87 protein-coding genes, 2 tRNA genes, 7 rRNA genes, 1 other RNA gene, 11 pseudogenes and 1 other annotated feature (2 of these 109 running past the window's edge) are annotated in these 115,343 nt (G+C 45.9%); of the genes and pseudogenes, 71 read left to right on the top strand and 37 right to left on the bottom strand.

Annotated elements, in window-relative coordinates:
• The 13 genes and pseudogenes from L0M13_RS17670 to rpsF form a co-directional block, all read right to left on the bottom strand.
• On the bottom strand, positions 1-326 hold the start of the coding sequence (locus tag L0M13_RS17670; RefSeq protein ID WP_235197719.1) for a two-component system regulatory protein YycI. 484 nt of this gene lie to the left of the window's left edge; the window shows 326 of its 810 coding nt (coding positions 1-326); its start codon is at positions 324-326; its stop codon lies beyond the left edge, outside the window.
• Complete coding sequence (locus L0M13_RS17675) at positions 313-1,650, bottom strand: YycH family regulatory protein (RefSeq protein ID WP_235197720.1); 1,338 nt, start codon at positions 1,648-1,650, stop codon at positions 313-315. The genes L0M13_RS17670 and L0M13_RS17675 overlap by 14 nt, the downstream gene beginning before the upstream one ends.
• Positions 1,647-3,473 carry a cell wall metabolism sensor histidine kinase WalK gene (gene walK, locus L0M13_RS17680; protein WP_235197721.1) on the bottom strand — a complete coding sequence of 609 codons (1,827 nt, stop codon included), beginning with the start codon at positions 3,471-3,473 and terminating at the stop codon, positions 1,647-1,649. Before walK ends, L0M13_RS17675 begins: the two co-directional genes overlap by 4 nt.
• A 5-nt stretch (positions 3,474-3,478) precedes the next feature.
• Positions 3,479-4,186, bottom strand: coding sequence for a response regulator YycF (yycF, locus tag L0M13_RS17685; protein WP_052649579.1), 708 nt, complete (start codon positions 4,184-4,186; stop codon positions 3,479-3,481).
• 214 nt (positions 4,187-4,400) lie between these two features.
• Positions 4,401-5,792, bottom strand: a complete 1,392-nt coding sequence (locus L0M13_RS17690) for a M23 family metallopeptidase (RefSeq protein WP_235197722.1) — start codon at positions 5,790-5,792, stop codon at positions 4,401-4,403.
• 429 nt (positions 5,793-6,221) lie between these two features.
• Positions 6,222-7,509: pseudogene (locus L0M13_RS17695) on the bottom strand (adenylosuccinate synthase).
• Between the two features lie 131 nt (positions 7,510-7,640).
• Positions 7,641-8,996: a replicative DNA helicase gene (gene dnaB / locus L0M13_RS17700; protein WP_235197723.1), complete on the bottom strand. Its 1,356-nt coding sequence runs from the start codon at positions 8,994-8,996 to the stop codon at positions 7,641-7,643.
• 12 nt (positions 8,997-9,008) lie between these two features.
• Complete coding sequence (gene rplI, locus L0M13_RS17705) at positions 9,009-9,458, bottom strand: 50S ribosomal protein L9 (RefSeq protein ID WP_235197724.1); 450 nt, start codon at positions 9,456-9,458, stop codon at positions 9,009-9,011.
• Complete coding sequence (locus tag L0M13_RS17710; protein WP_235197725.1) at positions 9,455-11,431, bottom strand: DHH family phosphoesterase; 1,977 nt, start codon at positions 11,429-11,431, stop codon at positions 9,455-9,457. The genes rplI and L0M13_RS17710 overlap by 4 nt, the downstream gene beginning before the upstream one ends.
• A 13-nt stretch (positions 11,432-11,444) precedes the next feature.
• Entirely contained in the window at positions 11,445-12,395 is a 951-nt protein-coding gene (locus tag L0M13_RS17715; protein ID WP_235197726.1) for a YybS family protein, read from the bottom strand.
• 283 nt (positions 12,396-12,678) lie between these two features.
• Positions 12,679-12,915 (bottom strand): 30S ribosomal protein S18, encoded by a 237-nt coding sequence (rpsR, locus tag L0M13_RS17720; RefSeq protein ID WP_052649572.1) that lies wholly within the window; start codon positions 12,913-12,915, stop codon positions 12,679-12,681.
• Between the two features lie 51 nt (positions 12,916-12,966).
• Complete coding sequence (gene ssb / locus L0M13_RS17725; RefSeq protein ID WP_052649571.1) at positions 12,967-13,437, bottom strand: single-stranded DNA-binding protein; 471 nt, start codon at positions 13,435-13,437, stop codon at positions 12,967-12,969.
• Between the two features lie 44 nt (positions 13,438-13,481).
• Complete coding sequence (rpsF, locus tag L0M13_RS17730) at positions 13,482-13,769, bottom strand: 30S ribosomal protein S6 (RefSeq protein ID WP_235197727.1); 288 nt, start codon at positions 13,767-13,769, stop codon at positions 13,482-13,484.
• 356 nt (positions 13,770-14,125) lie between these two features.
• On the opposite strand from rpsF, the gene L0M13_RS17735 reads away from it, so the two are divergent.
• The gene (locus L0M13_RS17735; RefSeq protein WP_311195672.1) at positions 14,126-14,503 is read left to right on the top strand and encodes a DUF3267 domain-containing protein; all 378 of its coding nucleotides are present in this window, start codon (positions 14,126-14,128) and stop codon (positions 14,501-14,503) included.
• Between the two features lie 334 nt (positions 14,504-14,837).
• Here the strand turns inward: L0M13_RS17735 and L0M13_RS17740 are convergent, their stop codons facing one another.
• The 15 genes from L0M13_RS17740 to rpmH all read right to left on the bottom strand — a co-directional run bounded on the left by L0M13_RS17740 (position 14,838) and on the right by rpmH (position 28,125).
• Positions 14,838-15,209: a gamma-glutamylcyclotransferase family protein gene (locus tag L0M13_RS17740; RefSeq protein ID WP_235197728.1), complete on the bottom strand. Its 372-nt coding sequence runs from the start codon at positions 15,207-15,209 to the stop codon at positions 14,838-14,840.
• Positions 15,210-15,319: 110 nt separating this feature from the next.
• On the bottom strand, positions 15,320-16,420 hold the full coding sequence (gene ychF, locus L0M13_RS17745; protein WP_235199345.1) for a redox-regulated ATPase YchF: 1,101 nt from the start codon (positions 16,418-16,420) through the stop codon (positions 15,320-15,322).
• A 112-nt stretch (positions 16,421-16,532) separates the two neighbouring features.
• Positions 16,533-16,736: a DUF951 domain-containing protein gene (locus tag L0M13_RS17750; RefSeq protein WP_235197729.1), complete on the bottom strand. Its 204-nt coding sequence runs from the start codon at positions 16,734-16,736 to the stop codon at positions 16,533-16,535.
• A gap of 17 nt (positions 16,737-16,753) precedes the next feature.
• Positions 16,754-17,590: a mechanosensitive ion channel family protein gene (locus tag L0M13_RS17755; RefSeq protein WP_235199346.1), complete on the bottom strand. Its 837-nt coding sequence runs from the start codon at positions 17,588-17,590 to the stop codon at positions 16,754-16,756.
• Positions 17,591-17,694: 104 nt separating this feature from the next.
• Complete coding sequence (locus tag L0M13_RS17760) at positions 17,695-18,408, bottom strand: DUF554 domain-containing protein (RefSeq protein ID WP_235197730.1); 714 nt, start codon at positions 18,406-18,408, stop codon at positions 17,695-17,697.
• A gap of 250 nt (positions 18,409-18,658) precedes the next feature.
• Complete coding sequence (locus tag L0M13_RS17765) at positions 18,659-19,492, bottom strand: ParB/RepB/Spo0J family partition protein (protein WP_235197731.1); 834 nt, start codon at positions 19,490-19,492, stop codon at positions 18,659-18,661.
• Positions 19,485-20,246, bottom strand: a complete 762-nt coding sequence (locus L0M13_RS17770; protein ID WP_235197732.1) for a ParA family protein — start codon at positions 20,244-20,246, stop codon at positions 19,485-19,487. The genes L0M13_RS17765 and L0M13_RS17770 overlap by 8 nt, the downstream gene beginning before the upstream one ends.
• Before the next feature lie 169 nt (positions 20,247-20,415).
• Positions 20,416-21,270, bottom strand: coding sequence for a nucleoid occlusion protein (gene noc, locus L0M13_RS17775; RefSeq protein ID WP_235197733.1), 855 nt, complete (start codon positions 21,268-21,270; stop codon positions 20,416-20,418).
• A 101-nt stretch (positions 21,271-21,371) separates the two neighbouring features.
• Entirely contained in the window at positions 21,372-22,085 is a 714-nt protein-coding gene (gene rsmG / locus L0M13_RS17780) for a 16S rRNA (guanine(527)-N(7))-methyltransferase RsmG (RefSeq protein WP_235197734.1), read from the bottom strand.
• A gap of 122 nt (positions 22,086-22,207) precedes the next feature.
• A complete protein-coding gene (gene mnmG, locus L0M13_RS17785) occupies positions 22,208-24,097 on the bottom strand; it encodes a tRNA uridine-5-carboxymethylaminomethyl(34) synthesis enzyme MnmG (RefSeq protein WP_235197735.1) in 1,890 nt (629 codons plus the stop codon).
• Positions 24,098-24,119: 22 nt separating this feature from the next.
• A complete protein-coding gene (gene mnmE, locus L0M13_RS17790; protein ID WP_235197736.1) occupies positions 24,120-25,505 on the bottom strand; it encodes a tRNA uridine-5-carboxymethylaminomethyl(34) synthesis GTPase MnmE in 1,386 nt (461 codons plus the stop codon).
• Positions 25,506-25,920: 415 nt separating this feature from the next.
• Entirely contained in the window at positions 25,921-26,652 is a 732-nt protein-coding gene (gene jag, locus L0M13_RS17795; protein WP_235197737.1) for an RNA-binding cell elongation regulator Jag/EloR, read from the bottom strand.
• Positions 26,649-27,428 carry a membrane protein insertase YidC gene (yidC, locus tag L0M13_RS17800; protein WP_235197738.1) on the bottom strand — a complete coding sequence of 260 codons (780 nt, stop codon included), beginning with the start codon at positions 27,426-27,428 and terminating at the stop codon, positions 26,649-26,651. Before yidC ends, jag begins: the two co-directional genes overlap by 4 nt.
• A 61-nt stretch (positions 27,429-27,489) precedes the next feature.
• Positions 27,490-27,831 carry a ribonuclease P protein component gene (gene rnpA / locus L0M13_RS17805; RefSeq protein ID WP_235197739.1) on the bottom strand — a complete coding sequence of 114 codons (342 nt, stop codon included), beginning with the start codon at positions 27,829-27,831 and terminating at the stop codon, positions 27,490-27,492.
• Between the two features lie 156 nt (positions 27,832-27,987).
• Positions 27,988-28,125, bottom strand: coding sequence for a 50S ribosomal protein L34 (gene rpmH, locus L0M13_RS17810; RefSeq protein ID WP_006830546.1), 138 nt, complete (start codon positions 28,123-28,125; stop codon positions 27,988-27,990).
• Positions 28,126-28,614: 489 nt separating this feature from the next.
• Here rpmH and dnaA point away from each other — a divergent pair, with 489 nt between their 5' ends.
• The 11 genes and pseudogenes from dnaA to L0M13_RS17865 all read left to right on the top strand — a co-directional run bounded on the left by dnaA (position 28,615) and on the right by L0M13_RS17865 (position 46,244).
• A complete protein-coding gene (dnaA, locus tag L0M13_RS17815; protein WP_235197740.1) occupies positions 28,615-29,961 on the top strand; it encodes a chromosomal replication initiator protein DnaA in 1,347 nt (448 codons plus the stop codon).
• 170 nt (positions 29,962-30,131) lie between these two features.
• Positions 30,132-31,268, top strand: coding sequence for a DNA polymerase III subunit beta (dnaN, locus tag L0M13_RS17820; protein ID WP_235197741.1), 1,137 nt, complete (start codon positions 30,132-30,134; stop codon positions 31,266-31,268).
• 107 nt (positions 31,269-31,375) lie between these two features.
• Positions 31,376-31,615: a S4 domain-containing protein YaaA gene (yaaA, locus tag L0M13_RS17825; protein WP_052649554.1), complete on the top strand. Its 240-nt coding sequence runs from the start codon at positions 31,376-31,378 to the stop codon at positions 31,613-31,615.
• Positions 31,605-32,716, top strand: a pseudogene (recF, locus tag L0M13_RS17830) (DNA replication/repair protein RecF). Before yaaA ends, recF begins: the two are co-directional and overlap by 11 nt.
• Before the next feature lie 263 nt (positions 32,717-32,979).
• Positions 32,980-34,907 (top strand): annotated as a pseudogene (gene gyrB, locus L0M13_RS17835) (DNA topoisomerase (ATP-hydrolyzing) subunit B).
• Positions 34,908-34,937: 30 nt separating this feature from the next.
• Positions 34,938-37,520, top strand: a complete 2,583-nt coding sequence (gene gyrA, locus L0M13_RS17840; protein WP_235197742.1) for a DNA gyrase subunit A — start codon at positions 34,938-34,940, stop codon at positions 37,518-37,520.
• A gap of 529 nt (positions 37,521-38,049) precedes the next feature.
• Positions 38,050-39,597: ribosomal RNA gene (locus L0M13_RS17845) — 16S ribosomal RNA — on the top strand.
• A 205-nt stretch (positions 39,598-39,802) separates the two neighbouring features.
• Positions 39,803-42,737 (top strand): 23S ribosomal RNA (locus L0M13_RS17850).
• Between the two features lie 81 nt (positions 42,738-42,818).
• Positions 42,819-42,934 (top strand): 5S ribosomal RNA (rrf, locus tag L0M13_RS17855).
• The 16S, 23S and 5S rRNA genes sit together here, the layout of an rRNA operon.
• 369 nt (positions 42,935-43,303) lie before the next feature.
• Positions 43,304-44,770, top strand: coding sequence for an IMP dehydrogenase (guaB, locus tag L0M13_RS17860; RefSeq protein WP_235197743.1), 1,467 nt, complete (start codon positions 43,304-43,306; stop codon positions 44,768-44,770).
• A 133-nt stretch (positions 44,771-44,903) separates the two neighbouring features.
• On the top strand, positions 44,904-46,244 hold the full coding sequence (locus L0M13_RS17865; RefSeq protein WP_397443505.1) for a serine hydrolase: 1,341 nt from the start codon (positions 44,904-44,906) through the stop codon (positions 46,242-46,244).
• A gap of 47 nt (positions 46,245-46,291) precedes the next feature.
• On the opposite strand, the pseudogene L0M13_RS17870 reads toward L0M13_RS17865, so the two are convergent.
• Positions 46,292-47,691 (bottom strand): annotated as a pseudogene (locus L0M13_RS17870) (PLP-dependent aminotransferase family protein).
• Between the two features lie 103 nt (positions 47,692-47,794).
• Here L0M13_RS17870 and pdxS point away from each other — a divergent pair.
• From pdxS to L0M13_RS17890, 4 genes and pseudogenes are all read left to right on the top strand, one after another.
• Positions 47,795-48,677: pseudogene (gene pdxS, locus L0M13_RS17875) on the top strand (pyridoxal 5'-phosphate synthase lyase subunit PdxS).
• 1 nt (position 48,678) lies between these two features.
• Positions 48,679-49,296 (top strand): pyridoxal 5'-phosphate synthase glutaminase subunit PdxT, encoded by a 618-nt coding sequence (pdxT, locus tag L0M13_RS17880; protein ID WP_235197744.1) that lies wholly within the window; start codon positions 48,679-48,681, stop codon positions 49,294-49,296.
• Positions 49,297-49,303: 7 nt separating this feature from the next.
• Positions 49,304-49,510, top strand: a binding site (T-box leader).
• Between the two features lie 67 nt (positions 49,511-49,577).
• Positions 49,578-50,851 (top strand): annotated as a pseudogene (gene serS / locus L0M13_RS17885) (serine--tRNA ligase).
• Positions 50,852-50,949: 98 nt separating this feature from the next.
• Entirely contained in the window at positions 50,950-51,834 is an 885-nt protein-coding gene (locus L0M13_RS17890) for an alpha/beta fold hydrolase (protein WP_235199348.1), read from the top strand.
• Here the strand turns inward: L0M13_RS17890 and tadA are convergent.
• Entirely contained in the window at positions 51,826-52,320 is a 495-nt protein-coding gene (tadA, locus tag L0M13_RS17895) for a tRNA adenosine(34) deaminase TadA (protein WP_235197745.1), read from the bottom strand. The two genes, L0M13_RS17890 and tadA, sit on opposite strands and share 9 nt — an antisense overlap.
• 140 nt (positions 52,321-52,460) lie before the next feature.
• Here tadA and L0M13_RS17900 point away from each other — a divergent pair, with 140 nt between their 5' ends.
• The 3 genes from L0M13_RS17900 (at position 52,461) to L0M13_RS17910 (ending at position 54,725) form a co-directional block, all read left to right on the top strand.
• Positions 52,461-53,327: a YitT family protein gene (locus L0M13_RS17900; protein WP_235197746.1), complete on the top strand. Its 867-nt coding sequence runs from the start codon at positions 52,461-52,463 to the stop codon at positions 53,325-53,327.
• Positions 53,328-53,421: 94 nt separating this feature from the next.
• Positions 53,422-54,060: a deoxynucleoside kinase gene (locus tag L0M13_RS17905; protein ID WP_235197747.1), complete on the top strand. Its 639-nt coding sequence runs from the start codon at positions 53,422-53,424 to the stop codon at positions 54,058-54,060.
• Positions 54,057-54,725, top strand: coding sequence for a deoxynucleoside kinase (locus L0M13_RS17910; RefSeq protein WP_235197748.1), 669 nt, complete (start codon positions 54,057-54,059; stop codon positions 54,723-54,725). Before L0M13_RS17905 ends, L0M13_RS17910 begins: the two co-directional genes overlap by 4 nt.
• A gap of 206 nt (positions 54,726-54,931) precedes the next feature.
• Here the strand turns inward: L0M13_RS17910 and L0M13_RS17915 are convergent.
• Positions 54,932-55,023, bottom strand: a tRNA-Ser gene (locus tag L0M13_RS17915).
• Positions 55,024-55,204: 181 nt separating this feature from the next.
• Between L0M13_RS17915 and ffs the strand changes: the two genes are divergently transcribed.
• From ffs to rsmI, 19 genes and pseudogenes are all read left to right on the top strand, one after another.
• Positions 55,205-55,470: signal recognition particle sRNA large type (gene ffs / locus L0M13_RS17920), an RNA gene on the top strand.
• Positions 55,471-55,629: 159 nt separating this feature from the next.
• Complete coding sequence (dnaX, locus tag L0M13_RS17925) at positions 55,630-57,369, top strand: DNA polymerase III subunit gamma/tau (protein ID WP_235197749.1); 1,740 nt, start codon at positions 55,630-55,632, stop codon at positions 57,367-57,369.
• A 28-nt stretch (positions 57,370-57,397) separates the two neighbouring features.
• Positions 57,398-57,718 (top strand): YbaB/EbfC family nucleoid-associated protein, encoded by a 321-nt coding sequence (locus L0M13_RS17930; protein ID WP_235197750.1) that lies wholly within the window; start codon positions 57,398-57,400, stop codon positions 57,716-57,718.
• An 11-nt stretch (positions 57,719-57,729) separates the two neighbouring features.
• Complete coding sequence (gene recR, locus L0M13_RS17935; RefSeq protein WP_052649537.1) at positions 57,730-58,326, top strand: recombination mediator RecR; 597 nt, start codon at positions 57,730-57,732, stop codon at positions 58,324-58,326.
• A 91-nt stretch (positions 58,327-58,417) separates the two neighbouring features.
• Positions 58,418-58,633 (top strand): YaaL family protein, encoded by a 216-nt coding sequence (locus L0M13_RS17940; RefSeq protein ID WP_235197751.1) that lies wholly within the window; start codon positions 58,418-58,420, stop codon positions 58,631-58,633.
• 403 nt (positions 58,634-59,036) lie between these two features.
• Positions 59,037-60,586, top strand: a 16S ribosomal RNA gene (locus L0M13_RS17945).
• A gap of 205 nt (positions 60,587-60,791) precedes the next feature.
• Positions 60,792-63,728, top strand: a 23S ribosomal RNA gene (locus tag L0M13_RS17950).
• Between the two features lie 81 nt (positions 63,729-63,809).
• Positions 63,810-63,925 (top strand): 5S ribosomal RNA (gene rrf, locus L0M13_RS17955).
• A 134-nt stretch (positions 63,926-64,059) separates the two neighbouring features.
• Positions 64,060-65,487 carry an aminotransferase class I/II-fold pyridoxal phosphate-dependent enzyme gene (locus L0M13_RS17960; RefSeq protein ID WP_235197752.1) on the top strand — a complete coding sequence of 476 codons (1,428 nt, stop codon included), beginning with the start codon at positions 64,060-64,062 and terminating at the stop codon, positions 65,485-65,487.
• A 16-nt stretch (positions 65,488-65,503) separates the two neighbouring features.
• Positions 65,504-67,077, top strand: a pseudogene (ppx, locus tag L0M13_RS17965) (exopolyphosphatase).
• A 98-nt stretch (positions 67,078-67,175) separates the two neighbouring features.
• Positions 67,176-69,278 (top strand): RNA degradosome polyphosphate kinase, encoded by a 2,103-nt coding sequence (locus L0M13_RS17970; RefSeq protein ID WP_235199349.1) that lies wholly within the window; start codon positions 67,176-67,178, stop codon positions 69,276-69,278.
• A gap of 124 nt (positions 69,279-69,402) precedes the next feature.
• Positions 69,403-70,035 carry a dTMP kinase gene (gene tmk, locus L0M13_RS17975; protein WP_235197753.1) on the top strand — a complete coding sequence of 211 codons (633 nt, stop codon included), beginning with the start codon at positions 69,403-69,405 and terminating at the stop codon, positions 70,033-70,035.
• 100 nt (positions 70,036-70,135) lie between these two features.
• Positions 70,136-70,465 carry a cyclic-di-AMP receptor gene (locus tag L0M13_RS17980; protein WP_052649532.1) on the top strand — a complete coding sequence of 110 codons (330 nt, stop codon included), beginning with the start codon at positions 70,136-70,138 and terminating at the stop codon, positions 70,463-70,465.
• Between the two features lie 101 nt (positions 70,466-70,566).
• Positions 70,567-71,559: a DNA polymerase III subunit delta' gene (gene holB / locus L0M13_RS17985; protein ID WP_235197754.1), complete on the top strand. Its 993-nt coding sequence runs from the start codon at positions 70,567-70,569 to the stop codon at positions 71,557-71,559.
• Between the two features lie 4 nt (positions 71,560-71,563).
• Positions 71,564-72,376, top strand: a complete 813-nt coding sequence (locus L0M13_RS17990) for a PSP1 domain-containing protein (RefSeq protein ID WP_235197755.1) — start codon at positions 71,564-71,566, stop codon at positions 72,374-72,376.
• 10 nt (positions 72,377-72,386) lie between these two features.
• On the top strand, positions 72,387-72,746 hold the full coding sequence (yabA, locus tag L0M13_RS17995) for a DNA replication initiation control protein YabA (protein WP_260107713.1): 360 nt from the start codon (positions 72,387-72,389) through the stop codon (positions 72,744-72,746).
• Positions 72,747-72,927: 181 nt separating this feature from the next.
• Complete coding sequence (locus L0M13_RS18000; protein WP_397443507.1) at positions 72,928-73,665, top strand: tRNA1(Val) (adenine(37)-N6)-methyltransferase; 738 nt, start codon at positions 72,928-72,930, stop codon at positions 73,663-73,665.
• Positions 73,652-73,921, top strand: coding sequence for a GIY-YIG nuclease family protein (locus L0M13_RS18005; RefSeq protein WP_235197757.1), 270 nt, complete (start codon positions 73,652-73,654; stop codon positions 73,919-73,921). Before L0M13_RS18000 ends, L0M13_RS18005 begins: the two co-directional genes overlap by 14 nt.
• Positions 73,918-74,787 carry a 16S rRNA (cytidine(1402)-2'-O)-methyltransferase gene (gene rsmI / locus L0M13_RS18010; RefSeq protein WP_235197758.1) on the top strand — a complete coding sequence of 290 codons (870 nt, stop codon included), beginning with the start codon at positions 73,918-73,920 and terminating at the stop codon, positions 74,785-74,787. Before L0M13_RS18005 ends, rsmI begins: the two co-directional genes overlap by 4 nt.
• 71 nt (positions 74,788-74,858) lie before the next feature.
• On the opposite strand, the gene L0M13_RS18015 is transcribed toward rsmI, so the two are convergent.
• A complete protein-coding gene (locus L0M13_RS18015; RefSeq protein ID WP_052649525.1) occupies positions 74,859-75,137 on the bottom strand; it encodes a transition state genes transcriptional regulator AbrB in 279 nt (92 codons plus the stop codon).
• Between the two features lie 332 nt (positions 75,138-75,469).
• Here L0M13_RS18015 and metG point away from each other — a divergent pair.
• From metG to L0M13_RS18105, 18 genes and pseudogenes are all read left to right on the top strand, one after another.
• Positions 75,470-77,438 (top strand): annotated as a pseudogene (gene metG, locus L0M13_RS18020) (methionine--tRNA ligase).
• Positions 77,439-77,650: 212 nt separating this feature from the next.
• A complete protein-coding gene (locus L0M13_RS18025; protein ID WP_235197759.1) occupies positions 77,651-78,418 on the top strand; it encodes a TatD family hydrolase in 768 nt (255 codons plus the stop codon).
• A gap of 144 nt (positions 78,419-78,562) precedes the next feature.
• Positions 78,563-79,835: pseudogene (locus tag L0M13_RS18030) on the top strand (ubiquitin-like domain-containing protein).
• Between the two features lie 106 nt (positions 79,836-79,941).
• Positions 79,942-80,498 (top strand): annotated as a pseudogene (gene rnmV / locus L0M13_RS18035) (ribonuclease M5).
• Complete coding sequence (rsmA, locus tag L0M13_RS18040) at positions 80,498-81,376, top strand: 16S rRNA (adenine(1518)-N(6)/adenine(1519)-N(6))-dimethyltransferase RsmA (RefSeq protein WP_235197760.1); 879 nt, start codon at positions 80,498-80,500, stop codon at positions 81,374-81,376. The pseudogene rnmV and the gene rsmA overlap by 1 nt, the downstream one beginning before the upstream one ends.
• A gap of 161 nt (positions 81,377-81,537) precedes the next feature.
• Complete coding sequence (gene veg, locus L0M13_RS18045) at positions 81,538-81,801, top strand: biofilm formation stimulator Veg (RefSeq protein WP_052649519.1); 264 nt, start codon at positions 81,538-81,540, stop codon at positions 81,799-81,801.
• A 164-nt stretch (positions 81,802-81,965) separates the two neighbouring features.
• Positions 81,966-82,829 (top strand): 4-(cytidine 5'-diphospho)-2-C-methyl-D-erythritol kinase, encoded by an 864-nt coding sequence (gene ispE / locus L0M13_RS18050; protein WP_235197761.1) that lies wholly within the window; start codon positions 81,966-81,968, stop codon positions 82,827-82,829.
• 56 nt (positions 82,830-82,885) lie between these two features.
• Complete coding sequence (purR, locus tag L0M13_RS18055) at positions 82,886-83,713, top strand: pur operon repressor (protein ID WP_235197762.1); 828 nt, start codon at positions 82,886-82,888, stop codon at positions 83,711-83,713.
• Between the two features lies 1 nt (position 83,714).
• On the top strand, positions 83,715-84,092 hold the full coding sequence (locus L0M13_RS18060; RefSeq protein WP_235197763.1) for a RidA family protein: 378 nt from the start codon (positions 83,715-83,717) through the stop codon (positions 84,090-84,092).
• A gap of 189 nt (positions 84,093-84,281) precedes the next feature.
• On the top strand, positions 84,282-84,566 hold the full coding sequence (gene spoVG / locus L0M13_RS18065; RefSeq protein WP_052649515.1) for a septation regulator SpoVG: 285 nt from the start codon (positions 84,282-84,284) through the stop codon (positions 84,564-84,566).
• A 326-nt stretch (positions 84,567-84,892) separates the two neighbouring features.
• Positions 84,893-86,266 carry a bifunctional UDP-N-acetylglucosamine diphosphorylase/glucosamine-1-phosphate N-acetyltransferase GlmU gene (gene glmU, locus L0M13_RS18070; protein ID WP_235197764.1) on the top strand — a complete coding sequence of 458 codons (1,374 nt, stop codon included), beginning with the start codon at positions 84,893-84,895 and terminating at the stop codon, positions 86,264-86,266.
• A 15-nt stretch (positions 86,267-86,281) separates the two neighbouring features.
• Positions 86,282-87,250, top strand: a complete 969-nt coding sequence (locus tag L0M13_RS18075) for a ribose-phosphate diphosphokinase (protein WP_235197765.1) — start codon at positions 86,282-86,284, stop codon at positions 87,248-87,250.
• A gap of 190 nt (positions 87,251-87,440) precedes the next feature.
• Positions 87,441-88,091 carry a 50S ribosomal protein L25/general stress protein Ctc gene (locus L0M13_RS18080; RefSeq protein WP_235197766.1) on the top strand — a complete coding sequence of 217 codons (651 nt, stop codon included), beginning with the start codon at positions 87,441-87,443 and terminating at the stop codon, positions 88,089-88,091.
• Positions 88,092-88,194: 103 nt separating this feature from the next.
• Positions 88,195-88,764 (top strand): aminoacyl-tRNA hydrolase, encoded by a 570-nt coding sequence (pth, locus tag L0M13_RS18085; RefSeq protein ID WP_235197767.1) that lies wholly within the window; start codon positions 88,195-88,197, stop codon positions 88,762-88,764.
• Positions 88,765-88,864: 100 nt separating this feature from the next.
• Positions 88,865-92,398 (top strand): transcription-repair coupling factor, encoded by a 3,534-nt coding sequence (gene mfd / locus L0M13_RS18090; protein WP_235197768.1) that lies wholly within the window; start codon positions 88,865-88,867, stop codon positions 92,396-92,398.
• Positions 92,399-92,424: 26 nt separating this feature from the next.
• Positions 92,425-94,032: a putative polysaccharide biosynthesis protein gene (locus L0M13_RS18095; RefSeq protein ID WP_235197769.1), complete on the top strand. Its 1,608-nt coding sequence runs from the start codon at positions 92,425-92,427 to the stop codon at positions 94,030-94,032.
• Positions 94,029-95,491 (top strand): annotated as a pseudogene (gene mazG / locus L0M13_RS18100) (nucleoside triphosphate pyrophosphohydrolase). Before L0M13_RS18095 ends, mazG begins: the two are co-directional and overlap by 4 nt.
• A 2-nt stretch (positions 95,492-95,493) precedes the next feature.
• Positions 95,494-95,784 carry an RNA-binding S4 domain-containing protein gene (locus tag L0M13_RS18105; RefSeq protein WP_235199352.1) on the top strand — a complete coding sequence of 97 codons (291 nt, stop codon included), beginning with the start codon at positions 95,494-95,496 and terminating at the stop codon, positions 95,782-95,784.
• A 64-nt stretch (positions 95,785-95,848) separates the two neighbouring features.
• On the opposite strand, the gene argF is transcribed toward L0M13_RS18105, so the two are convergent.
• Genes argF through L0M13_RS18125 form a run of 4 tightly spaced genes read right to left on the bottom strand, consistent with a single transcriptional unit; the run spans position 95,849 to position 100,952 of the window.
• Positions 95,849-96,799 (bottom strand): ornithine carbamoyltransferase, encoded by a 951-nt coding sequence (gene argF / locus L0M13_RS18110; RefSeq protein ID WP_235197770.1) that lies wholly within the window; start codon positions 96,797-96,799, stop codon positions 95,849-95,851.
• A complete protein-coding gene (locus L0M13_RS18115; RefSeq protein WP_235197771.1) occupies positions 96,796-97,371 on the bottom strand; it encodes a hypothetical protein in 576 nt (191 codons plus the stop codon). The genes argF and L0M13_RS18115 overlap by 4 nt, the downstream gene beginning before the upstream one ends.
• Positions 97,295-99,889, bottom strand: a complete 2,595-nt coding sequence (carB, locus tag L0M13_RS18120; protein WP_235197772.1) for a carbamoyl-phosphate synthase (glutamine-hydrolyzing) large subunit — start codon at positions 99,887-99,889, stop codon at positions 97,295-97,297. The genes L0M13_RS18115 and carB overlap by 77 nt, the downstream gene beginning before the upstream one ends.
• A complete protein-coding gene (locus tag L0M13_RS18125) occupies positions 99,882-100,952 on the bottom strand; it encodes a carbamoyl phosphate synthase small subunit (protein WP_235197773.1) in 1,071 nt (356 codons plus the stop codon). Before L0M13_RS18125 ends, carB begins: the two co-directional genes overlap by 8 nt.
• Positions 100,953-101,231: 279 nt before the next feature.
• Between L0M13_RS18125 and L0M13_RS18130 the strand changes: the two genes are divergently transcribed.
• The 3 genes from L0M13_RS18130 (at position 101,232) to L0M13_RS18140 (ending at position 102,781) form a co-directional block, all read left to right on the top strand.
• Positions 101,232-101,654 (top strand): FtsB family cell division protein, encoded by a 423-nt coding sequence (locus L0M13_RS18130; RefSeq protein ID WP_235197774.1) that lies wholly within the window; start codon positions 101,232-101,234, stop codon positions 101,652-101,654.
• 115 nt (positions 101,655-101,769) lie between these two features.
• The gene (locus L0M13_RS18135; RefSeq protein ID WP_235197775.1) at positions 101,770-102,201 is read left to right on the top strand and encodes a S1 domain-containing RNA-binding protein; all 432 of its coding nucleotides are present in this window, start codon (positions 101,770-101,772) and stop codon (positions 102,199-102,201) included.
• A gap of 118 nt (positions 102,202-102,319) precedes the next feature.
• Positions 102,320-102,781, top strand: coding sequence for a DinB family protein (locus tag L0M13_RS18140; protein WP_235197776.1), 462 nt, complete (start codon positions 102,320-102,322; stop codon positions 102,779-102,781).
• Positions 102,782-102,824: 43 nt separating this feature from the next.
• Here the strand turns inward: L0M13_RS18140 and L0M13_RS18145 are convergent.
• Positions 102,825-102,898: transfer RNA gene (locus L0M13_RS18145), tRNA-Met, on the bottom strand.
• A 119-nt stretch (positions 102,899-103,017) separates the two neighbouring features.
• Between L0M13_RS18145 and tilS the strand changes: the two genes are divergently transcribed.
• From tilS to L0M13_RS18205, 12 genes are all read left to right on the top strand, one after another.
• Complete coding sequence (gene tilS / locus L0M13_RS18150; RefSeq protein ID WP_235197777.1) at positions 103,018-104,427, top strand: tRNA lysidine(34) synthetase TilS; 1,410 nt, start codon at positions 103,018-103,020, stop codon at positions 104,425-104,427.
• A gap of 10 nt (positions 104,428-104,437) precedes the next feature.
• Positions 104,438-104,989 (top strand): hypoxanthine phosphoribosyltransferase, encoded by a 552-nt coding sequence (hpt, locus tag L0M13_RS18155; RefSeq protein WP_235197778.1) that lies wholly within the window; start codon positions 104,438-104,440, stop codon positions 104,987-104,989.
• 120 nt (positions 104,990-105,109) lie between these two features.
• Positions 105,110-107,131: an ATP-dependent zinc metalloprotease FtsH gene (ftsH, locus tag L0M13_RS18160; RefSeq protein ID WP_235197779.1), complete on the top strand. Its 2,022-nt coding sequence runs from the start codon at positions 105,110-105,112 to the stop codon at positions 107,129-107,131.
• Between the two features lie 163 nt (positions 107,132-107,294).
• Complete coding sequence (locus L0M13_RS18165; protein WP_235197780.1) at positions 107,295-108,062, top strand: type III pantothenate kinase; 768 nt, start codon at positions 107,295-107,297, stop codon at positions 108,060-108,062.
• 17 nt (positions 108,063-108,079) lie between these two features.
• A complete protein-coding gene (hslO, locus tag L0M13_RS18170) occupies positions 108,080-108,961 on the top strand; it encodes an Hsp33 family molecular chaperone HslO (protein WP_235197781.1) in 882 nt (293 codons plus the stop codon).
• Entirely contained in the window at positions 108,945-109,892 is a 948-nt protein-coding gene (locus tag L0M13_RS18175) for a peptidyl-prolyl cis-trans isomerase (RefSeq protein ID WP_235197782.1), read from the top strand. The genes hslO and L0M13_RS18175 overlap by 17 nt, the downstream gene beginning before the upstream one ends.
• 199 nt (positions 109,893-110,091) lie before the next feature.
• Positions 110,092-111,033, top strand: a complete 942-nt coding sequence (cysK, locus tag L0M13_RS18180; RefSeq protein ID WP_052649495.1) for a cysteine synthase A — start codon at positions 110,092-110,094, stop codon at positions 111,031-111,033.
• A 113-nt stretch (positions 111,034-111,146) separates the two neighbouring features.
• On the top strand, positions 111,147-111,959 hold the full coding sequence (folP, locus tag L0M13_RS18185; protein WP_235197783.1) for a dihydropteroate synthase: 813 nt from the start codon (positions 111,147-111,149) through the stop codon (positions 111,957-111,959).
• On the top strand, positions 111,959-112,324 hold the full coding sequence (gene folB, locus L0M13_RS18190) for a dihydroneopterin aldolase (protein ID WP_235197784.1): 366 nt from the start codon (positions 111,959-111,961) through the stop codon (positions 112,322-112,324). Before folP ends, folB begins: the two co-directional genes overlap by 1 nt.
• Complete coding sequence (gene folK, locus L0M13_RS18195) at positions 112,321-112,803, top strand: 2-amino-4-hydroxy-6-hydroxymethyldihydropteridine diphosphokinase (protein ID WP_235197785.1); 483 nt, start codon at positions 112,321-112,323, stop codon at positions 112,801-112,803. The genes folB and folK overlap by 4 nt, the downstream gene beginning before the upstream one ends.
• A 146-nt stretch (positions 112,804-112,949) precedes the next feature.
• On the top strand, positions 112,950-114,434 hold the full coding sequence (gene lysS / locus L0M13_RS18200) for a lysine--tRNA ligase (protein ID WP_235197786.1): 1,485 nt from the start codon (positions 112,950-112,952) through the stop codon (positions 114,432-114,434).
• 378 nt (positions 114,435-114,812) lie between these two features.
• Positions 114,813-115,343, top strand: a 16S ribosomal RNA gene (locus L0M13_RS18205); it runs 1,019 nt beyond the window's last position.

The raw sequence follows: 115,343 nt of genomic DNA on the forward strand, positions 1-115,343 counted from the left end.
TCCGGGTCTCCGCTAAGTGGCAGCGGTTCGTCGAATGTGACGATTAACGCATTTTCATTTGTCGTGTTCATCTGTAAGTCTACACCCGGAACATCATTCGCTACAAATAATTTCTTCTTTCCGGTCAAATAGGCTTGGTTCCCTATATTTTCCGGAAGCTCTTCGTAAGTGATATTCTCAAGATCCAACTTTTCATCAATCGATGGAATGGTCAGTTCTTCCAATCGCTGCCCAGCGTTATACCGTTCCAAGTACAAAGAATATAAAAAGATATTCAATATGGCAAAGACAATGATAAAGATGGATTTTGTTTTACTCCAATCCAAATTTGCCACCTCCCAGCATTTCTTTGGAAAGGTGATGCCATTTGCCGTCCGCTTTAAAGTACCAAGCCGGCTCCAAGCTTAATAGCCGCTCGGGCTCTCGGTCATCACGCCTTAATTCATAGCCGGGCACAATGTCCGTAATCGTCGCTAGATCCTTTTCATCCAGATGATTGAAAGCTTTCAAAACGGATTCGCCGGCTTCCATCTTCGTCGTGCCGGTTTCTCCCCAAGATTCCAGGATGTAAAATGGGCGTTCGTAGCGGAAAATCTGCTCCACTTCCGACTCAATCCCCCAGTTCAGCTTTAAATCCGTGGCAAGCGGCCCAAAGACCGGTGCCCCATCGACAAACAAGCGGTATTCGATTTGCTGGTTCAACGGCACCATATTGAAATAGCGGTAGTCATTTGTCCAGCCGCTATGGCTATTGATGAAATCCACCGTTTTAAAGATCAAATCGGATGGAATCGCGGGATCGGATGTCTCCGCTTTTGGCTGGACATAGGTGATGCTCTTATTCGTATCTTCTACGCCCATTATCGCCTCTGATTCATCGCTGTATTCTTTATTGGTGATCGCGCCTGTCGATTGCACGCTGCCGGGATTTTCAAAAAGCCCATCGACAAAACGCTGCGGCGGAATGTCTTCCTGCAAGTAACGGTAAGTCGTTACATCTTTTGCATCTTGTTGAATGTAGATCGGCAATTCCCCTATTTTTTCATTCGTAACATAAGGGGCGTACTCGAAAGCCCGCTGGACAATTGTCGATTCGAATCGCTTCAATTGAATCGCTGATACGCTTCCGGTGTAAATTCGTTTCGACTTGCTGTTCACAAAATACAGGTTAAAATTATTGCCGCTTATATTGCCCCAATCAATGACGATCCGGTCAAAAGACGCTTCCGGAATAGTCTTATCCGTGATATCCATCATGTCGTCATAGACAGGAAATGGAACAGGCGCTGGATAGTAAAGAACCGCGCGGTTTGTCCCGTGAAGATAAGCTCTTAAAGTTTCAAGAGGCGCTTCTTCCACCACAATCGCCAAGTCATGGATTTGCCATTGCTCCATTTCGCTAAGCAGCAGCGTGATCTGTTCCTGGTCGCTTGTCCCCGTGATATTTTCATCGCTGAATTGGTACAGCACATTAAGCGGCTGCACCACTTCGTCCACAACTTTCTTTTCTCCGAGTTCCACTTCCACTGCTGAAGTCGTCTCAATTGTTTCTAATGTCGGGGTAAAGGTCCAAATGGTAAAAGTCAGGGCTAAACTCAAAAAAATCAATAATGCTAAGGCAATGGATTTGATTTGTTCAATGTATTTCATTCCCACTCATCTCCATCATCAAGTTCATAAGGCAAGGTGAAATAAATCGTCGTTCCCCGGCCGTATTGGCTTTCCGCCCAGATTACGCCGCCATGAGCATTGATCATCTCTTTTGAAATCGCCAGGCCGAGGCCTGTACCGCCCATTTCCCTAGAACGCGCCCGATCGACACGGTAGAAACGGTCGAAAATCTTATCGACATTTTCTTTCGGAATCCCCATTCCTTGGTCGCTGATGCGAATCATGATGAAGCCATCTTGTTCCATCATGTCAAAACGGACTTTCCCGCCTTCAGGAGAATACTTCAATGCATTTGAGATGATATTATCGATAACTTGGGTAAGTTTATCGGGATCAATCTCCACGAAATACTGTTCTTTTGGCAACTCGCGCTCAAAATGGACGTTCTGGGATTTCGACATTTCAAAACGGTCAATGATGCGGTTAAAGAATACATTGAACTCGACCATTTCTTTATTCAATTCCGTTTCATTGGAATCCATTTTTGATAGTTTCAGCAAATCGTTGACGAGGCGGATCATCCGCTCAGTTTCGGTTTGGGTAACGTTCAAGAAGTTCGGAGCTAAATCCGGATCTTCCCAGGCACCGTCTGCGAGAGCTTCTAAGTAACTTCTCATCGTTGTAAGCGGCGTCCGCAATTCATGCGACACGTTCGCCACAAACTCGCGGCGTTCCATATCGATTTTTTCCTGCTCGGTGTTATCATGCAAGACGGCGATAACGCCATTTACAAAGCCGGTTTCTTTCTGGATGACAGAGAAGCTTGTCCGGAGCAGCGTACTTTCTTCATAATTGCTGAAGTCCAGCGTAATCGCTTCTTTTATGTGGATCAAATCTTCAAATGTATATTCGGATTCCAAGTTCAGAACCGAAGTGATTGGCCGGTTGATGACCGTTTCACGTGAAACATTCAGCAGGCGGAGCGCCGGATCGTTGATCAGGATGACGCGACCTCTTCTGTCGGTCGATAATACGCCATCTGTCATATTCGACAGGACCGATGCCAATTTTCTCCGTTCACTTTCAGTCGATTGCTGTGATTCCTGCAACCGGTTCGTCAAATTATTAAATGCCCTTGCCAGCTGGCCAATTTCATCTTCTCCGTAAACCCGGACTTTCCGTGAGAAATTTCCTTTTGCCATCGCTTGGGCTTGCCTTCTCATATCAGAAATCGGTTTTGAGATGGTCTGTGCCACCAGCACTCCTAAAATAGCGGTAATTGCCATGGAAATGGCGGTTCCGACTGCTAAAATGGAGTTGATTTCATTCATTTGTTCATAAACATTCTCAATATCCGCTTCCATATATAAAGTACCGAGAACTTCACCGCCTGATGTGATGATCGGCAGCGTCCGGACCCATATACGCCGCTCGGATTGGCGATTGATCTTCGTGCGGTCGAGCGGTGTTTCCCCGACAACCGACTGCATGACCAATTCATCGGTTGACCGTTGCCCTACCAATGATTGATTTTCAATCTCTGAAGAAGCCAGGATCCGATAGCTCGAATCGATGACCCGAATTTCGTCAATATCTTCCGATTGGAATCCGTAAAGGACGGAATACAAGCTTTGTTCAAGCGTTAAATCTTCATCTGTCCGGTCCTTGATCAATTCTTCACGGACACTGAACTCCACAATATTCATCCGATCCTCTATCGAATCTTTGAAGTTTTTACTCAATGAATCTTCCAGTTGCTGTGCAAAATACAAGCCGATAATCTGCATCGCCAGTAAAATGAGCAGGATGTATATCAGCACAAACTTCACATGAATCGATTTAAAAAAACCTACCTTGTGCATTCAACCTACTCCTGTTCAGGATTCCGCAAGTAATAACCTACTCCTCTGCGGGTCACAATCCAGGCCGGGTGACTTGGGTTGTCTTCAATTTTTTCACGCAGGCGCCGAATTGTCACATCGACTGTACGGACATCTCCAAAATAATCATAGCCCCATACCGTCTGCAATAAATGCTCGCGGGTCATCACTTGGCCAATATGTTTTCCGAGGTAATGAAGCAATTCAAACTCGCGGTGAGTCAACTCGATGGTTTCATCGCGTTTCTGGACCAAATATGCGTCTGGCTGAATGGTTAAAGAACCTACCTCAATATCATTTGAACTTGGCCCTTCCTCATCTGCAGGCGTGACATTCTGGCGGCGCAAATTCGCTTTTACGCGCGCAATCAATTCACGGGTAGAGAATGGTTTTGTTACATAATCATCCGCTCCCAGTTCAAGCCCTAGCACTTTATCGATTTCCGAGTCTTTTGCCGTCAGCATAATAATCGGAAAATCGAACTTCTTGCGGATTTCCCGGCATACTTCCATGCCATCACGGTTTGGCAGCATAATGTCCAAAAGCATCAAATCCGGCTGGATTTCTTCTGCAATCTTCACTGCTTCATCTCCGTCGTAGGCACAAACGACATTGAACCCTTCCTTCTTCAAATTAAACTGCAGTATATCCGCAATCGGCTTCTCGTCGTCTACAACCAAAATCGTTTTACTCATCAGTTTTTCTCCCCTTTTTATTCCAGCTTTCGATGGAATTTCCTTCGCTGTACATTCTTTTCTACCCTTTACTTTATCATTGTTGGAGAGGTTTCGCATCTCTGACTCCCTCTCCACTATTCCCCGGGAAATACTGCCGGCTGTATTTCCGCTAATTCCAAAGCGTCAAGAAAACAATAAAAATCGATCCACGTAGATGGATCGATTCAAAAGTTTATTTAATATAATTTAACGGGTTTTTAGTAACGCCTTTATAGGAAACTTCAAAATGTAAATGAAGGCCGGTTGAACGTCCCGTAGAGCCCATGACGCCCAGTTTTTTGCCTTTCGGTACTTTTTCGCCCACTTTGACATCAATGGATGAAAGGTGCGCATAAATGGTTTCATAACCGTTTTTATGGTCTACAACGACGCGGTTGCCAAAAGTGCCGGCCGCCCCGGCTGCTTTTACGACGCCGTGGTCGGCACTTTTAATCGCAAGTCCGTCTGGCCGGGCAATGTCGATGCCGTTATGCAGACGTCCCCAACGTTCGCCTCTGCCGCTTGAGATATAGCCGCCTTCAGCAGGCCAAGCAAATTTTCCGGTCCCGACACTCGGCAATGGCTTCGTGCCTTCCAGGACAATGCGGTCAACCGGATCTTTCGCCACGGCTTCTTTTGACACCGTACGCCCGGTCCGCTGTCCATTTTCTTCCCGGATGGAGTAGGTGACATGCCTTTCCCCAGCTCGCCCTTTTTCTTTAACTTTTTTCTCACCGATCAACACGTTCTTGTCTTTTTTCGTAATGGTTTTATTCGCGATGGCTTTTGCCGTCTTTTCTTCGCGTTGAACTTGCACCGTCACTTTAGGGCCTTCTTCTGCGACTTTTATGGAAGTGCCTGCTTCAAACGCAGCTAAATTCAAGTTCGGGTTCATTTTTTTCAAGTCTTCTACAGTCATATCAAATTCTTCCGCAATCAGTTGTGCCGATTCGCCGCTAGCCGCTCTGTGGAAACGTTCGCCTTTCAGCAAGTAGCTCACTGCTTGGTCGACTGTCATTACGGCTGAAGGATCCACTTGCTGCGAAGCACCTGAGATTTTCTGGGCAATGGCTAAATCCATTAGCCGGGTTTCACCGACGCCGATAGCAGCAGGTGCTTTCCCCGTCTCCAGCCGCTCTTCCCATTCCGCCAACTCTTCTGGCGACACAAATGCCAGCTTCACTTGCTTGATGGTTTCGTTGTATGCTTCCCGGTCTTTCACATACACGGCCGCTTCGCCGTCTACTGACAAGCTAAAAGCTTCTGCTTTGATCGGCAAAGCTTCTGCTACCCGGTCGAGTGCTTCATGGTCGTTGGAAATAGGCGAAGCAAAGACTTTTTCTTCGATGACATTCACTCGACGGTCTACCTGGAGATTCAACTCTTCATAGGCCGCTTGCGTATGGTCGATTTTTTCTTCTGCTGCCGCTTTTAGCGACTCATTATTACTGACGGCCCCTAAGTATTCGCCGTTATTGTATATATGGTAAATGGGCTCTAGCCCTGATTCTTCAATAGGTTTTGCTGAAACGGTATTAATTTCAAAGCCTGTCACTAACAGAATGGATGCAGCCGCCAATTTCAATTTAGTCGATTGGCCCGCTTTTTTTTTCTTTCATTTTAATTGTTTTCCCCCTGCTTTTATTGACAGCATTTTCGCTGCTGCTTTCGCTCTTTTTCTAAGCCTCCATTACTCTAGCACATTCTTATTTTGAAATAGCACCAATCGCTTTTTTGTAAACAGTCTGTCGTATTCTTGGCAATAAATTCTAATTACTGGTTATTTTTATGTAATTTTTCTTTCTTTTCCGCGTTAATAGCAATATTTTCTAATATATTTTTGTGAAAATGATTGTTTTTTGTCATAATTGTTACATGGAAAGAGTTTTCAACAGTAATAAATGTGTACATTTTGTTAAAATAACATAAAAACATAAAAAAAGAGCTGAAATGAAGGTCCATTTCAGCTCTTTTATCCTATTCGATCGTTAGTTGATCACTTTCGTTTTTCACATTAACGCCAAACGCTTGTTACGATATTCGTTTGGTTGCGGTCTGGGCCGACCGAGAAAATCGAAATCTGTACCCCTGTCAATTGGGCAATGCGCTCCAAGTAATGGCGGGCATTATCCGGAAGTTCATCAAGGGATTTGCATTTCGTTACATCTTCTGACCAACCTGGCAGTTCTTCGTATACCGGTTCGCACTCAGCAAGCATACGCAAGTTCGCAGGATATTCCGTGATCAATTCACCTTGGTAGCGGTAAGCTGTACAGATTTTCACTGTCTCAAGGCCTGTCAATACGTCAATTGAGTTAACCGTCAAGTCCGTTAACCTCGCTGACGCGTCTTGCATGGCGAACGACTACACTGTCGAACCAGCCAATGCGGCGCGGACGGCCTGTAGTCGTACCGTATTCTTTGCCGACTTCGCGGATCTGTTGGCCGACTTCATCAAAAAGTTCAGTCGGGAACGGGCCGTCTCCAACGCGTGATGTATAAGCTTTACATACACCAATTACGTGCTGGATCGTTGTCGGTCCAACACCAGCGCCGATCGTTACACCACCGGCTACCGGGTTAGAAGAAGTGACGAAAGGATAAGTTCCTTGGTCGATATCGAGCATAACGCCTTGAGCGCCTTCAAAAAGGACGCGGCGTCCATCATCGATTGCATCATTCAATACTTTCGACGTATCGGTTACGTATTTGGCGATTTCTTGGCCATATCCATAGTATTCTTCCATAATTTCTTCTACTGTGAATCCTTCTGTTTCGTAGAATTTCTCGAACATCCGGTTTTTCTCATTCAAGTTCATACGCAGTTTTTCTTCGAACACAACATGGTCTAAAAGATCCGCCATGCGGATGCCGACACGCGCTGCTTTGTCCATATAAGCAGGCCCGATGCCTTTGCCCGTTGTTCCGATTTTATTCGCCCCGCGGCGCGCTTCTTCCACTTCGTCCTGCTTGATGTGGTAAGGAAGAATGACGTGTGCACGGTTGGAAATGCGCAGATTCTCAGTAGTGACTCCGCGTTCATGCAAAGCTTTCAGCTCTTTTACTAGCGCTTTCGGGTCTACTACCATTCCGTTGCCGATTACTGAAATTTTGTCTTTATAAAAGATCCCCGATGGAATCAAGTGCAATTTATACGTTTCGCCGCCGAAAATGATGGTATGTCCAGCATTGTTTCCGCCTTGGTAACGCGCAATCACTTCTGCGTGCTCAGATAGAAAATCTGTGATTTTCCCTTTTCCTTCGTCTCCCCATTGCGTTCCTACTACTACGACTGATGTCATTGTCCGCACCTCCGTTAGGCTTGCGCCCTATCTCAAACAGTCTCTATTGTAGCAGTGAAATGCCCTTTCGTCAATAAAATCCCAAAGAAAAACGAACAATAAATGCATTTCTGCATCTATCGTTCGTTTTTTTAGAAATCCGGACCGCCTTCGTGCTGGCTCCAGTCAATGGTTACGAATTTATTGTATTCCTTCACAAATGCCAATTTCACCGTACCGGTCGGGCCGTTACGCTGCTTGGCAATGATGATTTCAATCATGTTCTGATCTTCGGTCTCTTTGTCGTAATAATCTTCACGGTACAGGAAGGATACGATATCAGCATCCTGCTCGATACTTCCGGATTCCCGCAAATCGGACATCATCGGCCGTTTATCTTGCCGCTGCTCAACGCCACGCGACAACTGGGACAAGGCGATAACCGGAACTTCCAGTTCACGGGCAAGGCCTTTCAGCGAGCGGGATATGTCCGATACTTCCTGCTGCCGGTTTTCCCCGGAACGGCCAGGTCCCTGGATCAACTGAAGATAATCGATCATGATCATGCCAAGGCCGTATTCCTGTTTTAAGCGACGGCATTTGGCACGGATATCGTTGACCCGGATCCCCGGCGTATCATCGATAAAGATTCCGGCGTTCGACAAGCTTCCCATTGCCATGGTGAGTTTGCGCCAATCCTCATTCTGAAGAGCTCCGGTCCGCATGATTTGCGCATCGATGTTTCCTTCTGCACAGAGCATACGCATAACCAACTGCTCGGCCCCCATCTCCAGACTGAAAATCGCGACATTCTCGTCGGTTTTTGTTGCTACGTTCTGGGCGACATTCAATGCAAAGGCTGTCTTACCGACAGAAGGCCGTGCAGCGACGATAATCAAGTCGTTGCGCTGAAACCCTGCTGTTACCTTATCCAGGTCACGGAAGCCTGTAGGAATGCCTGTAACGTCTCCTTTTCGGGTATGGAGCAATTCGATATTATCATAGGTTTTTACAAGTACATCTTTGATATGGATGAAGTCGCCTGCATTCTTGCGGTTCGACACTTCCATCATTTTCTTCTCAGCTTCCGAAAGTAAAGCTTCCACTTCATCTTCGCGCGTAAAACCGTCTTCCACAATCGAAGTCGCAACCCGTATCAAGCGCCGCAATAGCGACTTTTCTTCCACGATATGGGCGTAATGCGCAACGTTTGCAGCCGTCGGAACGGCATTGGCGATTTCCGTTAAATACGACAAGCCGCCAACGTCTTCAAGTTCCTTTTTGACCGACAATTCTTCCGTTACCGTCACAACATCAATCGCTTTTCCGTGGTCTGACAGCGTCAGCATGGTCTGGAAAATCTTTTGATGGGCGAGGCGGTAAAAATCTTCCGGCATAACGATTTCTGCTACGGTGATTAACGATTGCGGTTCTAAAAAGATGGCCCCAATAACCGATTGCTCGGCTTCATGGTTATGCGGAGGGACACGATCCAGTGTTTCGTTCATCGGGTCATCACCTTACGCTTCTTCTGTTACATGGACTTTAAGAGTAGCTGTGACGTCGTGATGCAATTTGACTGGCACGTTTGTATAGCCAAGTGCACGGATTGCATCATCTAATTCCATTTTGCGCTTATCCACTTTGATGCCATGTTTTTTCTCAAGTTCTGTTGCCACTTGCTTGGTTGTAATCGAACCGAATAAACGGCCGCCTTCCCCTGATTTCGCTTTTAATTCGATTGTCAGGTTTTCTAGCTTCGCTTTCAGCTCTTGTGCTTCCTGCAATTCTTTTTCAGCTTCTTTTTCTTCTTTTTTCTTCTGTCCAGCCAATTGGCTGATCGCTGCCTGATCGGCTTCTTTCGCTAAGTTGTTTTTCAATAAAAAGTTATGTGCGTAGCCATCCGCCACGTTTTTGATCTCGCCTTTTTTGCCTTTTCCTTTAACGTCTTTCAAGAATATCACTTTCATTCAGTTGTGCCTCCTTCAAATTGTTCGGTAATTACTTCTTTTAACCGGTCGACTGCTTCATCGATCGTAGAGCCGGGGATTTGCGTTGCGGCATTCGTTAAATGTCCGCCGCCTCCCATATTTTCCATGACGATCTGCACGTTCACTTCTCCAAGGGAGCGTGCCGAGATGCCTATGCCGCCTTCGCCTCTTTCCGCTACGACGAACGACGCATTGACGTCTTTCATCGTCAGCAGGATGTCCGCCGTCTGGGCAATCAGCACCGGACTGTAAATGCGGCCCGGTTCGCCTCTGGCAATGGCGATGCCGTCCCCGACAAACTCGACGGTCTGGACGATTTTCGCACGTTCCACGTAAGTATCCAGGTCTTCTTTTAGTAAACGCTGCACCAGCACCGTATCAGCGCCATTCGAGCGCAAATACGATGCCGCTTCGAACGTTCTTGCCCCTGTGCGGAGCGTGAAGCTTTTCGTATCGACGATGATGCCGGCAAGCATAGCCGTCGCTTCAAGCATCGTCAGTTTTTCATATTTCGGTTGATACTCGATCAATTCGGTCACCAGTTCCGCCGTTGAAGATGCGTAAGGCTCCATATAAACGAGCATCGTATTGGTGATGAATTCCTCGCCGCGGCGATGGTGGTCGATCAGGACGATCCGTTCCATGCGCTGCAGCAGCCGTTCATCAATGACCATTGAAGGTTTGTGCGTATCGACAATGACGAGCAGTGAATTGTCCGTCATATCGGCAAGCGCTTCTTCCGGTGTGATAAAGCGGTCGAATAAATCCGGATCTTGTTCGATTTCTTGCATTAAGCGCATGACGCTGCGGTCGTACTCATTGAAATCCAGAACGATGCGGCCGTTGACTTTATTCATCGCAGCCATTTTGGCAACGCCGACTGCCGCTCCGATGGCGTCCATATCGGGCATTTTATGGCCCATGACAAAGACCTGGTCGCTTTCCTGCATCAAATCGCGCAATGCGTGGGAAATGACGCGCGCCCGCACCCGTGTCCGTTTTTCGACCGGGTTGGTCTTGCCGCCGTAAAATTTCACTTTGCCGCTTGGATGTTTGATCGCCACTTGGTCGCCGCCGCGCCCAAGAACCAGGTCGAGTCCGGACTGCGCCATGCTGCCAAGCTCCACTAAGGAAGCCGAGCCTGCACCGACCCCGATACTCAAGGTCAATGCCAAATTGTCTTTTGATGTCACTTCCCGGATATTATCCAGTATTGCAAATTTCGACAACTCCAGCTCTTTTAGAATGGATTCATTGAACACAGCCATAAACCGGTCCGATGAAATCCGCTTCACGAATATCCCGTGGTCGGCGCCCCAACCATTGATCAGCGAAGTGACCAGGCTGTTCAAATTGCTTCGTGTCTGGTCGTCCATCCCTTGAGACAATTCATCATAGTTATCGATGAAGAGAATTCCAAGGACGGTCCGATCGGCATAATAAAGCGTTTCGATTTCCACTTGCTCTGTGATGTCGAATAAGTAGAATAACCGGTCATCCGCTTTGTAATAAACCCGGTATTTCCGTTCACCAAGCGTGATGATCGTTTCTTTCGCTTCCTCCGATTTTATCATTGTATGAAATTCATCGGATAAGCTATAAATCGATTCGCCGATTAAGGTATCGTACTCCAATTCAGTTGTCATATACGGATTGGCCCATTCAATATCAAAATTTTCATTGACGAGCAAAATCCCGATCGGCATTTCTAGCAGCGCTTCTTCGCCCACTTTTTTGACGCGGTAAGACAGCGTTTCGATATGCTTTTCCGTTTCTTCGTACACTCTTTTTTCTGTCATCCAGGCAGCGGCAAATGCTGCCGCAAAAAGCAGGACAAAACCTCCTGCTGCCCACTCCGACCAAAGTGAAATCAGAATTGCCGCCACTAACCCTAACACTAGCAGCGCTATAAGCGGATATCGAAGTTTTCTTTTCCTAAAAAAAGCCGACATTCTCTTCAGCTCCTTATTTTCCTTTAAACTCGTGTGCCCGCTTCACCCAGCCCCGGATATCAAATCCAAGGTCCACGATTCCGACGATGCTCGTAAATGATTGCAGCGGTATGGCTAGGATGGTCACGATGACCGTCACCCATTTTGGCCAGCCTTCTTGCTTGATGTAGTAATGGTAGAACGAAATCCCTTGCAAGAACAATAGGAATTGGAGCATGAGGGTTGCGTTCATCAAAATCATATAAGGCATGGTTCCCGGCTGGAATTCAGTGAACACGGAAACCACGATGACGATCAAGTAATACCATAATACGGATTTCGGCAATTTCATCTCCCGGAAAGGAGGGAATGCCGGAACTTCGATCCCCAATCGTTTTAACACTGGCAGCAAGAGAAGGAGCATGACCCAAGTGGCCATAAATACACCCAATACTAGCCATGTAGGCATTAAGATTTCCATGGACAGCAATAGCTGATTCATGTTTTCAGTGTAATCCTCCGGCAAGGTGCCGAAATTTTCCATTATAGCACTTGTCTGTTGAAATGAATTCTTCATCTCAGTCATGAATTCTTCCAAAACATTGATGCCGAGCAATGCGATCGAAGCTACATATTGCACGACTAGAGATATCAGAATGACAATGCTTGATCCCATGAACATAAAAAGCTTGCTTTTCCGGTTATAAATAGACAAACCGATGACCAAGCCGAGCGGGATGTGGATAAGCGCAAGCGGCAACGACAATATTCCGCCGATGATAAAGGTTAAAACCAGACAGACTGCTGTAAAAAGAGCCGAAGCTTTGCCGCCATATTTTGCACTATACCAAGCGATTGGCAGCGCTAGAAATAGCGAACTGACAATCTGTAAAAGAGGCACATAAATGGAAATCGCCAGCAGCACCGTAAAGACTGCGGCCATCATGGCACCCTGTGTAAGTTGTCTTGTTTGTTGATTCTGCATTCGAGTATTTGTCCCCTTCTTTCGGGTTTATTTCATCCTTGTAATTGTAACATGATTGAAGTGCAGGAACAAAAAACGCCTCTTCAGCAAAGCTGAAGAAGGCTGAAAGAAGAGTTTACTTGGATGAGACGGATAAAAAAATTTTGATTGGCTTTCTTTAAGTAAACCAAATAAAAAAAGACCGGTTTCCCGGCCTTTCTTATAATATGAAAATAGCTTAAAAGGAGAATGTTTATGTCCAGACTCCAACACCTGGCTGACCAGGTGCTTCCGCTTTTCTTATTTATTTTTCTTCCGCAACAAACGGTAGAAGTGCCATGATACGAGCGCGTTTGATAGCGATTGTCAACTTACGTTGCCATTTAGCGCTTGTGCCTGTAACACGACGTGGCAAGATTTTTCCTCTTTCAGAAATGAATTTCTTCAATAGGTCAGTATCTTTATAGTCGATGTACGTAATGTTGTTTGAAGTGAAATAACAAACCTTTTTGCGTTTTTTGCCTCCGCGACGTGGTGCCATATCGAATTACCTCCTTTGTATTAAATTTGTGTCCGTTAGTTCAAGCCTGTCTTAGAATGGCAAATCGTCATCCGATACTTCGATCGGGCCGCTGCCGCTTGAGAATGGGTCTTGATCTACACGGGTATGGTTTTGCTGACTTGGCGATTGGTTCTGCTGATAAGATGGCTGCCCTTGTGAACGATCTGCACCAGCACCAGAATTTTTAGGTTCAAGGAATTGAACACTGTCTGCTACTACTTCAGTCGTGTAAACGCGTTTTCCGTCTTGTCCCTCGTAGCTGCCAGTTTGAATGCGGCCTTCTACACCAGCGAGGCTTCCTTTTTTCAAGAAGTTCGCCGTGTTTTCAGCTTGCTTGCGCCAAACCGTACAATTGATAAAATCCGTTTCCTTTTCACCTTGCGCATTGGAGAAAGTCCGGTTTACAGCTAGTGTAAAGCGTGCTACTGCCGCTCCGCTTGGCGTATAACGAAGATCAGGATCTTTTGTCAGTCTTCCGACTAAAACAACTCGGTTAATCATCAGAATTCAACCCCCTTTTAGTCAATATTTACAGGTTTATACGCTTACGCTTCTTTGTTGATAGCGATATGACGGATAATGTCTTCGTTAATGTTCGCAAGACGTGTGTATTCGTTGATAGCTTCAGAACCAGCGTTAACTTTTACGATTTGGTAGAAACCTTCACGTAAATCGTTGATTTCATAAGCTAAACGACGTTTACCCCACTCTTTCGACTCGATGATTTCAGCACCGTTTGAAGTTAGGATTTCGTTAAAACGCTCAACTAGAGCTTTTTTCGCTTCCTCTTCAATTGCAGGCTGAATAATATACATTAATTCGTATTCTCTCATCGTGTTGTCACCTCCTCATGGACTTGGGCCCTGCTGTTTCCAGCGGGCAAGGAGCAAGCAATTCATAATATTACTCACATCACTGTATTGTATCACAATGCCATTGCCTCTGCAAGTGTATTTCACATCCCCGTAAGCTATAGTGGAGATAGAAAACAATAAAGGAAGTGAACAAATGGAACCTTCTCGCGTCATCGATATAAATTTGGAAGAGATCGCCCCTAAGCTTTTATGGATCAATATTTTGCTGTTGGTTATTTCTCGCCGCTGCCTATCATTTTTTCACAGAACCTTTATCTTTTGGCTTTTCCTTTTCTGCTATTCTCTATTTCATCATCGGCTATGCCGTATTGATTGTGCTGCATGAACTTTTCCATTTAATCGGCTTCCTGATCTTTGGAAAAGTTTCTTTCGATTCTTTAAAATACGGACTCAATTTAAAATTGGGCATCGCCTATGCCACGACCAGCACCCCTCTGCCAAGTTCGGCCATGAGAAAAGCACTGCTGCTGCCGTTTTGGACCACGGCTGTCCTTCCTACCCTCATTGGCTTTTGGATGGAGGACCAAGTTCTTGTTTTGCTCGGGGCTATGCTTGCTGCCGGTGCTGCCGGTGATTTCATCATGTACCGTGAACTTCTAAAAGAAAAGAAAGATATTTGGGTGCTTGACGATCCGGAACTTCCGCGCCTTCACCTATACGACAGCAAACCGATAAACGAAAGCCCCGAGTGAATGTGCTCGGGGCTTTAAGTTTATTCAAAAAAGTGAAACCAAAATTAAATTGTTTTCGTGAACACCTTATTCCGTAAAACAGCAACGAAGTGCACGATGGTAAAAGATGTGCGGCTTAAGAATAATGTCTCTGCTATTTCGCTCTGTATCTTTTAAGAGTTCTCTAGCACCGGTGCGGTTCCGGACAGAGTGGAGCAATAAGACGAGCGGTCTTCTCGGCTTATTGCGGGAATCCTGTCCAGAGCACCGAAGTGCGATCTATAAAAAACGATGTTAAAATCCCCTAGTTTTTCGATAATTTAAAAGCCCCGAGTGATTCCACTCGGGGCTTTTGTTAGGCATAGACGATTTCCCAGTTGCCTGAAGAAATCTTCGTTTTCAATAAATCCTGTTGTCTTGCCAAATAGACGACCGCTTCTAGCGTTCCGTTTTCCGTTTGGACAGTTAAGGTCTTTTTCTCATAAAGATCGCTTTCGTCACCCACACAATCTTCTAAAAAGTCGAGGGCCGGCCATAAGACGTCTGGAATATCATAAACTTCTCCCACGACATTGTCGCTTCCAGCCAAACTAAAAGCTGGATAGCCAAGCCCTGTGTCATAAAGCGATCCTTTTGCTGATGCATGCTCAGAAACTAGATTCGCTTCTTCCAAATACGCATGATACTTGCCGCCTTGTTTCAATGTTCCGTATACAAATAATAACAATTTGATATGCCTCCCCGAAAAAAAGCCGGATGCGGTTGAGGCATCCGGTTTTTATTATTTTTATCGCTGCTGCGACCTTATATTCTCATCATTGGTGTCGAAATTAACTTTTAGACGTTGAATCTGAACAGCATAACGTCGCCGTCTTTTACGATATACTCTTTGCCTTCTTGACGTACTTTCCCTGCTTCTTTCGCTGAAGCCATGGAACCCAGCTCAACTAAATCCTCGTATGCCACTGTTTCGGCACGGATAAATCCGCGTTCGAAATCAGAGTGGATGATGCCCGCACATTGCGGAGCTTTCATTCCCTTTTTAAAGGTCCATGCGCGCACTTCTTGAACGCCAGCAGTAAAGTAAGTAGCCAATCCAAGCAAATTATAAGAAGCTTTGATCAATTGGTCAAGCCCCGACTCTTGGATGCCCAGCTCTTCAAGGAACATTTCTTTTTCCTCGTCTTCCAGCTCGGCCATTTCTTCTTCGATTTTCGCACAAACGACGATTACTTCAGAATTTTGTTCCGCTGCGTATTCACGCACTTTTTGAACGTATTCGTTATCTTCTGCATCTGCAATTTCATCTTCAGAAACGTTAGCCACGTAAAGCATCGGCTTTAATGTCAACAAGTTCAAGTTCTTCGCGATTTGAAATTCATCGTCTGTGAAGTCGATTGAACGCGCCATATGCCCTGCTTCAAATGCTTCACGCAGTTTCATCAATACCGGCTCTTCAGCAACAGCATCTTTGTCTTTTTGCTTTACCAGTTTCGCAGCGCGCGCAATGCGCTTTTCGATGCTTTCCATATCCGCTAGGATCAATTCCAAGTTGATGACTTCGATATCTGAAATCGGATCTACTTTTCCGGATACGTGCGTCACGTTTTCGTCAGCGAAGCAACGGACAACTTGGCAAATGGCATCTACTTCACGGATATGCGAAAGGAATTTATTTCCAAGTCCTTCACCTTTGCTGGCGCCTTTAACGATTCCGGCAATATCGGTAAATTCGAATGCTGTTGGAATGGTTTTTTTCGGTACGACCAATTCAGTCAGTTTGTCTAACCGTTCATCTGGAACTTCTACGATCCCGACGTTCGGGTCTATTGTACAAAACGGATAGTTGGCTGCTTCAGCCCCCGCTTTTGTGATAGCGTTAAATAATGTGGATTTCCCCACGTTTGGTAATCCTACAATCCCTGCAGTTAATGCCATAGGATTCACGACCTTTCCTCTATATAAAACGAATTATTTTTATGCAACCATTCCATTATAGGAATGAAACACGAATCTGTCCATTCCTCAAAGCTTTTGCAAAGTGAACCGCTTATTCCGTGACTTCCGCTTTGACTAAAATCTTTTTCATCTTTTTATTGAACTCGACTCGTGGAATCATCACGCTATGTTGGCAGCCTTCACATTTAATGCGGATATCTGCCCCCATGCGAATAATTTTCCAAGCATTGGCCCCGCAAGGATGGCCTTTTTTCATTTCTACCACATCATTCAAGCCAAATTCTTTCATTTCCATCGTTGGGAGCTCCTTTATTATTTTTTTGCAATAACAGAAGGATTTGATTCTTCCGGCGAACGCTGCACCATAACCATCCGCGGATACGGAATTTCCACACCTTTTCGATCCAGATACTCTTTCAAATCTCTCCGGATGCCGCGGGAAACGGCAAAATGCTGCATCGGCAAAGTTTCTGCCGTGATTCGCATAATGATTTCTGTCGTCGTAATGTTTTGGACGCCGAGCAATTCAGGCGGTTTGATAATCTGCTCGTATCTTTCCGGAAGATCGACAAGAAATTCCTGGATCAGCTTTTCCACTCGTGCAATATCGGACTCATAGGAAATATTCACATCCACAACGGCAATGGAGTTATGGATAGAGAAATTGACCACATCCGTTACATTGCCGTTCGGAAAGATGAACAATTCCCCAGTGAATCCTTTGACTTTTGTGGTCCGAAGGCCGATTTCTTCAACGGTTCCTTCCGCTTGGCCAACCCGGACATAATCACCTACTGAAAATTGGTCTTCAAAAATAATGAAAAATCCGGTGATTACATCACGCACTAAGTTCTGTGCACCAAAACCGATAGCGAGACCCAGTACCCCAGCCCCGGCAATCAGTCCGGTGACATCGATTGTAAAAGCGGACAACACCGCAATTATAGCCATAAAATAAACAACATAAGCGACCACGTTTTCAAGCAATTTCGATAACGTCTGCTGGCGGCGTTCATTGTAATGAAGCGGCCCTTTGATCCGCACCGAAAAAGTTTTCCGGATTAACGGACGGGCGAGTTTCACTACGATCACTGCCGCAACGATGATCAAAATCACTTTAATGGCCACAAAGCCGACTCCTACCCACATTTCCTCATCGGTCAAAATATCTTTCACATTTTCTGTGAATGTACTTACTGCGCCTACTGCAGCCTTTGTATCGTCAGTCACTCTTTCACCTTCCTTGCACACAATTATCCTAAGTTCATTTTAAACATCACCGTGACAATCAGCCCTACCACTATGACACCCGGCAATAAATTCGCCACGCGCATTTTCGTTAGCCCCATCAAATTCAATCCGATGGCAACAATCATAACGCCACCGGTTGCGGTCATTTCCGTAATGAACATATCCAATGCCGCTTCCGGAACGATCAAACTGATTTGAGTAGCAAATAAAGCGATTAATCCTTGGTAAACAAATACCGGAATTGCTGCTAACAGCACACCGATTCCAAGGGTAGACGCCAGTATAATCGATGTGAAGCCATCTATCAAACCTTTTGATATCAAGACGCCATGTTCGTTGCTCAAGCCGCTTTCAAGCGCCCCGATAATCCCCATAGCCCCAATTACAAATATCAACGTAGCAGTTACAAATCCTTGGGCTATGCTGTCTTTGCTTTCTTTAGCTCCCAGTTTCACTTCGATCCAGCGTCCAAAATCATTTAGCTTCTTATCTAAATTCATCCATTCACCGATTACAGCACCAAACACCAAACTGATGATGACGACAATGAAGTTTTGGCTCTCTAACCCCATCTGCAGCCCTAATACCACTACAGCCAAGCCAATCACATACATGACCGTTTCTTTCATCTTCTCGGGAATATTCCGAAGCGCCCTGCCAATCAGCGTTCCCACTACGATCAAAATCGCATTAACCAATGTTCCTAAGAGAACCATCGCTTTACTTCCCCTTCCCGGTGCTATGTAATTTTCAATCGCTTCCTCTTTTTCCTTGTCGAGCCTATACGGAAGCCTCCGCTTTTCTTGTCCAGCTGCAGCTCCCAGGCTTTCGAGGTCTTAAGTCACCTGGCTTAGGAAATCGAGATTTCCACGCCATGCGCCTTAAGCTTGTCGAGCCTATACGGGAGCCTCCGCTTTTCTTCCGACAAAACAGAACCTATTTCCCTTTTCAGGAAATAGGTGCTTGTCAGTTTAAAAGTTCAAGTATCCGTTCCAAATCTTCTTCTGAGAAAAATTCGATTTCGATCTTGCCTTTGTTTTTTGATTTCTTGATTTGCACATTCGTTCCGAAACGGTCTCTCAATTCGGACTGCTTTTCTTCTATAAATAAATCCTTTTTCTTTTCATTTGTTTCACGTGGAACATCTTCATTCAGTCGCTGCACCAAATTCTCAAGTTGGCGCACATTCATATTTTCTTTCACAACTTTTTCAGCCGTTTCTAAAATCAGCTTTTTCGCTCTCAATCCAAGCAAAGTACGGCCATGGCCCATTGTTAATTTCTTGTCCGAAATCATCTGGCGCACAGGTTCCGGCAAAGCCAATAAACGGACATGGTTTGCAATATGCGGACGGCTTTTTCCGAGCCTGAAAGCAAGTTGTTCTTGAGTTAAACTTAAGGCTTCCATCAACTTTTGGTAAGCTTCCGCTTCTTCAATCGGCGTTAAATCTTCCCGTTGAAGGTTTTCTAATATAGCTAATTCCATCATTTGCTGGTCGTTTAAGTCTTTTACAATCGCTGGAACTTCCTTCATTTTCGCAAGTTTTGCTGCGCGGAACCGTCTTTCCCCTACCACTAATTCAAACTGGTTTCCGACTTTCCGGACCACTATAGGCTGTAAAATGCCGTGTTCTTTTATCGATTCAGACAACTCCTGCAATGCCGCTTCATCGAAAATTTTACGGGGTTGATACGGATTCGTCCGTAATTGGCTGATGCTGATTTGATTGATTTTTTCGGATTCACTGACTGATTCGCCCGGAAACAATGCATTGATTCCTTTGCCTAATCCTTTAGCCATTACGAATCACTTCCTTCGCTAATTCTAGATAGACTTCTGCCCCTCTAGATTTCGGATCATAAATGATGATCGGTTCGCCGTGGCTCGGTGCCTCGCTTAAACGCACATTACGGGGAATGATCGTCCGGTACACTTTGTCTTGGAAGTATTTTTTCACTTCTTCAATCACTTGTATCCCTAAATTCGTCCGTGCATCCAGCATCGTAAGCAATACGCCTTCAATCATGAGATCGTGATTCAAGTGTTTCTGGACTAAGCGGATTGTGCTTAGCAGTTGGCTTAACCCTTCAAGCGCATAATACTCGCATTGCACGGGGATGATAATTGAATCAGAGGCTGTAAGTGAATTGATGGTCAATAATCCTAATGACGGCGGACAATCGATGATGATGAAATCGTATTGGTCTTTTACTTCATTTATAGCGTTTTTCAGCCGAACTTCTCTTGAAATCGTCGATACAAGCTCGATTTCTGCTCCTGCCAATGATATTGTGGCAGGCACAATATGAAGATTTTCAACTTTTGTCTCCATAATCGTGTCTTTGATGTTAACGTCATCAATCAGCACTTCATAAATGCACTGGTCGACATCGCCTTTATTAACCCCTACTCCGCTTGTCGCGTTTCCTTGGGGATCGATATCTATTAAGAGAACTTTTTGGCCTAAATAAGCAAGGCAGGCACTCAAGTTCACTGAAGAGGTTGTTTTTCCTACGCCGCCTTTTTGATTGGCGATCGCAATAATTCTACCCACACTTGCACCAACTTTCTTTCATACTTCTTCCATTTTACTGCGGTAACACGCTTAATACCATTAGAAACCTAGAAATAATGATAGTTCTTTATCTATTGTAGCAAACCTTTGTACTTTTTATGATTACATTCCTATTAAAAAAGCCCTTTCTGTAAGCAGAAAGAGCTTTTTACGTTTTTTTCTTTGGTATTTTTACAGTGATTTGATAATAATCGTCGTGGTCTTCTTCTTCTGTTGTCAATTCGATTCCCGTCTTCGTCACCATGTTCAGCGATTCTTTGATCGTGTTCATCGCAATGCGGACATCCCGGCTCACCGTTTTTCTCCGCTGTTTCGGCTTTTTCGGTTCATCGGACAACAGCTTTGCCACTTTCGCTTCCAACTGGCTAACATTAAGCCCCAGTTCAAGGATTTCATTAAATAGTTTTTGCTGAAGTTCAGGATCTTTTATCTTCAATAAAGCCCGTGCATGCCGCTCCGTCACTAATCGGTTCAGCAAGGCTTCCTGGATTTCAGTCGGAAGTTTCAACAGACGCAGCTTATTCGCTACCGTCGATTGCCCTTTGCCAAGCCGCTGTGCCAATGCTTCTTGTGTAATGCCGTGTATCCCCAAAAGGTTCTGATACGCATTCGCTTCTTCAATCGCCGTAAGTTCTTCCCGCTGCAAATTTTCAATCAAAGCGATCGAAGCGGTTTCTTTATCGCTCAACTCGCGGACAATGGCAGGAACTTCTTCCCATCCGAGTGAACTCATTGCACGGAAACGACGCTCTCCAGCGATGATTTCATAATGGCCGTCGTCGCCTGTTGTGCGAACGACAATCGGTTGGATCACTCCATGTATATGAATTGTTTTTGCCAGTTCTTCGATCTTTTCTTGGTCAAAAACCGTTCGCGGCTGAAATTTATTTGCGCTTATTTTTTCAATCGGCAATTTCACAACATTCTCTGTCGCTTCATTTGCTGCCTTCACCGGTTCTTCTTTATCTCCACCTCCGAAGAAACGGGAAAAAGGACTCTTCATCCTCAAGCACCACCTTTTAAAAGCTCACTTGTTCATTATTCGCTGTGTGTTACAAAAATACCTTTATTGATGAATGTTCCACGTGAAACATTAGAATCGATTTAGCTGATTGGGGATTTATTTGGCATGCCTGCTTTTCTCGGATACTTTTTCGGAGTATCTTTGAACTTTTTAAACACTTGAATATAGCGGTCGCTTTCTTCTACTGGCAGTTTGAAGGAATGGACATCTTCAATTTTTACTCCTAATTTTTGTAAAGCGTTTTCTGCATCGTTTAGTTCATCCGGAGCCGACGCTGCTTTCATCGCGGCAAACACCCCGCCTTTTTTAACAAGAGGAACGCATAACTCTGCGAGTACCGACAAACGGGCTACTGCTCGTGCTGTCACAAGGTCAAAGCTTTCGCGTTGAGCCGATTGGCCAAAGTCTTCTGCTCTCGCATGGACAAATTCTACACCTGACAGATTTAGTTTTTCGCTTAAATGCGTGAGGAATTGAATGCGTTTGTTAAGTGAATCCACAATCGTCACGTTGATTTCAGGGAAGCAGATCTTCAGAGGAATGCTTGGGAAGCCAGCGCCTGCCCCTACATCACAAACTTTTAGCGGTTTGCTGAAGTCCAAATAAAAAGCTGCCGTAATCGAATCGTAGAAATGCTTTAAATAGACATCCGGCTGATCCGTGATTGCCGTTAAATTCATTTTTTCATTCCACTCAACAAGTTCTTCGAAATACACACGAAACTGCTGCAATTGGGTATCCGTTAACTGGATCCCTTTTTCACTGAGGGCCTCTTTAAATTGCTGTTCGTTCATTTTTTCTTCCTCCCTCTTTTTTTATGCAATGCCTTTTGGGTTATGTGCGGCTATAAAGCCTATTTAGTTTCTCCTATGTAAAAATGGGCTGGTCAGCGCCAGCCCATTTATGTTTATCCTGTTTAAACGGATACTTTTGCGATTCTACCTTGTTCAATATACACCAAAAGAATGGAAATGTCAGCAGGGTTTACACCTGAAATTCGGGAAGCTTGCGCAATAGAAAGCGGACGCACTTCCGATAATTTCATGCGTGCTTCTGTTGCAATTCCAGAAATCGAGTGATAATCGATGTTTTCTGGTATTTTTTTATCTTCCATTTTTTTAAGCTTCGCCACTTGCTGAAGTGATTTTTCGATATATCCTTCGTATTTAACCTGGATTTCGACTTGTTCTTTCACTTCATCTTCCAATTCTATTTCTGATGCCGTCAATCGCTGAATCATGTCATAGTCCATTTCCGGGCGTTTTAATAGATCTGCTCCACGGATGCCGTCTTTCAACTCACTGCCGCCAGCGTCGCGGATCATTTGCTGCGTTGCTTCGTTCGGCTTGATCATGACGTTTCTCAAGCGTTTGATTTCTTCTTCGATGCGCTCTTTTTTCGCTAGGAATTTCGCATAGCGTTCATCTGAGACCATACCGATTTGATGCCCTAATTCCGTTAAACGCATATCTGCATTGTCATGGCGCAGCAATAAGCGGTATTCCGCCCGTGAAGTCAATAAACGATAAGGTTCGTTAGTTCCTTTAGTCACCAAATCATCGATCAATACACCGATATAAGCATCAGAACGGCTCAAAATCACTTCTTCTTTGCCCAGCACTTTCGCAGCTGCATTGATGCCTGCCATAAGACCTTGGCCGGCTGCTTCTTCGTAGCCGGAAGTTCCGTTGATCTGGCCAGCTGTGTAAAGGTTTTCGATTTGTTTCGACTCGAGTGTCGGCCATAATTGCGTCGGTACGATGGCATCATATTCGATGGCGTATCCGGCACGCATCATTTCCGCTTTTTCAAGCCCTGGAATCGATTCGAGCAATTGTCTTTGGACATGTTCAGGCAAACTGGTTGAAAGCCCTTGTACGTAAACTTCACGCGTATTTCGGCCTTCTGGCTCCAAGAAAATCTGATGGCGCGGTTTGTCATTGAAACGCACCACTTTATCTTCGATGGATGGGCAGTAACGCGGGCCTGTCCCTTTGATCATCCCTGAATACATCGGGGACAAATGAAGGTTGGCATCGATGATCTGATGCGTTTTTTCATTTGTATAGGTTAGCCAGCATGGAAGCTGGTCCATGATAAATTCTGTAGTTTCGTAGCTGAATGCCCGCGGCACGTCGTCGCCTGGCTGGATTTCAGTTTGGCTGTAATCGATCGAATTGCTGTTGATCCGTGGAGGCGTACCTGTTTTGAAACGCACAGTTTCAAAACCGAGTTCTTCCAGGTTTTCGGCCAATTTGATCGATGGCTGCTGGTTATTCGGTCCGCTTGAATAGCGAAGATCGCCAATGATAATTTCTCCGCGCAAAAACGTTCCAGTAGTGATGACAACTGAGTTTGCACGGTAAATTCCGCCAACTTGCGTGATCAATCCTTGGACTTTTCCGTCTTCCACTAACAGTTTTTCAGCAATTCCTTGATGGAGCGTCAAATTCTTTTCTTCTTCCATTAGGCGCTTCATTTCCTGTTGGTAAAGCACTTTATCAGCTTGTGCGCGAAGTGCGCGGACAGCTGGCCCTTTAGCTGTATTCAGCATTCTCATTTGTATATGTGTTTTATCGATGACGCGTCCCATGGCCCCGCCAAGTGCGTCGATTTCGCGTACCACGATGCCTTTTGCCGGTCCGCCGATTGACGGATTGCATGGCATGAACGCGATCATATCCAGATTCATCGTCAACACAAGTGTTTTTGCACCCATGCGGGCAGAAGCAAGTGCAGCTTCAGCTCCTGCATGCCCTGCTCCTACGACGATGACATCGAACGTGCCTGCTTCGTATTGTGGCATGTTCGTTCATTCCCTTCGAGTTTTATTTCCCTAAACAGAACTGCGAGAATAATTGGTTGAGGAGTCCGTCATCTGCCGTATCGCCGATGATTTCCCCAAGTATTTCCCAAGTTCGAGTGACGTCTATCTGAATCATATCCACCGGCACTTCCATTTCAGCCGCTTCAATGGCGTCTGAGATGGTCTGATGCGCTTGATGGAGCAGCGAAATGTGGCGGGCGTTCGATACGTAAGTCATATCCCCCGCTTCGATTTCCCCTTCAAAGAACAAATCGGCAATTGCTTCTTCCAATTGGTCAATGCCTTCTTCTTCAATTAACGAAGTGGTGACCAAAAGCCGGCTGCCGGCTAAAGCTTGGACTTTTCCCAAGTCAATTTTCTGCGGCAAATCGGTTTTATTGATCACGACGATATAATTCATATCTTTGACCGCTTCGAATAATAGTTCATCTTCTGCTGTTAGCGGCTCAGAATAATTTAACACATAAAGGATCAAATCCGCTTCTTTGAGAACTTTTCGAGAGCGCTCAACGCCAATCCGTTCGACGATATCTTCTGTTTCCCGAATTCCTGCAGTATCCACGAGGCGAAGCGGCACTCCGCGGACATTCACGTATTCCTCTATTATATCACGGGTAGTTCCCGCTATTTCAGTGACGATCGCTTTATTTTCCTGGACCAAACTGTTTAATAGGGAAGATTTCCCGACATTCGGCCTTCCGATAATCACCGTAGACAAACCTTCACGCAGAATTTTCCCTTGAGAAGAAGTCTGAAGCAGCTTGTCAATTTCACTGCGCACCCACATCGACTTTTCAAGCATGATCGGACGCGTCATTTCCTCCACGTCGTCATATTCCGGATAATCGATATTCACTTCCATTTGGGCAATCGATTCAAGCAATGCTTGGCGCAAAGTACCGATCAGCTTCGACAGACGCCCTTCCATTTGGTTAAGCGCCACATCCATAGCCCGGTCCGTCTTCGCACGGATCAAATCCATCACGGCTTCTGCTTGAGATAAATCGATGCGGCCGTTTAAGAATGCCCGTTTTGTAAATTCTCCCGGCTCAGCGAGTCTTGCACCAGCCCGTAAAACCAAAGCCAATACGCGGTTCACTGACACAATGCCGCCGTGGCAGTTGATCTCAATGACATCTTCGCGTGTAAATGTTTTCGGCGCTTTCATAAACGACAGCATGACTTCCTCTACTGTCTCTTCCGTCCACGGATCCACTAAATGTCCATAATGGATGGTATGGGAAATTTGTTCAGCCAATTTCTTTCCGCTTGGCGCCTGGAATAGCTTGTCTGCGATGCTGATTGCTTCCGGTCCGCTTAAACGGACGATGGCAATCGCTCCCTCTCCGCTTGGCGTAGAGATCGCCGCTATTGTATCGAACTCCATGATATTGCCTCCTTCTATTGAAAAGCAGAAACGGACCCTGCGAAGTCAAACTAAATTGTTTGTCTAAAGCAGAACGGCCGTCGCAGCTTGTCATGGACTAACTTAAAATCTATCCACAAGTTCATCTTGAACTGAAATTATTTTCTCGCTTTAAAAAAGTTGTCCACATGTGGACAACCAGTAAATGCACATGACTTTCTAACATATTACAATAGCACAAATTGCTTCAATCTGAAAGGTGTAAAGCTTAGGCCGATTAAGCTGGAATGATCTATTTGCAAAGATCTTTGCAGCCTTGAACAGCCCACCAATAGCTGCAATAACGGTTTGTATCTTTTTGTATAATATTTGTGGAGCTTTTTCGTGGCTATAATACGTAAAAAAACGGTATGCATATTTATGCATACCGTTTTTATTAGCGCAGCGGTTCAATTACTAAATAGCGATTTGGATCTTTTCCTTCAGAATACGTATCAATATCTGTTCTGCGGGATAATGCTTGGTGAATGACTTTCCGTTCATAGGAAGGCATCGGTTCGAATTGAACGCGCCCTCCTGTCCGGATTGCTTTATCCGCCATACGGTCTGCCAGCTGCTCAAGCGTTTCCTGGCGCCGTTCACGGTAGTTCTCCGCATCCAATTCCACCATCATGAACTGGTTGGAGTATTTATTGGCGACCAGCTGGGCAAGCTGCTGAAGCGAATTTAAGGTGTTCCCTCGTTTTCCGATCAGCATGGCCACTTTCTCGCTTTCTAAATAAAAGCGGATCTGTTTGCCTTTTTGGCTATGGGTGATGGTCAGATCTTCAATCGTCATTCCTTTGGCAATCGCTTGAAGATAATCCTTTGTTTCTTGGATCGCCTGATCATTCGTTGCCGCAGGCGCCAATTCTGCCAGTTCCTCCAAAATTGCTTCCGGTTCGGCTATTGGCGATTTCTGTTCAAGTACTGCTTCTTCAACTGGAGCAGCCTCTATTTCCTTAACTTCAACTTCCACCTCTGCAGGCTTTGCTCCGAAGCCAAAAAAACCTTTTTTCTCTTCTTGGATGATGCGGATGTTTACTTCTTCACGTGTGGCTTGAAGTTTTTTCAATGCTTCTGAGATCGCGTTTTCAACAGTTGTACCCGTTTGCGTGATCTGTTTCACTTTTTAGCCCCTCCTGCTTTCGTTTTAACAGGTTGCTGCACTTCTTTCTTTTCCCACGGACGGTAAATAAACATGTTTTGGATAAGGGAAATGATGTTCCCGATTACCCAGTAAAGTGTTAATGCAGATGGCAATACGATACCAAATCCGATAATCATGATCGGCATGAAATACATCATGATTTTCATTTGCGGATTGTCCATTGCTGGACCTGTGCGAAGCACTACAAATTGCATAAGGCCGGCGATCACTGCCAAGATAATGCTTGGTTCAGCAAGCGGGAATATTAGGAAGGTCCCGAGATCGATCGACGGTGTACTGTTCATCCGGCTGATTGCGTGGTAAAAACCGATTAAAATCGGCATCTGAATCAATACCGGCAAACATCCAGCCATTGGGTTGACGCCTTTTTCCTGGAACAGCGCCATCATTTCTTTTTGGTATTTCTGTTGGGTTACTGCATCTTTGGATTTGTATTTTTCTTGTAAAGCTTTCAGTTGCGGCTGCACTTCCTGCATCCGTTTTGAACTTTTTGTCTGTTTGACCATCAACGGCAATAATGCTAAGCGGATAATGATCGTAACAGCAATAATTCCAAGCCCGTAAGTCCCCAGTAAGCCTTTAAAATACGTAATAACTGAGACTAAGGGCCAAACGATAAATTCATTCCAAAATCCTTCGCTATCTCCACTGATCGGCTGATCAAATTCCGTACAACCCGCCAGCAGCAATGCAACTGCAATCAGTGAAATAAGCATGACTATTCGCTTATTCAACCTTCTTCCCCCAAACTAATTTTCGATTACTTCTATAATAACATCGATACGCAAACGCTTTCTACTTCTTGGTTAAAGCGCGTGCAATTTTTAAAACGTGCTCCAAACTCTTCTTGCTTTCGTGAAAATCCATTTCGGCCGCCTGTTGCCGGGCGATGATAACATAATCGGTATTCGGCTTTAAATCATCTTTCAATTCCAAGAAAGTTTGCCGGATATAACGTTTAATACGGTTTCTTGTAACTGCATTTCCTACTTTTTTGCTGACAGATAAGCCTAAGCGAAATTCCGGTTGATCACTTTTTAAGACATAGACGATAAACTGGCGATTCGCAAAAGACTTCCCTTTTTTAAAAATTTGCTGAAACTCTTTGTTTTTCTTGATCCGTTGCTGCTTGTTCATCTTTTCACCTGCTTATTTTGGTTCATTTCCGCTCCATTCGTTAAGAAAAAGATGGAGTGATCGTCCAATGAGTGGCAATGAACACTCCAGAAACGCTGAAATCCTTTTCTTAAATAGGCAGAAAAGAAAAAAAGACCACTGATGCGGTCAGTGGACTTAAGCTGATAGTACTTTTCTTCCTTTGCGACGGCGTGCAGCAATTACTCTACGTCCGTTTTTTGTGCTCATACGTGCTCTGAAGCCGTGTACTTTGCTGTGTTTACGTGTATTTGGTTGGTATGTGCGTAATGTCATGTAGTGACACCTCCTGAATAAAAGTAACTCTTTTCTCAAAGACAGTCTTGACTATTATAAAGCCCTCTTGTATGAAATGTCAATGTCTTATTAAAAAAGAGGATGATTAGCCTTCCGATCCCTCTATAGAAGTTATCCACATTCGCTTCCCAAAATGAAAAATTCCATGTGCAGCAAATTTTCTTCAAAAATATTTATCCACACCCCTTATCTACAACTTCTTCACATAGGAACCCCATGTGGATAGCTTCTGTGTGCACAAGAAAAGAAATGTGGATAAGTTCAAGAACTTCTTGTAATGTCTCATTTTTTTTGTTAACATTAACTTGTTTTCACTTGTTGACAATTTTATTCACAAAATACTTATCCACAAACTGTGCATAAGATGTGGACAGTTATTTCACAGCTTGTTTGCAAACTTTATCCACAGGCTGTGGTTTTGTGTATGATATACTTAAAAAATATTTTACATATAAAGGAGAAGAGCTATTGGAACACTTAGACGAATTATGGTCAAGTGTCTTAGCCCAAGTTGAAACCAAAATCTCCAAACCGAGTTTTGAAACTTGGTTGAAATCGACAAAACTTTTATCTTATCAGAATGAGACAGTCACAATTTCAGCGCCTAATTCGTTTGCACGTGATTGGTTGGAAAACCATTACGTGCATTTAATTACTGGAATATTATCAGACCTTACTGGTGACGATCTGCTGATAAAATTTGTCGTGCCCAAAGATCAAGACATGGATGATTTTCAACTTCCTGCACCTCGCGTTAAACCCGGTCAGAATGAGCATCAGGAATTTCTTCCTGGCATGTTGAATCCAAAATACACATTCGATACGTTTGTCATTGGATCCGGCAACCGCTTTGCTCATGCTGCATCACTCGCCGTGGCCGAAGCGCCGGCGAAAGCGTATAATCCGCTGTTTATCTATGGGGGAGTAGGTCTAGGCAAGACACATCTAATGCATGCAATCGGACATTACGTCCTCGAACACAACCCGGATGCCAAAGTGGTTTATTTGTCATCTGAAAAATTCACGAATGAGTTCATCAACTCGATCCGTGATAACCAGACCGTCGATTTCCGCAATAAATACCGGAGCGTCGATATTCTATTGATCGATGATATTCAATTCTTGGCAGGCAAAGAGCAGACACAGGAAGAATTCTTCCATACTTTCAACACGCTCCACGAAGAATCGAAGCAAATCATCATCTCGAGTGACCGGCCTCCAAAAGAAATTCCAACTTTGGAAGATCGCCTGAGATCCCGCTTTGAATGGGGACTTATTACAGATATCACACCTCCGGATCTGGAGACGCGAATTGCGATTCTTCGCAAAAAAGCGAAAGCCGACGGTTTGGACATTCCTAACGACGTCATGACGTATATCGCTAATTCGATCGACTCGAATATCCGTGAACTTGAAGGGGCTTTAATCCGCGTAGTCGCTTACTCTTCCTTGATCAACCGGGATATGAGTGCTGAACTTGCGGCTGAAGCATTAAAAGACATCATGCCGAATTCGAAACCGAAAGTCATCACGATTTTGGACATCCAGAACGCTGTCGGCAGCCAGTTCAATGTGAAATTAGAAGATTTTAAAACGAAGCGCCGGACAAAAGATATTGCCTATCCACGTCAAGTCGCCATGTATTTATCAAGGGAAATGACAGATTTTTCTCTGCCTAAAATCGGGGAAGAATTCGGTGGACGAGATCACACAACGGTGATTCATGCACATGAAAAGATTTCAACAATGCTGAAAGACAATCAGCAGCTCCAGCAAGATGTAAAAGATATCAGAAGCGCGCTAGGCAAAGGGTGATTCGCTTGTGGATAACCCGATAAGTTACAAAGCAGTTTATGCACATTCTATCTACATGTGGATAAGCTGCTTTTATTCACTATTTCAGGGTTATCCACATATTCACAGCCCCTACTACTATTATTACTTTAAAGATCTAAATAAAATATATATATAAGCGAGGTTCCATAATGAAATTTGAGATAAAGCGTGAACGTTTAGTTGAAGGTTTAAATGATGTAATGAAAGCAGTCAGTTCAAAAACAACGATTCCGATTTTGACAGGGATCAAAATGGATGTCTCATCAGAAGGAATGCGTTTGACAGGAAGTGATTCAGACATCACGATCCAAACGTTTATTCCAGCAGAAGAAGATGGCGAGCAGATCATTGGAGTTTCTCAAGGAGGAAGCATTGTTCTTCAAGCGAAGGTATTCGGAGAAATCATCCGGAAACTGCCAACGAATGAAGTAGAAGTAGAGATTACAGGAAATTTCCAAACGCATATCCGTTCTGGTAAATCCGAATTCCATTTAATTGGCTTGGATGCGATGGATTATCCACAATTGCCGGATATCCAAGACGACCGTCTGTTTTCAATTCCTGCAGATCTGTTGAAAACCATCAACAGAGAAACCGTTTTTGCAGTTTCAAGTTCTGAAACACGCCCAGTATTAACTGGTGTCCATTGGGAGGTAAAAGACGGAGAATTGGTTTGTGTAGCAACTGACAGCCACCGTTTAGCACGCCGCAAAACCAAATTGGAGACTCTGCCAGAAGGCGAATACAGTGTCGTCATTCCCGGCAAGAGCTTAAATGAGTTGAACAAAATCCTTGATGATACGTCAGAACCGGTTGAAATCGTTATGACAAACCAGCAAGTCCTGTTTAAATCCAAGCATATTTTATTTTTCTCACGTTTATTAGAAGGGAATTATCCAGATACTTCACGCCTGATTCCTTCTGAATACAAAACGGAAGTTGTCGTAAATGGACGTTCATTATTGCAAGCGATTGACCGTGCTTCTTTATTGGCACGCGAAGAACGCAATAATGTGGTCCGTTTCTCTACCAACGCTGGCAATGAAGTGGAAGTTTCTTCTAATTCACCAGAAGTTGGGAAAGTAGAAGAGCAGCTTCAAGCGCAAAGCATTGAAGGGGAAGAGTTGAAAATCTCATTTAGTGCGAAATTTATGATGGACGCCTTGAAAGCGATTGATGGACAAGATGTTCTGATCCAATTCACAGGAGCGATGCGTCCATTTATTTTGAAGTCGGCATTAGACGACTCGATTTTGCAGCTGATTCTTCCTGTCCGGACCTACTAAAATTGAAAAGCACCCTCGAGGATAGCCATATAGGCTATCCTTTTTACTTTTCACCCTATTTAGGGTAAAATAGAGGGATAGACTACGAATCGAAGGATGAGTGCATTTTGAAGGAAATAGGAATTGAAACAGAATACATCACATTAGGCCAATTATTGAAAATGACCGATACCATCAGTTCGGGTGGAATGGCGAAATGGTTTTTAAGTGAACATGAAGTGTTTGTGAATGGCGAAGCGGAGGATCGCAGAGGCCGGAAACTTCGTCCAGAAGATACTGTGGCAATTCCGGAGGTTGGGGAGTTTCGTATCGTTGTTGCTGAAGGCATGAGCTTCGATGCGGATTGACCGTCTCGAACTGTTAAATTACCGCAACTATGAAAGCCTGGATTTGTCGTTTTCACCGGAGATCAACGTATTCATCGGTGAAAACGCCCAAGGCAAAACCAATATTATGGAATCGCTGTATGTTTTATCCATGGCTAAATCTCACCGTACGTCAAATGATAAAGAATTGATACGCTGGGACGCCGAATATGGTAAAATAAAGGCTGATGTGCACCGTAAATACGGTAAATTGCCTTTAGAAATAACTTTGTCAAAAAAAGGCAAAAAGGCGAAAGTCAATCATTTAGAGCAGCGGCGGCTTAGTGATTATATCGGTCAGTTGAATGTGGTCATGTTTGCTCCTGAAGATCTTAATTTGGTCAAAGGCAGCCCTCAAGTACGGCGGCGATTCATCGATATGGAAATTGGCCAGATTTCTCCTGTCTATTTGCATGATCTATTGATTTATCAAAAGCTTTTAAAGCAAAGAAATCATATTTTGAAGCAGCATTACGGCAAACAATCAATCAATGACGTGATGTTTGACGTCTATACAGAGCAGTTTATTGAAGCTGCCGTTAAAATCATCCGAAAAAGGTATCAGTTCATGGATTTATTGCAAAAATGGGCAGAACCGATCCATCACGGCATTTCCCCTGGTTGGAACAACTTCAAATCCGCTATCAACCGATCAGCGGTTTAAAGCCCGAATGGACGCCTGAAGAAATGGCGTCTTTTTTAGAGCAGAAACTGGCAGAATTGCGGAAACGCGAAATCGAACGCGGTTCCACGCTTGTCGGTCCGCACCGGGATGAATTGCAGTTTTTTGTAAATGGCTATGATGTTCAGACCTACGGTTCTCAAGGCCAACAGCGTACAACGGCGTTGTCGTTGAAACTTGCAGAAATCGAATTGATTAAACAGGAAGTCGGCGAGGCTCCTGTCCTCTTATTGGATGATGTGTTATCGGAGCTCGATGATTATCGGCAGTCCCATTTATTGAATACCATCAAAGGGTCGGTCCAAACTTTTGTAACCACTACCAGTGTGGAAGGCATCCATCATGAAACGATCCAGAATGCCTTGCTTTTCGAAGTATCGAAAGGGACCGTTAAGGAGTGAACGCTCATTTACATTTCTATTAGTAAAGAGCAAAGCATCCGTATAAAGGAAATCATCGCTGTCATCCATTATGAAAATTACGTGCCGGCTGCTTTTGTGCGGCTGCTCGTGCCGATAGAACATGTAAAGTCTTACGTGGTTACCGACGAATTCGTCTATGGTTCGCCTTTGAAGGCGCAAGCAATTGTTAAGCATCTTAACGAGCAAATTTATAGCAAGCCAATTTGGAAATAGAATGTTGTAGGGAAGAGCAGGTGAACGGAATGGCAATGGAAGAAAATGAACTTAAACAATCTTATGATGCAAATCAGATTCAAGTTCTTGAAGGATTAGAAGCTGTCCGCAAAAGACCCGGAATGTATATCGGTTCGACAAGTTCAAAAGGGCTTCACCATTTGGTTTGGGAAATCGTGGACAATAGTATAGACGAAGCACTGGCTGGCTATTGCGACGAAATCCAAGTAACAATCGAGCAGGACAACTGGATCCGTGTAGAAGACAATGGGCGCGGAATCCCTGTCGGTATGCAAGAAAAAATGGGCCGTCCGGCAGTAGAAGTCATTATGACGGTCTTGCACGCGGCGGTAAATTCGGCGGCGGCGGATACAAGGTATCCGGCGGACTTCACGGTGTTGGGGCTTCAGTCGTCAACGCTTTATCTGAAGTTACTGAGGTTTATGTCAACCTTGACCAAAAAAAGCATTATATAAAGTTTGAACGAGGAGCGGTTACGGAAGAACTTAAAGTAATCGGCGAATCTAACCATACTGGAACAACAATCCGCTTTAAAGCAGATGCAGAAATTTTTAAGGAAACGACTGTCTATGAATTTGATATTCTGGATCATCGTTTACGCGAACTTGCCTATTTGAATCGCGGTTTACGGATTGTGATCCGGGACGAGCGCGAAGGCGAAGAAAAAGAAAAGGTCTATCATTTCGAAGGCGGTATCAAATCGTACGTCGAACATCTGAACAAAACAAAAGATCCGCTTCATGAAGAAGCGATTTTTGTGGAGTCTGAAAAAGACGGCATTTCTATTGAAGTAGCGATGCAATATAATGCCGGATACGCGGCAAATATCTTTTCATTTGCTAATAACATCAATACACATGAAGGCGGAACGCATGAATCCGGTTTTAAAACTGCTTTGACGCGTGTGATCAACGATTATGGCCGCAAAAATGGCATGTTGAAAGAACAGGATGCGAATCTAACGGGAGATGACGTGCGTGAAGGACTGACAGCAATCATTTCTGTTAAGCACCCAGATCCGCAGTTCGAAGGGCAAACGAAAACAAAACTTGGCAATACGGAAGTCAGTACAATCGTCAATAACTTGTTCTCAGCTGGCTTCGAGCGATTCCTTTTGGAAAACCCATCCGTTTCACGCAAAATTGTGGAAAAAGGGATTATGGCTTCCCATGCCCGCATGGCAGCTAAAAAAGCACGTGAATTCACGCGCCGCAAATCGGTCCTTGAAGTATCCAGCTTGCCAGGTAAATTGGCTGACTGTTCTTCACGCGATCCAAAAATCAGTGAAATTTATATCGTAGAGGGCGATTCGGCTGGCGGATCAGCAAAATCAGGACGCGACCGTCATTTCCAAGCGATTTTGCCTCTGCGCGGAAAAATTCTTAACGTTGAAAAAGCACGCTTGGACAGAATCCTGACAAATGCCGAAATCCGCAATATCATTACAGCCCTTGGCACAGGAATCGGGGAAGAGTTCAATTTGGATAAAGCCCGCTACCATAAAGTCGTCATCATGACAGATGCCGATGTCGATGGTGCCCATATCCGTACGTTGCTGCTGACGTTCTTCTTCCGTTATATGCGGCCATTGCTTGAAGCTGGCTATATTTATATCGCGCAGCCGCCTTTATTCCAAATTAAGCAAGGCAAGCATGTGGAATACGTTTATACCGATGCCCAATTGAAGACGGCGCTTGAGAATCTATCGAGCACGCCGAAACCGAATGTTCAGCGCTATAAAGGACTCGGGGAAATGAACGCGACCCAGCTATGGGATACCACAATGGATCCGGATGTCCGTACATTGCTTCAAGTTACGTTGACGGATGCAATGGTGGCAGATGAAACTTTCCATATCCTAATGGGCGATGATGTAGAACCACGCCGGAACTTTATCGAAGAAAACGCGAAATACGTTAAAAACCTGGACGTTTAAGTGATGTAGAGTTGAGAGGAGGCTGCGGATATGGCTGAACGGCCTAGCAGTGGTGTTGAAGAAATAAATATAAGCACGGAAATGCGGACCTCATTCTTGGATTATGCAATGAGTGTTATCGTTTCCCGCGCTTTACCGGATGTGCGAGATGGGCTAAAACCTGTTCATCGCCGCATCCTTTATGCAATGCATGATTTAGGGATTACGTCAGACAAAGCCTATAAAAAATCAGCACGTATCGTCGGAGACGTTATTGGTAAATACCATCCTCACGGGGATACGGCTGTTTACGAAACCATGGTACGGATGGCGCAGGATTTCAGTTATCGTTATATGCTGGTAGACGGCCACGGAAACTTTGGATCGGTGGACGGAGATGCAGCAGCAGCTATGCGTTACACTGAATCTAAAATGTCAAAAATTTCCATGGAATTATTGCGTGACTTGAATAAGAATACGATTGACTATCGCGACAACTACGATGGCCAAGAAAAAGAACCGATTGTTTTGCCGAGCCGATTCCCGAATTTATTGGTAAACGGAACTTCAGGGATTGCCGTCGGTATGGCTACCAATATTCCGCCGCATCATTTGGGCGAAACCATTGATGGCGTGTTGGCATTGGCTGAAAATCCAGCCATTACAACGGAAGAACTGATGGAATTCATCCCAGGTCCGGATTTCCCGACTGGCGGGATTATTCTAGGGCGAAGCGGAATCCGCCGAGCTTATGAAACAGGCCGCGGCTCGATCATGATCCGTTCAGTTATCGATATTGAAACAAAAGCGAACGGCAAAGAAGTCATTATTGTAAACGAACTTCCTTACCAGGTGAATAAAGCCCGCTTGATCGAAAAAATTGCGGAACTTGTGCGTGACAAGAAAATTGACGGCATTACGGACTTGCGCGATGAATCTGACCGCAACGGAATGCGTATTGTCATCGAAGTCCGCCGAGATGCAAGTGCAAGTGTACTATTGAACAATTTGTACAAACAAACAGCGATGCAAACAAGCTTCGGGATCAATATGCTGGCTCTTGTCGATGGCCATCCGAAAGTTCTTGGATTGAAAGAAGTTCTTTATCATTACTTAGAACATCAGAAAGTTGTCATCCGCCGCAGAACTCAATTTGATTTGACGAAAGCGGAAGACCGCGCACATATCCTTGAAGGTTTGCGCATTGCGTTAGACCATATCGATGCCATCATTGCATTGATCCGTGGGTCACAAACGACCGAAGAAGCCCGCAACGGCTTGATGAACAATTTCAATTTATCTGAGCGCCAATCCCAAGCAATCTTAGACATGCGTTTGCAGCGTTTAACGGGACTCGAGCGCGATAAAATTGAAGATGAATATCTAGGATTGGTAAAACTGATCGATGAGCTTCGTGAAATCCTGGCGAATGAACATCGCATCCTTGAAATCATCCGTGAAGAATTGCTCGAAGTGAAAGAGCGCTTCAGCGATAAACGCAGAACCGAAATCACTTCAGGCGGAACAGAAATGTTTGAAGATGAAGATTTGATCCCTCGTGAAGATTCTGTTTTAACGTTGACTCACAATGGGTACATTAAACGCTTGCCTGCGAACACCTACCGCAGCCAGAAACGCGGAGGCCGCGGCGTACAAGGAATGGGAACCAACGAAGACGACTTTGTTGAACACCTTCTATATACATCTACACACGACACCATCTTATTCTTTACCAATAAAGGGAAAGTCTATCGTAAGAAGGGATATCACATTCCAGAATACGGACGGACAGCTAAAGGCCTTCCTCTAGTAAACTTGTTGGAAATCGAGAAGAACGAGAAAGTTACAGCGGTGATTCGAGTAGAAGAATTTAAGGAAGATGCATTCTTCTTCTTTACTACACGTGAAGGAGTGAGCAAACGGACGCCGGTGTCGAATTACGCAAACATCCGTCAAAACGGTTTGATTGCCATCAGCTTGCGCGAAGAAGATGAGTTGATCTCGGTTAAATTGACAGACGGATCCAAAGAGATTGTCATTGGTACACGCGACGGCGCCTTAATCCGATTCCCAGAAACGGATATTCGCAGCATGGGACGGACTGCAAGCGGCGTACGGGGTATCCGTTTACGCGAAGGCGATAATGTAGTTGGCATGGAGATTCTTGAGCCAGGCGATAACATTCTTGTCATTACGGAAAAAGGATACGGGAAACAAACGAAAGAAGCGGAGTACCGTGTTCAATCCAGAGGCGGCATGGGAATCAAAACTTGCCAAATCACCGATAAGAACGGCCCATTGGTTGCTGTTCGTACTGTGAATGGCACAGAAGATATCATGCTTATTACAATCAATGGCATTTTGATCCGTATGGATGTGAACGATATCTCCACTACTGGCAGAAGCACTCAAGGCGTCCGGTTGATTCGCTTGTCTGAAGACGAGACCGTCGCTACCGTTGCTAAAGTGAAAAAAGATATCGATCTTCCGGAAGAATCCGAGAATCCGGATGAAAATATCGAAGCAACTTTGATTGAAGAAAGCGCTGAAGCGGATGTGTATACAGAAGCGGACGATGTAGTTGCTGATGAAAATATCGAAGTTGAAGAAGTAATAGAAGAAGACGAAGAGTAATTTTTATCCCACTGGATTGCCAGTGGGATTTTTTCTTGCCTATCAAATTGTTAGTAGCTGCAAAGTAATAAAGAAGTCCAAAGAAGCGTTCATCAGTTGGCCTTGAATAAAGAGTGGGCGAACACTTTGTTCATTGAGTCTTGTTAATAGAGCTGCTTCTATAAAGAAGAAGTTTCCTTGAAGAAAAAGATTTTACTCTTTGCAGAAGTTTTTTCTCAAACCTATTGACTATTGCTGGTTTACTTGGTATATTAATAAGCGTCCTCAAAACAACTTGATTGAAACGGAATTATAAATTTTATAAAACTGTTGACATCGAAATTGAATTGAGCTATACTAATAAAGTTGCTGAGAAAAAGCAGTGACAACATGAACCTTGAAAACTGAACAGCAAAACGTCAACAATAACGGCAACGGACCTTCGGGTCCCGCGCCACAAACTTACTGATCAGGCTTAGCCAGATCAAAGCGAATCGCGCGTCTTTTCGGAGACGGCGATGCGCCAGCATTGAGCAATCAATACTACTCTATAATGGAGAGTTTGATCCTGGCTCAGGACGAACGCTGGCGGCGTGCCTAATACATGCAAGTCGAGCGGAACACTTGGAGCTTGCTCCAAGCGTTTAGCGGCGGACGGGTGAGTAACACGTGGGCAACCTGCCCTGCAGATCGGGATAACTCCGGGAAACCGGTGCTAATACCGAATAGTTTGAAGCCTCACCTGAGGCTTCACGGAAAGACGGTTTCGGCTGTCACTGCAGGATGGGCCGCGGCGCATTAGCTAGTTGGTGGGGTAACGGCCCACCAAGGCCACGATGCGTAGCCGACCTGAGAGGGTGACCGGCCACACTGGGACTGAGACACGGCCCAGACTCCTACGGGAGGCAGCAGTAGGGAATCTTCCGCAATGGACGCAAGTCTGACGGAGCAACGCCGCGTGAGTGACGAAGGTTTTCGGATCGTAAAACTCTGTTGTGAGGGAAGAACACGTACCAACTAACTATTGGTACCTTGACGGTACCTCACCAGAAAGCCACGGCTAACTACGTGCCAGCAGCCGCGGTAATACGTAGGTGGCAAGCGTTGTCCGGAATTATTGGGCGTAAAGCGCGCGCAGGCGGTTCCTTAAGTCTGATGTGAAAGCCCACGGCTCAACCGTGGAGGGTCATTGGAAACTGGGGAACTTGAGTGCAGAAGAGGAAAGTGGAATTCCACGTGTAGCGGTGAAATGCGTAGAGATGTGGAGGAACACCAGTGGCGAAGGCGACTTTCTGGTCTGTAACTGACGCTGAGGCGCGAAAGCGTGGGGAGCAAACAGGATTAGATACCCTGGTAGTCCACGCCGTAAACGATGAGTGCTAAGTGTTAGGGGGTTTCCGCCCCTTAGTGCTGCAGCTAACGCATTAAGCACTCCGCCTGGGGAGTACGGCCGCAAGGCTGAAACTCAAAGGAATTGACGGGGGCCCGCACAAGCGGTGGAGCATGTGGTTTAATTCGAAGCAACGCGAAGAACCTTACCAGGTCTTGACATCCCGCTGCCCGCCTTGGAGACAAGGCTTTCCCTTCGGGGACAGCGGTGACAGGTGGTGCATGGTTGTCGTCAGCTCGTGTCGTGAGATGTTGGGTTAAGTCCGCAACGAGCGCAACCCTTGATCTTAGTTGCCAGCATTCAGTTGGGCACTCTAAGGTGACTGCCGGTGACAAACCGGAGGAAGGTGGGGATGACGTCAAATCATCATGCCCCTTATGACCTGGGCTACACACGTGCTACAATGGACGGTACAAAGGGCAGCCAACCCGCGAGGGGGAGCCAATCCCAGAAAACCGTTCTCAGTTCGGATTGCAGGCTGCAACTCGCCTGCATGAAGCCGGAATCGCTAGTAATCGTGGATCAGCATGCCACGGTGAATACGTTCCCGGGCCTTGTACACACCGCCCGTCACACCACGAGAGTTTGTAACACCCGAAGTCGGTGGGGTAACCCTAGTGGAGCCAGCCGCCGAAGGTGGGACAGATGATTGGGGTGAAGTCGTAACAAGGTAGCCGTATCGGAAGGTGCGGCTGGATCACCTCCTTTCTAAGGATTTATTCGGAAACAAGATCTTAGATCTTGTGTTGACGTTTTGCGTTCAGTTTTGAAGGTTCACCCTTCAGGCGTGAGCCTGTTTTGTGACTTCAAACTTGTTCTTTGAAAACTGGATAAAACGACATTGAAACAAATGAAAACAAGCAATTCATGCAAGCACGATCCCAATTGGGATCCACTTTTTAACAAACCACTTGGTTAAGTTAGAAAGGGCGCACGGTGAATGCCTTGGCACTAGGAGCCGAAGAAGGACGGCACTAACACCGATATGCTTCGGGGAGCTGTAAGTGAGCGATGATCCGGAGATTTCCGAATGGGGGAACCCACCGCCTTTAATGGGGCGGTATCCATGTGTGAATACATAGCACATGAGAAGGCAGACCCAGGGAACTGAAACATCTAAGTACCTGGAGGAAGAGAAAGCAAATGCGATTCCCTGAGTAGCGGCGAGCGAAACGGGAACAGCCCAAACCAAGAGGCTTGCCTCTTGGGGTTGTAGGACACTCATTGTGGAGTTACAAAATCCGAATTTAAGCGAAGCGACCTGGAACGGTCCGCGAGACAAGGTAACAGCCCTGTAGCTGAAAGGTTCGGATCTCCCGAGTGGATCCTGAGTACGGCGGAACACGTGAAATTCCGTCGGAATCCGGGAGGACCATCTCCCAAGGCTAAATACTCCCTAGTGACCGATAGTGAACCAGTACCGTGAGGGAAAGGTGAAAAGCACCCCGGAAGGGGAGTGAAACAGATCCTGAAACCGTGTGCCTACAAGTAGTCAAAGCCCGTTAATGGGTGATGGCGTGCCTTTTGTAGAATGAACCGGCGAGTTACGATTGCATGCAAGGTTAAGCTGAGAAGGCGGAGCCGCAGCGAAAGCGAGTCTGAATAGGGCGAATGAGTATGCAGTTGTAGACCCGAAACCAGGTGATCTACCCATGTCCAGGGTGAAGGTAAGGTAACACTTACTGGAGGCCCGAACCCACGCACGTTGAAAAGTGCGGGGACGAGGTGTGGGTAGCGGAGAAATTCCAATCGAACCTGGAGATAGCTGGTTCTCTCCGAAATAGCTTTAGGGCTAGCCTCAATCGTTTAGAATCCTGGAGGTAGAGCACTGTTTGGACTAGGGGCCCATCCCGGGTTACCGAATTCAGACAAACTCCGAATGCCAGTGATTTATGATTGGGAGTCAGACTGCGAGTGATAAGATCCGTAGTCAAGAGGGAAACAGCCCAGACCACCAGCTAAGGTCCCCAAATATCCGTTAAGTGGAAAAGGATGTGGCGTTGCTTAGACAACCAGGATGTTGGCTTAGAAGCAGCCATCATTTAAAGAGTGCGTAATAGCTCACTGGTCGAGTGACACTGCGCCGAAAATGTACCGGGGCTAAACGGATTACCGAAGCTGTGGATGGACCTCGTCTGAGGTCCGTGGTAGGAGAGCGTTCTAAGGGCGTTGAAGTCAGACCGGAAGGACTGGTGGAGCGCTTAGAAGTGAGAATGCCGGTATGAGTAACGAAAGACGGGTGAGAATCCCGTCCACCGAATGCCTAAGGTTTCCTGAGGAAGGCTCGTCCGCTCAGGGTCAGTCGGGACCTAAGTCGAGGCCGATAGGCGTAGACGATGGACAACAGGTTGATATTCCTGTACCACCTCCCCGCCGTTTGAGCAATGGGGGGACGCAGAAGGATAAGGTGAGCGCGCCGTTGGTTGTGCGCGTCCAAGCAGTGAGGCGTGGAATGAGGCAAATCCCATTCCTGATACGTTAAGCTGTGACGGCAAGAGGGTTTACCCTCGAGTCCCTGATTTCACACTGCCAAGAAAAGCCTCTAGCGAGGCGGGAGGTGCCCGTACCGCAAACCGACACAGGTAGGCGAGAAGAGAATTCTAAGGTGAGCGAGTGAACTCTCGTTAAGGAACTCGGCAAAATGACCCCGTAACTTCGGGAGAAGGGGTGCTCTGGTAGGGTGTTAAAGCCCGAGAGAGCCGCAGTGAATAGGCCCAGGCGACTGTTTAGCAAAAACACAGGTCTCTGCAAAACCGTAAGGTGACGTATAGGGGCTGACGCCTGCCCGGTGCTGGAAGGTTAAGGGGAGTGCTTAGCGCAAGCGAAGGTGCGAACTGAAGCCCCAGTAAACGGCGGCCGTAACTATAACGGTCCTAAGGTAGCGAAATTCCTTGTCGGGTAAGTTCCGACCCGCACGAAAGGCGTAACGATCTGGGCACTGTCTCAACGAGAGACTCGGTGAAATTATAGTACCTGTGAAGATGCAGGTTACCCGCGACAGGACGGAAAGACCCCGTGGAGCTTTACTGTAGCCTGATATTGAATTTTGGTGCAACTTGTACAGGATAGGTAGGAGCCTTTGAGCCCGGAGCGCCAGCTTCGGAGGAGGCGTCGGTGGGATACTACCCTGGTTGTATTGAAATTCTAACCCACACCCCTGATCGGGGTGGGAGACAGTGTCAGGCGGGCAGTTTGACTGGGGCGGTCGCCTCCTAAAGAGTAACGGAGGCGCCCAAAGGTTCCCTCAGAATGGTTGGAAATCATTCGCAGAGTGTAAAGGCACAAGGGAGCTTGACTGCGAGACGTACAGGTCGAGCAGGGTCGAAAGACGGGCTTAGTGATCCGGTGGTCCCGCATGGAAGGGCCATCGCTCAACGGATAAAAGCTACCCCGGGGATAACAGGCTTATCTCCCCCAAGAGTCCACATCGACGGGGAGGTTTGGCACCTCGATGTCGGCTCATCGCATCCTGGGGCTGTAGTCGGTCCCAAGGGTTGGGCTGTTCGCCCATTAAAGCGGTACGCGAGCTGGGTTCAGAACGTCGTGAGACAGTTCGGTCCCTATCCGTCGCGGGCGCAGGAAATTTGAGAGGAGCTGTCCTTAGTACGAGAGGACCGGGATGGACACACCGCTGGTGTACCAGTTGTTCTGCCAAGGGCATCGCTGGGTAGCTATGTGTGGCCGGGATAAGTGCTGAAAGCATCTAAGCACGAAGCCCCCCTCAAGATGAGATTTCCCATTGCGCAAGCAAGTAAGATCCCTCAAAGACGATGAGGTAGATAGGTTCGAGGTGGAAGCGTGGCGACACGTGCAGCTGACGAATACTAATCGATCGAGGACTTAACCAAAATGCTTTTTGAAGAGCGCGTTGCATTTGTTTCATGTCGAATATCCAGTTTTGAGTGAACAAGTCACTCTGAAAAAAATAGTCCAGTGATGATGGCAAAGAGGCCACACCCGTTCCCATCCCGAACACGGAAGTTAAGCTCTTTTGCGCCGATGGTAGTTGGGGGTCTCCCCCTGTGAGAGTAGGACGTCGCTGGGCACGTGGAAAGTCGTTACCGTAGCCGGTAACGGCTTTTTTTGTTGTTAATTCAAATTTCTTGTAACTCATTAATTTTGGATATACTCTAAAAGAAATTGAAAAGACGATTGAAAATGAGTGCAGTTTATCAAGTTGAAACTTTTAAGCGTAGTGGGAAGATGGAATTCGACTGAATTTCTGACCATAAAGAAGGCAAGATAGTTAATCCTATGCTTCGCAAAGTTTCCCTTTAAAAATGAAAGAAAAAATCAAAAAATGCTTTCATCAAGAAGTCCGAATACTTTTTCTTCTTCAGGTTTCCTTGACACTGCATAGCGGCGCTGATAACCTTACAATAATATTTAAAAGGAAGCAGGAGGCGTGTCCATAATGTGGGAGTCTAAATTTGTAAAAGAAGGTTTAACGTTCGACGATGTATTGCTTGTACCAGCTCGATCAGAAGTATTGCCGAAAGACGTAAGTTTATCGGTGGAATTAACTTCTACGATAAAGTTGAATATACCTATCATCAGTGCCGGCATGGATACTGTAACAGAAGCGAAGATGGCTATTTCAATGGCACGTCAAGGCGGCTTAGGGATTATCCATAAAAACATGAGCATCGAAGAACAAGCGGAACAAGTAACTACTGTAAAACGTTCTGAAAATGGTGTTATTACCGATCCTTTCTTCTTAACTCCAACACATCAAGTATTTGATGCGGAACATTTGATGGGGAAATACCGTATTTCAGGCGTACCGATTGTAAATAACGAAGAAGAACAAAAATTAGTTGGAATTATTACAAACCGCGATCTGCGTTTTATCCAAGATTATTCATTGCAGATTGATGAAGTGATGACTAAGGAAAAATTAGTTACGGCTCCAGTCGGTACTACGCTAGAAGATGCGGAAAAAATCCTTCAGCAATACAAAATCGAAAAATTGCCGATCGTTGACAATGATGGCGTATTAAAAGGCTTAATCACAATCAAAGACATCGAGAAAGTAATTGAATTCCCGAACGCTGCTAAAGATACCCATGGGCGCTTGATTGTTGGAGCTGCTGTTGGCGTTACTTCCGATACGATGAAACGCGTTGAGCAATTAGTGAAAGCTTCTGTCGACGTAATTGTTTTAGACACAGCACATGGACATTCAAAAGGTGTTCTTGATATGGTGCAGCAAATTCGTCAAGTGTATCCCGATTTAACCATCGTTGCAGGAAATGTAGCGACTGCAGAAGGCACAAAAGCATTGATTGAAGCAGGCGCAGATGTTGTTAAAGTAGGAATTGGACCCGGTTCGATTTGTACAACACGCGTAGTTGCGGGTGTGGGTGTTCCTCAAATCACAGCTGTTTACGATTGTGCAACAGAAGCACGCAAACATGGAAAAGCGATTATCGCAGATGGCGGCATCAAGTATTCTGGTGATATTATCAAAGCCTTGGCTGCTGGCGGACATGTCGTTATGCTAGGAAGCTTGCTTGCAGGTACCACTGAAAGCCCTGGAGAAACCGAAATTTTCCAAGGACGCCGTTTCAAGACTTACCGCGGAATGGGATCAATTGCTTCAATGGAAAAAGGTTCAAAGGACCGTTATTTCCAAGATGACGCTAAAAAATTAGTTCCAGAAGGTATTGAAGGGCGCCTGCCGTATAAAGGGCCTTTATCTGATACAATCCATCAATTATTGGGAGGCATTCGTGCTGGTATGGGATATTGCGGAACAAAAGATTTGCAGACTTTGCGCGAAGAAGCTCAGTTTATCCGTATGACCGGCGCTGGCTTGCGTGAAAGCCATCCACATGATGTTCAAATCACAAAAGAATCGCCTAACTATTCTATTTCATAATGAATAAACCTTTTAGCACCCTTTTTCGTCTTATTTTAGGCGCAAAGGGTGCTTTTTACATGTTTTTGTTTCAGGACCTATATAATATGATAGAATAGCATGGGTAAACTTATAGATGGAGGTATTTATACAGGTGAAAAATGTTTTAAAAATGACAATGCTACTTACTGTAATGGCTGTATTCTTAACGACAATTATCATTCCGCAGCAAGCTAAAGCGGAGAATTCATTGAATATAATGGCGGATGCTGCAATTTTGGTTGATGCTGAGACAGGGAAAATATTATACGAACAAAATTCTGAAGCGCCGCTTGGAATTGCAAGTATGACTAAAATGATGACTGAGTATCTATTATTTGAAGCGATTGAAGAAGGCCGCATCACATGGGACCAAGAATACAAAGTGACTGATTACACTTATAAAATATCCCAGGACTTGCGTTTAAGCAATGTTCCTTTGCGTAAAGATGAAAGCTACACGATCCAAGAGTTGTATGAAGCAATGGCGATCTACTCTGCGAATGCAGCGACAATCGGAATTGCTGAAACAATTGCGGGGACAGAAGGCGAATTCGTTCGCTTGATGAATGAAAAAGCGGCTGAATTCGGCTTGAAAGATACAAAATTCGTCAACTCTACAGGGTTGAGCAATAAAGACTTGATGGGCATGCAGCCAGAAGGCACAGGCCCTACAGATGAAAACGTTATGCCGGCAAGTTCCGTTGCCCTATTGGCGAAGATCTTATTAGACACCTACCCTGAAGTGTTAGAAACGACTAAGATTCCTCAAAAGGTTTTCCGTGAAGGCACGGATGATGCAACGAATATGGAAAACTGGAACTCCATGCTTCCTGGCTTGATCTACGAATATGAGGGTGTAGACGGCCTTAAAACTGGAACTACGGATTTTGCAGGACATAGCTTTACAGGTACTGCTAAACGTGGAGATACGCGTCTTATTGCTGTTGTCATGAAAGCGGTCGATAGTGATGGCGTCGGTTCTTACAAAGCCCGTTTTGACGCGACACGCGCGTTATTCGATTTCGGTTTCGGCCAATTTACTACAGAGGAAATTGTACCTGCCGGATATCAGTTTGAAGGAAAAGAAACATTGCCTGTCACGAAGGGCAAGGAAGACAAAGTGAATATCGCAGTCAAAGAACCTATTACGATGTTGATCCGCACAGTCGACAAAGATTCCTACAAACCGGAATTGGTTATCGATGAGTCCGTGCTGACGGATGGAGAAATGGAAGCAGGCATCGATAAAGACAAAGTGGTCGGCTCCGTTAAAGTGGCAAAAACGGAAGGCACAGATTATGGCTATCTAAATGGAAAAAACGCTGCAGCTGAAGTCGTAACGACTGAAAAAGTAGAGCGCGCCAATTGGTTCTCTCTATCGATGCAGGCAGTCGGAAGCTTTTTCTCTACTATGTGGGTTGGAGCAGTTGATTTCGTTACAGGTTTATTCTAATAAAAAGCAGTTCCCCTTTTGAATAAGGGAACTGCTTTTTTGTGCTTTTAAAGGGGATCGATTCCCCAGCAGCGCATAAGTTTTGAAATGCCCTGTTCGATTTCAGCTTCCGATAAGCCGCCAAATCCCAGGACAATTTTAGGGGGAGTCAGCGTTCGGCCGGAAATATCGTATGATTCCAAACCGAAGACCCGGATTTTTTCCTGTTTGGCCAGCCCAAGCAGCTCTTTTTCAGATAAGCGTGTTTGTACCGTCAAGACGATGTGCATACCTGCTTGTTCACCTGAAACTGTGACTGCGGGAGTATACGGAGCCAACACGGAAGTCAGCCGTTCCAATTTTTTCTTGTAAAGCTTCCGCATGCGATTCAAGTGGCGCGAAAAATGGCCATCTTTCATAAATTCAGCGACGATTTGTTGATCGGTGCGCGGAACGGAAGACGAATAATGTAGAAAAGTCTGTTGATACGCTGTAAGCAAACGTTTTGGAAGTACCATATAGGCGATGCGCAAGGAGGGCATCAATGATTTCGAGAACGTGCTGAGATAGATGACGCGTCCGCTCAAATCCATGCTCTGCAAAGCGGGGATGGGCCGGCTTGTGTAGCGGAATTCACTGTCGTAATCGTCTTCGATAATGAACCGTTCCGGCTTTGCAGCGGCCCAGTTCAATAATTGGGCCCGTTTCGCTGCACTCAAGACCGAACCGCTCGGAAATTGGTGGGACGGCGTTACATAAGCTACATCCACTGATGAGTCTTCTAATTCGCTAATATCGATGCCGTCTTCTTCTACCGCAATCGGCACCGCTTTCCGGTCATGGTGGGCAAAAATGCTATGTGTAAGCGGATATCCTGGATTTTCAAAGCCGTAGACGATATTTTTATCCAGCAGCCGTATCAACAGGGGCATCAATTGCTCGGTGCCTGAACCGATGATGATTTGCTCTTTATCGCAGACTACGCCTCTCGATTGAAATAGATAACGGGCAATTTCCTGTCGAAGTTCTTCATCTCCTTGGGGATGGCCGGAAAGAAGCAGTTCGTGATTGCCCTCGTCCATCACTTCTTTGGCGATTTTTCGCCAAGCGGCAAAAGGGAAGGACTGTGTATCAATTTTCCCTGAGTTGAAATCATAGTGATACACGAAATGCTCCGCTTGAACCGGTTCTTCTTGAGGGAGATCCAAATAGGCCAGCTCTTCAATGGCCTGGGCATAATAACCTTTCCGGTCCGCGCTTCAATAAACCCTTCAGCGACGAGCTGGCCATAAGCCAGTTCAACAGTGGTCTGGCTAATATCCAGGAAATCTGAAAGCTTCCGCTTGCTTGGCAATTTAACGCCGACCGAAATCTTGCCGCTGATGATGGCTTGTTTGATTTCCTCGTAAAGCTGTTTATATAAGGGGATGGAGTGGTTGCGTTTGAGTTGGAACATTAACATATCCATAAAATTCTCCTATCTGACCTTTTAAATTTATAAGGAACTGAGTCTTTTTATAGGGTCACTCTTTATTATACTGAATATATAAATAAAAGAGGAGGGATTTTTAATGAGTGAACAAGGAACAAATCGCGTTAAACGCGGAATGGCTGAAATGCAAAAAGGCGGCGTCATCATGGATGTGGTCAATGCGGAACAAGCACGGATTGCTGAAGCTGCAGGCGCTACGGCTGTAATGGCATTGGAACGCGTACCTTCGGATATCCGGAGAGACGGCGGAGTCGCCCGAATGGCGGATCCGCGCATTACCGAAGAAGTGATGAAGGCGGTATCGATTCCAGTGATGGCAAAAGCTCGTATTGGACATATTGTGGAAGCGGGTGCTGGAAGCGATGGGTGTCGATTATATTGATGAAAGTGAAGTATTGACGCCAGCAGATGAAGAATTCCACTTATTAAAAAATACATATACGGTACCGTTTGTCTGCGGATGCCGAAATTTAGGCGAAGCAGCCCGCCGCATCGGTGAAGGAGCATCCATGCTCCGGACAAAAGGAGAACCGGGAACGGGCAATATCGTCGAAGCGGTGCGTCATTTGCGGCAAGTGAATGCGGAAGTTCGCAAAGTGGTGACGATGAGTGAAGACGAATTGATGACAGAAGCCCGGAACTTAGGCGCTTCTTATGAATTTTTGAAAGAAGTAAAACGGTTAGGGCGGTTGCCGGTCGTTAATTTTGCGGCAGGCGGCGTTGCAACGCCAGCTGATGCCGCATTGATGATGGAACTGGGAGCGGATGGAGTATTCGTCGGATCCGGCATCTTCAAATCGGATCATCCTGAAAAATTTGCTCGTGCCATCGTCGAAGCGACAACACATTATCAAGACTATCGATTGATTGCTGAACTTTCAAAAGACCTTGGCATCGCGATGAAAGGAATTGAAATGTCCACAATTGCTGCGGGTGAACGTATGCAAGAGCGGGGCTGGTAAGATGAAGCGAATTGGTGTCTTGGCCTTGCAAGGGGCTGTCCGTGAGCATATGCGTTCAATTGAAGCGTGCAAGGCAGAAGCCGTTGCGGTGAAATGGCCGAAAGATTTAGAAGGGTTAGATGGGCTGATTCTGCCGGGCGGCGAAAGCACCGCGATACGCCGAGCCATTGATCGCTACGGATTGATGGAGTCGTTGTGTGAGTTCGCAAAAACCGGCAAGCCACTATTCGGCACATGTGCCGGATTGATTTTATTGGCAGGTACCGTTGTCGGATACGAAGAGCCGCATCTCGGCGTTATGGACGTGGTAGTAGAGCGCAATTCATTTGGCCGACAAGTGGACAGTTTTGAAGCACCGCTATCCATCAAAGGGATGGAAGTTGCTTTTGAAGCGGTATTCATCCGGGCGCCTCATATCGTCAGCGCCGGTCCTTCGGTTGAAGTGCTGTGTGAACATAAGGGCAAAATCGTCATGGCGCGGTGCGGGCAGTTCCTCGGCTGCTCGTTCCATCCCGAATTGACCGATGATCACCGGATCATGGAATACTTTCTGAGCATGGTTCCCCCGCAACGGACGCTCTCTTGCCAAACGATTCAATTTATAGTAAAGTATGATTAATTTAAAAGTAGAAACGTTGATGGGAACTAGTAGGACGTCTGTTTTTCCAAAGAGAGCCGGTGGTTGGTGCGAACCGGTGAAAAGCGCGTGTGAATCCACCCCTGAGTTGCATGGCGAAATAAGCCATTGCCGGTTTAAAGGCCGTTATGTAATGAAGAGGACTGGCTTTTGTTGGTCAATCAGGGTGGCAACGCAGGTAGCTCTCGTCCCTTTTACCAAGGGATGGGGGCTATTTTTGTTGCCTTTTTTCCATGGACTGAAAATTTGAAGGAGGAATTTACATGTTAGACATTAAATTTGTACGTGCGAATTTTGAAGAAGTGAAAACGAAATTAGCGAAACGCGGGGAAGACATTTCCGTGTTGGACGATTTTGAAACAGTGGATGCAAAACGCCGCGAATTGATTGCCCAGACAGAGAAATTGAAAGCGGAGCGCAACGAAGCCACTCAAAACATTGCTCTCATGAAGCGCAATAAAGAAAATGCAGACGAAGCGATTGCCAAAATGCGTGAAGTCGGCGACCAGATCAAAGTGATCGACGATGAATTGCGTGAAGTGGAAGAACGCTTGAATTACATCATGATGCGTGTGCCGAACATTCCGCATGACAGCGTGCCGGTCGGGGATTCCGAGGATGATAACGTGGAAATCCGCACGTGGGGAACAAAGCCGGAATTCACGTTTGAAGCAAAGCCGCATTGGGATCTTGGTACGGATTTAAATATCATCGATTTTGAACGCGCAGCGAAAGTGACAGGCAGCCGTTTTGTGTTCTACCGCGGGCTTGGCGCACGCCTTGAACGTGCACTTATCAACTTCATGATGGACCTTCACCAGGAAGAGCATGGCTACGAAGAAATGCTGCCGCCTTATATGGTCAACCGTGACAGCTTGACGGGCACTGGCCAATTGCCAAAATTCGAAGAAGATGCGTTCTTGATTGAAAAAGAGGATTATTTCCTGATTCCGACATCTGAAGTGCCGGTGACAAACTTTTATCGCGACGAAATCCTATCAGCGGATATGCTGCCGCAAGCCTTTGCTTCATACAGCGCGAATTTCCGCTCTGAAGCCGGTTCTGCGGGGCGCGACACACGCGGTTAATCAGACAGCACCAATTCAATAAAGTCGAGCTGGTGCGCTTTGTGAAGCCGGAAGATTCTTATGATGAGCTGGAGAAATTGACAGGACACGCGGAAAAAGTGCTGCAGCTGCTCGGCCTCCCTTATCGCGTCTTGAAAATGTGCACAGCCGACCTCGGCTTCACCGCTGCGAAGAAATACGATATCGAAGTATGGATTCCGAGCCAGGAGATGTACCGCGAAATTTCTTCTTGCAGTAATTTCGAAGATTTCCAAGCACGCCGTGCGAACGTCAAATTCCGCCGCGAAGCAAATGGCAAGCTGGAATTTGTGCATACCTTAAACGGAAGCGGTTTGGCGATCGGACGTACTGTGGCAGCCTTGCTTGAAAACTGCCAGCAGGAAGACGGAACCATCTTGATTCCTGAAGTGCTGCGTCCTTATATGGGCGGCAAAGAAGTTATCAAATAAATAAATGAACAGAGCCTGGAAATGTAAGGTTTCCAGGCTCTTTATTTTTGTGAAATCGGGTAAAGAAGGGGAAAGGCTGATTGAAAGGAATGATAAAAGTGGAACAAGTCTCTTTTGAATTTGTCAAAACGAACGGCATTACCCTGCATGCGGCTGTAGCGGGTCCCGAAAACGGGCCGCTTGTCGTATTGCTGCATGGCTTCCCGGAATTTTGGTACGGGTGGATTCATCAAATTGAACCGCTTGCAGCAAAAGGCTACCGCGTTGTGGTGCCGGATCAGCGCGGCTATAATTTGAGCGATAAACCGGAAGGCATTGAAAACTACACATTGGATTTATTGCGCGATGATATTGTCGGATTGATCGAAGGGTTTGAACGAACGAGTGCAACGGTGATCGGGCATGATTGGGGAGGTGCGGTCGCCTGGCATTTGGCTGCAACCAAACCGCAATACGTCGAGCAGCTGATTGCTGTGAACATCCCCCATCCAAAGGCAATGCCGCGTGTCATGAAGAAAAATCCGGCGCAATGGGTGAAGAGTTCCTATATCGCTTTTTTCCAAGTGCCTGAGTTTCCTGAGAAAACATTGGCAGCGGATTATTTTAAAACGATGGTCAGCAGTTTGGTGTCGACGAGCCGGCCGAATACTTTTTCAGAAGAGGAGATTTCCGCTTATCAATCCGCTTGGGCGCAGCCCGGTGCATTGACGGCGATGCTCAATTGGTACCGGGCGATCCGAAAAGGCAGCATGCTGCAGACGCCCGAAGAGAAAATCGGGGTGCCCGTGCGGATCCTCTGGGGACTCGGGGATCAGTTCTTATCTCCGATGCTCGCAAAAGAAAGCTTGAATTTCTGTGAAGACGGAGAATTGGTCTTTATCGGCGAAGCTACCCACTGGGTGCATCACGAGCAGTCATACATTGTAAACAAGTTAATTGCCCATTTTTTAGACGAGAAAAAAGCGGAAGCTCCTTTAGGATAAGGACTCCCGCTTTTTCTTTTTTTTGTTCTCCCGAAGAGCCCGGAAGAAATGGGTCAGCAACTGGCCGCATTCTTCTGCCCGTACATTTTCCGTCACATCGCATTGATGGTTAAAGCGGTCGTCATTCAGCAAACGGTAAAGCGAATCGACGCTTCCGGCTTTCACATCGCGCGCTCCGTAAATCACACGCGGAATACGGGATTGCAGGATGGCACCGGCACACATTGGGCATGGCTCTAACGTTACGTAAAGTTGGGTGTTTTCCAAACGCCAGCTACCGAGTTTCTCACAGGCTTCCTGGATGGCCAATAGCTCGGCATGCGTAACGGCGTTTTGTGTCGTTTCCCGCAAATTATGGGCTTTTGCAATAATTTCCCCGTCGCGGACTATGACCGCACCAATCGGCACTTCTCCTTTTGCTGCTGCTTTTTCAGCTTCTTCAATTGCCAACTGCATATAGAAATGATCTAATTCACTGCCATTCATCCAACATCGCTCCTTATTTGATAGTGTAGCATTTTTTTATGGTTTTAGAACATGGTCTTCCTATCGCATCAAGACAAACGTCCCGATAAAAGGTAAAATAAAAATGGACTAAAAAGACAAAGGTTAACAATAGGGGAGATTTGATGGTCAAAAAACATAAAAAAGAGTCTTTTCAGCATTTTATTCTGCGATTTTTGTTGATTTTATTAGGAGCGACAATGGCAGCTGTTTCAATTGAACTTTTTTTAGTGCCGAATTCGATCATTGATGGCGGCATTATCGGGATTTCGTTGATTTTAGACTTTTTGACGCCAGTTCCTTTCGGCATTTTACTAGTTGTCATCAATTTGCCATTCCTCTTCTTCGGCTATAAACACATCGGAAAAAACTTCTTCATGTCTTCGATTTTTGCGATTGTCGCACTTGCCATTATTGAATTTCCTTTACACCCGATTCCGGGAGTGGTTGATGACCCATTGCTTGCCACGGTTTTTGGCGGCTTGCTTCTCGGAGCCGGGGTAGGGCTTGTTATTCGCAACGGCGGGGCGCTGGATGGAACGGAGATCCTCGGTATTTTATTGACACGCAGATTGCCTTTTTCAGTTGGTGAATTTGTCCTGTTTGTCAATATCTTCATCTTTTTATGGGCTGGCTTTGTGCTGGGGTGGGAACAGGCGATGTACTCCATCTTGACGTATTATATTGCTTCTAAGACCATTGACATGGTCATTCAAGGACTGGATGAAACGAAAGCGGTGCTGATCGTTTCAGACGAGTTTGCAGAGTTGGCAGCTGCGATTAATTCGCGCCTTGGCCGAAGTGTCACTAAGCTGCACAGCAAAGGCGGCTTCGAAGAGTCAGCAAAAGATGTCATTTATGTTGTTGTGACACGCTTGGAAATTTCAAAGCTTAAACAAATTGTCGCAGACATCGACCCCAATGCATTTGTCACCATCATGGACACCCAGGAAGTCCACGGCGGAAAGTTCAAAGCAGCCATCCATTAAAGCGGAAGGCTGTTTTTTTTCTACTTTTAAGGGGCTGTCTATGGTAAAATAAATGGCACTGCATCACACTTGAACAGAAAGAGGGGGACTTCCCATGCCGGTGCCATTTATCACGGTAGAAGGTCCGATAGGCGTTGGCAAAACGTCATTGACGAAAGTAATTGCTGAACAAAACCAATTCCAACTGCTAAAAGAAATCGTGGACGAAAACCCGTTTCTCAATAAATTCTATGAAGATATTGAAGAGTGGAGCTTCCAGACGGAAATGTTCTTTTTATGCAATCGCTATAAACAATTATCCGATATCCAGAAAAAGTTCATCTCGAACCGTGAACCTGTCGTAGCGGATTACCATATTTTTAAAAACCTCATTTTTGCAAAGCGGACATTGCCGGAAGCGGAATATGCCAAATACGAAGCGATTTACCGCATCTTGACGGCGGATATGCCGAAACCCAATGTCATCATTTATTTGCATGCGAGCTTGGATACATTGATGAAACGCATCAAGCTGCGTGGCCGCGAATTTGAAAAGATGATTACGCCGGAATACATGGAACAGCTGGCTGCAGATTACCATGCCTTCATCGAAGTTTTTGAACAGGCGCATCCGGAAATACCGGTTCTTCGTTTTAACGGAGATGAAATCGATTTCGTCCAAAATGAAGCAGACTTGCAGCTGATTTTAAGCAAAGTGGACGAAACTCTACAACAAAGGAGCTTATCAATATGAATTTACGTGAAAAATACGGTATCCCTTCGGATGCAGTAATAACGATTGCAGGGACTGTAGGTGTCGGCAAGTCGACGATGACGAAAGCTTTGGCAGATGCCTTGCATTTCCGGACATCGTTTGAAAAAGTGGATACAAATCCTTATTTGGATTTGTTCTACGATGATTTCGAGAAATGGAGCTTCCATCTGCAGATCTATTTCCTGGCTGAACGCTTTAAAGAACAAAAGCGGATGTTCGAATATGGGGGCGGCTTTATCCAGGACCGTTCGATTTACGAAGATACCGGTATTTTCGCGAAAATGCACTGGGAAAAAGGCACGATGAACAATGTCGACTACGAAACGTATACGAATTTGTTCGAAGCGATGGTCATGACGCCGTATTTCCCACATCCGGATTTGCTGATTTACCTGGAGGGTTCGCTTGAGGACATTCTTGGACGCATCCAGGAACGCGGCCGCTTGATGGAGCAGCAGACGCCTGTTGAGTATTGGGTGGAAATGCACGACCGCTACGAAAAGTGGATCAACAGCTTTAACGGCTGCCCGGTACTTCGCTTGAACATCAGCGACTATGATTTGATGAACGATCCGGATTGTTCGGAAAAAATCGTTGAGCGCATCGGAAACTTCCTTCAACAAACAGCTGTATTAAAAAAATAAAAAGCAAGACCCCTTTAGCCGAATTGGGCTAAAGGGGTTTTTTATTTCCCGGGAAATAGAGGAGAGAAAATAAAAAGCAGAAGGCGAGAGCCCTCTGCTTGAATGAGTATGTATCAAAATCTTCAGACATATAACTGTTAAGAAAAATTCGCTACTTGCGTAACGAATCCAATCTCGAATTTATATGCGCGTGTAAATTCAAAAAATGGAGGAGGAAGAGGGATTCGAACCCCCGCGGATTTGACTCCCCTGTCGGTTTTCAAGACCGATCCCTTCAGCCAAACTTGGGTATTCCTCCGTATCAGACAAGAATTAATTTATCACGGATTGATATTTCCTGTCAACACTTTCAAAGAATTTTTTTGAGATTTTTTTAATTTCATGAAAAACCTTGATTGGAACAGGGAGTTTAACGGGATTTCATTTTAATAAAGCTTACGGATTGATTTTTTTAGGAAATATTCGTATACTAGTAAATGCCGTGCTAGGTGGGAAGGTAGCGGTGTCCTGTAACCTGCAATCCGCTCTAGCAGGACTGAATTCCTTTCTGAGGCTGTTTGTATGCAAGGTCTGCCTCTTGCACGTAGTGTTGACGTCTGGGTCCTGCGCAATGGGAACCCATGAACCATGTCAGGTCCGGAAGGAAGCAGCATTAAGTGGAACTTTTCATGTGCCGCGGGGTTGCCTAGATCGAGCCAACGACAAGGGTAACGCTTGTGTGCAGCAGTCGAAGAAAGGTGCACGGCATTAACTTTAAAACTCAGAGCCTGTCCGCAAGTTATTGCGGGCAGGTTTTTTGTATGTTCTCAAGGGGGATTCACCGGGAGAAATCATTCAGAAGAACCCCCTATTTATGGTATAATAAAAGGACCGAAAACAGATTTTATAAAAGGAGAGAAAACCGTTGGCGTATCAAGCTTTTTATCGTGTGTACAGACCGCAGTCCTTTTCTGAAATGTCAGGTCAGTCGCATATCAAACAAACCCTTCAAAATGCTCTCCTTTACAATAAGACCACGCATGCTTATTTGTTCTCGGGACCAAGAGGAACAGGGAAGACAAGTACAGCTAAAATTTTCGCCAAGGCGTTGAACTGTGAACAGGCACCCGTTGCAGAACCCTGCAATGAATGTGCTTCTTGCCGAAGCATCACCGAAGGTTCGAATACGGACGTCATCGAATTTGATGCTGCGTCCAACTCGCGTGTAGAGGAAATGCGGGAAATTATCGAGAAAGTCCGTTTCTCTCCAGCGAATTCGCGTTTTAAGATTTACATCATTGATGAAGTCCATATGCTATCCAACAGTGCTTTCAATGCTTTATTGAAAACGTTAGAAGAGCCGCCGGAACATGTGGTGTTCATTCTCGCAACAACCGAGCCGCATAAATTGCCGCTAACCATCATTTCACGCTGCCAGCGCTTTGATTTCAAGCGATTGACACAGGCGGATATTGTAGACCGCATGATCGAAGTGTTGACGGATGCAGAAATTCCGTACAACGAACAAGTGCTGAAAGTGATTGCACAAGCTGCTGCAGGCGGGATGCGGGATGCCCTTAGTTTGCTCGACCAAGTGGTTTCTTTCAGTGGAGATGAAATGACTTTGGAAGATGCCCTTTTGGTGACTGGTTCCATCAGCCAGGACATGTTCTACGATATTGCAGAAGCGTTGGTGGCAAAAGACATCGGACAAGCGCTCACGCTGCTTGAACAATTGGTGCGGGACGGGAAAGATCCGGTTCGTTTAGTAGAAGATTTCATTACATTCTTCCGCGATCTTTTATTGATCCAGACAGCTCCTGATTTGCACGATATGCTGGAGCTTGCAAGCCATGAACCGCGTTTTGAGGAGTTAGCGAAACAATTCAATCCGGTGACTCTATATGAATGGATTGACGTGTTGACGAAAACGCAGCAGGAAATGCGTTTTTCCAACCATACGAAAATCTATATGGAAACGGCATTGCTGAAAATGGTGCAAGCTGATGCACCCGTGTTAACTTCATCTTCCCAAGTTTCCGCTTCGCCGGAATTGGAAGCGAAAGTGAATCAGCTGGAGCAATTGGTCATCCAGCTTCAGCAGCAGCTGAAAAATGGAGCAGCGGCAGCTCCGGCCGGGGCAGCTGCTGAACCAAAAAGACGTCAGCGTTCGCAAAGCAGTTATAAAACGCCGGTTGGCCGGATTGAAGATGTCTTGAAAAATGCGACCAAACCGGATATTCAAGCGATTAAAACCAATTGGGCGACGGTCATGGCGCAATTGCAGAAATCCCATTCAGCTTTATTGAATGAAGCGGAGCCCGTAGCGGCTTCACCGGATGCTTTTGTGTTAAAATTCAAGTATGATATTCATTGTCAGATGGCAGCAGATAACCAGACCTTTTCTGTCGCTTTCAGCCAGCTGCTTGAGCAGTATACAGGCAAAGCGTATACGCCCATCTTTGTACCGGATGAAAGCTGGCTGAAAATCCGAGAAGACTTCATTAAGAGCAATGGATTGAAATCAGGTGCAGAGGAAAGACAGACAGAGTCGGAAGAAGAACATCCTTTCTCGGCGGAAGGCGCAGCAGCGGAAGAAGATCCGTTCATCGCTGAAGCTGAGCGGCTTTTTGGAAAAGACTTTGTGGAAGTACAAGAAGACTAATTAAACGAATCTTAAGGAGGAAACAATTATGCGCGGTGGCGGAAATATGCAAGGCATGATGAAACAAATGCAGAAAATGCAAAAACAGATGGCAGAGGCCCAAGAAGAACTAGGGACGTTGAAATTTGAAGGGTCAGCTGGCGGCGGCATGGTGAAAGTTACCGTGTCAGGCCACAAAGAAGTTCTAGATTTCGCATTAGATCCATCTGTTGTTGATCCGGAAGATGTTGAAATGTTGCAGGATTTATTAATCGTAGCTACAAACGAAGCGTTTAAAAAAGCGGATGAACATGCGAATTCCACAATGGGGAAATTCACTAAGGGCTTAAATATTCCTGGCATGTTCTAGGAGGAAACAATATGCATTACCCTGAACCAATTTCAAAATTAATGGAGAGTTTTATGAAATTGCCAGGAATCGGGCCGAAAACAGCGGCCCGTCTGGCATTTTTTGTGCTTGGAATGAAAGAAGATACCGTTCTTGATTTTGCAAAAGCGTTAGTGGATGCAAAGCGGAATTTAAGTTTTTGCTCGAATTGCGGGCACATTACTGATATTGATCCTTGCCATATCTGCCAGGATCAAAGTCGTGACCGTTCTACTATCTGCGTCGTGCAGGATCCGAAAGATGTAATTGCGATGGAAAAAATGCGTGATTATACGGGGCTGTACCATGTGCTGCAAGGTGCAATCTCACCGATGGATGGTATCGGACCGGAAGACATTAACGTACCGTCATTGTTGAAGCGGCTTCAAGATGAGACCGTGAAGGAATTGATCCTGGCAACGAACCCGACCATAGAGGGAGAAGCCACAGCTATGTATATTTCCCGTCTCGTGAAGCCATCCGGCATTAAGACGACGAGAATTGCGCATGGCCTTCCGGTCGGCGGAGATCTCGAGTATGCAGATGAAGTGACTTTATCGAAAGCTTTAGAAGGCCGGCGTGAACTCTAATGCGAGATGCGTATTTATAGTTTAGTATTCTCCCACTTGCAAAAGTGGGAGTTTTACTGCCCGTTAATAGGGCTGAAGAGGGGATTAACGAATGCTGTTTTCAAAAAGAGGGAAATTGAAAAAAGAATTCGATGAACAGCTCATCGATCAGTTCATTGAAACAAAGCAAAGTCTTCAGAAAGCCCAGAGGCTTGAGGAACTCTCGGATGATTACGATCTATTTGTCATTACGGAGAGAAAGATCATTGAAAGCAAATATCTGTTTCTGCTGAAAGAAGCAAGAAACCGAAAAGTGAAGATTACATAAAAGGCCGGCGCTTATAAAACAAAGCGCTGCTTTTTATTGCTAAAGCCTTGAAAATGAAGATAAGCGACAAAGGATTGAAGTGCTTTTTATCGAACGCTTATATAGAAGAAACTCATTAACAATAGTGGAATACTTTTTAAATATAATATTTATCGTCAAAAGTGTTGACACTTATGGAAACATGCTTTAATATAATAGGAGTCGCCAAGAGAGAAACAAAAAACGAATAACATCTGAGCGACAACATGAACCTTGAAAACTGAACAGCAAAACGTCAACAATAACGGCAACGGACCTTCGGGTCCGCGCCACAACTTACTGATCAGGCTTAGCCAGATCAAAGCGAATCGCGCGTCTTTTCGGAGGCGGCGATGCGCCAGCATTGAGCAATCAATACTACTCTATAATGGAGAGTTTGATCCTGGCTCAGGACGAACGCTGGCGGCGTGCCTAATACATGCAAGTCGAGCGGAACTGGGGGAGCTTGCTCCTTCCAGTTTAGCGGCGGACGGGTGAGTAACACGTGGGCAACCTGCCCTGCAGATCGGGATAACTCCGGGAAACCGGTGCTAATACCGAATAGTTTGAGGCCTCTCCTGAGGCTTCACGGAAAGACGGTTTCGGCTGTCACTGCAGGATGGCCGCGGCGCATTAGCTAGTTGGTGGGGTAACGGCCCACCAAGGCCACGATGCGTAGCCGACCTGAGAGGGTGACCGGCCACACTGGGACTGAGACACGGCCCAGACTCCTACGGGAGGCAGCAGTAGGGAATCTTCCGCAATGGACGCAAGTCTGACGGAGCAACGCCGCGTGAGTGACGAAGGTTTTCGGATCGTAAAACTCTGTTGTGAGGGAAGAACACGTACCAACTAACTATTGGTACCTTGACGGTACCTCACCAGAAAGCCACGGCTAACTACGTGCCAGCAGCCGCGGTAATACGTAGGTGGCAAGCGTTGTCCGGAATTATTGGGCGTAAAGCGCGCGCAGGCGGTTCCTTAAGTCTGATGTGAAAGCCCACGGCTCAACCGTGGAGGGTCATTGGAAACTGGGGAACTTGAGTGCAGAAGAGGAAAGTGGAATTCCACGTGTAGCGGTGAAATGCGTAGAGATGTGGAGGAACACCAGTGGCGAAGGCGACTTTCTGGTCTGTAACTGACGCTGAGGCGCGAAAGCGTGGGGAGCAAACAGGATTAGATACCCTGGTAGTCCACGCCGTAAACGATGAGTGCTAAGTGTTAGGGGGTTTCCGCCCCTTAGTGCTGCAGCTAACGCATTAAGCACTCCGCCTGGGGAGTACGGCCGCAAGGCTGAAACTCAAAGGAATTGACGGGGGCCCGCACAAGCGGTGGAGCATGTGGTTTAATTCGAAGCAACGCGAAGAACCTTACCAGGTCTTGACATCCCGCTGCCCGCCTTGGAGACAAGGCTTTCCCTTCGGGGACAGCGGTGACAGGTGGTGCATGGTTGTCGTCAGCTCGTGTCGTGAGATGTTGGGTTAAGTCCCGCAACGAGCGCAACCCTTGATCTTAGTTGCCAGCATTCAGTTGGGCACTCTAAGGTGACTGCCGGTGACAAACCGGAGGAAGGTGGGGATGACGTCAAATCATCATGCCCCTTATGACCTGGGCTACACACGTGCTACAATGGACGGTACAAAGGGCAGCCAACCCGCGAGGGGGAGCCAATCCCAGAAAACCGTTCTCAGTTCGGATTGCAGGCTGCAACTCGCCTGCATGAAGCCGGAATCGCTAGTAATCGTGGATCAGCATGCCACGGTGAATACGTTCCCGGGCCTTGTACACACCGCCCGTCACACCACGAGAGTTTGTAACACCCGAAGTCGGTGGGGTAACCCTTACGGGAGCCAGCCGCCGAAGGTGGGACAGATGATTGGGGTGAAGTCGTAACAAGGTAGCCGTATCGGAAGGTGCGGCTGGATCACCTCCTTTCTAAGGATTTATTCGGAAACAAGATCTTAGATCTTGTGTTGACGTTTTGCGTTCAGTTTTGAAGGTTCACCCTTCAGGCGTGAGCCTGTTTTGTGACTTCAAACTTGTTCTTTGAAAACTGGATAAAACGACATTGAAACAAATGAAAACAAGCAATTCATGCAAGCATGATCCCAATTGGGATCCACTTTTTAACAAACCACTTGGTTAAGTTAGAAAGGGCGCACGGTGAATGCCTTGGCACTAGGAGCCGAAGAAGGACGGCACTAACACCGATATGCTTCGGGGAGCTGTAAGTGAGCGATGATCCGGAGATTTCCGAATGGGGGAACCCACCGCCTTTAATGGGGCGGTATCCATGTGTGAATACATAGCACATGAGAAGGCAGACCCAGGGAACTGAAACATCTAAGTACCTGGAGGAAGAGAAAGCAAATGCGATTCCCTGAGTAGCGGCGAGCGAAACGGGAACAGCCCAAACCAAGAGGCTTGCCTCTTGGGGTTGTAGGACACTCATTGTGGAGTTACAAAATCCGAATTTAAGCGAAGCGACCTGGAACGGTCCGCGAGACAAGGTAACAGCCCTGTAGCTGAAAGGTTCGGATCTCCCGAGTGGATCCTGAGTACGGCGGAACACGTGAAATTCCGTCGGAATCCGGGAGGACCATCTCCCAAGGCTAAATACTCCCTAGTGACCGATAGTGAACCAGTACCGTGAGGGAAAGGTGAAAAGCACCCCGGAAGGGGAGTGAAACAGATCCTGAAACCGTGTGCCTACAAGTAGTCAAAGCCCGTTAATGGGTGATGGCGTGCCTTTTGTAGAATGAACCGGCGAGTTACGATTGCATGCAAGGTTAAGCTGAGAAGGCGGAGCCGCAGCGAAAGCGAGTCTGAATAGGGCGAATGAGTATGCAGTTGTAGACCCGAAACCAGGTGATCTACCCATGTCCAGGGTGAAGGTAAGGTAACACTTACTGGAGGCCCGAACCCACGCACGTTGAAAAGTGCGGGGATGAGGTGTGGGTAGCGGAGAAATTCCAATCGAACCTGGAGATAGCTGGTTCTCTCCGAAATAGCTTTAGGGCTAGCCTCAATCGTTGAGAATCCTGGAGGTAGAGCACTGTTTGGACTAGGGGCCCATCCCGGGTTACCGAATTCAGACAAACTCCGAATGCCAGTGATTTATGATTGGGAGTCAGACTGCGAGTGATAAGATCCGTAGTCAAGAGGGAAACAGCCCAGACCACCAGCTAAGGTCCCCAAATATCCGTTAAGTGGAAAAGGATGTGGCGTTGCTTAGACAACCAGGATGTTGGCTTAGAAGCAGCCATCATTTAAAGAGTGCGTAATAGCTCACTGGTCGAGTGACACTGCGCCGAAAATGTACCGGGGCTAAACGGATTACCGAAGCTGTGGATGGACCTCATCTGAGGTCCGTGGTAGGAGAGCGTTCTAAGGGCGTTGAAGTCAGACCGGAAGGACTGGTGGAGCGCTTAGAAGTGAGAATGCCGGTATGAGTAACGAAAGACGGGTGAGAATCCCGTCCACCGAATGCCTAAGGTTTCCTGAGGAAGGCTCGTCCGCTCAGGGTCAGTCGGGACCTAAGTCGAGGCCGATAGGCGTAGACGATGGACAACAGGTTGATATTCCTGTACCACCTCCCCCGCCGTTTGAGCAATGGGGGGACGCAGAAGGATAAGGTGAGCGCGCCGTTGGTTGTGCGCGTCCAAGCAGTGAGGCGTGGAATGAGGCAAATCCCATTCCTGATACGTTAAGCTGTGACGGCAAGAGGATTCATCCTCGAGTCCCTGATTTCACACTGCCAAGAAAAGCCTCTAGCGAGGCGGGGAGGTGCCCGTACCGCAAACCGACACAGGTAGGCGAGAAGAGAATTCTAAGGTGAGCGAGTGAACTCTCGTTAAGGAACTCGGCAAAATGACCCCGTAACTTCGGGAGAAGGGGTGCTCTGGTAGGGTGTTACAGCCCGAGAGAGCCGCAGTGAATAGGCCCAGGCGACTGTTTAGCAAAAACACAGGTCTCTGCAAAACCGTAAGGTGACGTATAGGGGCTGACGCCTGCCCGGTGCTGGAAGGTTAAGGGGAGTGCTTAGCGCAAGCGAAGGTGCGAACTGAAGCCCCAGTAAACGGCGGCCGTAACTATAACGGTCCTAAGGTAGCGAAATTCCTTGTCGGGTAAGTTCCGACCCGCACGAAAGGCGTAACGATCTGGGCACTGTCTCAACGAGAGACTCGGTGAAATTATAGTACCTGTGAAGATGCAGGTTACCCGCGACAGGACGGAAAGACCCCGTGGAGCTTTACTGTAGCCTGATATTGAATTTTGGTGCAACTTGTACAGGATAGGTAGGAGCCTTTGAGCCCGGAGCGCCAGCTTCGGAGGAGGCGTCGGTGGGATACTACCCTGGTTGTATTGAAATTCTAACCCACACCCCTGATCGGGGTGGGAGACAGTGTCAGGCGGGCAGTTTGACTGGGGCGGTCGCCTCCTAAAGAGTAACGGAGGCGCCCAAAGGTTCCCTCAGAATGGTTGGAAATCATTCGCAGAGTGTAAAGGCACAAGGGAGCTTGACTGCGAGACGTACAGGTCGAGCAGGGTCGAAAGACGGGCTTAGTGATCCGGTGGTCCCGCATGGAAGGGCCATCGCTCAACGGATAAAAGCTACCCCGGGGATAACAGGCTTATCTCCCCCAAGAGTCCACATCGACGGGGAGGTTTGGCACCTCGATGTCGGCTCATCGCATCCTGGGGCTGTAGTCGGTCCCAAGGGTTGGGCTGTTCGCCCATTAAAGCGGTACGCGAGCTGGGTTCAGAACGTCGTGAGACAGTTCGGTCCCTATCCGTCGCGGGCGCAGGAAATTTGAGAGGAGCTGTCCTTAGTACGAGAGGACCGGGATGGACACACCGCTGGTGTACCAGTTGTTCTGCCAAGGGCATCGCTGGGTAGCTATGTGTGGCCGGGATAAGTGCTGAAAGCATCTAAGCACGAAGCCCCCCTCAAGATGAGATTTCCCATTGCGCAAGCAAGTAAGATCCCTCAAAGACGATGAGGTAGATAGGTTCGAGGTGGAAGCGTGGCGACACGTGCAGCTGACGAATACTAATCGATCGAGGACTTAACCAAAATGCTTTCTGAAGAGCGCGTTTCCTGTATTCAATGTCGAATATCCAGTTTTGAGTGAACAAGTCACTCTGAAAAAAATAGTCCAGTGATGATGGCAAAGAGGCCACACCCGTTCCCATCCCGAACACGGAAGTTAAGCTCTTTTGCGCCGATGGTAGTTGGGGGTCTCCCCCTGTGAGAGTAGGACGTCGCTGGGCACATGGAAAGTCGTTACCGTAGCCGGTAACGGCTTTTTTTGTGCGTTCATTTATATGGATGAATCTGTCGGTTTTAAAATGAAGGAAGGATTTCTGTATAATGGACTATATTAAAGCAAATAAGGATGGCGATTATGACACAGCAAAAACCATTAGTAGCAGCATTAACCGAATTTCAACAGAAGCGACCCTTTTCTTTTCATGTGCCTGGGCATAAAAACGGGATGCTTTCAGGATTGCCAGCCGACTTTAAACAAGTACTTCCATATGATTTGACAGAGCTCACCGGCTTGGATGATTTGCATTACCCGGAAGAAGTCATCAAAGAAGCACAGCAACTGTTAGCTGAAACTTATGCCGCCGAGCATAGCTTTTTCTTAGTGAATGGTTCAACTGTTGGGAATTTGGCGATGATTTATGCGGTTTGCGGAGAAGGAGATCATGTAATCGTCCAAAGAAATTCACATAAATCCATCTTCCATGCTTTGGAGCTTGCAAAAGCCCGTCCAGTGTTCATATCGCCTGAATGGGACCAAACATCATTGACTGCTGGAGGGGTAAGGTTAACGGATGTCGAAGCGGTGATTCGAGAATATCCACATGCAAAAGCTATAGTTCTCACGTATCCGAATTATTATGGAATGGCTTCAAACGAAATGGGGAAAATCATTGAATTGTGCCATGAACAAGGGATGCCGATTTTGGTGGATGAAGCCCACGGAGCTCACTTTCAATTAGGAGCCCCTTATCCTATATCCTCTTTAACGATGGGAGCAGATGCGGTCGTCCATTCCGCACATAAGACATTGCCGGCCATGACAATGGGATCGTTTCTCCATATCCAAGGGTCGCTCATTGCCGTAGATAAAGTAAGGAAGTATTTGCGGATGCTTCAATCCAGCAGTCCGTCTTATGTCATTATGGCATCATTGGATGATGCGAGATCCTACATACAAACTTATTCCCAAGCAGACAAAAAGAGTTTTGAAGAAAAGCGCCACCAATTTGTAGAAAGCTTGAAAAGCTTGCCGAATCTAGAAGTTTACGAAGCTGATGATCCGTTGAAATTGATGCTTCGTGTACCTTATCACTGCGGGTATCAGTTAAAGGAACAATTAGAGCAAGAAGGGATCCATGCCGAGCTGGCCGATCCTTATCAAGTATTATTGATTTTGCCTTTATTGAAGCGAGAGCACGGTTTTTCGTTTGCAGAGGTGAGAAGGCGAGTCAAAGGCGCTTTGGAAAAACTAAAAGAAGTTCCGCGTAAAGCAGTGGATGTGACGGTGAAGTCGCAAGAGGCGTTAAGTACGCTTGAAGCGACGTTTGCTGAACTGGAGGGTGAAGGGGAATGGATTTCTTATACGAAGGCCCAGGGGCGCATATCGGCAGCCATGATTGTGCCATATCCTCCTGGAATTCCGCTCGTGTTGGCAGGGGAGAGATGGAGCACCGATAAATTAGAGAGTTTGATGGACTATATAGCAACAGGTGCACAGATTCAAGGCGAACATCGGCTTTCTGAAAAATTAATTCGGGTGCTTCCTGAAAAATATCGTCCATGAGGGCTTAGAAATGGGTATGGAGGAGTATACGAAATTCTACAGTCAGGAAGTGATGATCATGATTAGTGAGGAAAAGTACGCAATTGTGGATATCGGATCTAACACGATGCGATTGGTCATTTATACGCGGATAAAAGTGGAAGATTGACGGAAAGCGAAAACGTCAAGGCGGTCGCGCGCTTGCGGAATTATTTGACAGCGTCAGGAGAAATGGGAAGTGAAGGAATTGATGTCCTGGTACATACTTTGCAGAGTTTCCAGGAAGTCACGCGGCATCATAATTTGCAAGAAGTGAAATGCGTCGCTACTGCAGCGATTCGCCAAGCCAATAATCAACAGGAAATTATCGACCGCGTAGAGGCAGAAACAGACTTTTCAATCCGGATTTTGTCGGAATACGAAGAAGCCAATTATGGCTTTTTGGCAGTTGTCAATTCCACGCCTTTTAGAGACGGGATTACGGTGGATATTGGCGGAGGCAGTACCGAGATTACGTTTTTCGAAAATCGCAAATTGATTTATTTCTATAGTTTTCCATTCGGGGCTTTGTCTTTAAAACAACAGTTTATCAAAGGTGATATGCCAACAAAAGATGAATTGCGGAAGCTTCGGAAGTTTTTGCAGGAGCAGTTTGCGAGCTTGCCGTGGCTGGCAGATAAAAAATTGCCATTGATCGGCATCGGGGGAAGTGCCCGGAATCTGGCTCAGGTTCACCAGGAGTATATTGAATACCCGGTCGCAGGCATTCATCAATACATGATGTCCATCAGCGAAGTCAAAAAGATGAATGCGATGCTATTATCCTTGGATTTTTCTGAAGTACAGAAAGTAGAAGGACTCTCAAAAGACCGTTCCGATATTATCATTCCAGCCATTGAAGTCTTTTCTTGCCTCATGGATTTGATCAAGGCTGAAACCTTTGTCTTGAGCCGAAAAGGACTGAGAGACGGCGTGTTTTATGAAGAATTGACAAAAGACTTCGAGCTGTCCATTTTCCCGAATGTCATGGAAGAAAGCTTTTATGAGCTAGCGAGTGATTACGACATCAATTTGACGCATGCCACCCATGTCAGTACGTACGCATTGATGATTGCGCACGAATTGGAGAGAATTGGGCTGCTCGAATTGAATGAAGAGGATTTGAAATTCATCCGTCTTGGCAGTGCGTTGTATAACTTAGGCACTTATATCGATGCGGAAGCGAGCAACCAGCATACCTTCTATTTGCTGGCGAACCGCACCATCGACGGATTGCTTCATAAAGAGCGGCTGACTGTCGCTTTGGTTGCTTCCTTTAAAAATAAAGAAGTGTTCAAACGGAATGCAGCCCTCTACCAAGACTGGTATTCAAAAGAAGAGTTGGCAAAATACAGCCTTTTTGGCGCTATAGTCAAGCTCGCTTATAGTCTGAATGCGACAAAACGCAATATTATTGAATCTGTCCATGTCGATCCGGCTGCAGACGGTTTATTGTTCAATGTCGAATGCAATAATGACTGGAAACCAGAACAATACCAGGCAGAAAAGCAGAAAAAGCATTTGGAAAAGCAGTTGAAGAAAAATATCGATTTTCAATTTACATTATCTTAACAATCAAATCAGCCTTTAGGGAGCAACCACTAATTTCAACATGATAAAATTGAAAGAGCGGAAAATTGCAGGTAAAGGTGGCGGTGACGGTGAAAACGATGAACAAGCAGGAGGAAGAATTGAATAGCCCTTCTTACTATAACAATAGGGAACTTAGCTGGTTGGCTTTCAATGAGCGTGTGTTGATGGAAGCGTTGGATAAGCGAAACCCGTTATTAGAGCGCTTTAAGTTTTTGGCCATTTTCAGCTCGAATCTGGATGAGTTTTTCATGGTTCGGGTAGCAGGGCTGCAAGACCAAGTGAAAGTGGGCTTTAGCAAGCCGGAAAACAAAGCCGGCATGTCTCCGAGGCTTCAATTAAAAGAAATTGCGAATAAAACCCATCAATTGGTGGAACTGCAGCATGAGACCCTTCAAAATGCATTGATTCCTGCGATGAAGCACGAAGGCGTCAAGTTTTTCAAAATGGAGGAATTGAATCCGCATGATTTGGAGTTTGTGGAGCGTTATTACGATGAACAGATTTTTCCGGTGTTGACGCCTATGGCCATCGACGCTTACCGGCCATTTCCCATGCTCCTCAATAAGAGCATCAATTTGGCGGTCGTCTTGGAAGACCGTAACGAAGAGGCTGAAGTGCGCTATAAGACGGCCATTGTCCAGGTCCCTTCTGTCATCGACCGTTTAGTGCAATTGGATGCCAAAGCAGGAAAAGAACGCATCGTCTTGCTCGAGGATATCATTAGCCACTTTATCGGGAAGCTGTTTCATGGCTTTACCGTTAAATCGGTATCGGTATTCCGGATTACTCGAAATGCAGATATGACCATCCACGAAGAAGGCGCACGTGATTTGCTGAAAGAAATTGAAAAAGAGTTGAGAAAGCGCAAATGGGGAGCAGCTGTCCGGCTGGAAATTCAAAAAGAAAGATTTGACCAGGAACTGCTGCCGTATTTGATGGATGAACTGGAAGTGCAGAAAAAAGATGTTTATGAAATCCATGGACCGCTTGACCTGACTCTATTTTTCAACTTTTACAAAACGATGCAGAAAACCCATGAAAAGTTAATCTATAGTGCCCGTATTTCCCAGCCATCGCCAGATCTTGCGTTCAATGAAAATATTTTTTTAAAAGTCATGGAAAAGGATTTGTTTCTCCACCATCCGTACCAGTCTTTCGAGCCGGTAGTCGAATTTGTTTCAGGAGCTGCTGATGATCCGGAAGTGCTTGCCATCAAACAGACGCTTTACCGGGTAAGCGGTGATTCTCCGATCATCAAGGCGTTAAAGCGAGCAGCTGAAAAAGGCAAGCAAGTGATGGTACTCGTCGAATTAAAGGCCCGTTTTGATGAAGAAAACAACGTTCAATGGGCAAAAGAGCTTGAACAGGCAGGATGCCATGTAATTTACGGAATGACCCATCTGAAAACGCATAGCAAAATTACGCTGGTGGTGAGAAAAAGAGACGACCACATCGAACGCTTTGTGCACTTAGGGACGGGGAATTACAACGACCAGACCGCCAAAGTCTATACGGATATGAGTTTGTTTACCTCAAAAAAGGAATTCGGTGTGGATGCGACGAACTTCTTTAATTACTTAAGCGGTTATACCGAAAAGCCGGAATTCCACCATCTTTCAGTCGCCCCTTTTACGATCCGGCATGACTTTATCCAACTAATCGAAGATGAAATCGAATTTCAGAAAAAGCATGGCAACGGCCGCATTATCGCTAAAATGAACTCCTTGACCGATAAAACCATCATCAAAAAATTGTATCAGGCTTCGATTGCGGGTGTTCGGGTGGACTTGATCGTAAGGGGCATTTGCTGTCTGCGTCCAGGGATTAAGGGAATTAGCGATCATATCCGGGTGATTAGCATCGTCGGCAGGCTATTGGAGCATAGCCGCATCTATTATTTCCACCATAACGGCAAGGAAAAGGTGTTTTTGTCTTCGGCCGATATGATGACCCGCAATATGGAAAACCGCATTGAAATCCTTTTCCCACTTTACGATAAGGAGATCAAAAACCAAGTAAAGCATATTTTGGACGTGTCGTTGCAGGATAACGTAAAAGCGAGGGAACAGGATGCGCATGGGCGCTATCATTATGTAGAACGCAAAAAAGGCGAGCCCGAAATCAATAGCCAGCTTGTTTTATACAATGAAGCTTACCGAGTGGCAGAAGATGAAGAGTAAAAGGCAAAAGCAGGTGCGCTTGGCATCTGTTTTTTCATTTAAGGACAAGGCTTACAATGTATTAAGCCGCTCCTTTCCTGTATAGTTAAAGGAGTAGAACATCAGGAAAACGGGTGAATGAATAGTGGGTTATTTGATTACATTAGAAGGCGGAGAAGGCTCAGGCAAAACGACGGTCTTGAAGCTGGTGGCGGAAGCGCTGCAGCAGCAGGGATTTGAAGTCGAATGCACAAGAGAGCCGGGCGGCATTGAAATTGCCGAAGAGATCCGCCATGTCATTTTAGATAGCAAGAATACGAAAATGGATGGCCGTACAGAAGCTTTATTGTATGCGGCTGCCAGAAGACAGCATTTGGTCGAAAAAGTCATTCCGGCATTAAATGCCGGGAAAATCGTCTTATGCGATCGCTACATAGACAGCAGTTTGGCTTATCAAGGGCATGCAAGAGGGCTTGGGATAGCGGAAATCTACTCCATCAACAAATTCGCAATCGACGATTATATGCCGGATCTAACCTTGTATTTTGACGTCGATCCGGAAATCGGCCTTAGCCGTATCCAAAAAGATCTGGTCAGAGAAGTGAATCGCCTTGATTTGGAGTCGATGAAATTCCACCTCTCTGTCAGAGAAGGGTACCAGATTTTGGTGGAACAATACCCGGAACGCATTCAAGTGATTGACGCATCAAAAGAATTAGCACAGGTAGTTGAAGAAGCTTTGCAGAAAGTGGAAGCTTTTATCAAAAAGCCGAAATGAAGGCAGTTGCAGCGATGAAAATGTATGGAATGTTGACTTATGAAGTTTACAATTCATGGTATACTAATTATAGAAAGACTATAAAAAGGAGTGAGTGCTGATGAAACTCGTCGTAGCAGTTGTGCAGGACCAAGACAGTAACCGATTATCCAACGCCTTAACCAAAAATGATTTCCGGGCTACAAAACTTGCCAGTACAGGAGGGTTTTTGCGCTCAGGAAATACCACCTTTTTAATCGGGGTGGAAGATGGCCTTGTACCGAAATTGATGGATTTGATCCGCGATAATTGCCGTTCACGTGAACAAATGGTCGCGCCGGTTTCGCCGATGGGCGGAAATGCCGATTCGTATATCCCTTATCCGGTAGAAGTAGAAGTAGGCGGAGCCACGATCTTCGTCTTGCCAATCGAGCAATTCCACCATTTCTAGAATCCCATTAATAGCATTCACGGTTGCCAGTCAACTATTATACAAGACACCCGTGCTCCATTTGGAACACGGGATTTTTTACAGAGGCTGAAGGTGAAAATGTGCAGAAGACAATTGAAGAGTTTCAAGAAATGCAGCCGGTCGTGATGAAAAGGCTGCAAGGTGCTTACAAAAAGGATCGATTGGCCCATGCCTATCTGTTTGAAGGCCCTGCAGGTTCCGGATTGACCGAAATCACACATTTTTTCGTGAAGCTTTTGCTTTGCGAAACTCCTTTAGAAAATGTTCCATGTGAAACATGTCGAAGCTGCCAGCTTTATAATTCCGGCAACCATCCGAATATTCTCTTCATAGAACCGGATGGCCAAAACATCAAAATCGATCAAATCCGGGAATTGATCTTCAAGATGAATAAAACAGGCTTTAGTTCCGGCCGTAAGATATATGTGATCCAAGAAGCAGACCGTATGAATAATTCTTCTGCCAATGCGTTGTTAAAGTTCCTGGAAGAGCCGGAATTCAACGTAACGGCCATTTTGCTGACAGAGCGTTTAAATGCCATCATGACAACCATCCGTTCCCGCTGCCAGCTGGTGTCTTTCCAACCGTTATCGAGGAAAAAAGTGATGGAAAAGTTGGTGCAAGATGGCATGACCGCTTCAATGGCGGCGACGGTCAGCATGTTGACGCAGAGCACGGAAGAAGCAGTTCAGCTAGGTTCAGATGAAGATTTCATCCAACAGCGCAAGCTTGTGTTAAAATTAGTCGATGTTGCCAGCCAGAATGTCCACGAGGCGCTTTTATTGCTTCAATCGGAATGGCTTCCTTTATTTAAAGAAAAAGAGGATGCCGAAAGAGGGCTGGACATGTTATTATTTGCATATCGGGACATTGCCTCAGTAAAAGCGGGTCTCGAGACGGCAAGAACATATCCAGACATGGAAGAAACTTGGAAGCAGATGGCGTTGCAGCGTTCGTTTAACGTATTGTCTAAGCAATTGCAGGCTGTTTTGCAAGCTAAGCAGCAATTGCCGCGCAATATGAACCGGACACTGTTGATGGAGCAATTAATGCTAAATCTGCAGGAGGGGTAAGCGAGTGTATAACGTAATTGGTGTCCGCTTTAAAAAAGCGGGTAAAATATATTATTTTGACCCAGGAGAATTTGTGATTGAAAAAGACGATTACGTCATCGTTGAAACTGCACGAGGTGTGGAATACGGCAAAGTCGTCGTTCCCACCAAGACAGTTGAAGAACATGACGTCGTATTGCCGCTTAAGCAAGTGGTGCGCGTAGCGAGCGACCGCGATCGCCAACAGGTAGAAGAAAACCGCCTGGAAGCGAGCCGTGCGTTCGAGATGGGAACGGAAAAAATCGAAGAGCATCGCTTGGAGATGAAATTGGTTGATGTGGAATATACATTTGACCGCAATAAAGTCATTTTCTATTTCACGGCTGAAGGCCGCGTCGATTTCCGCAACTTGGTAAAAGATTTGGCGTCCATTTTCCGGACACGCATCGAATTGCGCCAAATCGGCGTACGTGATGAAGCGAAAATGCTTGGCGGCATCGGTCCATGCGGCCGCATGCTTTGCTGTTCAACATTCCTCGGCGATTTCGAACCGGTTTCGATTAAAATGGCGAAAGACCAAAACTTATCGTTGAATCCTTCGAAGATTTCAGGTTTATGCGGCCGTTTGATGTGCTGCTTGAAATACGAAAACGATGAATACGAAACAGCGAAAAAAGAAATGCCGGATGTAGGCGCACGTGTATCCACTCCGGATGGAGACGGCCGTGTAGTCAGCATGAATATTTTGGAGCGCGTCTTAAAAATCCGTCTTTCTGAGCAAGAACAGACACTAGAATATGCATTAAGTGAGATAATGGGCCAAGGAACGAGAGCGTGAGGTGGTTTAAGTGAAAGAAAAGAACTTTTTAGACACGGTGATGGATTTTGAGCAGCAACTCGAATCAATGCAAGAACAATTTCGCGAATTGAAAGCGGTAGTGGCCCATACAATGGAAGAGCATCATGCACTGCAGCTAGAGAATCATCATCTGCGTGCACGGCTGGATGAACTTCATAAAGCTGTTCCTGAAACAGCAGTAGTGGATCCAGTGAAATTGAAAAAAGCGGTCATGGACATCGGAGAAGGCTATGATAATTTAGCGCGCCTTTACCATGAAGGGTATCATGTCTGCAATGTTCATTTCGGCAGTTCCAGAAAAGGCGACGATTGCCTGTTTTGTTTATCGTTCTTAAACAAACAAAATTAAAATGCCAGTTTAACCGAAAGGCTTCCGACACTCCGTGTGGCGGCAGCCTTTTGTTATTAAATAAGAAAATGGAGAATGCAGACTTGCGTGTTCTGCCTTAAAGCAGGATGGCTGCGACAAGGAACTTAGGTTGCCTGCCTCAGATGGGCGCTTGCGCATTTCTTTAGAGGAGTTGAAACAAATGTTGATAGATGACGAACGGCTCGATTATTTATTGGCAGAAGATTTACGGATTATCCAGAGCCCTTCGGTGTTTTCGTTTTCGTTGGATGCGGTGCTCTTGGCACGGTTCGCTTACGTTCCTTTGAAGCGTGGGAAAATCATCGATTTGTGTACGGGAAATGGAGCCATTCCACTATTCTTGAGTGCCCGGACGGATTCGTCGATTATCGGCGTGGAACTGCAGGAGCGGTTAGTCCATATGGCGCGCAGAAGCGTCGCGTATAATAACTTAACGGAACAGATCGAAATCATCGAAGGCGATGTCAAAGAAATACCGGCACGCTTGGGAATCGAAAAATACGATGTGGTCACATGCAACCCGCCTTATTTTCCAGCTCATGAAATGAGCGATAAGAACATCAGTGAGCATATGGCGATTGCCCGCCATGAACTCCATTTAACATTGGATGAAGCTGTAAATGCCGCGAGCAAGCTATTGAAGCAAGGCGGAAAAGCGGCATTCGTCCATCGTTCGGGAAGGCTGATTGATATCATTTCTGCTATGCGGGCGAACCGATTAGAGCCGAAACGCATCCGCCTCGTGTATCCGAAAGAAGGAAAAGAAGCCAATACCTTATTGATTGAAGGGATTAAAGACGGCAAGCCGGATTTGAAAATCCTTCCGCCGCTGATTGTCTATAATTCCGAAGGCGAATACACAGAAGAAGTGAGAGCGTTGCTTTATGGAGACAAATAATCATTATTTCTACGTATTGGAATGTGCAGACGGTTCCTATTACGCCGGCTACACGAATGATTTAGAGAAGCGCTTGGCAGCACATAATTCAGGAAAAGGCGCGAAGTATACCCGAGCTAAAGGGCCTGTAAAAATGATTCACCATGAACGTTTTGACACGAAACCGCTGGCGATGAAGGCGGAATATGCTTTTAAGCAATTGCCGAAGCCGAAGAAGGTCCGTTATATTGCTGAAGGGAAGGGAGAGAGCCGATGAAATCTCAAAAAAGTTTTTTGGAAAACAAAGCCACGCTTTATCTCGTAGCCACACCAATTGGCAACTTGGAGGACATGACGGTACGGGCGATTCGCATATTAAAAGAAGTGGATATTATTGCTGCGGAAGATACCCGCAATACGAAACAGCTTTGCAATTATTTTGAAATCCAGACGAAGCTTGTCAGCTACCATGAACATAACCAGGAAAGCGGCGGATTTAAAATTCTTTCGTACTTGCAGGAAGGCAAGTCCGTTGCGCTCGTCAGCGATGCCGGCATGCCTTGCATTTCCGATCCAGGGGAAGACATTGTCCGCCGGGCAGTAGCGGAAGACTTCCCTGTGGTACCAGTGCCAGGAGCCAATGCTGCACTCAGCGCTTTGATTGCATCGGGCATTTCGCCCCAGCCATTCCTTTTTTATGGATTCCTATCGCGCAATAAAAAAGAGCGGCAGGCTGAACTGGAAATGCTCAGCCAAAAACAGGAAACGCTGATTTTTTATGAAGCGCCGCATCGTTTAAAGGAGAGCTTGAAATCGGTGCAAAAAGCATTCGGAGACGACCGGCAGATTGTTATGGCACGCGAAGTGACCAAAAAGTTTGAAGAGTTTCTGCGAGGCACGGTTGGAGAAGCTGTCTTATGGGCTGAAGAGAATACCATCCGTGGTGAATTTTGCATTATAATAGAAGGAAATGATTCGCCGGATCTTGAAATCCAGGAGCAATGGTGGGAATCGTTGTCGATTTCTGCACATGTCGAAGAATTGATGAAGAAAAAAGATCTTTCTTCGAAAGAGGCTATCAAAGAAGTCGCAGTGGAGCGAAAAATGTCGAAACGCGACGTGTACCAAGAGTATCATGTCTGATAAAAACGGCGCCATTTGCAGGAATCAAAAAAAACCGAAACGCATCATGCGTTTCGGTTTTTCTATCTGATTTACTTTTTAAGATTGCTCTGAATCTCATTAACGAGCATTTCTGCGCCTTCTTTGCTCAAAATCAGCTTACCGCCAACAAGTTGCATGTTTTCATCGGAAACTTCTCCGGTAACAGCGCAAGTCATATTTGGTAAGTATTTTTTTAATATAATTTTGTCGTCATCTACGTAAATTTCCAATGCGTCTTTCTCAGCAATCCCTAGTGTGCGGCGTAATTCAATTGGAATAACAACGCGGCCTAATTCGTCAACTTTACGTACGATCCCTGTTGATTTCATGTTTATAATCTCCCCTCAAATTTGTCGGATGTTTTCGTCAAAATTCGACATTTACCACTTCCTGTCATAAATCATACCAACTACTGGCAATTTGGTCAATATAAAACTATCGAAATCATAATAAATTTTGCTAATTTGTGACGCTAATTTGATATATTTTTTCATTTTTTTATTCTATTTTTGAAATTTCCTTTTAAAGGCTTAAAACCGCCTTTTTTTATGGGATAATTTGTATTTATTTTGTCGAAAAAGGGTGAAGGAATTGAAAGATTGTACAAAATTGTCGACTTCGTTAAAATAAGAACTATACAAAGAAACTGGAGGAATTTTTCGTGACTGCTAAAAACAAAACATTTTACCTCACTACACCCATTTATTATCCAAGCGGAAAATTCCATATCGGAACGGCTTATACGACAGTCGCGTCCGATGCAATGGTCCGTTACAAGCGCTTGCGTGGTTTTGACGTCCGGTTTTTGACGGGAATGGACGAGCATGGCCAAAAAATTGAAGAGAAAGCGCAAGAAGCAGGCCTTGCGCCGCAAGAATATGTCGACAACATGGCAGCGGCAGCTAAAAACGTATGGTCGATCATGGACATCACTTATGATGATTTCATTCGTACGACTGAAGATCGCCATAAAAAAGGCGTCGAAAAGATTTTCCAGACGTTCTTGGACAATGGCGATATTTACAAAGGGCAGTACGAAGGCTGGTACTGCACACCATGTGAATCGTTTTATACGGAAGCGCAGCTAGTGGACGGAAAATGTCCGGATTGCGGACGCCCGGTCCATAAAGTGAAAGAAGAGTCGTATTTCTTTAATATGAAGAAATATGCCGACCGCTTATTGGATTACTACGAGAATCATTTGGAGTTCATTGAACCGGAATCACGGAAAAATGAAATGATTAATAACTTCATCAAGCCGGGTCTGGAAGATCTTTCGGTTTCACGTACTTCCTTTGATTGGGGCATCCCGGTTCCTGGAGATCCAAAACATGTTATCTACGTGTGGGTAGATGCTTTATCCAATTACATCACGTCTCTTGGATATGGATCGGACGACGATTCGGCATTCAATAAATACTGGCCGGCAGATGTGCATGTAGTCGGAAAAGACATTGTCCGTTTCCATACAATCTATTGGCCGATCTTCTTGATGGCGCTTGATCTGCCATTGCCGAAGAAAATCTTTGCGCATGGTTTTATCATGATGAAAGACGGCAAAATGTCGAAATCAAAAGGCAATGTCGTTTATCCGGAAATGCTGGTTGAACGTTACGGTTTGGATGCAACCCGCTATTTCCTTTTGCGTGAACTGCCATTCGGCTCTGACGGCGTCTTTTCACCGGAATCATTCGTAGAACGCACCAACTATGACTTAGCGAATGACTTAGGAAATCTCTTGAACCGCACAGTTTCGATGATCAATAAATACTTCGATGGGGAAATTCCTCAAATTCAAGGGCAAGTAACGGAATTTGACGGCGTACTGCAAGAAGTGGCGAAACAGACGGTTGCAACGTATGAACAGCATATGGAAAAAATGCAGTTCAGCATGGTCTTAAGCGAAATTTGGGTATTGATTTCCCGGACGAATAAATACATCGACGAAACGCAGCCATGGGTTTTGGCAAAAGATGAAGCGTTAAAAGATCAATTGGCTTCTGCGATGGCTCATCTGGCAGAAAGCTTGCGCATGACAGCAGTTATGCTGCAGCCGTTCTTGCCTAATGCTCCTAAACAAATTATTGAACAGCTTGGTTTAACAGAAGAGTCACTGGCATGGGAGACATTGGATAGCTTCGGTAAAATTCCAGCGGGCACAAAAGTGGCAGCAAAAGGAACGCCGATCTTCCCCGCGTCTTGAAGTAGAGCCGGAAGTGGCTTATATCCGTGACCAAATGCGCGGAGACACAGCCCCTGCAGAAGTTGAAGAAACAATAGAAGAAACTCCGGAAGTGCCGGACGTTCCAGAAATCACCATCGATGATTTCATGAAAGTCGATTTGCGGGTCGGAACGGTCACAGCTTGTGAACCGGTGCCGAAAACGTCGAAATTATTAAAGCTTAAACTTGATATGGGATATGAGCAGCGCCAAGTAGTATCTGGCATTGCCGAGCATTACAAACCCGACGAATTAGTCGGCAAAAAAGTGATTGTTGTGGCGAATTTGAAACCGGTGAAACTTCGTGGAGAACTGTCGCAAGGAATGATTTTAGCTGGAGAGAAAAACGGCTATTTGACCTTAGCGGAAGTTGATCAGAAACTGCCGAACGGTGCTCAAGTTAAGTAAATTGCCAGAATGCACAGACAACAAAAAAATAATAAAATGGCCTGTTTATTGATGCAGGCCATTTTTTATTTTGGCTTAAATTGGTTAATATTTATCAGAAAAAGTGTACTTTGATATCGAAAAAACATGTTTTGTTATACAAATGTAATATTGGTGTGAAGAAAGAAATAGGATAAACCATTAAAATAAGGATTAATGTGAGGAGAATGAATATGTTTATTGATACCCACGTACATTTAAATGCAGATCAATACGATGAAGATTTACAAGAAGTCATTGACCGTGCATTAGAAAACAATGTTACAAAAATGATTGTTATCGGCTTTGACCGCAAAACGATCGAAAGAGCAATGGACCTAACGGAGAAATACGATTTTATATACGCAGTGGTTGGTTGGCATCCGGTCGACGCCATTGACTGCACGCCTGAAGATTTGCAATGGATTGAAGAATTGGCAGCCCACCCGAAAGTGGTCGGCATTGGCGAAACCGGTTTGGATTATCATTGGGACAAATCGCCGAAAGAAGTGCAGCAGGAAGTTTTCCGGAAACAGATTCAGTTGGCAAAGAAAGTTCAGTTGCCGATTATTATCCATAACCGAGAAGCAACAGAAGATGTGTTGCGCATCTTGAAAGAAGAAAAGGCCGAAGAAGTAGGCGGCGTGATGCATTGCTTCAGCGGCAGCGTCGAAACTGCCCGTGAAAGCATTGACATGAATTTCATGATTTCGTTAGGAGGTCCTGTTACATTCAAAAATGCCAAGAAGCCGAAAGAAGTAGCCGAACTGATTCCGATCGAACATTTGATGATCGAAACAGATGCCCCGTATTTGGCGCCGCATCCTTACCGCGGCAAACGAAATGAACCTTCCTATGTGCCTTTGGTGGCCGAGGAAATTGCCCGCTTAAAAGGATTGACGATAGAAGAAGTGGGAGAAAAAACAACCAAGAACGCCGAGCAATTTTTTAAGTTGAAATGATGAACCCAGATACTCAGCAGGATGATTTAATTCTTGCTGAGCCTTTATTTGGGGAAAATGTAGTGCTTGTCCCTAAAAGCCTTTAAGTTGACACCTTGAATTCGAGACTATATAATCACTCAAGTGAATGAGGAGGAGTTATTTTTGACAGAAAAAGCAAATAATAGTAAGTCCGTAAATGTGTTCAAAGGAAAATCTTTAGTTGTTGCCATCGCGACTGTTTTACTTTTTGCTGCTGTTTTGACGTTCGCTATTTATGAAGGAACGAAAAACACAGTAACAATGACAGCGAATGGAAAAACGACAGAAGTTAAGACACATGCGGACTCAGTAGGGGCATTTCTTGAAGAACAAGAAATCCAAGTCAGTGAACATGATTATTTAAGCCAATCCAAGGATGCTGCCATCGAAGAGGATGTAGCGATCGAATGGGAACAGGCAAAAGAATATAAAGTCGAAGTAGACGGCAAACAACAAGCTGCTTGGACAACAGATAATACAGTGGAAGCAATTTTAGCGAAAGCGGACATTGAAGTAACAGAGCATGACAAAGTATCACCTGCATTAGAAGAAGAGGTAGATGCGGATACAGCGATTTCTGTAGAAAAAGCATACGAGGTTACAATCCTTGATGGTTTGGAAGAGAAAAAAGTATGGTCCACTTCGACTACGGTCGCTGACTTTTTAAAACAGCACAAGATTTCTTTAGGCGAACTTGACCGGGTTGAAAATGGAATGGATGAAATGGTCGTTCCAAATTCGAAAGTAAAAGTAGTTCGCGTCGAAAAGGTCACCGATGTAGTTGAGGATTCTGTGAAATTTGCCCAAGAAACGAAGAAAGATGCTTCGCTTTTAAAAGGGAAAAAGAAACTTGTTCAAAAAGGTGAAAATGGAGTCGTTGCGAAAACGTACGAAGTGATCAAAGAAAACGGCAAAGAAGTAAAACGCGCGTTGAAAAAAGAAAAAACAGTTAAAGAACCAAAGAAACACGTAGTAGCGGTCGGAACAAAAGTAGTGGTAGCAAGCGTTTCCCGTGGAGCAGATTCCAAAGCTCCCGCTTAAGAAAGCTTCTTCCAAACAGGCAGTCGTCAAAACGGCTGCTGCAGCTAATGCAGCGCCATCGGGCGGCAAAGAGTTTTATGTATCTGCAACTGCCTATACGGCTAGCTGTGCAGGATGCTCCGGCATTACGGCTACAGGCATCAACTTAAAAGCCAATCCCGGCTTAAAAGTGATTGCTGTAGATCCAAACGTTATTCCCCTAGGCTCAAAAGTCTGGGTTGAAGGCTACGGCTATGCGGTAGCTGGCGATACAGGCGGTGCGATCAAAGGAAATAAAATCGACCTATTCGTTCCAAATCAATCAGATGCATTGGCTTTTGGACGCAAGCAAGTGAAAATTAAAGTCCTTAATTAGTATAGAAAGATTTTCCGAAAAGGCTTTCCCTACCCGGGAAAGCCTTTTACATATTCAGGCGGCTGTGTGTAAAATGGAACAAGATAGGCAGGAAAGAGGAAGACGAATGAAGATTAATGAAATCATCGTAGTAGAAGGCAAAGACGACACTGTGGCTATTAAGCGTGCAGTGGATGCAGATACAATCGAAACAAATGGCTCAGCCATTTCCAAAGAGACGCTTCAGCGCATTCGCCATGCCCAAGAAAAGCGGGGCGTTATTGTATTTACAGACCCTGATTATCCAGGGCAGCGAATCCGTGCTATTATTGAAGAATATGTGCCTCAAGTGAAACATGCATTTCTTGCGAAAGAAAAGACCATTGCGAAGAATGGCAAAGGGCTTGGCATCGAACATGCGTGTGATGAAGACATTCGAGAAGCATTGTGCGCAATTTACACGCCGCGGAAAAAGACAGCGCGATAGAGATTACAATGGAAGACTTGATCGATGCAGCGCTTGTTGCGCATCCTCAAGCTAAAATACGCAGAACACGAATAGGAGAGCTTTTGCAGATCGGCTATACGAACGGAAAACAGCTTCAAAAGCGGCTCCACATGTTCGGGATTACAAAAGCGCAATTTATAGAAGCGGTACAAGCGGTAAATCAGGAGGAACTTTGATGACTAAAGATATTGCAACACCCATTCGGACCCAGGAGATTATGGCCAAATACGGTTTGAAAGTGAAGAAAAGTTTAGGCCAGAACTTTTTGATCGATCCGAATATTTTACGGAAAATTGTGGGCCAGGCGAATTTGACGAAAGAATCAGCGGCTATTGAAATCGGGCCAGGCATCGGTGCCTTAACCGAGCATTTGGCAAGAGATGCTGGGAAAGTGCTGGCGTTCGAAATCGACCAGCGGCTTTTGCCGGTTCTAGAAGATACGCTGTCGCCTTATGACAATATTTCCATCGTCCATTCAGATGTGTTGAAAGCGGACGTCCTTGCAGAGATTGAAAAAGAATTAGCCGGCTATGAAGACATCATGGTAGTGGCGAACTTGCCTTATTACGTCACGACACCGATCATTATGAAGCTATTGCTTGAAAAACTGCCGATCCGGGGCTTGGTTGTTATGCTGCAAAAAGAAGTGGCGGAGCGTATCACGGCAAAGCCTGGCAGCAAAGCTTATGGATCGTTGTCCATCGCCATCCAATACTACACAGAAGCGGAAATGGCTTTAACGGTGCCGAAAACGGTCTTTCTGCCGCAGCCGAATGTGGATTCTGCTGTGATTCGGATGATCAAGCGTCCTGAGCCGCAAGTCAAAGTCATCGATGAAGACTTTTTCTTTACGGTCACAAGAGGTTCTTTTGTCCAACGGAGAAAAACGATTTTAAACAACCTTCAATCGGCGATGCCGCTGGGCAAAGAGAAAAAGGAATTCATTTTGAAAGCGTTGGAAGAAGCAGGGATTGAGCCTTCGCGCCGAGGAGAGACCTTGACGATTAAGGAATTCGGTTTGCTGGCAGATAAGCTTTACGCATATTTCAAGTAAAAGTGGAAGCTTGTTACAAAATTGGCACACGAACCTCGCGAAAAAGATATTTCGGATAAAAAAATATTGACAGTAACTATACAACGCTGATAAAATATTAAATTTGCTTGACAAAATAGTCGTATTTTGCTATAATTTATTTATAGTGAGGTGTAGACAAGATGCCCAAAACTTTGGCGGATATTAAAAAATCGTTAGATCTACATTTAGGGAAACGATTGATTTTGAAGGCAAACGGAGGACGCAAGAAAACGGTGGAACGTGCCGGAATTTTGCGGGAAACGTATCACTCCGTGTTCGTAATTGAGCTTGATCAAGATGAGCATGCATTTGAACGTGTGTCTTACAGCTACGCAGACATCCTGACAGAAGCAGTAGAGATTACTGTTTATGAAGGAACAGAAGAAGAACTTGTTGTTAGATAATGAATTCATATTTATATTTTGTAAAATCCACACCTGTTGCTTGAACAGGTTCGTGGATTTTTTTGTTTTTTCAGGGTTACTGGATTTCAGATTTTCTTAATTCTTCCTATTCGAGCCGCTTGTGTTAAAATAGTGTTCATCAGAATAGTAAAGGAGGCAGTGGAATGCTCTACGTAAAGGCGCCTGCCAAAATCAATTTAACGTTAGATGTTTTACATAAAAGGCCGGACAATTACCATGAAATCGAAATGATCATGACAACTGTCGACCTGGCTGATCGCATCGGCTTGAAAGCGACAGAAAGCGGAATCCATATTGAATCCGCTGACCGCTTTGTCCCAAACGATTCGCGCAACTTAGCTTATCAAGCCGCACAGCTGCTAAAAGATAAGTTCCATATCAAGTCGGGAGTCATCATTTCTTTGGACAAACAGATTCCTGTAGCAGCTGGCCTTGCTGGAGGAAGCAGCGACGCAGCTGCCACTTTGAAGGGATTAAACCAATTATGGCAATTAAACTTGTCGTTGGATGAACTCGCAGAGCTTGGCGCGCAAATCGGATCAGACGTCTCGTTTTGCGTATACGGAGGCACTGCGCTAGCCAAAGGGCGTGGAGAAATCATCCAGGAGCTGCCGACACCGCCGAACTGCTGGGTGATCTTGGCGAAACCGACGATTGGCGTTTCGACGGCAGATGTCTACGGGGCTTTTGATGTTACAAAAGCGGAGCATCCGAATACCCAAGCGATGATCGAAGCGTTGGAGACTGGCGATTACCAAGCCATGTGCGACAATCTTGGCAATGCATTGGAAAGCGTGACCTTAAATCTGTATCCGGAAGTGGCACAGATCAAAGAACAAATGAAGAAGTTTGGTGCAGATGCTGTATTAATGAGCGGAAGCGGTCCGACCGTCTTCGGCTTGGTCCACCAGGAAGCCCGGATTCCTCGTATTTACAACGGTTTAAGAGGATTTTGCGCAGAAGTCTATGCCGTGCGTTTGATTGGTGAACGGGACCCCCTTGCTTAAATACGTATATTTATGGTAAATTTTCTATAAATCATTCGTGTTTAGGAGAGGGTAGTATGAAGTGGAAGCGCAGTGAACGTTTAGTTGATATGACGCATTATCTTTTGGAACATCCACATAAGTTAATTCCTCTTACATATTTTTCGGATCTTTACGAATCCGCTAAGTCTTCGATTAGCGAAGATTTGGGGATTGTTAAAGAGACCTTTGAAGAAAAAGGAATTGGGCTATTGATGACCGTGCCGGGAGCAGCAGGCGGCGTAAAATACGTACCGAAACTGCAAAAGCCAGAAATCAAAGCCATTATGGATGAATTGATCGAAGAATTAAGCCATTCGGACCGGCTATTGCCGGGGGGCTATCTTTACATGACCGATGTGCTTGGCAATCCAAGCATCATGAACCGGGTCGGCAAAGTGTTTGCAACAGCTTTCGCCGATGAAAAAATTGACGTCATCATGACGGTGGCTACAAAAGGCATCCCGATTGCCCATGCTATCGCCCGCCATTTGAATGTGCCGGTTGTCATTGTCAGACGAGACAGCAAGGTAACAGAAGGATCTACAGTCAGCATCAATTATGTGTCAGGTTCATCTCGCCGCATCCAGACCATGGTGTTGTCGAAGCGGAGCATGAAGAGCGGTCAGCGTGTCTTGATCACCGACGATTTTATGAAAGTCGGCGGAACGATGAATGGCATGAAGAATTTATTGGAAGAATTTGAATGCACCCTAGCCGGAGTCGCGGTACTCGTCGAAGCCGAGCATTCAGATGAACAACTTGTTGAGAAATACCTATCATTGGTTAAATTGCGTGAAGTCAGTGAAAAAGAACGCAAAATTGCTCTTGAAGAAGGAAACTATTTTACAAATGGAGGGTTTTAACATGAAATTTGTAGCAACCGATCAAGCAGCCGCAGCAATTGGCCCATATTCGCAAGGTGTGATTGCAGGAAATCTGTTTTACAGTTCCGGCCAAATTCCATTGACGCCGTCAGGGGAAATGGTGGAAGGGTCGATTGTCGACCAAACGCATCAAGTATTCGCCAACTTGAAAGCTGTCCTGGCAGAAGCAGGCTCTTCGCTTGAAGGCGTGATCAAAACCACGGTATTCATTAAAGACATGAATGATTTTGCAGCGTTGAATGAAGTGTATGCTTCGTATTTCGGCGACCATAAACCTGCCCGCTCTACTGTAGAAGTGGCGCGGTTGCCAAAAGATGCAAAAGTTGAAATTGAAGTCATTGCAGCCCTTGCTGAATAAGCCATCCTTCGGGATGGTTTTTTCTTTGCTCTTTTGTACATGATGAAACTCAGACGGGCGGTTTCCGCTTTTCTGTTTATTAATTAAATTTTCTAATAAATTTTGTAATTTATGAAGGAGTTTAGTCCTTTGCATCGAATTACCTTAAGAGCATTCTATTTTGCAACTTAGAAGAGAGGTGGTGAAACAATGGAAGTAACTGATGTAAGGCTTCGGCGAGTACAAACGGATGGTCGGATGCGGGCTATCGCTTCCATCACGTTGGACAACGAATTTGTTGTACATGATATCCGGGTGATCGATGGCAACGAAGGGTTGTTTGTGGCAATGCCAAGTAAACGGACACCAGATGGGGAGTTTAGAGACATTGCCCATCCGATCAACTCCAGCACGCGCAATAAATTACAGACTGCTGTATTAACTGCTTACCAGCAAAGTGAAAATGATCCGGTTTTTGAAGAAGCCGGTGTTTAATTGAGCCACCTCTTGAGCCTTCGCCCATTGAAAGGCTCTTTTTTATTTTCGTGAAATAATGTCATCGGATTGTCATGCCCCGAAACCTTGAAAAATCAAGGTTTTTCGGATATAGTTAAGGATAGTGCAGGAGTTAGACATTCAACAGAAGCTTTCAAATTAGCACTTTTTTACTCATCAATCGCTTGTTAACGTGTTCTGTTTCCATACGCAAAGTCCAAATCGTCGAATCGGCGTTTTTTTTTGGAGATTTAGTTAACGTGTTGGCAGAACAGGGAATATGGGACAAATAGATAATAAATACATACAGACGGAGGATCGACTATATGACAAATACATACGCAGTCATTTTAGCTGCTGGGCAAGGAACACGCATGAAGTCAAAGCTTTATAAAGTGCTTCACCCTGTTTGCGGCATGCCGATGGTAGAGCATGTTGCTAACAATGTACAACAATTGGGTGTTGAAAAAATTGTTACAATCGTCGGCCACGGTGCTGAAAAAGTGCAGCAGCAGCTTGGAGAAAAAAGCGAGTATGCGCTGCAGGAAGAACAACTTGGAACGGCGCATGCTGTCCAGCAGGCGGCTTCCATGATCGAAGGTTTGCCTGGAACGACTTTGGTCGTTTGCGGCGATACACCATTGATCCGTCCAGAAACGATGGAAGCTTTGCTTAGCCATCACGCAGAAACGGCAGCGAAAGCTACCATTTTAACAGCGATTGCCGAGAACCCAACCGGCTATGGCCGAATTCTTCGCGACGGGACAGGCGGCGTTTCAAAAATCGTTGAACAAAAAGATGCTTCTGCAGAAGAGCAGAAAGTGAAAGAAATCAATACCGGCACTTATTGCTTCGACAATGAAGCGCTTTTTGAAGCATTGAAACACGTTTCAAATAACAATGCACAAGGCGAATATTACTTGCCAGACGTCATTGAAATCCTTCAAAAACAAGGCGAAGTGGTTGCGGCTTACGCGACGGACAGCTTTGAAGAAACACTTGGCGTCAACGACCGTGTCGCTTTGAGCCAAGCTGAAGGAATCATGCGCAGCCGCATCGCTGAAAAGCATATGCGTGCAGGTGTAACGATCATCGATCCAGCAACTGCCTATATCAGCGCAGAAGCGGTAATCGGGGCGGATACAATTATCCAGCCGAATGTAACGATTGAAGGAAACTCAGTGATCGGTGAAGATTGCATCATCACATCCAATAGCCATATCAGCAATAGCACGATTGGCAGCCGGACAGAAATCCGTTCTTCGCATGTCTACGACAGCAAAGTCGGAGAAGATACAGCAGTTGGGCCATTTGCGCACTTGCGTCCGGAAACAGAGCTTGGCAATGAAGTGAAAATCGGCAATTTTGTCGAAGTGAAGAAATCCACTGTCGGAAACGGCAGCAAAGTCTCCCACCTAAGCTATATCGGAGATGCCCTTGTAGGAACAAACGTCAATATCGGCTGTGGCAGCATCACGGTCAATTACGACGGTAAAAATAAACATTTGACAACGATTGAAGACGATTCGTTTATTGGCTGCAATTCCAACTTGGTTGCACCGGTGACAGTCGGCAAAGGGTCGTTTATCGCAGCGGGATCAACGATTTCAAAAGACGTTCCAGCAGATTCCTTAGCTATTGCACGCGCTCGGCAAGAAAACAAAGAAGGCTATGTCAGTAAATTAAACCTGAAAAAATAGGAGGCTACACACGTAATGAGTTATCAAATTGATGCAGCGACCACTAAAATGAAAATCTTTTCATTGAATTCCAATCAAGGATTAGCAGAGGAAATTGCAGAACACGTAGGTTTGCCATTAGGAAAAAGCTCAGTCACCCATTTCAGCGACGGTGAAATCCAGATCAATATCGAAGAAAGCATCCGCGGCTATGATGTCTTCATCGTTCAATCTACTTCACAGCCGGTCAACGAAAACCTGATGGAATTATTAATTATGATCGATGCTGTCAAACGTGCTTCTGCTCGTACAGTAAACGTTGTAATGCCTTATTACGGCTATGCGCGCCAAGACCGCAAAGCCCGTTCACGTGAACCGATCACGGCTAAATTGGTAGCAAACCTATTAGAGACTGCAGGAGCGACTCGTGTCATTGCACTCGATTTGCATGCTCCTCAAATTCAAGGATTCTTTGATATCCTGATTGATCATTTGGTAGCTGTGCCTCTTATTTCAGACTACTTCTTAAAAGAAAGCGGCATCGATTTGGAAAACGTTATCGTTGTTTCTCCTGACCATGGCGGTGTAACGCGTGCCCGCAAAATGGCGGATCGCCTGAAAGCGCCGATCGCGATTATCGATAAACGCCGTCCGCGTCCGAACGTAGCAGAAGTCATGAACATCATCGGGAATGTGGAAGGCAAAACGGCCATCATCATCGATGACATCATTGATACAGCAGGAACGATTTCAATTGCTGCAAGCGCATTGATCGAAAGCGGAGCAAAAGAAGTCTATGCATGCTGTACACATCCGGTTCTTTCAGGGCCTGCTGTCGGCCGCATCAACGATTCTGTCATCAAAGAATTGATCATCACGAATTCAATTGCGTTGCCGGAAGAAAAGAAATCGCCAAAAATCAAGCAGCTGTCTGTTGCGAAATTATTGGCTGAAACAATCGTCCGCGTACACGAACAAAAATCTGTCAGCACATTATTTGACTGAGTTTGAAACCTCGGTAAGCTGAAATGAAGAATGGGGAACCACAAATCGATTCGCAGCTACATCGCGGAATTTCACTTAAATGAGTAAATGAATTTTACGCTGTTTATACAGCTCATTTTCCTGAAAGGTTTGGCTTTTGCAAGATAGGGTAAATACTCACTATGCATAATTAAACTGGAGGATGAAGAATATGAGCACAAAAATTACAGCACAAAAAAGAGAAAGCGGTACACCGCATTCATCGTTAACTGAATTAAGAGGAAAAGGCGATGTTCCTGGAGTCGTTTACGGCTTCCAGACAGAAACCACTCCTTTAGTGGTATCAGAAATTGATTTGATTAAAACCTTGCGTGAATCTGGACGCAATGGCGTCATCAATTTAGAGATTGATGGAAAATCCATAAACGTAGTATTGAATGATTTCCAAAGAGATGCGTTAAAAGGAAACTTTGAGCATGTCGATTTCTTAGCAATTAACATGTCTGATGAACTTGAAGTTTCAGCGGCTGTCCATATGGTCGGCGAATCTCCAGGAGAAAAAGAAGGCGGCGTTGTCAATCAGCCTAACCGCGAAGTGACAATTAAAGTCAAGCCTTCTGACATTCCGGACTCATTGGAAGTAGATGTTTCTAATCTAGCGATTGGCGACACGTTGACAGTCGGCGATATCCGTGGAAACGTTTCGTATGAAATTTTAGATGAAGATGACTTCATTTTAGTCTCTGTTACAGCTCCTCGTTCTCAAGAAGAGTTGGATGAACTTGAAGCGCCTGCTGAAGATGCAGCTGGAGAACCAGAAGTAATCAATGGCGACGCTGAAGACGGCGAAAAAGAAGCTTAATCAAAAAAGAAAAGGGGCTGTCGAGAGACAGCCCCTATTTTTCTGTTTTAATAAGTATTTGTGGTAAAATGTGAAGCAGTGAAAACAGCAAAGGAAGATGGCTATGAAATTGATTGTGGGCCTGGGAAATCCCGGGAAAGCATATGAATCAACCCGGCATAATGTCGGTTTTCAAGTAATCGACTATTTGGCATCCAAATGGAATGCCCCTTTGACTCAGTCGAAGTTCAAAGGAATGTACTCGATCATCCACCGGCCGGAAGGAAAAGTCATGCTATTGAAGCCGCTGACTTATATGAATTTGTCAGGTGAGAGTGTCGGCGCTTTAATGGATTATTACGATGTGGCAATTGAAGACTTGGTGGTTATTTATGATGATCTGGATTTGCCTACCGGGCAGCTGCGGCTTCGCCAAAAAGGCAGTGCCGGGGGACATAACGGCATCAAATCGCTCATTCAACATTTGGGCACTCAGCAATTCAATCGCATGCGTGTGGGCATCAGCCGCCCGCCTGCCGGGATGAAAGTGCCGGATTACGTGCTCGCGCGTTTCTCGGAATCCGAGGCTCCGGAAATTTCCGAAGCGATCAAGAAAAGCGCAGAAGCCTGTGAGTTATGGCTTTCTAAACCGTATCTTGAAGTCATGAATGATTATAATGCAGCCGTTAAATAGAATTTCGCTTTGGCGCAAACAGCGTCCAGAGCTTTTTTCTGTTTCTGAATGAGGCAGGAAAATCACGAATACACTGTTTATTTTGAAAGGAGGAATCGGGATGGATCGTATATTAAAATCGTTTGCTGGGGATTCTCATACGCAGGCATTGATTGCAGATTTGAAAAAAGGGCAGGACCATCAATTGATTTCAGGATTGTCCGGCAGTGCACGCCCTATTTTTTATCAGACGGTTTGGGCTGAATCAAATACCCCATTATTGGTTGTAGCGCCGAATTTATTGCATGCACAGCGCACTTATGATGACTTGGTCAAATTGATGGGGGAAGAGCTTGTCCATCTCTATCCGGCAGATGAATTGATAGCGGCAGATGTATCATTCTCCGGCCCGGAACTGCGCGCCCACCGAATTGATACGCTGGATCACATGAAAAATGTCGGAAAAGGCATTTACATCACGCCGGTTGCAGGGATGCGGAAGTTGATGCCATCCCATGAGCAATGGGAATTTTCAACCTTGCGTACCCATACAGGAGATGAAGTCGATGCAGAAGAATGGATTGGGAAATTGGTGGCGATGGGCTATTCACGTACGCCGATGGTCACGACTCCAGGCGAATTCGCCTTGCGCGGCGGAATATTGGATATTTATCCTTTGAATTTTGAACACCCAGCCCGCATTGAGCTATTTGATACGGAAGTCGACTCCATCCGCCAGTTTTCAGCAGAAGACCAGCGTTCACTCGATAAGATGGAATCCTTGTGCATCTTGCCGGCCAGTGAATTGGTGCTGACGCGTCTGCAAAAGCTGGAATTGGCAGAGAAAATCGAGGAGAAGCTAGCTGCTACATTGAAAAAAGTGAAAGCGGACGACACAAAAGAAGCGTTGCTTCAGCATATCCAGCATGATATCGACATGCTTCGGGAAGGCAATGTACCGGATCAAGTGGCGAAGTATGCAGCATTGGTGGACAGCCAATCGGCATTCTTAGGCGATTATTTCCCGGGGAATGGCGTCATTTTCTTTGATGAACTTGGCAGAATCCAGGAAATGACCGAAACCTTGGAGCGGGAAGAAGGCGATTGGATCGTTTCGCTGCTCGAAGAAGGAAAGTTCCTTCAGGACCTCCCGCTGTCGTATACGTTCCGTGAAGTGCTCCAGAAAACAAAGCAGCAAGTTGCTTTTCTTTCTTTATTCGTCCGGACATTCCCGTCGATTCAAGTGAAGAAATCGATTACGTATTCGTGCAAGCCGATGCAGTCTTTCCACGGACAGATGAATTTGCTGAAAGCGGAAGTGGAGCGCTGGACGCTAGCTAAGTTCCAAGTGTTTATCATCGCAGAAGGCGAAGAGCGGATGCGGAAAGTCCGTTCAGTGCTTGAAGACTACGGAATGGAAGCAGAAATCATTACGGCTGCGACCAATGTGCAAGGCGGCCACATGTATTTAGTCGATGGCGACTTGTCCGGCGGATTTGAAATGCCGCTTCAGCGCTTGGCGGTCATTACGGATGCGGAAATGTTCAAATTGCAGGCGAAGAAAAAGACGCGCCCGCAAAAGCTGACCAATGCGGAGCGCATTAAAAGCTATTCGGAAATCAAACCTGGCGATTATATTGTCCATATCCATCACGGCATTGGGCGTTATGTCGGTATTGAAACTTTGGAAATCGGCGGCGTCCATAAAGATTATTTGCACATTGTCTATAAAGCGGATGACAAATTATTCGTGCCCGTCGACCAAATCGATTTAATCCAGAAGTACATTGCTTCCGAAGAAAAAGAACCGAAGCTGCATAAGATGGGTGGAGCGGAATGGAAGAAGACGCATCGGAAAGTCTCCGCTGCGGTTCAGGATATCGCCGATGACCTCATTAAACTCTATGCGGAACGCGAAGCATTAAAAGGCTATGCGTTTTCCGAAGAACAGGACATGCAGCGCCAATTCGAAGCGGAATTCCCTTATGAAGAAACCGTGGATCAGCTGCGTTCGATCACCGAAGTAAAGCGCGATATGGAAAAAGAACGGCCAATGGACCGTTTGATATGCGGCGACGTCGGCTACGGCAAAACCGAAGTGGCGATTCGTGCCGCATTCAAAGCAGTGCTTGATGGCAAACAAGTGGCCTTTTTAGTGCCAACGACGATTCTCGCCCAACAGCATTTTGAAACGATGAGCGAACGGTTTAAAGACTACCCGATTACGGTTGGGCTGATGAGCCGCTTCCGTTCGAAAAAGCAGCAAACCGAAACCGCTAAAGGCTTACGTAACGGTACAGTTGATATCGTCGTCGGAACGCATCGTATCTTATCCAAAGACATTGGCTATAAAGATTTAGGGCTGCTGATCATCGATGAAGAACAGCGCTTTGGGGTTACCCATAAAGAAAAGATTAAGCAAATGAAAACGAATGTGGACGTTTTGACATTGACGGCGACACCAATTCCGCGGACGCTTCATATGTCCATGATTGGCGTACGTGACCTTTCCGTTATCGAAACACCGCCGGCCAACCGTTTCCCGGTGCAAAGTTATGTCATGGAACATAACGGTGCCCTTGTGCGCGAAGCGATTGAACGTGAAATGGCACGGGGCGGCCAAGTGTTCTATCTCTATAACCGGGTGGATGATATGACCCGGAAAGTGGAGGAAATTCAAGCCTTGGTGCCGGAAGCACGTATCGGACATGCCCATGGGCAAATGTCGGAAACGGAATTGGAGTCTGTCATTCTCGGATTCCTGGACGGCGACTACGATGTGCTCGTAACGACGACAATTATTGAAACCGGGATCGATATTCCGAACGTCAATACCTTGATCGTTCATAATGCGGACCGTATGGGCTTATCGCAATTGTATCAATTGCGTGGCCGCGTCGGCCGTTCAAGCCGTGTCGCTTATGCGTACTTTATGTACCAGCGCGATAAAGTGCTGACCGATGTAGCGGAAAAACGCCTCATGGCCATCAAGGAATTTACGGAACTTGGATCCGGCTTCAAGATTGCGATGCGGGATCTGTCCATTCGCGGTGCCGGAAATCTGCTCGGTTCGCAGCAGCACGGCTTTATTGATTCCGTCGGCTTTGATCTGTACTCGCAGATGCTGGAGCAGGCCATCGAAGAGCGCCGCACCGGCATCAAAAAAGAGGAGATTCCGGAAGTCGAGATTTCGCTGGATGTGGATGCTTATATTCCAGACAGCTACATCGGCGACGGCTACCAGAAAATCCAGATGTATAAACGCGTCAAAGGCATCGAAACAGAAGAGGAAGTTGCCGAACTGCAAGATGAATTGATCGACCGGTTCGGCGATATGCCGATTGAGACCGATCGCTTGCTGAGTGTAGCGCGCATGAAAGTTTGGGCGCGCCTGACCGGTGTCGAGTCGATCAAGCAAACCGGAAAAATCATTACAATCAAGCTATCAGCAGAAGGCACTTCTGCGATGAATGGCGGCAAGCTCGTCGAAGAATCGGCAGCTTACGGCCGCGCTGTCGGTTTCAGTATGGCTGGACAGCAGCTGGTGATGACCATTGATGAAAACAAAACCAAGAAGCATCATCCGTTTGATGTGCTTGAAGGCATGATGAAGCTGCTTCCGGAATCGCTTCGGGAAGAAAAGCCGGTCAGTTAATTTGTAGAGGGAATGAGTGAAGCCCGTTGGCGAATGAAGGAACAATGAAAACATTTATGAAAGGCGCAGTCCTTTTGACGATGGCGGGCTTTATCGTCAAATTGCTGAGTGCCATTTACCGCGTGCCTTTCCAGAACTTAGTCGGTGACCAGGGTTTTTATATTTACCAGCAAGTGTATCCGTTTGTCGGCATTTTCAGTGTCTGGACTTCCTATGGTTTTGCAGTAGCGGTCTCAAAGCTGCTCGCTGATTCAGAAAAACAGGAACATGGTGTGATTTTGCGGATCTCTCTCGGTTTTATTGCGGCCGTATCGCTAGTGGTTTTTTTGGTGCTGTTTCTAGGAGCGGAAGGGTTGGCCGGTTGGATGGGCGACCGGAACCTTGCTCCGCTTTTGCAAATTGCCGCTTTAGCGGTATTGCTGATGGCACCGATTGCTGTGATGAAAGGGCATTTCCAATCCCGAAATCATATGCAGCCCGTCGCCTATGCGCAAGTGATGGAACAGGCGATCCGGGTATCGGTCATTTTACTCGGTTCATGGCTAGTGGTCATGGCGGGCTATTCGTTGTATGCGGCGGGAAGCATGGCCATACTCGGTGCCGCTGTCGGGGAACTGGCAGCAGTACTCTTGCTTGTCTATTATTTCCGTCGTTCTTACAATCGAAGAGAACCTTCTTCAACAGCGATCCGTCCATGGCTGATCATAAAAAAAATGACGGTGATCAGTTTAAGCATCAGCATGAGTTCATTGATCCTGCTGTTTTTTCAATTGGTCGATTCGTTTTCCGTGTTTCGTCTGTTGACTGAGGCGGGGATCGACCGAATTTCGGCAATGGAGCAAAAAGGGGTCTACGATAGAGGACAGCCGCTCGTGCAATTCGGCATTCTCATGGCGACATCGCTTGCACTTGCCATCGTGCCGCTTGTTGCCCAAATGGCGAAAAAACCAACCGGAAGACCGGCTCAAGCCTATGCGCAATTGGCTTTCCGCGTATCGTTTTTATTTGCTTTTGCTTCAGCGGTAGGTTTGTCATTAGTCATGCCGTATGTCAATGAAATGCTGTTTGAAACCCGTGAGGAATCAGCGGCATTGATCGTTTTCAGCTGGCAGATCGTCTGGATGGCGTTATTGCTGGTTTTGACTTCCTTGCTCTACGGACTAGGAAAAGTGAAGATTCCTGCTTGGCTATTAGCGGGAGGCGTCGTGATCAAAATCATCGGCAATTGGCTGTTGATTCCGCTTTGGGAAGTGACAGGTGCTGCGCTTGCGGGAAATCTCGGGCTCGCATTCATCGTTTTCGGCTTGTTGCTGTATTTTAAACGTGTCTGGCCGATCCGATTGGCGCCTACTCGCTATTACGGCTGGATTTTAGCTGCTTCTGCGGCGATGGCATTTGCAGTCACCGGTTGGTCATGGTTCGCTGATGGCGTCGTCTTCGACGGGTTCGGGAGCCGCTTGTCTGCTGCCTTTATCGCCGTGACGGCCGTTCTTCTCGGTGCGGCTGTGTTTCTGGTTGTGGTTGCGCGCAGCCGCATCATCACGGAAAAAGAATGGTTTATCATTCCGTTCGGCAGGAAATTGGCAGGGCTTCAATTGAAATTGAACGCCAGAAAAAAAGGAGATCGTATATGAACACCATCCAAGTAATCGGGCTGGGCGCAGGAGATTTGGATCAACTGCCGCTTGGCGTTTATAAAAAAATAAAAAATGCTGCAGAGTTATATGTGCGGACTGAAGACCATCCTGTCTTAAAGGAATTGGCGGAGGAAGGCGTCACTTTTAATTCTTTCGATGCCATTTACGAAAAACACGATACCTTTGCACCGGTCTACGCGGAAATCGCAGATACGCTGATTGCGTTATCCAAAGAGCAATCCCTCATTTATGCGGTACCGGGTCATCCATTGGTCGCTGAACAGACGGTTCAATATTTAGTGGAAGCTGAAAAAAAGGAGATTTCCATTTAGTGATTGAGGGGGGACAAAGCTTCCTGGATCCGATTTTCGGAGCGCTCCGCATCGATCCGATTGAAGGATTTCAATTGCTCGATGGCACAGCGATGGCAAGCGACGATGTGAATATGGCGCAGCATGTCTTGATTGCACAAGTCTACGATTCCTTTAGTGCTTCAGAAGTGAAATTGACGCTAATGGAAAAATACCCGGAAGACTACGAGGTGACCATCGTGACAGCGGCGGGTTCAGCAAACGAAGTGTTGCGGAAGGTTCCGCTCTATGAGCTGGACCGTGCAACGGAAGTGGATAATTTAACGACCATTTACGTGCCGCCAGCCGTGGATCAGATGGACCGCTTAAAAGAATGGCAGACGTTCCGCCAAATCGTTGCCCGTTTAAGAAGCCCTGAAGGCTGCCCTTGGGACCGGGAGCAGACGCATGAATCATTGCGTCCGTATCTATTGGAAGAGGCCCACGAGCTGCTCCAGGCGATTGAAGAAGAAGATGACGAAGCGATAGCCGAAGAACTGGGCGATGTGCTGCTCCAAGTATTCCTGCATGCGCAAATTGGCCAGGACAATGGCTATTTCCAGCTGGAAGATGTGCTGTCAACGGTCAGCGCCAAAATGATCCGCCGCCATCCGCATGTTTTCGGTGATGCCGAAGCGGCAACATCAGATGAAGTTGTATCAAACTGGCAAGCGATCAAAGCACAGGAAAAACCGCAGTCGGCTTCCATTCTTGGCGGACAGGAACGCTACAGTTCCTCTTTGATGACGTCTTACAATTACCAGAAAAAAGCGGCGAAAGTCGGCTTTAGCTGGTCGGATGCAGATGGGGCATGGGAGAAATTCGCGGAAGAATTGCAGGAGTTTCAAGCGGAAGCGGCGAAAGGTTCCAAAGAGCGGCAGCTCGATGAACTGGGCGATCTGCTGTTTACCCTCGTCAACATTGCCCGCTTTTACCAATTGTCGCCTGAAGAGGCCATGGTCCATGCCAACCGGAAATTCCAGCAGCGCTTCAGCCATGTTGAAAAGCGCGTCAGCGAAGGAAGCGGCAATTTCAGCGATTATACATTAGCGCAATTAGATGAATTTTGGAACGAAGCCAAAACATTGGCAAGAAGGGAAGAATGACGATGCGTCTGGATAAATTTTTGAAAGTTTCACGCTTGATCAAACGCCGGACTTTGGCAAAAGAAGTAGCTGACCAAGGACGGATTACCGTAAACGGCAATAAAGCAAAAGCAAGCTCGGTCATCAAAGAAAATGACGAATTGCAGATCCGGTTCGGGCAGAAAGTCGTAACGGTGCGTGTGGATATGTTGAAAGAAAATGCCCGAAAAGAAGAGACGGCCAATATGTACACCATCTTAAAAGAAGAAAAGCTGGATAAAGTAGAACCCGAATTCATCGATGACGAAGCGTGAGGGTTTGGAAAATGAAAAGCTGTTCCGGAAGCCAAACGCTTCTGGAACAGCTTTTTTGTGTTTATTAGTCGGCCATTAAGGCAACAAGCAAAGCTTTCTGTGCATGCAATCGATTTTTGGCTTCCTGGAAAACGACTGAGTGCGGACCTTCAAGAACGGCGGTCGATACTTCTTCTTCGCGGTGGGCAGGAAGGCAGTGCATAAAAATATAATCCGGGTTCGCATGCGCTGCCAGTTCTTCGTTCACTTGATACCCCTGGAAATGTTCCAGACGCTCCAGCGCTTCCGCTTCCTGGCCCATGCTCGCCCAGACATCCGTATAAATCACGTCACAGCCTTTGACTGCCTCGACGGGATCGATTGTAATCTGTATGGTTGCCCCAGTTTGCAGTGCAATCGTTTGAGCCAGTTCAACCATTTCAGATTTCGGTGCATAAGCGGCAGGAGACGCGATGGAGATGTCCATTCCGACTTTCGCTGCACCGATCATCAGTGAATTCGCCATATTATTGGCATCACCGATATAAGCCATTTTCTTTCCTGCACAGCTGCCGAAATGTTCTTGGATCGTCAGGAGGTCGGCAAGCACTTGGCATGGATGAAAATCATCTGTTAACCCATTGATGACCGGGACCGAACTATGGTCCGCCATTTCCTGGACCGTTGCCTGGTCAAATGTCCGGATCATGATGCCATCGAGGTAGCCGGATAAAACTTGTGCGGTATCTGAAATCGTTTCACCGCGCCCCATCTGGATGTCCCGTGTACTGAGATGCATCGCATGGCCGCCGAGCTGCAGCATGCCGGCTTCAAAAGACACACGTGTACGGGTGGACGATTTTTCGAAGATCATGCCGAGCACTTTGCCTTCCAATAAAGGCAGGTATTTGTTTTCCGGTTTCTTCAATTCTGCAGCGAGCTCAAGCAAATCCAAAATCTCTGAGCTGCTGTAATCTTTTAGCGACAGCATGTGTTTTTGGGCAAGCTGTGGGGCATAGGGCAAAATCGTGGTCATTGTACAAGCACTCCTTTCGTATTTCCGTTGATCGCTTTGACATGTTCTTGAAAAGCACCGATGGTTTCTGTGCGTGTCCAAACGTGAAGACGGTGGACAGCAGCTGCAGCTGCCTGGATTTTATCGGGATCGGGGACTAAATCGATATACGCTTTCTTATCGTCCGTTTTCAGCCACTCTTCAAACGGCGTCGCTGTTTCTGTTTGAAAGGCGAAGCCTTGATCTTTCCAGAATTTCTCATCAATCAGCGGAAGCGAGGCTTCAGTAATGAAAATGGTGCCGCCGCCTTTTAGTGAAGCCAATTGCTGAGATGCACCGTCCAGCGCTTTTTGCATCGCAAGACTGGAGTCCCGGCTGCTGCCGATGACTTCTCCCGTCGACATCATTTCAGGTGAGAGGACAGCGGACAAGCCCGGCAGTTTAATATGTGAAAACACCGGAGCCTTTACGGTATATTCCGGTTGTCCATTGTATAATTCCTCGATGCCGAGTTCCTCAAAAGGCACACCGAGCATCAATGCCGTCGCCAATTGCACAAGCGGGACGTCGGTGGCTTTTGAGCTGATCGGCACAGTACGGGAAGCCCGGGTTTATTTCCATGACGAATAATTGATCGCCTTCGTAAACAAACTGGATGTTGAATAAACCCGTGTATTTCATATTGCCTGCGATATGCCGCGCGGTCGCTGTCAATTTTGCGAGTGCTTCGGAAGACAGCGAAACTGGCGGCGTAATGGAAATACTGTCGCCGGAATGGACGCCGGTGCCTTCAATATGCTCAAAGACAGCGGAAATCCATACATTTTCTCCGTCCGATAAAATATCCGCTTCCACTTCTTTTCCGGTAATGAAATGATCCACGAGTACGGGGTAAGACATGGCCGTTTGCATCAGCCATTGTTGTAATTCTTGCTCGTCATGCAAAACCGTCATGCCTTTGCCGCCGATGACGTAAGACGGACGCAGCATGACCGGATAGCCGAGAATGCCGGCAAACTCTTGAACTTCTTCCAGTGTCCCAGCTGTGAAGCTTGGAATAACAGGCAGGCCGATCGATTCCAAAAATCCATAAAATCGTTCCCGGTCTTCCATTTGATCCAATAGATCCACTTCGGAACCAAGAATTGTGATGCCTGCCTCTTCCAGTTCCGCTGCCACATTCAGTGAAGTCTGGCCACCGAACTGGACGATGACTTGCGTGATGCCTTCGAAGTCGAGCACATTCAAAATGTCTTCAGCCGTCATCGGTTCAAAATACAACGCATCCGCGATTTCGTAATCGGTGGATACCGTCTCTGGGTTGTTATTGATCATAATGGCTTCATAGCCATGCTTTTGAAGAGCGAGCACGCTATGCACGCAGCAATAATCGAATTCGATGCCTTGTCCGATCCGGATAGGGCCTGACCCGATCACTGCCACTTTTTTCTTCGTAGATTTTCGTTCGTCCGCCTGGCCGTTCCAAGTGGAGTACAGGTAATTGGTCTGCGAACGGAATTCCGCCGCACATGTATCAATCACCCGGTAAGAAGGGAATAGGCTCCAGCTTTTGCGCTGGCCCCAGATTTCAGCCGGAGAGACATGCCACAGATCGGCTAATTGCTTATCGCTGAAACCGAGCGCTTTCGCTTGCTTTAAGCGGCTATAGGTCATACTGTTCCAGGACAATAAATGCAATTTATGCCATTCATCAACGATGCGCTTCAAAACGTATAAGAAGTAAGGGGCAATTGCAGTCATTTCCTGCACTTGCTTTACGGTTTTATTGCGGATCAGCAATTCGAACAGCACGAAGAGCCGGCGGTCGTCCGGTTCTGAGGCCATCTTTTCTAGAGTCGCTGTCGGCAATTCAGCGAGTGCCGGCAAGCGGAAACCGTCGAGCGGCATATCGAGCGAGCGGATCGCTTTTTGGAAAGCGGCTTCCATGCTGCGTTCAATGGCCATCACTTCGCCAGTCGCTTTCATCTGCGTCCCGAGTGTGCGGTTCGCCTGGTGGAATTGATCAAATGGCCAGCGCGGAATTTTCACGGTGACATAGTCGAGTGCAGGTTCAAAACTCGCAAATGTCGTACCGGTCACTGGATTTTTCAATTCATCCAAGGTGTATCCGATCGCCAGTTTCGCTGCAATTTTTGCAATCGGGTAGCCGGTCGCTTTAGAAGCAAGCGCCGAAGAACGGCTGACCCGGGGATTGACTTCGATTAAATAATAAGCGGAAGTTTCAGGATGCAAGGCGAATTGGACATTGCAGGCACCGACAATCCCGAGTGCATCAATAATGTTGATCGATGCAGTACGGAGCATATGGTACTCGCGGTCATTCAATGTCTGGCTCGGAGCCACTACAATCGAGTCGCCTGTATGTACGCCGACAGGATCCATATTTTCCATATTGCATACTGTGATGCAGGTGCCGTTTTGGTCGCGCATCACTTCATATTCAATTTCCTTGTAGCCGGCAATGCTTTTTTCTACCAGGCATTGCTGGATAGGACTCGCGCTTAAACCTTGTGCAACAAGCGAGACATATGCAGCCTCATTTGCAGCGATGCCGCCGCCAAAACCGCCCAAAGTATAGGCAGGGCGGACGATCAATGGATAGCCGGCTGTATCGGCAAATTTCAATGCTTCTTCAATGGAATAAATGATATCGCTGCTTGGGACAGGCTGTTCCAATTTATTCATCAGTGCACGGAACTGTTCACGGTCTTCTGCTTGCTTGATCGAATCCATATCGGTGCCAAGCAGCGAGACGCCGTATTTGGCGAGGATGCCGGAATCCGATAAAGCCATTGCTAAATTCAATCCGGTTTGTCCGCCGACTGTAGCGAGCAAACCATCGGGACGTTCTTTTTCGAGAATGCGGACAAGGCTGTCGACTGTCAGCGGTTCGAAATAGACTTTATGGGAAATGGTTTTATCCGTCATGATCGTGGCCGGGTTGTTATTGACGAGAACCACTTCGATGCCTTCATCTTTCAAAGCAAGGCAGGCTTGAGTTCCTGAATAATCGAATTCGGCAGCTTGTCCGATGACAATGGAGCCGGAACCGATCACTAGCACTTTTTGGATGGCGGGCTTTTTAGGCATGTAAGGTCACCTTCTTTTTCTGTTGGATTAATGCGAGAAACTGGCTGAATAGTTCTTGGTGTTCAGCGGGTCCTGGCGCTGCTTCCGGATGAAATTGGACCGTCAGTAGCGGAAGTTCGGGATGGCTCAATCCTTCGATGCTGCCGTCATTGACGTTTTTATAAAGAATGGAAAGCGGCGTTTCCGATATGCTTGCATCTTCTACGACGTAGCTGTGATTTTGGGAACTCATTGTCACTTGCTGCGTCTTTGTATGGATGACTGGATGATTGGCGCCGCGATGGCCATAAGGCAATTTCGTCGTTCGGGCGCCGAAAGCGGAAGCGATAATCTGATGGCCGAGGCAAATCCCGAAAGTGGGATAGCGTTCTGCCCAGTCCCGGTAAACCGGAAACAGCGGGGCTAAGGCAGCGGGGTCGCCAGGGCCGTTGGAAAACAGCAAGCCGTCCAGTTGAAGTGCATCCAGCTTCTCAGTCAGTAAATTATAGGGGAGAATGCTGACTTTGCATTTGCGCTGCAGCAATTCCGTTAATATAGAAGATTTAAAATGGAAATCAATTAGGCCGATGTGAATGTCTCCATCGCCGAATACTGTAATTTCCTCTGTGTGCTGGTGTTCCGGGAAAAAGTCGGTTTGGATGGGGTTCCATGAAATTACGGAAGAAGTGAATGGGCTCATTTCTGACTGCATCGTCCCGTATTCGCGGACAATCTGAATAATGGAGCGAGTGTCTACGCCGGCTAAAATCGGAACTTGGCCCCTTGCTGCAAAGTCACCGAGGGAAATGGCCCCTTTTTCTAAAGGCCCTTCGTAAAGCTCCACTACGACAATTCCAGCTGCCTGAATCTTCTCTGATTGAATATGCTGGCTTTGGATGCCGTATTGGCCGATTAATGGATAAGAAAAGACGATGATCTGTCCCTTATAGGAAGGGTCAGTCAACACTTCTTCGTATCCCGTCATGCCCGTGAAAAAAACAATTTCGCCTTGAATGGCTGTTTTAGCGCCGTGCCACTGCCCTTTAAAGCTGATTCCGTTCGAAAGTGTTAACAAGCCTGTCATATGTCCACTCCATTCTTTATTCATTAATAATGCATATTTATAAATTTTCATTTGAGTAAAAAGTATTTTTATGAATAAAATCAAGCGTTTTTGAATAATGACTATTATTATATAATGTATAAAAATTAAGTCAACAGTATTTTTATTAATTTAAAAGAATGTTCAAGTAATTTTTTTCCCAGAAATGTTTCAAAAGTAGTAAGAATTGCAAAAAAACCTTATAATTACTGGGTTTTTCATGTATAATGGCAACAAAGTGAGTCGGAGGAGGGAAGAGTCATGAGTTTGAAGAGAGAAAAGCCGTCGGAGCAGCGCGAAGTCGCTTCAATTCGCAATGACTATGTCCGCTCGGTTGAACGGAAAGAAAAGCGTCATCAAGCCCATAAAGTCCGGTTATTCAGACGTCTGTCTGTTTTCGGTATTTTGGTGCTCATGGCGAGCATTTGGATCGGCACCACTATTTATGCCCAATCCCAGACCATTTCTGAAAAAGAGCAGATGCGGGCGGAAACACTGGCTTCGCTTGAAAAAGCGGAAAAAGAGCAGAAGAAACTCGAAGAGCAGATTTTGTTGTTGAACGATGATGAATACATTGCGAAATTAGCGCGTAAAGAATACTTTTTATCTGAGGACGGGGAAATCATTTTCACCCTGCCAAATGAGGACCCAAAAACAAAAGAAAAAGCCGATGAAAAAGAGTAGTCAGTTGACACTCTTTTTTTGATGGTTATAATAAAAAGTGGGACACGTGCCCGTTATAAAGAGTTTATGGCCCAAGTCGGTGTCATTTTAATTTTTAAGGAGGAGCATTTTTTTTATGTCGATTGAAGTAGGCAGCAAGTTAGAAGGTAAAGTTACAGGTATTACAAATTTTGGAGCGTTCGTTCAGCTTCCAACCGGTGCAACAGGCCTCGTGCATATCAGTGAAGTCGCTGACAATTATGTCAAGGACATCAATGACCATCTTAAAGTTGGCGAAATGGTAGAAGTGAAGGTTATGAATGTGGAAGCTGATGGAAAAATCGGCCTTTCAATTCGTAAAGCGAAGCCGCAGCCAGAAGGCGCACCACAGCGTCCAGACCGCCCACAACGTCCACGTCCAAGCAACAACCGTTCGTTTGAGCGTGCTCCTAAAGAGAACTTTGAAACAAAAATGGCGAAGTTCCTAAAAGAAAGCGAAGACAATTTGACTTCTTTAAAACGCGCTACAGAATCTAAACGCGGTGGCCGCGGTGCAAGAAGAGGCTAACTTGCTAGCTGTTTTAATAGCATAGGAAAATGCTTCAATACAGCTTAACAATTTAAACTGAAACGCTTCTCAATTGGGAAGCGTTTTTTTTATAAAACAAAGCTGGAGGGGTGCAAGGATGGAAAAACCGCAACTGATTAATGGGATGAATGATTATGAAGTTTTTTTAGCCTCACTGAATACCTCGGTGAAAACGGAAGCGGAAGCGAACACGGCGATTGCTGAAGGGAAATGGTCGATTGCCCAAATCATTATGCATTTGGCTGAATGGGACCGTTTTATGAGGGAGCAGCGTTTGCCCCAAATGGAACAAGGTGCGGAAGTGGAGAGATTGCCGGATGTGGATGCGTTTAATGAAGCCGCAGTAAAACCGGTAGCTTCAATGAAATTCCAAGAAGTGTTGGCCCATGCCCAAAAGCAGCGTGCCTTGTTGGTACAGGAAATTGAAGGCATGACAGACGCAAAATGGCATTCCCATTTTCACATCGGCCAGCGAGAAATGGATCCGGCTGCATATTTTGCGGGCATTCTTGAGCATGATGCCCATCACCGCAAGCAAATAGAAGATTTTTTGGCATGAAAAAAAGCAGCATCCGGTGTGGATGCTGCTTTTGAAAAAATGATGGCGGCAGAGGGGATCGAACCCCCGACCTCACGGGTATGAACCGTACGCTCTAGCCAGCTGAGCTACGCCGCCTTGTTTAAACGAACATTTAATATCATACTATCGAATAGATGGTGTGTCAATTGCAAGTTGAAAATAATTTGATCGCGTATTGGAACACTGAAATTGAAACAAAAAGAGGTGGCTGGTTCATGAACACATTTCATCAGAAATTGATGGATTATATTGAGAGCCATCGTTTGCTTGAACGAGGAGACCATGTATTGGTGGGGTGTTCTGGAGGAATCGATTCATTGGTCTTGCTGCATTTCTTGAAAACCCACGAACAGCATTACGGCATTCGACTTTCTGCCGTGCATGTAAATCATATGCTGCGAGGAGAAGAGTCTTTGCAGGACCGGATTTTCACAGAAAGCCTGTGCCGGGAATGGAGTATCCGCTGTTTTAGCCGGGACATCCCGATTCCTGCCATCTTAAAGGCGGAAGGCGGCAACAAACAGCAAGTTTGCCGGGAACAGCGCTATGCGTATTTCGCTGAAATTCTTAACACCAGCGGCGCCAATAAATTAGCGACTGCCCATCATGCAGACGATCAGCTTGAAACCATTCTTCTATCGGGTCTACGGGGAACGCTTGAAACGGCCAACTTCGGAATGCCGGTGCGCCGTCCTTTTGGAGTCGGTGAATTGGTTCGTCCGCTGCTCGCTGTGACGAGGGATGAAGTGGCAAACTATGCAGCTGAAGAAAAGATCAACCATCGGGAAGACTCCAGCAATGCAGAAACGGCTTATACGAGAAATCGTGTGCGCCATACCATCTTGCCTCTTTTGAAAAAAGAGAACCCCCGAGCTTCCGAACATTTCGCAGAACTTGCGGAAACGATCCAGGAAGACCGGCAGTTCATCGAAGAGCTTGCCCGCATAAAATTGGAGGAAATAGCTGTTTTCGATGAGGAAAGCATTTCTTTATCGGCGGAAAAGTTCGCAGGAGAAGCACTTGCTTTACAAAAAAGAATGGTTCTACTACTATTAAATTATCTATATAATGAGCAGGAAGTGCCGATTAATAAGCAGTTGGCAGAACAAATCCGAGAAATGATGGGAAGTTCGTCAGGTACTGTTTTTTTGCATTTGCCAGGTCATTATCAGATGGTTCGCGAGTACGACACGGTTTTATTCGGCCGGCGTTTATCGGTTGAACCGAAACAACGAGTTATTTCCACTATATCTACGGAGTGGTCTGAAATAATGAATGGTTTTCGCTACAAAGCAGTGCCGGTCAGCCAAATCAACGAAGAACATGCCGCCTATTGGTATTTCGATTCCGCGAAAAGGCCATCGATGGTGTTGAGGAACCGAAAACCGGGAGATCGCATCCAGCTTGCTGGAATGGAGCACCCCAAAAAAGTGGCACGCTTGATGATTGACGAAAAAGTGCCTACTCTGCAACGGGAAAATTGGCCAGTCATTGCAGCGGCAGAAGGTGATGTTCTGCTAGTGCCAGGTTTACGCCATTCTTGTTTTTTTAGCCGCAAAAAGCGGCCGGAAGACGATTGGGTATTAATTGAACAATATGTTAAGATCGCAAAAAGCGGATTATAGGAGGTCCACCATGCTAGAGAAAGACATTGAAGAAGTATTGATTACTGAAGAACGTTTGCAGGAAAAGGCAAAAGAATTAGGTGCTATTTTAGCGCGTGACTACGCAGACAAATATCCTTTGGCGATTGGCGTATTAAAAGGCGCAATGCCGTTTATGGGAGATTTGATGAAGCGTATGGACAGCTATGTGGAAATGGATTTCATGGATGTTTCAAGTTACGGCAACGCGACAGTTTCTTCAGGTGAAGTAAAAATCATCAAAGATTTGAATGCAAGTGTGGAAGGCCGCGATCTTCTCATCATTGAAGATATTATTGACAGTGGATTGACACTTAGTTATTTGGTGGATCTATTTAAATACCGGAAAGCAAATTCCATTAAAATCGTTACATTGCTTGATAAACCGTCTGGACGCAAAGTGGATTTGAAAGCGGATTACATCGGATTCGAAGTTCCGGATGCATTTGTGGTCGGATACGGATTGGATTACGCTGAAAAATACCGTAACTTGCCGTATATCGGTGTTCTAAAACCTTCTGTTTACAGCGGGGAAGAAGAATAGTCAAGAGTTGGTCACAGACGTTGGAGTTGTCGGCAACGGCAAGGGCTTTTCGTTGTATGCTTAAATGTTCCTATGTTAGTATTTAGTATAGTTTTGGGAAACTTTGTGAGGAGGCTTAGGATGAATCGGATATTTCGATACACCATATTTTATTTACTGATTTTCCTTGTTATTATCGGTATCTTGGGAACATTTAACAATAGTAACCAACCGACTAAAAATATAGGATATAACGAATTTCTGGACGCGCTGGAGAGTGGCGAAATCACGGAAGTAACCATTCAGCCAGATGCCATGGTTTATGAAGTAACAGGGAAGATGGCCGGCTATGAAGAAGGCGAATCTTTCATTACCAATATTCCATTGGAAAACGAAGCATTGACAGCTGAAATCGATGCTGTCGCAAAAGCACAAGATGGCGTTGAAGTAAATTACTTGAAAGCTCCGCAGACAAGCGGTTGGGTTTCATTCTTCACGGGGATCATTCCTTTCATCATCATCTTCATCCTCTTCTTCTTCCTGCTTAACCAATCACAAGGCGGCGGTGGCGGCCGAGTGATGAACTTCGGTAAAAGCAAAGCGAAGCTGTATGACGATCAAAAGCATAAAGTCCGCTTCCCGGATGTTGCCGGGGCAGACGAAGAGAAACAGGAACTTGTGGAAGTGGTTGACTTCCTGAAAGATCCACGCAGATTTGCTGATATCGGTGCACGCATTCCAAAAGGGATCTTGCTTGTCGGGCCTCCGGGTACTGGTAAAACACTTTTGGCTCGTGCAGTTGCTGGAGAAGCGGGTGTTCCGTTCTTCTCAATCAGTGGATCGGATTTCGTTGAGATGTTCGTCGGAGTCGGGGCTTCCCGAGTTCGTGACCTTTTCGAAAATGCGAAAAAGAATTCACCTTGTATCATTTTCATCGATGAAATTGATGCAGTAGGGCGTCAACGTGGCGCTGGCCTCGGCGGCGGACACGATGAGCGCGAACAAACTTTGAACCAATTGCTAGTTGAAATGGATGGTTTCGGCGCAAACGAAGGCGTCATCATCATTGCAGCGACTAACCGTCCAGATATTCTGGATCCGGCACTTCTGCGCCCAGGCCGTTTTGACCGCCAAATTACGGTTGGACGTCCAGACGTAAAAGGCCGCGAAGAAGTATTGAAAGTTCATGCACGCAATAAACCGCTTGAGGAAAACGTTGATTTGAAAGCTATCGCTCAACGTACACCTGGTTTCTCAGGAGCGGATTTAGAGAACCTCTTAAACGAAGCGGCACTTGTTGCTGCAAGACGCAATAAATTGAAAATCGATATGTCCGATCTGGATGAAGCATCTGACCGTGTTATTGCGGGACCTGCTAAAAAGAATCGTGTCATTTCGAAAAAAGAACGCAATATCGTGGCTTTCCACGAATCTGGCCATACCGTTGTCGGCTTGACATTGGATGATGCAGATGTTGTGCACAAAGTAACCATTGTTCCTCGTGGACAAGCAGGCGGCTATGCTGTCATGCTTCCAAGAGAAGATCGTTACTTTATGACGAAACCGGAATTGCTCGATAAGATTGCTGGCTTGCTTGGTGGCCGTGTAGCGGAAGATTTGATTTTTGGTGAAGTTTCTACTGGTGCCCACAATGATTTCCAACGCGCGACAGCTATTGCACGCAGCATGGTAACCGAGTACGGGATGAGTGATAAGATTGGGCCGATTCAATTCGGTCAGGCGCAAGGCGGAAACGTCTTCTTGGGCCGTGACTTCAACTCAGAACAAAACTACTCAGATGCAATTGCTTTCGAGATTGACCAAGAAATCCAACGCATCATCAAAGAGCAGTATATCCGCACGAAAGAAATTCTGACTGAAAAGAAAGAGTTGCTTGAATTGATTGCGACTACATTGCTTGAAGTTGAAACGCTGGATGCGGCTCAAATTCTTCACTTGAAAGAACACGGAACACTTCCTGAGCGCTCGTATGAAGCGTTAAACGGAGATTTCGGCGATGATTCAACTACACCGAATCTGAAAAAAGACAACGAAGTAAATCCGGATGCAATCGGTGCTCCTTCTGATCCTTCGGCAGGCGATTTGCCAAAAGAAGGCCAAACAGGCGAAGCGCGCGGACCAATCCAGGAAGACCGTAAGTAAAATGAAATCAAAAAGCTGTTTGCTGAATCCTTTAAAGGGGACGGCAAGCAGCTTTTTTTTCATTCGCTCAAATGGGAAACGAATTTGAACGAGGCATTTTCAAATTTGTCTAAAAATATGGTATGATGTGTTGGAAAAATTGTTGATAAATGGGGACGTAAATATGATTTTAGTAATGGATGTCGGCAACACCAATATTGTTTTAGGCATTTATGAGCGAGAGCAACTCGCTTATCATTGGCGCTTAGAAACAGTCCGCCATAAAACAGAAGATGAATTCGGCATGCAGATCAAAGCTTTATTGAATGATGCAGCTTTGGCGTTTAACGACATTAAGGGCATTATCATGTCTTCAGTTGTTCCGCCCATTATGTTTTCGTTGGAGCGGATGTGTCAAAAGTATTTCCACCTGGCCCCTGTAGTGGTTGGTCCGGGCGTTAAGACGGGATTGAATATTAAATACGATAATCCGAAAGAAGTGGGGGCAGACCGGATTGTCAATGCCGTGGCTGCCATCCACGAATACGCGGCTCCGCTTATCATTGTAGACTTTGGGACAGCGACGACGTACTGCTATATCGATGAACAGGAGCAGTATATGGGAGGCGCCATTGCTCCAGGCATTGGGATTTCAACAGAAGCTCTCTATGACCGTGCTTCAAAATTGCCGCGCATCGAAATCATTCAGCCGTCCCATGTCGTGGGCCGAAATACAGTAGCCGCCATGCAATCGGGCATCGTCTATGGATATGTAGGCCAGGCAGAAGGCATTGTCAGCCGCATGAAAGCGCAAAGCCGGAAGAAGCCAACCGTAATTGCAACAGGCGGAATGGCCTCGCTAATTGCCAACGAATCCGCCATAATCGATAAAGTGGACCCATTTTTGACGTTAAAAGGGTTATATTTAATATACAAACGCAATCAAGCGTAAAGAAAGGAACGATCACAGTGGGAGATTATTTAGTGCGCGGATTGGCTTTTAACGGAAGTGTCCGTGCTTTTGCAGTCGATACGACTGAAACGGTCGCTGAAGCGCAGCGGCGCCACATGATGTGGCCGACAGCTTCGGCTGCATTAGGGCGCACCATGACGGGCGGTGTTATGCTTGGGGCGATGCTCAAAGGAGACAATAAAGTCACCATCAAAATTGATGGCGGAGGCCCGATTGGAACCATCCTCGTGGACAGCGATGCGACAGGCGGCGTGCGCGGCTATGTCACAAACCCGCAGACGCATTTTGATTTGAATGAAAAAGGGAAATTGGATGTGCGCCGGGCAGTTGGGCAAGAAGGGATGCTTTCGGTCGTGAAAGATTTAGGCCTTCGCGAAAACTTCACGGGCCAGAGCCCGATCGTTTCAGGGGAAATTGCGGAAGATTTCACTTATTATTTCGCAGTGTCTGAACAAGTGCCTTCTTCTGTCGGTTTGGGTGTCTTAGTCGATACGGACAATTCCATCTTGGCAGCAGGCGGATTTATCATTCAGTTGATGCCGGATACCGAAGACGAAGTCATCAGCCAATTGGAAAAACGCTTAGCTTCGATTGAGCCGGTTTCCAAAATGATTCAACGCGGATTGAACCCGCAGCAAATATTAGAAGAAGTGCTTGGAGAAGGAAATATTCAGATCTTAGATACAATGCCGGTGAAATTTGAATGCAATTGTTCAAAAGAACGATTTGCAGCAGGGCTTATTGGCCTTGGGCAAAAGGAACTTGAACAGATGATCAGCGAAGATGGAATGGCTGAGGCCCAGTGCCATTTCTGCCTGGAAACGTACCAGTATTCTAAAGAGGAATTAGAAGCGTTCATCGATGAGCTCCAATCTTAATCGCCGGCGGCCCGCACCTTCACCGGCAGAACCCGGGCGCCCAAGACGAAAATTAAAAACAGGGCCGTTGCTTGTCCTGTTGCTCATTTTGTTTCTCGGAAATTTACTATGGTTTATTGCGTGGCTGATTCCGAATGACAAAGGCGGAACCAATGAAGAAGTGGCTTCTGTCAGTGGTGACGAAATTACGCGCGAAGAGTGGTTGGCGGCAATGGAAGACCGGCACGGCCGGGACACTTTGCTTGAATTGGTCAACCAGAAAGTGATGGAGACGGCGGCCAAGGAATACGACATCAAAGTCACGGATAAAGAAGTGGATCTTGAACTGGCCATGCTACGCTCTGCTCAAGATAGCACCGAAACCGCTCTTTTTGCAGGAGATTCGGAGCGGGTGCGCGACAAATTGAAAGCGCAATTGATTCTAGAGAAAGTGCTGACAAAAGACGTCGTCGTTGAAGAGGAGCAAATCAAAGCCTTCTACGAAGAAAATCAGTCGCTTTACGATGTACCAGATGCGTATCGTACACGCATGATCGTGGTTGATTCGATGCAAAAAGCAGAAGAAGCCATTGCTGAGCTTGAAGACGGCTCTTCTTTCGAAGCTTTAGCGAGAGAACTTTCGATTGATACAGCGAGCGGCAGTTTGGGAGGAGATATCGGGTATATTTCTCCGAAGCAATCCTCTGTTGATGCGGTCATCTCTGAAACAGCGTCTTCATTGGATATCGGAAAATGGTCAAAACCGTTGACCTTGGAAAATGGAGATATCGCGATTATCACCGTTACAGAAAAAGCGGATGGACAAACTTTTTCTTTCAAGGAAGTTTCAGGGCATATTAGCCGCGAGCTGGCATTGGAGCAATTGCCGCAATCGGTAACGCCTGAAGCATTTTGGAACGAATTTGATGCCGAATGGTTTTATAGCGAGTGAAATGAGGGGTTTTTCAATGAGCAAAAACTTATTGGAAAGCCCCTTGCTGTTAATGAATTCGATAAGGAGGTGTCCCGAAATTAATTTGGGATGCCTCCTTTTTGAATGATTCATACAATTTGACAGAGTTCCAAAAACACTGATACGATGAAGAAAGTATAATGCAGATAAAATTAGTAGGGATTAGGAGTGTTGACAAATGGCGCGTATTGGAAATTCTGTGGCTGACTTGATCGGCCAAACACCTATCGTAAAGTTAAACCGTCTGACAGGTTCGGAGGATGCAGAAGTTTATTTGAAATTGGAATATTTCAACCCGGGCAGCAGTGTGAAAGACCGCATTGCGTTAGCGATGATCGAAGCTGCTGAAAAGCACGGCGATTTAAAAGAAGGCGACACGATTATTGAACCGACTAGTGGAAACACAGGTATCGGCTTAGCAATGATTGCTGCTGCTAAAGGCTACAAATCTGTATTGGTTATGCCGGAAACGATGAGCATGGAACGCCGGAATTTATTGCGTGCTTACGGCGCTGAACTTGTATTGACTCCAGGCCCTGACGGCATGAACGGACCGAATGGCGCCATCAAAACGGCAGAAAAATTAGCAGCTGAAAATGGCTGGTTTATGCCGCAGCAATTTAAAAACGAAGCAAATCCTGAAATCCACCGTTTAACGACGGGTCCGGAAATCGTGGAAACAATGGGTGACCAACTAGATGCTTTCGTATCTGGGATCGGTACAGGCGGTACAATCACCGGAGCTGGCCAAGTGTTAAGAGAGAAATATCCTGAAATCCTTATTGCGGCTGTAGAACCGACAGATTCACCTGTTCTTTCAGGCGGCAAGCCAGGCCCGCATAAAATCCAAGGAATCGGCGCAGGGTTTGTTCCAGATATCTTAGATACGAAAATCTACGACGAAATCATTCAAGTAACCAATGATCAGTCTTATGAAACGGCTCGCAAAGCAGCTCGTGAAGAAGGCATTTTAGGCGGCGTTTCTTCTGGAGCGGCGATCTATGCAGCGCTTCAATTAGCAAAACGCCTGGGCAAAGGGAAAAAAGTATTGGCAATCATCCCGTCAAACGGCGAACGCTATTTGAGCACGCCGCTTTACCAATTCGACGAAGAAAAATAAGTGTTTCTGAAAAAAGAGTGTGCTTCTGGCATACTCTTTTTTGTGTGGCAAAAAGGGGTTCATTCGCGTTAAGATAAGGCAATGGAAACTACTAGAAAGTGCAGGTGTACATAATGGAGATCAACTTCGAAGAAAAAACGTGGGTAATGGGGATTTTGAACATTACACCGGATTCTTTTTCGGATGGAGGCAATTACACGACCATCGAAAATGCAGTCTTTCGTGCTAAACAAATGGTGGAGGATGGAGCGGATATTATCGATGTCGGCGGTGAATCAACCCGGCCGGGCTATACCATGATTTCGGATGAAGAAGAAATCAATCGGGTTGTACCGGTTATCCAGGCTTTGGCCAAAGAGGCAAATGCTCTTATTTCCGTCGATACCTATAAAGCGGCAGTGGCAGAGGCGGCGATTGCAGCTGGCGCCCACATTATCAATGATATTTGGGGAGCTAAATACGAACCGGAAATCGCAGCCGTTGCAGCCAAGTGGAATGTGCCAATCATTCTAATGCACAACCGTAACGATACGTCATACGTTAATTTCTGGGAAGATGTACAGAAAGATATGGAGAACAGCATCCAGATCGCTTTGGATGCGGGAGTCCAAAAAGCGCACATATGGCTAGATCCCGGTATTGGCTTTGGGAAAACGACTGCTCAAAATATTGAAATGATGCAGCATCTCGATCAATTCGTTGCGCTTGGCTATCCTGTGCTGCTTGGAACTTCCCGTAAATCGCTGATCGGTAAAGTATTGGATTTGCCTGTTGCCGAACGTTTAGAAGGATCTTTAGCGACGGTGTGCTATGGCGTTGAGCGAGGCTGCCATATCGTCAGAGTTCATGATGTGAAAGAAACAAGCCGTACGGTGCATATGATGGATGTCTTAACTGGTAAACGAAATTATAAAGGGGTGGAGTAATGGATTTTATTCATCTAAATGAGATGCAGTTTTACGGATATCATGGAGTTTTTCCGGAAGAAACCAAACTCGGTCAGCGCTTTCGTTTGACGGTTTCGCTGGCGGTTGATTTAAGGCGGGCAGGCGAGACGGATGCGCTGGAACATACGGTGCATTACGGAGAAGTTTATGAAACGTGTAAATCTGTAGTGGAAGGCGAACCGAAAAAACTGGTAGAAGCTGTCGCGGAAGAAGTGGCAAGCCGCATCTTATCGGAATTTCCGCTTGTTAAAGGAATTCGGGTGCAGTTGATTAAACCCGACCCTCCGATTCCGGGCCATTACAAATCCGTCGCGATTGACTTAACACGAGGGGAGTTCGCATGAATATCAGTTACCTCTCGCTAGGCTCGAATATGGGAGACCGTTTCGATATGCTGAAGCAAGCCGTGAAATTATTGGATCAGCATCCACGAATTATGGTACAAAGCATTTCTTCTTTGTACGAAACAGATCCTGTCGGTTATACAGACCAGGAGCCGTTTTTGAATATGGTGGTTTGTCTTCACACCGACATGACAGCAATCGACTTATTGGATGTATGCCAAGAAATTGAACAGAGTTTGGATCGAAAGCGCCTCATCAGGTGGGGCCCCCGGACCATAGACCTCGATATCTTGCTTTATAATCAAGAGGCGATTCAGACAGAACGGCTTGTCGTTCCGCATCCACGCATGTACGAAAGAGATTTCGTGCTCATCCCCTTAGTAGAGATTGCAGCGTTTTTAAAGGATGAAGTCAAACCATCGGCGCAAGGCGTCCGTTTATGGAAAACATACATTAGCCTTGAAGACTTTATTGGATAACGGAAGATAAAAAAAGATGCAATTCAAGCGGAAAGTACAAGCCGCCTCAAATTTATGGCAGCTTTCTATGTAGATTGAAGAGAAATTGTGTACAATAGATTAATACACGAACGAGCGTGGTTTTTATAAATAAAGGAGTGTAGGACATGTCAGAAGAGTTAAATGATCAATTATTGGTGAGACGGCAAAAGATGCAGGCTTTCAGAGAACAAGGAATGGATCCTTTTGGCGCACGTTTTGAACGTACGCACACTTCTCAAGAAGTCATCAATCAATACGGTGAGTTTTCTAAAGAAGAACTTGAAGAAAATCCACACGAAGTTGTGATTGCCGGTCGTATTATGACCAAACGCGGAAAAGGAAAAGCAGGATTTGCGCATGTTCAAGATCTGCAAGGCCAAATCCAAATTTATGTTCGCAAAGACGCCATTGGCGATGAGTCATACGAAATCTACAATTCAGTAGACTTGGGTGACATCGTTGGGGTCAAAGGAACCGTTTTTAAAACAAATGTAGGCGAATTATCCGTTAAAGCGAAAGAATTTGTCTTTTTAACAAAAGCGCTTCGCCCGCTTCCAGACAAATTCCATGGTTTGAAAGACGTTGAACAGCGTTACCGCCAGCGTTATTTGGATTTGCTTACAAGTGAAACAAGCAAAGAAACGTTCATCCTTCGCAGCCGCATCATCCAATCGATGCGCCGCTATTTGGATAACCAAGGATTTTTAGAAGTGGAAACGCCAATGTTGCATTCGATTGCCGGAGGAGCAGCGGCGCGTCCATTTATTACGCATCACAATGCACTAGATATGGAATTGTATATTCGGATTGCAATTGAGTTGCATTTGAAGCGATTAATCGTTGGCGGATTAGAAAAAGTATACGAAATCGGCCGCGTATTCCGTAACGAAGGAATTTCTACTCGCCATAACCCGGAATTCACAATGCTTGAGCTATATGAAGCCTATGCAGATTACAAAGACATCATGGCACTGACGGAAAACCTAATCGCTCATGTTGCACAAGAAGTATTCGGCACGACTACTGTCCAATATGGCGAAGATCAGATCAACTTAGCGCCAGGCTGGAAACGTCTGCACATGGCAGATGCAGTAAAAGAGTACACAGGAGCAGATTTCTGGCAGCAAATGACCAAAGAACAAGCTCAAGCCTTAGCTAAAGAACACAACGTAGAAATAAAACCTACTATGGAAGTAGGACATATTTTAAACGAGTTCTTTGAACAAAAGGTCGAGGAAGAGTTGGTTCAGCCTACTTTTGTGTACGGCCATCCTGTGGAGATATCACCATTAGCTAAGAAAAATCCAGAAGACGAGCGTTTTACTGACCGTTTCGAGTTGTTTATTGTTCGTCGTGAACACGCCAATGCCTTCACTGAATTAAATGATCCGATAGATCAGCGTGAACGCTTTGAAGCGCAGTTAATCGAAAAAGCTGAAGGTAATGATGAAGCTCATGAAATGGATGAAGACTTCATAGAAGCATTGGAGTACGGCATGCCGCCAACTGGTGGATTAGGAATTGGAATTGACCGCTTAATTATGTTGCTGACTAATTCAGCATCTATTAGAGACGTCTTGTTGTTCCCACAAATGCGTCCTCGTGATTAATCTCTTTGATTCTATATATGATAGGGTTCTGAAATAGTACTGATTCAGAGCCCTATTATTTTTTTGAAATAAGTGTTGCGCTGAAGTGTAAGAGGTGCTACAATAATTGATGTCGTGTTTTTAGTAATTGAATCACGAAAAAATATTTTTAAAAAGCTGTTGACTTCTGGTTAACGAGCTGGTAATATTGAAAAGTCGCCATTACGAGTTGGTGACAAACATGAACCTTGAAAACTGAACAGCAAAACGTCAACAATAACGGCAACGGACCTTCGGGTCCGCGCCACAACTTACTGATCAGGCTTTGCCAGATCAAAGCGAATCGCGCGTCTTTTCGGAGACGGCGATGCGCCAGCATTGAGCAATCAATACTACTCTATAATGGAGAGTTTGATCCTGGCTCAGGACGAACGCTGGCGGCGTGCCTAATACATGCAAGTCGAGCGGAACACTTGGAGCTTGCTCCAAGCGTTTAGCGGCGGACGGGTGAGTAACACGTGGGCAACCTGCCCTGCAGATCGGGATAACTCCGGGAAACCGGTGCTAATACCGAATAGTTTGAAGCCTCACCTGAGGCTTCACGGAAAGACGGTTTCGGCTGTCACTGTAGGATGGGCCGCGGCGCATTAGCTAGTTGGTGGGGTAACGGCCCACCAAGGCCACGATGCGTAGCCGACCTGAGAGGGTGACCGGCCACACTGGGACTGAGACACGGCCCAGACTCCTACGGGAGGCAGCAGTAGGGAATCTTCCGCAATGGACGCAAGTCTGACGGAGCAACGCCGCGTGAGTGACGAAGGTTTTCGGATCGTAAAACTCTGTTGTGAGGGAAGAACACGTACCAACTAACTATTGGTACCTTGACGGTACCTCACCAGAAAGCCACGGCTAACTACGTGCCAGCAGCCG

The sequence above is a fragment of the Planococcus sp. 107-1 genome (assembly GCF_021513255.1).
Taxonomy (GTDB): Bacteria; Bacillota; Bacilli; order Bacillales_A; family Planococcaceae; genus Planococcus.

What these genes read in the sequence shown, in the direction of transcription:
- dnaB (WP_235197723.1), bottom strand. Translation starts at nt 8,996, where the DNA reads ATGAACGAAACACTGGATCGTGTCCCTCCGCATAACCATGAAGCCGAG.
- L0M13_RS18125 (WP_235197773.1), bottom strand. Translation starts at nt 100,952, where the DNA reads ATGACAGGCTTGTTAACACTTTCGAACGGAATCAGCTTTAAAGGGCAG.
- purR (WP_235197762.1), top strand. Translation starts at nt 82,886, where the DNA reads ATGAAGTGGAAGCGCAGTGAACGTTTAGTTGATATGACGCATTATCTT.
- ispE (WP_235197761.1), top strand. Translation starts at nt 81,966, where the DNA reads ATGCTCTACGTAAAGGCGCCTGCCAAAATCAATTTAACGTTAGATGTT.
- L0M13_RS18165 (WP_235197780.1), top strand. Translation starts at nt 107,295, where the DNA reads ATGATTTTAGTAATGGATGTCGGCAACACCAATATTGTTTTAGGCATT.
- mnmG (WP_235197735.1), bottom strand. Translation starts at nt 24,097, where the DNA reads ATGCCACAATACGAAGCAGGCACGTTCGATGTCATCGTCGTAGGAGCA.
- mfd (WP_235197768.1), top strand. Translation starts at nt 88,865, where the DNA reads ATGGATCGTATATTAAAATCGTTTGCTGGGGATTCTCATACGCAGGCA.
- L0M13_RS17910 (WP_235197748.1), top strand. Translation starts at nt 54,057, where the DNA reads ATGAATTTACGTGAAAAATACGGTATCCCTTCGGATGCAGTAATAACG.
- L0M13_RS18130 (WP_235197774.1), top strand. Translation starts at nt 101,232, where the DNA reads ATGAGTTTGAAGAGAGAAAAGCCGTCGGAGCAGCGCGAAGTCGCTTCA.
- L0M13_RS17755 (WP_235199346.1), bottom strand. Translation starts at nt 17,590, where the DNA reads ATGTGGGTAGGAGTCGGCTTTGTGGCCATTAAAGTGATTTTGATCATC.
- cysK (WP_052649495.1), top strand. Translation starts at nt 110,092, where the DNA reads ATGGCGCGTATTGGAAATTCTGTGGCTGACTTGATCGGCCAAACACCT.
- L0M13_RS18075 (WP_235197765.1), top strand. Translation starts at nt 86,282, where the DNA reads ATGAGTTATCAAATTGATGCAGCGACCACTAAAATGAAAATCTTTTCA.
- L0M13_RS17750 (WP_235197729.1), bottom strand. Translation starts at nt 16,736, where the DNA reads ATGGAAATGAAAGAATTTGGCTTGAATGATGTGGTAGAAATGAAAAAA.
- rsmG (WP_235197734.1), bottom strand. Translation starts at nt 22,085, where the DNA reads ATGAACGAACAGCAATTTAAAGAGGCCCTCAGTGAAAAAGGGATCCAG.
- L0M13_RS17765 (WP_235197731.1), bottom strand. Translation starts at nt 19,492, where the DNA reads ATGGCTAAAGGATTAGGCAAAGGAATCAATGCATTGTTTCCGGGCGAA.
- recR (WP_052649537.1), top strand. Translation starts at nt 57,730, where the DNA reads ATGCATTACCCTGAACCAATTTCAAAATTAATGGAGAGTTTTATGAAA.
- L0M13_RS17675 (WP_235197720.1), bottom strand. Translation starts at nt 1,650, where the DNA reads ATGAAATACATTGAACAAATCAAATCCATTGCCTTAGCATTATTGATT.
- rpsF (WP_235197727.1), bottom strand. Translation starts at nt 13,769, where the DNA reads ATGAGAGAATACGAATTAATGTATATTATTCAGCCTGCAATTGAAGAG.
- tilS (WP_235197777.1), top strand. Translation starts at nt 103,018, where the DNA reads ATGAACACATTTCATCAGAAATTGATGGATTATATTGAGAGCCATCGT.
- L0M13_RS18135 (WP_235197775.1), top strand. Translation starts at nt 101,770, where the DNA reads ATGTCGATTGAAGTAGGCAGCAAGTTAGAAGGTAAAGTTACAGGTATT.
- folK (WP_235197785.1), top strand. Translation starts at nt 112,321, where the DNA reads ATGAATATCAGTTACCTCTCGCTAGGCTCGAATATGGGAGACCGTTTC.
- pdxT (WP_235197744.1), top strand. Translation starts at nt 48,679, where the DNA reads ATGAAGCGAATTGGTGTCTTGGCCTTGCAAGGGGCTGTCCGTGAGCAT.
- L0M13_RS18175 (WP_235197782.1), top strand. Translation starts at nt 108,945, where the DNA reads ATGAGCTCCAATCTTAATCGCCGGCGGCCCGCACCTTCACCGGCAGAA.
- guaB (WP_235197743.1), top strand. Translation starts at nt 43,304, where the DNA reads ATGTGGGAGTCTAAATTTGTAAAAGAAGGTTTAACGTTCGACGATGTA.
- folP (WP_235197783.1), top strand. Translation starts at nt 111,147, where the DNA reads ATGGAGATCAACTTCGAAGAAAAAACGTGGGTAATGGGGATTTTGAAC.
- pth (WP_235197767.1), top strand. Translation starts at nt 88,195, where the DNA reads ATGAAATTGATTGTGGGCCTGGGAAATCCCGGGAAAGCATATGAATCA.
- gyrA (WP_235197742.1), top strand. Translation starts at nt 34,938, where the DNA reads ATGGCTGAACGGCCTAGCAGTGGTGTTGAAGAAATAAATATAAGCACG.
- lysS (WP_235197786.1), top strand. Translation starts at nt 112,950, where the DNA reads ATGTCAGAAGAGTTAAATGATCAATTATTGGTGAGACGGCAAAAGATG.
- L0M13_RS17760 (WP_235197730.1), bottom strand. Translation starts at nt 18,408, where the DNA reads ATGGTTCTCTTAGGAACATTGGTTAATGCGATTTTGATCGTAGTGGGA.
- rsmA (WP_235197760.1), top strand. Translation starts at nt 80,498, where the DNA reads ATGACTAAAGATATTGCAACACCCATTCGGACCCAGGAGATTATGGCC.
- spoVG (WP_052649515.1), top strand. Translation starts at nt 84,282, where the DNA reads ATGGAAGTAACTGATGTAAGGCTTCGGCGAGTACAAACGGATGGTCGG.
- ftsH (WP_235197779.1), top strand. Translation starts at nt 105,110, where the DNA reads ATGAATCGGATATTTCGATACACCATATTTTATTTACTGATTTTCCTT.
- L0M13_RS18105 (WP_235199352.1), top strand. Translation starts at nt 95,494, where the DNA reads ATGCGTCTGGATAAATTTTTGAAAGTTTCACGCTTGATCAAACGCCGG.
- tadA (WP_235197745.1), bottom strand. Translation starts at nt 52,320, where the DNA reads ATGAATGGCAGTGAATTAGATCATTTCTATATGCAGTTGGCAATTGAA.
- L0M13_RS18060 (WP_235197763.1), top strand. Translation starts at nt 83,715, where the DNA reads ATGAAATTTGTAGCAACCGATCAAGCAGCCGCAGCAATTGGCCCATAT.
- L0M13_RS17905 (WP_235197747.1), top strand. Translation starts at nt 53,422, where the DNA reads ATGCCGGTGCCATTTATCACGGTAGAAGGTCCGATAGGCGTTGGCAAA.
- folB (WP_235197784.1), top strand. Translation starts at nt 111,959, where the DNA reads ATGGATTTTATTCATCTAAATGAGATGCAGTTTTACGGATATCATGGA.
- L0M13_RS18005 (WP_235197757.1), top strand. Translation starts at nt 73,652, where the DNA reads ATGGAGACAAATAATCATTATTTCTACGTATTGGAATGTGCAGACGGT.
- rnpA (WP_235197739.1), bottom strand. Translation starts at nt 27,831, where the DNA reads ATGAACAAGCAGCAACGGATCAAGAAAAACAAAGAGTTTCAGCAAATT.
- L0M13_RS18080 (WP_235197766.1), top strand. Translation starts at nt 87,441, where the DNA reads ATGAGCACAAAAATTACAGCACAAAAAAGAGAAAGCGGTACACCGCAT.
- yycF (WP_052649579.1), bottom strand. Translation starts at nt 4,186, where the DNA reads ATGAGTAAAACGATTTTGGTTGTAGACGACGAGAAGCCGATTGCGGAT.
- L0M13_RS17980 (WP_052649532.1), top strand. Translation starts at nt 70,136, where the DNA reads ATGAAACTCGTCGTAGCAGTTGTGCAGGACCAAGACAGTAACCGATTA.
- ssb (WP_052649571.1), bottom strand. Translation starts at nt 13,437, where the DNA reads ATGATTAACCGAGTTGTTTTAGTCGGAAGACTGACAAAAGATCCTGAT.
- L0M13_RS18140 (WP_235197776.1), top strand. Translation starts at nt 102,320, where the DNA reads ATGGAAAAACCGCAACTGATTAATGGGATGAATGATTATGAAGTTTTT.
- L0M13_RS17710 (WP_235197725.1), bottom strand. Translation starts at nt 11,431, where the DNA reads ATGTCGGCTTTTTTTAGGAAAAGAAAACTTCGATATCCGCTTATAGCG.
- L0M13_RS18025 (WP_235197759.1), top strand. Translation starts at nt 77,651, where the DNA reads ATGTTTATTGATACCCACGTACATTTAAATGCAGATCAATACGATGAA.
- hpt (WP_235197778.1), top strand. Translation starts at nt 104,438, where the DNA reads ATGCTAGAGAAAGACATTGAAGAAGTATTGATTACTGAAGAACGTTTG.
- rpsR (WP_052649572.1), bottom strand. Translation starts at nt 12,915, where the DNA reads ATGGCACCACGTCGCGGAGGCAAAAAACGCAAAAAGGTTTGTTATTTC.
- rsmI (WP_235197758.1), top strand. Translation starts at nt 73,918, where the DNA reads ATGAAATCTCAAAAAAGTTTTTTGGAAAACAAAGCCACGCTTTATCTC.
- veg (WP_052649519.1), top strand. Translation starts at nt 81,538, where the DNA reads ATGCCCAAAACTTTGGCGGATATTAAAAAATCGTTAGATCTACATTTA.
- rplI (WP_235197724.1), bottom strand. Translation starts at nt 9,458, where the DNA reads ATGAAAGTGATATTCTTGAAAGACGTTAAAGGAAAAGGCAAAAAAGGC.
- glmU (WP_235197764.1), top strand. Translation starts at nt 84,893, where the DNA reads ATGACAAATACATACGCAGTCATTTTAGCTGCTGGGCAAGGAACACGC.
- L0M13_RS17940 (WP_235197751.1), top strand. Translation starts at nt 58,418, where the DNA reads ATGCTGTTTTCAAAAAGAGGGAAATTGAAAAAAGAATTCGATGAACAG.
- mnmE (WP_235197736.1), bottom strand. Translation starts at nt 25,505, where the DNA reads ATGGAGTTCGATACAATAGCGGCGATCTCTACGCCAAGCGGAGAGGGA.
- walK (WP_235197721.1), bottom strand. Translation starts at nt 3,473, where the DNA reads ATGCACAAGGTAGGTTTTTTTAAATCGATTCATGTGAAGTTTGTGCTG.
- L0M13_RS18000 (WP_397443507.1), top strand. Translation starts at nt 72,928, where the DNA reads ATGTTGATAGATGACGAACGGCTCGATTATTTATTGGCAGAAGATTTA.
- rpmH (WP_006830546.1), bottom strand. Translation starts at nt 28,125, where the DNA reads ATGACATTACGCACATACCAACCAAATACACGTAAACACAGCAAAGTA.
- noc (WP_235197733.1), bottom strand. Translation starts at nt 21,270, where the DNA reads ATGAAGAGTCCTTTTTCCCGTTTCTTCGGAGGTGGAGATAAAGAAGAA.
- L0M13_RS17960 (WP_235197752.1), top strand. Translation starts at nt 64,060, where the DNA reads ATGACACAGCAAAAACCATTAGTAGCAGCATTAACCGAATTTCAACAG.
- L0M13_RS18015 (WP_052649525.1), bottom strand. Translation starts at nt 75,137, where the DNA reads ATGAAATCAACAGGGATCGTACGTAAAGTTGACGAATTAGGCCGCGTT.
- L0M13_RS17970 (WP_235199349.1), top strand. Translation starts at nt 67,176, where the DNA reads ATGAACAAGCAGGAGGAAGAATTGAATAGCCCTTCTTACTATAACAAT.
- L0M13_RS17930 (WP_235197750.1), top strand. Translation starts at nt 57,398, where the DNA reads ATGCGCGGTGGCGGAAATATGCAAGGCATGATGAAACAAATGCAGAAA.
- L0M13_RS17715 (WP_235197726.1), bottom strand. Translation starts at nt 12,395, where the DNA reads ATGCAGAATCAACAAACAAGACAACTTACACAGGGTGCCATGATGGCC.
- ychF (WP_235199345.1), bottom strand. Translation starts at nt 16,420, where the DNA reads ATGGCATTAACTGCAGGGATTGTAGGATTACCAAACGTGGGGAAATCC.
- argF (WP_235197770.1), bottom strand. Translation starts at nt 96,799, where the DNA reads ATGACCACGATTTTGCCCTATGCCCCACAGCTTGCCCAAAAACACATG.
- dnaN (WP_235197741.1), top strand. Translation starts at nt 30,132, where the DNA reads ATGAAATTTGAGATAAAGCGTGAACGTTTAGTTGAAGGTTTAAATGAT.
- carB (WP_235197772.1), bottom strand. Translation starts at nt 99,889, where the DNA reads ATGCCTAAAAAGCCCGCCATCCAAAAAGTGCTAGTGATCGGTTCCGGC.